Below are 114,384 nucleotides of genomic sequence, written 5' to 3' on the forward strand. Positions count from 1 at the left end.
GACAAGGACGAGCCCGATGTGGAGCTGACCGATGACCTCGTCGTCGGAACCGCCCCCCTCGCCGATGGCCGACAGGTGAAGGTGTACGGCACCGAGAAGGCCTACCTCATCCCCGAGCTGAAAACGAAGAAGGACCCTGACGGCGTCCGCATCGGGAAAACCATTCTCCAGAAGGAGCTGCCGCTCGACCAGGTCTTCAAGATGCTGGCCGAGGGCAAGACCGACCTGATCAAGGGCTTCGTCTCGAACAAAACGAAGCGCGGCTTCGATGCCTTCCTGACTTTCTCCACCGCTGACGGGAAAGTGGGCTTCGAATTCCCGCCCCGCGCCCCGAAGGCACCCAAGGCCGCGAAATAATTTGTCATCGCGAGGCCGGAATCCCGGAATCACTGTGCCTTTTTCCGAGGGAGCTCGGGAAAGGCTTTTCGTGCCCCGAAATCGGGTCCGCCCCACGCGTTCGCGTAATGGCGTAAGCGCTTGATTTGCCCGGATTTGCCGAAATTGGGAGGTATAAGCGCCGTGCATTATTCAACCCGATTGATGCCGCCGATTTTGAAACTCTCAGGGACACCATAAGTTTTACATGGTTAAAAGACCCCCTTGTGATCAGCAAAACCGGAAAATTAATACATCTTAATAAAATGGCAAGGAACCCTTATTCTAAAAGGGATTCCAAACCTTGATCTCCGTGAATTCACGAATATTTGGTCATCCCCATCATCTGCATTGTCAGTTTTTCCCCCTCATAAAAACTTCTTGCCAGATAAAGCATTCCGCCGTTCACTGCCGCCGTCCCCGCGGGACACCCCAGCACGCCGAAGGTTTCCCCCGACCGAAAGCGATGGAACATACGGACCGAGCAAAGGAATCCCCCACCCGAGCAAGGTCCCGAGACACCGGTTGCCGAAGAATCCCCCGATCCCGGCCTCCGACTTTCCCCCCGAAGTGTGTGTCGTGACGTGTCAGCCGCCCGGCGGGTCATCTCCCCGATCCGCCGGGCGGACTGCTCGCCGCAAAAGGCCGAAAAGCCAGCCGCCCTGCTCCGGGCGGCTTTTTCGTAATGAGGGCACAGACCTTGCGCGTGGGAGTGATCCGGTCTTTCCTCCGGCCCGATGGTCCGTTTCACGCTTTTTGGCATCCCCGTAGAAATCCAGCCTTGGTTCTGGCTCACGATCGCCCTGCTGAGCGGGGCTCTTTTCAACCCCGACCCCGCCGGAATACAGTACGGGCTGATCTTCATCCTGGCGGCCACCGTTTCGATTCTGGTCCACGAGCTCGGCCACGCACTGACGGGCCGGCGCCTCGGCGGCGGCTACCCGAAGATCGTTCTCTGGGCGATGGGTGGGCTCGCCTACAACGAGGGCGGGCGCTTCACGAAGAGCGGGCGCTTCTGGATGATCGCCGCTGGGCCGGGAGCTGGCTTCATCCTCGGCGGACTCGTGTTCCTGATCATGGTGGCTGTCTTCGGCCTCAGCGATGCCGCGAATCTGGCGGGCTGGTCCTTGATCGGCATGAAGCCCACACTCTCCGCCGAGTCGCTTGAGTTCGCTCTGAACCGGGAGCCTCTGATGTCCCTTTTCCGCAGCATGCTGTGGATCAATTTCTGGTGGGGCGTGATGAACCTGCTGCCGGTCCTCCCGCTCGATGGCGGGCAGATCACCCAGCTTTTCGTGAAGCCTCAGAAGCTGGTCCACCAGATCGCCATCGCCGCGGCGGTCGCGACCGCGGTGGTCGGCCTGGTGTGGAGGGAGTCCCTCTTCATGGCTCTACTCTTCGGCTATCTCGCGTGGCAGAATTACCAGGCAATGCAGAGCCTCTACCGGCGGTAACCGCGGTCACGTCACGCCAGCAGCAGGCGACCGGCGACGATCAGCGAGAAGCCGATGACCAACCACTCGAAGGCCCGCTGAGAAACCCGCTGCACCAGCCACTTGCCCACCCAGATGCCTGCAAAAATGGCGGGGAGGCACTTCAGATTGTCCCACAGCGTCGCCGGGGTGATGAGATTGAAGCTCCCGCTGAGCGGCACCTTGACGAGATTCACGAGCAGGAAGAATCGCGCGCCGATGCCAAGCAGCTCCATCTTCGGGATGCGGCGCGAGAGCAGGTAGAGCTGGATGACCGGGCCCGCGGCATTCGCGAGCATGGTGGTGATCCCTCCCGTGATGCCCGCGGCGGTGCCAAAGGAGCGCGCATTCGCCAGGCGCTCGGCCAGGACCGGCTTCCACGCGCGAAATGCCTGCAAGGCGACCATGGCCAGGATGCAGCCCCCGATGACGCGCCGCGCGACCTGATCCGACGACTCCTGGACCAGGATCACCTTCAGCAGCCAGACTCCAATCGCGAGACCTGCCAGCGTGGCGGGCAGGAGCTTCCACACCGGCTTCCACGAGCCGTGCTTGCGGAAAGCCGGATACACCGCGAGGTCCGCGGCGATGAGCAGCGGTAGCATGATGCCCGTGGACGGCACTGCCCCGTAGAGATCCGCCATGATGAAGATGGCGATCAGCGAGATGCCGCTGAAGCCCGCCTTCGACATGCCGATGCAAAAGGCCGCCAGCAAGGCAAGAGCGAGGGCGGCAGGACTATCGAGCACGCCGATGGGATTACGCTTCGGCTTTCGGTGGGGCAAGCACTGGCAAAAGGATTGGCGGAGCCGGGAGCGCTGGCTTCAGCCGACTTGGCAGGTAGGCGAATTACCTGCGAGCCACTCCCACTGGGTGCCCCTCCCTGGGAACGCGTGCCACTGGCGCGCTTGGCTGGTAGGCGAACCTAGGGAAGAAGCTGCGCTCATGGAGAGGCCTCTTGGGAATTATGCTCATCCGGTTGCTTCGCAGGACCATCCAAGCGAGCCGGTGGCACGCGCTCCCAGCGGGGCCGCCTTGATAGGCCGAGCTATTCCCCTCCTTCCCTCCGCTTCTAACACAAAGCAGACGGATTCACAAAATCCACCGTCCTTGCGCAAGATCTGCTGTGCTCGCTACGAATGAGGACCGTGACTTTCCAAACGCGTTTGCTTTCCCCTGCCCTCGCGGCGCTCAGCTTGCTCCTGCCTGCCGTCTCCGCCGCCGCGGAGGAATTGCCGCCTTTCCGCCAATGGGGCGCGGAGACGCAGGAGGTGCTGCACAAGGACATGTGGTTGCCGGAAAAGAAGCTCTACGCGGAGCGGATCAATCTGGAGACCGGCAAGCCGGATCACCCATCTTTCATGTGGGGCGTGGGCGTCCAGCTCTCGGCGCTGGCCGCCGCAGCCGACGTGGACCCGGACAAGTATGCCTCGCACATGCGCGAGTATGCCGACGCCATCCAGGTTTACTGGTGGGAGCACAATGGCATCGAGGGCTTCGACGTGCAGCCGGGACCGCGCAACTCGGATCGCTACTACGATGACAATGCGTGGCTGGTGCTCGCGCTGGCCGAGGTGCACGAGATCACGAAGGAGAAGAAGTACCTCGACCGTGCCGAGGCCACCTTCCGCTTCGTGATGAGCGGCGAGGATGAGAAGCTCGACGGCGGCCTCTACTGGCGGGAGCTGGAGAAGACTTCCAAGAACACCTGCACGAACGCGCCCGCCATCGTCTCCGCACTACGCCTGCACCAGCTCACGAAGGACGAGAAGCACCTGGAGACCGCCAAGCGCATCTACGCCTGGACGAACTCCAAGCTGCAGGACGCGGACGGCCTGTATTGGGACAACATCAACATGGAAGGCCGCATCGACCGGCGGAAATTCAGCTACAATTCCGCGCTGATGATCCGCGCAAACTGCCTGCTCAACGAAGTGACCGGCGAGGCGAGCTATCTCGATGAAGCCAAGCGCATCGCGAAGGCCGCCGAGAAACACTGGATCAACGAGGCGGGCGGCGTTTCCGACACGGGGAAATTCGCCCATCTCCTGCTGGAGTCCTTCCTGGAACTGCACGACCGCGACAAGGACCCACATTGGCACGCGCTGGTGACGCGTTGCCTCGTCCACCTGCACGACAAGCTGCGGGATGAAAACGGCCGCTATCCCGGCCACTGGGCGCGCAATTGGCGTCGTCCGCTGCGGAGCGTGATGCTGCTCGACCAGGCCAGCCCGGCGCGGATCTACTGGCTGGCAGCGCGCGAGATCAAGGCGCGCTGAGCGGCCCGTTTCCTTTTCCCCGCGCGGCGGCTGAATCCCGCGGCCACCTCCGCCCCGGCGAGGAAGGCCTGAATGGAGGCGAAGAGCCAGAAGAGCAGCAGCAGGAAATTCAGGCCGCCGCCGATGAAGGTACCCCACGCCGTGTGGCGGAAGTAGAGGTCCAGCCCGCCTTTCAGCGAGACCGCCACGAGAGCGGCAAATGCCCCGCCCGCCAGCGCATGCCGCCACAGCGGGCGGCGGCGCGGCAGCACCTTCAGAATGAGGGCGAAGGCAAAGGTGAGCAGGACGTAGGTGGAGAGCCAGCCGAGCCGCTGGACCAGATTCAGATCCTCCAGCCACGGCGCGTCCATGCGGGCGGCGACATAGGCTGCGAAGCCATCCAGCAGGGTTCCCGCCGCCAGCATAACGCCGAAGACGAGGATGAGGCCCGCGCACAGCGCCCGGGAGGCGAGCCTGCCGAGCCAACGCCGCGAGGGGTCCGCGGGCGCGGCTTCATTCACGAGATTCAGCGTCTTCCGCAGCTTCGTCAGCACGTGGGAGCCCGCGTAGAGCAGCGTGACCATCGCCACGACGAAGGCCCCAGGCTGGGACCGCGGTGCGATACGGGCGCTCTGCAGCACGCCCTCTATGACGCGGGCCATCTCCTCGCCAAGCACCGCCGCCATCTTGCGCTCCAGCTCGCCGTGGGCGGCTTTTTCCCCCAGCACCATGCCCGCGACCGTCACGCCGATGAGCAGCAGCGGGGGCAGCGAGATCATCGCGTAGAAGGCGAGCGCCGCCGCATTGTCGGCATGGCGATGCTGCCTCCACCGGCGGGTCATGATCCGCAGGAAAAGGAAGAAGCGCAGCTTTCGCATCCTCGACATCGTCCGGCATCTAACACCCGGAACGCGTCACGCGAAAGCGCCGATTCCATCGGTATGCCCCCGCCCTGCCATCGCGGGCCGCTGTCAGCCCCCGCTGCCACGGGGCTTGCCGGACGGCGGGCGCGTGTGGAAAGTCGCCCCGCGCATGAGCGAAGCCGCCGATGAAACCCCGAAGTCCCCGACCCTGGCCCACCGGCTGGAGTATGCGGCATTCCGCGCGGCGGAGGGGCTGTTGTCTCTTTTCTCGCTGGAGACCACGGTCCGCGTCGGCCAAGGGCTCGGCGTGCTCGCATGGGCGCTTTTCCCGAAATGGCGCAAGCTGGTGGAGCGAAACCTGCGGATCGCCACTGCCGCTGACGAGACCCCGCCGGATGCCGCGGAGATCGGCCGGATGGTGCGGGAAACTTTCCGCCGTGCGGGGAACAACCTCCTGAGCAGCCAACGCGCCGCGCTGATGACGCCGGAAGAACTGCAGGCGCACATCGAATTCGAGGGTCTGGAACACTTGCTCGAGCCGGTGAAGGCGGGTCGCGGCGTGGTGCTGGTGTGGTCGCACATGGGGAACTGGGAAGTGCTCGCCCAGCTCGTGAAGACCCTTGGCCCGGACGCGAAGGGCGGCCCGATTTTCCGCCGACTGGAGAATCCGCTGCTGGACGAGCTGACGGTGCAGCGCCGCACGCAGCAAGGGGCCGTGCTCTTCGACAAGCACGACGGCTTCAATGGACCTGCGGCACTGCTCCGCGAGGGCGGTGTGGTCACGGTGATGACGGACCAGCGCGCCGGGGGGCATGGCGAGCTGTGTCCCTTCTTCGGACGTCTTTCCTCCTGCACTCCCCTGCCCGCTCTGCTGGCTCGGCGCACGGGTGCGGCAATGGTGACGCTCTCGGTTTTTTGCGTGGGCACCGGCCGCTGGCGGCTGAAGGTGCGGCCCGTGCCGGACAAGGCACGCACGCCGGAAGTCCTCACCCACCTGGAGACGGCGATGCGCGACCGGCTCACGGATGTCTTCTGGTTCCACGACCGCTGGCGCATCGACCGCGTGCGCCCGCTCTGCTTCTTCACGAAGCAGGTGCCCACCGAGGCGGCGCGCACGGCCACGGTACCGACGAGACTCGCCGTCACTCTACCCGCGGGCAGGCCGGATGCGGTGGAGGTGCTGCACGAGCTCTTGGAATTGCGGCCCGACCTGCGGATCGACGTGCTGGACTCCGGCGACCTCCCCGCCTTGCCGGATGACCCGCGGATCGTGCGCTTCCCATGGGATCGCGAGGGACCGGAGATTCACGCCGGAGCCGTGGTGGAGCAGTGCGGTGCCTCCCATCCCGCGCCGCTGGATTTCGTGCTGCTGCTCGGAGGCGAGCTGCCGCTGGCGCTGGAGGCGAAGCGCCTGGGCCTGCGCGCAATCATCGGCGTCGCTGTCTCCGGCAAGCCGTGGACCAAGAGCTTTCCCATGCCTGCGGATGCCGAGGGCTGGCGAAACCTCGCCGGGGATCTGGTGCTCACCGCGAAGAATCGCAAGGCATGACACCGCTGGAAATCCACGTCTTGTCCGACGGCAAGCCCGGCCACGAAAACCAGTCCTACGGGCTGGCCGAGGCGATCGGTCGCATTCGTCCAGTGACGACCGCGAAGATCAGCCTGGCCGGTGTGCGAGGCCCCATCGCGCGGCTGAAGAAGACCTTCAAGGAATCAGGCCATCTGCCGAAGCCGCAGCTTCTCATCGGCGCGGGGCATGCGGTCCACACCTCGCTCCTCGCGCTATCGAAGAAGCTGAACGTGCCATGCGTGCTGATGATGAAGCCGACCTTCCCGGCGGCGCTCTTCGATCTCTGCCTGATCCCGGAGCACGATCTGGAAGGCCGTGCGCCGCAGGACCACGTGATCCCCACGACCGGCGCGCTGAACCGCGTGCCGCCTCCGGATGGCAGGCAGCGGCAAGGCGGGCTTATCCTGTTAGGCGGACCGTCATCCTCGCACGGCTGGGATGCCGCTTCCGTGGAGGCCGCGATTTGCCAGATCGTCGCCGCCGGCAAGGATCGACCCTGGCGCATCACCAACTCGCGTCGCTCGCCTGCGGGATCGCTTGATGCCCTGGCGAAGGCCTGCCCCGCGCTGGCCACCTATCCGCATGGCGATACAGGCCGCGACTGGCTGCCCCAGATGCTCGCCGAGGCGGCGGAGGTGTGGGTCACGGAAGACAGCATCTCGATGATCTACGAGGCTCTTAGTAGCGGCGCACGCGTCGGTCTCCTGCCCGTGCCTGCGATCAAGAAGGCCGGCCGTGTCGCCCGCGGCGTGCAGCGACTGGCGGAGCAGGGCTTCGTCACCCGCTTCTCCTATTGGTCGCCCGCCACCGGCCTGGCCGCTCCGCCCCGCATCTTGCGCGAGGCCGACCGTTGCGCCGCCATCGTCCTCCAGCGTCTTTTTCCCACACCGGCATGAAGGTCCTGCAGATGATCCCCGAGATGGAGTCCGGCGGTGTCGAGCGCGGCACGCTGGAGCTCGCCCGGCATCTGGGCGAGCAGGGTCACGAGTCCGTGGTGATTTCCGGCGGGGGCAAGATGGTGAAGCAGCTCGAAGCCTGCGGCACCCGCCACATCACCCTGCCGGTGGGCCGCAAGCGCCTCTCGTCCCTGCTGCTGGTGTCCCGGCTGCGACGGCTCTTCGCCGAGGAGAAGCCGGACATCCTCCACCTGCGCTCGCGCGTGCCCGCATGGCTCGCGTGGCTGGCATGGCGCGGCATGGACCCGGCCAATCGCCCGCGCCTGGTGACCACCGTGCATGGCTTCAATTCCGTGAACCGCTACTCCGAGATCATGACCTGCGGCGAGCGGGTCATCTGCGTCTCGGAAAGCATCCGCGACCATGTGCTGAAACACTACCCGAGGGCCGCGACGGACAAGCTGCGCGTGGTCCACCGGGGCATCGACCCCGCCGACTACCCGCATGGCTACCGCCCGAACGCCGCGTGGCTGGAGGCTTTCCACCGCGAATTCCCCGAGACGGAAGGAAAGCGCCTGCTCACCCTGCCCGGCCGAATCACCCGGTTGAAAGGCCACGAAGACTTCGCGAAGATCCTCAAGGCACTCGCTTCCGACGACAGCCTGCACGGCGTGATCGCCGGTGGCGCGCATCCGCGGAAGGCCGCGTATCTCGATGAGATCCGCTCGCTCTTCAGTGCGGAAGGATTGGCAGATCGGATCACCTTTACCGGCGGACGCTCGGACCTGCGGGAGATCCTTGCGATTTCCTCGGTGGTGCTTTCGCTGACCACCCAGCCGGAATCATTCGGCCGCACGACGCTGGAAGCGCTCGGGCTCGGCATCCCCGTCGCGGGCTACGATCACGGCGGCGTGGGCGAGCAGCTCGCGCTGCTCTACCCCGCAGGCCGCATTCCTCCAAATGACCCCGCCGCCGCAGTGCCGGTGGTGAAAGCACTGCTGGAGAATCCGCCCGCCGTACCGGTGAAGCATCCCTTCACCCTCGCCGCGATGCTTGACGGAACGATGGACGTTTACCGCGAGCTGTTAGAGCAGCCCCCGAAATAACAGCGCCATTCCTGCCACCTTCCCGCCTTACCTCACGGATAAAACGGCCAGACAATCGGGATCAGCAGGCAGGAAACGATCCAGCAGATGATATTCAGCGGGATACCCACGCGGAGGAAGTCCGAGAACTTGAAGCCCCCAGGACCGTAGACCATCATGTGCGTCTGGTAGCCCATGGGCAGCGCGAAGGCCGTCGAGGCCGCCACCGTCACCGCCATGACGTAAGGCCAGTGGCTCACGCCAAGGCTCGCGGCCAGCGTCACCACGATGGGCACCATCATCACCGCCGTCGCGTTGTTCGACAGCACCTCGGTGAGCAGCAGCGTGAGCAGGAAGATCATCCACAGCATCACGATGGGCATCCACTCCGGGGTGACGAAGCCATTCGCCACGTCCACCATGCTCTCCGCCAGCCACTTCGCCGTGCCGGTCGATTGCATTGCCAGCCCCAGGCCCAGCAGGCCGTAGAGCATCAGCAGCACCTGCCAGTCGATGCTTCCGTAGGCCTCGCGCGGCGTGACGATCTTCGACCACAGCAGCACCAGGGCACCGACCATGGCGGCAAAGTGAATCGGGATCACGGGCAGCCACTTGAACACGCCCTGCTCCCCTCCCAGCAAATCGGTGAGCGTGGCGATGAGGACCACGCCGATCAGCACCGCCCAGGAAACCCACGCATGGTGCGGCGGCTTCTTGTTGACCGTGGTCACCGGGGAATCCTCCGGCGCATCGGTGAGGATGAAGTCCCGCGTGGACTCCAGCGCGTCGAGGTTGTTCAGCGCGGTAATGACCAGCAACGTGTCGCCACCCTCCAGCGGGATCTCGGCGAGCTGGTTGGTGATGTTCACGCCATTGCGATGCACCGCCATGACCACGCTGTTGTAGCGCTGGCGGAAATCCGACCGCGCGAGCGTCTGCCCGGCCAGCGATGCCTCGTCGCGCACCACGAGTTCCGTCACCACGCCGTCGATGGTGGAGAGCAGGTTCGCCCCGATTTCCTCGCACAGGTCCTCGGCCTTGCCCGCCTTCCCGCGGCGGCCGTGCAGGGCGATAAGGAAGCGGTCGTTCTTCTCGATGGTCAGCGTGTTCAGCCCGTGCATTTCCCGCGCGCCCTTGCGGCGCACTTCCATGATGTGGACGTGCCGGCCTCGGTCAAAGAGGGGTGTCTCGCTCAGGCGCTTGCCCACCAGCGGGGAATTCTCGCCGATGAGGATGTGGTAGAGCGGTGTCGCACGTTCCTTGATCTCCAGGCTGCCGGAAATGGTCGTGCGGGACGGGATCAGCTTCGGACCGAAGATCGTCAGGTAGGCGATGCCCGCGATCGACAGCGGGATGCCGATCGGCGCGAGCTGGAACATCGTCATCGGCTCCATCTTCATGTCCTTCAGCGTACCATTCACCAGCAGGTTCGTGGACGTGCCGATGAGCGTGCAGCAGCCCCCGAGAATGGAGGCGTAGGACAGCGGCATGAGCAGCCGCGAGGGAGCGATATCCCGGTTCCGGGCAAATCCAAGGGCCACTGGCAGCAGGATGGCCACGATGGCGGTATTGTTCATCCACGCGCTGAAGAATGCCGTCAGCAGCGCGAAGGCCAGCATCGCCTTGCGGGTATTCGACGGCAGCTTGTCCCGCAGCACGCGCCCGATGTGATCCACCGCGCCGGAGGCTTCGAGGGCACCACCGATGATGAAGAGCGCCGCGATGGCGAGCGGGGCCTCGTTCCTGAAGACCGAGGACATGTCGTTCATGCCGACAAGCCCCAGCGCCACCACGCCGACCAGCACGGTCAGGGCGATGACGTCCGGTGCCGCCCATTCGCGGATGAATGCGACCAGCGTCAGGACGATGACCGCCAGGGTGAGGCCAATTTCGAAAGTCATGGGGATTTTTCACCTCCCCGTGCGGGGTCGGCGGCCCCCGGCCATGCACCGGGAAGGCGGAGTTGGCAAGAGTCGGGAGCGACATGGAGATGCGGAAATTGGACGATTGAGGGATTGAGTCACTGGCCGCCAATGGCCAAGGATCGGCCCGCCGGACGAGCTTCCCGGATTTCCCAAATCTCCGAATTTCCGACTTTCCCAATGTCCTATCTGGTCACCATCGGCCTCGAAGTCCACTGCCAGGTCAAAACGCGCACGAAGATGTTCTGCGCCTGCGAAACCTCCTTCGGCGAGGAGCCGAACACCCGCACCTGCCCGGTCTGCCTCGGACTGCCCGGCGCCCTGCCCGTGCTGAACCGCCACGCCATCGAGAAGACGCTGCTCGCCGGACTGCTGCTCGAGTGCGGATCCCCGGAGATCTCCCGCTGGGACCGCAAGAGCTACTTTTATCCGGACATGCCGAAGAATTTCCAGACGACGCAGATGGACTACCCCCTCTGCATCGGCGGCGGGGTCCCACTCTACGACCACTGCTACCCCACGGACGCGCGGAAAAACATCGCCCGCCCCGGCCACAAGGTCCGCCTGAACCGCATCCATCTGGAGGAGGACGTGGCCAAGTCCACCCACCTCGGCACGTCGTCGCTGATCGATTTCAACCGCGCCGGCACGCCGCTGATGGAGATCGTCAGCGAGCCCGACCTCCAGTCCGGCGAGGAGGCGGGTGCCTACCTCCGCTCGCTCCAGATGATCCTCCAGCAGGGCGGCATTTCCGATGCCGACATGGAGAAGGGCCAGATGCGCTGCGACGTGAACATTTCCCTCCGTCGCAAGGAGAGCGATCCCCTCGGTGCGAAGATCGAGCTGAAGAACCTGAACTCCATCTCCGCCGTCCGCCGCGCGATCGCCCATGAGGTCGAGCGGCAGGCCGAGGAACTCGACGCGGGCATCCCGCAGATCCAATCGACCCGCCGCTGGGACGACGACCGCGGCGAGACGCAGCTCATGCGGACGAAGGAAGACGCGCACGACTACCGCTACTTCCCCTGCCCCGACCTCCTGCCGATCGTCACCGCGCCGATCTTGGAAAAGGTCCGTCCGCTGCTGACCGAGCGTCCTCACGAGCGCTCCGCGCGCTACGAAGCCGACTACGGCGTCAGCGCCTACGACGCCTCGGTGCTCTCGTCCGACCTGCCACTGGCGACTTACTTCGAAGCCCTCGCCGCCACGCCCGGCGTGCCCGGGAAGAAGGCCGCGAATTTCTTGCTGAACGTTCTGCTGGGCTCGCTGAACGATCGCTCCGTCGCGATCTCCGACTCGCCATTGCCTCCGGAGAAGACCGGCGCGCTGCTCGGACTCGTTGAAAGTGGAGCCCTCGCCCTCAGCCAGGCGAAGGAAGTCCTCGCCGTGCTCCTCGACGCACCGGACAAGGATCCTGCCGCCGTCGCGAAGGAACTCGGCTTCGAGCCTGCCGACGCCGGTGAACTGGACGCCCTCTGCGATCAGGTGATCGCCGCAAATCCCAAGCAGGTCGAAGAGATCAAGGCCGGCAACGAAAAGCTCCTGAACTTCCTCACCGGCCAGGTGATGAAAGCCTCCTCCACCAAGCCGAACCCGAAACAGGTGACGGATCTGCTGAAGGGGAAGCTGGGAGTCTGAAAATGGTCATGAGCCCGAAACGCCATCTTCCGGAATTCGCGCATTCGCTTTCACAGCGTTTCGAGAGTGACGGCATCCCCCTGCTTCTCGCGGGAGGATGGGCGGTATGTTTCCACGGTTATTCGCGGGCCACGCTCGATATCGACTGGATCTGCAAGCGCTCGCAAATTCGCAAGGCATCCGAACTCATGGAGAGCCTCGGATTCGAGCGCATGACGGATGGCATGGCCTGCCGCTTCAAGCACCGCCGCGATCCGTCGGTGCCCTACATCGATCTGATCTGGGTGGACGACGCGACATTTGGAACGATGCGCGAAACGTCCGAGGCATCGCCGCTGCCACTTAGCGTGCCGATGCTGGGGTTCAGAGCACTGCTTGCGATGAAGCTGTTCGCCCTGAAAGATGGCGAGACGAGGGATCACAAAGACCTGCTGGATATCAGAAGCCTTCTGCGCTACTCTGCCACCAAGCTCGACGATTCCGAACTCAAGGAACTCTGCAACCGCTACGCAGGACCGCAGGCTTTCGACCTCATCCGGGGACCGCAATGAAGACCATCGAACTCAGCCTGCCGGACATGTCCGACCATCCGCCGCCGCCTCAGGTGGACTTGGGGACATTTGAGTCCTGGGTGCGAGGCGATGCTGCCACGAAGACCCGGGCCTCCATGACCGATGAGGAAATCATCGCGGATTTCATGCGTAACGAAGGTCGGCAAACCGAGCCTTGGCCGGACTTTGGGGCGGTATCGGAGTTGCGCTGAGCGCTTTCGGCAGGGCGCTTTTTCCCGTGTCCCAATCCGACCTTGGCGGCACGGTGCGGGATCACGCATGCTCTCCTCCGTGCTCCACCATGGCGACTGCCTGAAAGTGCTGCCCACCTTGCCGGATGGCTCGGTGGATCTCGTCGTCACGTCGCCTCCCTACAATCTCGGCATCAACTACCGCAGCTTTGACGATACCGCGGGCCGGGCCGAGTTCATCGAGTGGTGCAAGTCATGGGCCGCCGAGGTGAAGCGGGTGCTGGCCGATGACGGATCGTTTTTCCTGAACGTGGGAGCCGCCCCGGCGAACCCGCTGATGCCGCACCAGATCGTGCTGGCATTCACCGAGGGCCCGGACGCGCTCTTCGTGCTTCAGAATACCTTCCACTGGATCAAGTCGATCACCGTCGAGACCCGGCGCGGCGAGCAGATCAGCGCGGGCCACTTCAAGCCGATCAACTCGCAGCGTTTCGTGAACGACTGCCACGAATACATCTTCCACCTGACAAAGTCCGGCGACGTGAAACTCGACCGGCGCGGCGCGGGTGTGCCGTATCAGGACAAGTCGAACATCGCCCGCTGGGGTCACACCGGTGGCGTGGACAAGCGCTGCCGGGGGAACACGTGGTTCATCCCCTACGACACCATCGTGTCCCGGGACAAGGAGCGGCCGCATCCCGCGAGCTTTCCCATCGCTCTGGTGGAGCAGTGCATCCGCCTCCATGGCAAAGGCACGGAATCGCGCGTGCTCGATCCCTTCCTCGGCATCGGCAGCTCCGCCATCGCCGCGAAGCGGCAGGGAGTGAAGGAATTCACCGGTATCGAGATGGATGACTACTACCTGTCCGTCGCGAGGGAGCGTCTGGACGCACCAGCGGAACAGGAGCTTTTCTAACAGACCCATCCGACCTCCCGCTTCCATGACCCGCCCACACCTCCTCGCTATTGCCTGCTGCTTCATCGTGACCGCTTGCGCCTCGCGCGAGGTCCCGTCGGCGTCGACTCCGCAGGGCACCACCTTGAATACCACGGCGTCCTGGGAGACCGCGGGGACGAAAGTCACTTTCCGGGCAGGGCCACACCAATCGACACCCGATGGATATGCCCACTCCTTCTCGTCCTACGGCATCCTTCACACTACGGACGAGATGACGGTTCCCACGGCGATCGAGAGTGCGCTCAATGCCGACTACTTCGGAGATTCGCCTGAAAGCTCCCCCACGGACTTCATCCGACTCTTCACCAGTGCCAGCGGCAAGACGCTGCTGATCCAGGAAGAGGTCCCGAACGGTTGCGCGCCCTGCACCAATCATATCCTCGTCCGGCTCGGCTCCAATGAACTCGAGCACGTCTATCTGGACCTCCCAATGTATAGCCCGCCGCGTGAACCGGGACAGGTGACCATGCCGATCTTCGACGAACCGGCCGAGGTCGTCGCCATCACCGATCGCACCGTGACCTACAAGTATTCCCACGGAGGAAGGAAGACCGCCGAGATCAGCAAGCTTCCCACCTCCAAGCGTCCGACCTTCCCCGGCTAGTCACGCTCCTGCCTCGGGATCGTAGTCCTTCGGCGCGCGGACGATGCGGTCGATCGGGAGCTTCGTGACGATGTTCCCGCCACTGCTGCGACCCTTGATCGGCACCTCGCCGAAGCTGAAGGGACGGCTCACGTTGCGCAGGCGCAGCGCGGGCTTGATGTGGACGACGAGCAATTGTTCCGCGCTCTCCGCCTCGCTCTTGTGGACGGCGAAGTAGAAAATGCGGCTGCCCGGCGTGCCCTTCATCAGGTCATACTCCTTGTCGCGCGTGATACCGCCGACCCGGAAGCGCTTCGCCAGGATCGCGCCTTCCTTTCCGTCGCGATAGATCATCGAGTAAATGAGGTCCTCGTCCTTCTTCAGGATGGCCACGCGCAGCGGACGCGGGCCGACGAAGAACTTGTCCGCCACCTTCACCACGCGCATCTTGCCGTCCTGGCCGAAGATGATCACGTCATCCAGTGTCGAGCATCGCTCCACCGGCGTCTCCTTCTTCAGGCCGTAGCCGGCGAAGCCGTTCTTCTCATCGAGGTAAAGCGTCTCGGTGGCGAGGATCACCTGGCTGCGGTCCACGCGGTCGAAGGAGGAAACCTCCGTCTTCCGCTCGCGGCCCTTGCCGTATTTCTTCTTCAGGTCCTCGAACCACCGGATGGTGAACTTCGTGAGGTTCTTGAGATTCCTCTCGGTCTCCTCGATGTCTTTCTCCAGCGCCTTGATCTCCTCGTCGGCCTTGAAGGAGTCGAACTTCGAGATGCGCTTGATCCGGATCTCCGTGAGGCGGACCAGATCCTCCTCGGTCACCTCGCGCTTGAGGAGCTTCTTGAAGGGCTTCAAGCCATCGTCGATGGCCTTCAGCACCGCTTCCCACGTCGTGCACTCCTCGATGTCGCGGTAGATGCGGTTCTCGATGAAGATCTTCTCCAGCGAGCTGAAGTGCCACTTCTCGGCAAGCTCGGCGAGGCGGATCTCCAACTCCTGCCGCAGCAGTTCCTTGGTGTGCTCCGCGTTCCGCTTCAGGATCTCGGACACGCCGAGGAACTGCGGCTTGTCATCCGCGATGACGCAGGCATTCGGCGAGAGGCTGAGCTCGCAATCCGTGAAGGCATATAGCGCGTCGCGCATGTTGTCCGGATCCACGCCAGACGGCAGGTGAACGAGGATATCGACCTCGGCGGCCGTGTTGTCCTCGATCTTCGCGATCTTGATCTTCCCCTTGTCCGCCGCGGCCACGATGGAGTCCATCAGCGCGCCCGTGGTGGTGCCAAAGGGGATCTCCGTGATGCGCATCACCCCCTTCTTCTCCGAAGAAATCCGCGCACGCACGCGCACGCGTCCGCCACGCAGGCCGTCCTTGTAGTCGCTGGCATCCATGATGCCCGCAGTGGGGAAATCCGGCAGCAGCTCGAAGGGCTCCTTCCGCAGGGCACAGACCGACGCATCGATCAGCTCGATGAAATTGTGCGGCAGGAATTTGCACGCAAGTCCGACCGCGATCCCCTCGATGCCGTGGGCGAGCAGCAGCGGGAATTTCACCGGCAGCGTCAGCGGCTCCTTACGGCGGCCGTCGTAGTTCGAGATCCACTCGGTGATCTTCGGGCTGAAGAGGATATCGAGCGCGAACTTCGTGAGGCGCGCCTCGATGTATCGTCCTGCGGCGGCACCGTCACCGGTGAGGATGTTTCCCCAGTTCCCCTGCGGGTCGATCAGCAGGTCCTTTTGCCCCAGCACCACCAGCGCTTCCTCGATCGCGACGTTGCCGTGCGGGTGGTAGTTGATCGTGTGGCCCGCAATGTTCGCCACCTTGTTGTAGCGGCCGTCGTCGAGCTCCCTCATCGAGTGCAAGATCCGGCGCTGGACGGGCTTCAGGCCGTCATTGAGGTGCGGCACCGCACGCTCGAGGATGACGTAGGAGGCGTAGTCGAGGAAGTAGTCGGAATACATCGCCCCGAGGGAGGCGTGCTGGTCCGGATCGTGCATCATGGAGGGCGGAGGCTGGGCCGTCCGGGCGGGGGGCGCAAGTGCGGAAGCGGACTGTGGCCAATCCTGCGCCAGCCGCATTTCCGGGGTCAAAAGACGCGCTTCCCCTCACCCACAGGCTGCCGGATCGCCCCGCGACGCCTGTCCCCACTCCGCTTCCTACCTCATTTCGGGGGATTGCGGGCCGTCCCCTCTCCGGAGTTTCATCGGGATGAACCGGCCCTCCGCCCATGAAACCCATCGCCCTGCTCCTGCTGATTTCCTCCCTCGCGCTTGCCGATGACACGGCTTGGCCCGCCGTCACGAACGAGGCGAAGCCGTGGACGCGCTGGTGGTGGCTCGGCAGCGGCGTCGATGCAGAGAACCTGACGCGCGAGCTGGAAGCCTTCTCCAAGGCCGGCCTCGGCGGCGTGGAGATCTGCCCGATCTACGGGGCGAAGGGCTACGAGGATCGCGACCTGACCTTCCTCTCCGAAAAATGGACCGCCGCCTACGCCCATGCCGCGAGGGAGAGCGCCCGGCTCGGGATGGGCATCGACCTCACCACCGGCACCGGCTGGCCCTTCGGCGGGCCATGGGTGGAGGAAAAGGACGCCTCCGCATCGCTCAAACCCATCGTCCAAACCGCCGGGGCAGGGCAGGTCTTCCGGCTGGTGGCGGACGGGAAGATCGAGGCGCTGACTGCACGATCCGAGGACGGGCAAGACGCCGACCTGATGGACCTCGTGAAAGGGAATCGCCTCACCTGGACCCCTGCCGAGGGCACCTGGAGGGTCCACGGCCTCGCTTCGAAACACGGCATCCAGAAGGTGAAGCGGGCCGCGCCCGGCGGTGCAGGCTGGGTGCTCGACCCCTTCTCACCGGAGGCAATCGCGAACTACCTGAAGCCCTTCGGCACCGCGCTCGACCGGCCCGATGTCCCCGAGCCGCGCGCCCATTTCCACGATTCCTTCGAATACTACGGTGCAGGGTGGACCGACGAACTTTTCGCGCGGTTCGAGGAGCTTCGCGGCTACGACCTGCGCACGCAGCTCCCCGCCTTCAACGGCGAGGGCGATGCCGGGACCGTTACACGCGTCCGTGCCGACTACCGGGAGACGATGAGCGACCTGCATCGCGAGTATCTTGCCAAGTGGCACGACTGGGTCGGGCAGCGCGGCAGCCTGACGAGGAACCAAGCCCACGGCTCGCCGGGCAACCTGCTCGACCACTACGCCGTCGCGGACATCCCGGAAACGGAGATCTTCCGCCACGTCGATGAAGTGCAGATCCCGATGCTCCAGTTCGCATCATCCGCGGCTCACGCCACCGGGAAGAAGCTCGTTTCGGCGGAGACTTTCACTTGGCTCGGCGAGCACTTCCAAGTGACCCCCGCGAAGCTGAAGGAAGCGGCGGATTTCGTCTGGCTCGGCGGCGTGAACCACATCGTCTATCACGGCATCTCCTACTCTCCCGCGGATGCGCCGTGGCCCGGCTGGCTTTTCTACGCCTCCACCCACATGGGGCCGAATGGCGGGCTGTGGAAGGACCTGCCTGCTTTCAATTCCTACATCGCACGCGTGCAGTCCCATCTCCAGGCAGGTCGGCCGGACGCCGACGTGCTGCTGTATTTCCCCATCCACGACATCTGGCACGATGGCAGCGAAGGCCTGCCACTTTTCACGATGCACAATCAGGAGAAGTGGCTGCATCCAACCGCATTCTACCGCGCCGCGATGGATCTGTGGAAGGCGGGCGTCCCGTGCGACTACGTGTCGGAGCGACTGCTGGCCGATGCAAAGGTCAATGGTGGCCTCATCGAACTCGGCGGTTCTTCCCACAAGCTGCTGGTCATTCCCGAGACCCGCCATCTCTCACCCGATGTCGCGCGTCGCCTGATCGACCTCGCGGAAGCGGGAGCCACCGTCGTCTTCATGGGCGCGCTTCCTGCCGACGTTCCGGGGCTGTCGGCTCTTGAGGACCGGAAGAAGGAGCTCGCCGCGATCTTCGCTGCGGTGAAGGGCGACGGGGGCACTCCGGTTTCGCGGGGACGCATCATCGTCCGCGGAAATCCGGAGCAGGTCCTCGCCGCATCCGGAAGCGCTGCCGAGCCGCTGGCAAAGCATGGGCTTCGCTTCGTGCGTCGCCGGAGAGAGGACGGCTGGTGCTACTTCATCGTGAACACGACCGGGAAGGACTTCCGCGAGCAGGTGACCTTTGCCACGCCGATGAAGTCCGCCGTGATGCTCGACCCGATGACCGGCAGGAGCGGCGTGACCGAGATCACGGACGGCATCCACCTCAGCCTCGCGCCGGGCGAATCGCGCATCATCCGCACCTTCTCTAACAGATCGGCCGATGGCCCGCGATGGACAGCGCTGGAGCCGAGCGGCGAATCGCTCCCGCTGGCCGGCACGTGGAAGGTCAGCTTCCTCGAGGGAGGCCCGGCACTGCCCGCCTCCTTCGAGACTTCTACCTTGGGCTCTTGGACGGAGCAGGCCGGAGACGCCTTCCGCAGCTTCTCCGGCACCGCGCTCTATCGTTTGGAGTTCACGCTGGATGAGAGCTTTCCGGCCGTGCTCGATCTGGGCGAGATCGCGCATACTGCAAGGGTGCGGATCAATGGAAAGGATGCGGGCACTTGCTGGACACCACCGCATCGGATCGACGCCAGCGATCTGTTAGAGAAGGGCACGAACGTCCTCGAAATCGAAGTCTCGAACCTCGCCGCAAACCGCATCACCGACCTCGACCGGCGCAAGATCCCGTGGAAATCCTTCCACGAAATCAACTTTGTGAACATCGACTACAAGGATTTCGACGCGTCTTCATTGCCTCCCCTGCCATCCGGCTTGCTTGGCCCGGTGCGACTTCTTCCGTTGAGAAAACCTTGATGCCACGGGGATCATGCACGCTGCAATTTCGTGCCCGCCAACCTTGATGCGCATGACGATTTTCCTTTGGCCGAACGAGCCATTCGGTTTTTCCGAAGGCTCGTTCTGAACGAAAAAATTGCACCTGCCAATGATCCGCGACAAATTCATGCACCGACGGCCATTTACCGGCAGTTCGGTTCAGGCGCATGACACTCCTCCAGGCATTGCGGGCCGCGACTCACTCGTCCCACCAGCAGCTCGACCGACAGATCTCCGGCGAAGAGATCACCTCGGACCGGGAAGCCTACGCCCGTTATCTGGAGCGCTTCCACGACGGTCTTGCGACGTGCTGGTCGCAGCTTGACTGGGCACTGCTCGCGGATCTCGGCCTGCCGGATCTGGACGCCCGCAAGGCGCGCTATCACTCGCTCACCGCGGACCTGAACACGCTGGGGCATCCCGTTCCTGCGCTTGATGGCACGCCTGCGCCGCAAGGTGACGCGGCACGCACCATCGGCTGCCTCTACGTGCTGGAAGGCAGCATCCACGGCGGTGCCATCCTGCTCGCCGAGTTGGAAAAGAACACAGGCACCGTGCCTGCCGATGCCTGCCGGTTCATGACCGGCTTCGGCGAGCAGAACCGCACCCGCTGGAAGGACTTCACCGCATGGCTCGATTCACTCGAAGCCGATGACGACTTCCGGAAAGACGCGGCGGAATCCGCGGTAAAGGCCTTCGAAAATTTCATCACCTCCTTCGGCGTCACTTCCGCCACTCCTGCCACGCCTTGATGAGCGACTCCATTCCATCATCCCTTCCGACACCGGACACCGACGATTGCGCCCGCGAGCCCATCCACATCCCGGGCTCGGTGCAGCCGCATGGCGTGCTCTTCGTGCTGGCCACGGAGCGACTGGAGATCCTCCAGGTCAGCGCGAGTGCAGCGGACCTCATCGGACGCGATCCCGCGGCGCTGGCAGGCACGGCATTCCTCGAAATCGTCCCGCCGGATGCACGCGGCCCGGTGGAGCGACTGGTGCGCGAGGCCGCCACGACCTACGTGAATCCCTTCCGCGTGCCCGTGGCCGTGGGAGACGAGGTCAGGTTCTTCGATGGCATCGTCCACATTCTGGAATCAGGCGAGACAGTGGTGGAGCTGGAAAACGATCCCGCATTTCCCCACCAGGGCCACGAGTCCACCGAGGGTCTGGACAACTACCTCCAGATCGTCCACCGCTCGCTTGCCCAGCTCTCCGGCGTCTGCAATGCCCGTGATATCGCTGCCGTGATGGCGCGCGAGGTGAAGACCTTCACGGGCTTCGACCGGGTGATGATCTACCGCTTCGCCGCGGACTACCATGGCGTGGTGATCGCCGAAGCCGTGGAACCGGAGATGGAGCCCTACATGGATCTCCACTACCCGGCCAGCGACATCCCGCCGCAGGCCCGCGCGCTGTATCTGAAGAATCCGGTGCGCCTGCTGCAGGACGTCCACGCCACCCCGGTGCCGCTCGTTCCCGCGCTGCATCCCGCAACGGGTGCCCCGCTCGACATGAGCCGCGCCGTGCTCCGCAGCATGTCCCCCATCCACGTCCAGTATCTGAAGAACATGGGCGTGGCTTCCTCGCTCTCGATCTCGCTGGTCGTCGATGGCAAGCTGTGGGGCCTCATCGCGTGCCATCACCGCACGCCGCGCTTTGTCTCCTATGCCATCCGTGCGACGGCCTGCCTCTACGCCATCGTCATGTCGGCGCAGCTCAAGGCAAAGCAGGCCAGCCTGGAAAACCTCCGCATGTCCTCCGCCCGACGCATGGCGCTGGACCTCATCACCGGCCTGAAGGACTACGCCGATCCGGTGGGCAGCCTCGGTGAAACGCTTCCGGCACTGCGAGATCTCTTCAAGGCGGACGGTGCCGCCGTCCTGTCGCTCCAGGGCATCCGCTCGGAAGGCTCCGCGCCGGAAGACCTGGAATTGCTATCCTTGCGCCAGCAGCTCGAGAAGCACCGCGACCAGGGCATCGTGATCACCCACGAGGCATCCACCCTCTTCCCCAGCCTGGCGGAGGGCCTTCCCCGCGCCGCCGGACTCGTGGCCATCCACCTCGGCGAACACGCGTGGCTGGTGGTCTTCCGCGACGAGGCGGTGAAGCGCGTGAAGTGGGCCGGCGATCCCACGAACGCGAAGTTCCGCGATGAAAGCGGCGTGCTCTCCCCGCGCAGCAGCTTCGCCGCGTGGCAGGAGACCGTCCGCGGACAAGCGATGCCGTGGCCCGACTCTACCACCGTGCTCACCACCGAAGTGCGTGCCGGCATCCTGGAGCTGGTCCGCAAGCGAAACATCCTGCTGGAACGCTCGAACCAGGACCTGCGCCGCTTCGCCGGAATCATCGCCCACGAGGTGAAGAACCAACTCCAGTCCGGCATGATGGCGCTCTCGCTGCTGGAGTACAAGAGCGAATCCACTGCCCCCGAGGTCGCGCAGCTCGCCGGTCTCGCGAGCAGGTCGCTGGGGAATCTCGCGAAATTCACCAACGACATGCTGGAATTCTCCGAGACGGAGATGAACTCCACCATCGAGGACATCGACTTCGCGGAAATGGCGCGCGAGATCGTGGACCAGCTCCACATGAGCGGCCGCACCGAGGGAGCGGTGATCCAGATCATGTCGCTGCCACGCATCCGCGGGCCGAAGTCGCAGATGCATCACCTGCTGAGCAACCTGCTGCGGAACGCGCTGACGCATGCTCGCTCGGAATCGAAGAACCTCCACATTGAGATCGGTGCGCGGGCGGACGAGACCCATGGCACCGTGATCTACGTCCGTGACGATGGCCGCGGCATCCCCTCGGAGAAGCGGGACAAGATCTTCGAATACTTCTTCAGCGACCGCGGCGGGGAAACGAAGGGCACCGGCATCGGCCTCGCCTTCTGCGCGCAGGTCGTCCAGCGGCTCGGCCACCGCATGTGGGTGGAGTCGGAGGTTCAGGAGGGCTCCACCTTCTACTTCTCGGTCAGCCCGGCGGACGAGTCACCCCAGCAAGGCTGACAGCCGCTCTTCCAGCAGGCCGGTCAATTGCCCCGCGCCGCCCTTGGCGGGAAGCTCTCCCGCCGCGAGCATGCTGCTCACGGGGATGGGCTCGCCCGCAGTGACGCGTGCGGTGCGTGGCGAGGGGTAGTTCGGAAAGCCGAGCAGGTCCTCTTCCAGCTTCATGATCGTCTCCGCCCGGCGGTCGAGCGTCTGCTCAGCGAGAAAGTAATCGCCGATGTAGCTGTGGGCCTGCAGCGCGGTGAAGACGCGGTCGAGATCGTCGAGCAATTCATCACGCTCCACGAAGGTCGGCGGCTTCTCGGCATCGAGCAGGCGCTTCCGGATGCGATAGCGCTGGGCACGCACGCGCTCCGGGGCGGTGGCGCTCTTCGGGTCGCGGCCATGGCGTGCTTCCGCGATGGTCAGCAGCGCATCGCACAGCGTGGCGAGGCGATCCTGGATCTGCCCGCGCCCGGCTTCACCCGTATGCTCCATTTCCTTCAGCCCCAGCAGGCCGGTGCCGAGCCTCACGATCCGCTCGTCGATGGGCAGTGCCGGCCGCGGTGTCCAGCCGATGCGGTCCTCCAGCCGGGACAGCCGGTCGCGGAAGGTCTCCTCAACCAGAGGATCATGCAGGAAGCGGATGCCCACCGGGACGAGGTAGGCCTCCTTGCCATCCTTCAGCCGGGCGGCGGCCTTCAGCAGGATGGACGCGACGCCCTCGTGCAAGGGGTCCAGACGCTCGTGGTGGTGATAGATCTCGCCCTCGGGATAGATCACCAGCGGATCGCTGCTGCTTTCCAGAAGGGTGATCGCCGTCTTGATCGCCGAGAGATCCGGGCCATCCCGATCCACGGAAAAGACGCCCATGCTCTCCAGCGCGAAGGAGCCGAGCTTGCTGATCTCGAAGACCTCGCGGGCTGCCATGAAATGCGACTTCATCCCGTGCCGCGCGACCAGCTCGGTCATCACGTGCGGGTCCGAGTGGTCGGCGTGGTTCGGCGCGAGCAATACCGCATGCCCCGCGCGGGAAAGCTCTCGCACCCGGTCGAAGCCGGAGTCATCGAGCTTCGTGACCGCGAATTTCTTCTGGAGGTAGTAGCGGTTCGCCATCAGCCCGATGGGCCGGAACCACGCCCGCGGCCTCGGGGGGCGGAAGGTGTAGGGCAAGTCATTGCGGAGCCGACGCATGACATGAAGCTAGGGAGGGAGCCGGTGCTGCCAAGTGCCAATCGACACCCTGCTCGCACCCCCAAAAAGGAGGCTCCCCCGCATGACGGGGAAGCCTCCTTGGCTACAACACTCTCTGGGGAGATCAATTCCGGTCCGCCTTCAGACGTGCGAAGATCTTGGCGCCGGACCCGCCGGTCACGGTCACCGTCACTTCCACCTCGTCCACGTCGGGTGCGGCATTGTCGACGATCACGTTCTCCGCGATCGTCGCGGTCACTCCTTCCGCACTGGACTCGCCGGACGCGTGCCAGTTCACGAGGTCGGTGGACCATTCATACGACGCGCTCACGTCCGATGCCAAAGCATTGGACCGGCTGTGGCGGAAGCTGAAGGAGCCCGCTGCGGACGCGAGGACATCCCGCAGGCCCTGCCCCGGGCTTGCCGGGTCGGAGCCCAGCACGTGCTCGATGCCATTGCTGAGGCCGTCGCGGTCAGGGTCTTCATCGAAGCCCGTCTCGCCACCCACCTCATAACCATCGATCCACGCCTGATAGTCGTCATCCGCCGGGACGACGCCGGGGAATACCGACAGCGCCGACCACTCCGTGCCCACCACGAGGTGATCCCACTCGGTCGCATCCGTGCCGCCGGATGCGAGGCGGACGGACGTGACGGGATTCGCCTGGGTGTAGGGAATGGTGAGCGTCGGGGCCGGCTCCGTGGCCGTCAGGTCCGGATTCACCCACATGCTCAGCAGGTCATTCGTGTAGTCCACCTTCACCACCAGCGTGTAATCGCGCCCGGGCTGTACTTTGATGCCCGAGTAAACGGGCGTGGGCGACGGTTGTCCGATCGCGAACTCCAGCTCTCCCGAGGCCGGATTCGCGAGGGTCGGCACCCCGGCGAAGGCGCGCTCGGTGCCATACTCGAAGAACGAGATGCCATTCCACACTGCACCTGCCCCGCGCTTGAAGTCGGCACGGGCATAGACCACGCGGCCTGCCATGTGCTCCTCCTCGCCGAATGCCCCGAGGATCTCCCCGCTGCCCGGAAAGTCTCCCTCACCCGGCCCGCTGAACTCCCGCTTCGCACCGCTGTCGCGCGTGAGCAGCTTGCCACCGGCGATCGTGTTGACGCCTTGCTGGTTGTTCCAGTCGGAAGAGCCAAGGCCACGGTGGCCGAGGAAGCCGTCGTTCTTGGTACTATTGTCATAGTCGAAGCCATCGCCGCCGCTCTGCCCAGCCACGCCGCCATCCTCGTAGGAGAAGTCATCGCTGCCCACGAGCGCGAGATTTCCGGGTGAAGGGACGGAGTCCGGCAGGTTCGGGTTCGTGCCGCGGAGCACTTCGAAGTAGTCGCCCGCCCCGTCTCCATCCGTGTCGGCGAGGTTCGGATTCGTCCCGGGGTTCGCCTCGTTGACGAAGATCCCGCTGTTGTTCTCCTCGAAGTCGAGATAGCCGTCGCCATCGGTGTCATCGAGTATCGGGCTGGTCCCGGTATCCGATGCACTGACGTAGATGCCGGTGTCGGTTTCCGCGCCATCCAGGATTCCGTCCCCGTCCGTGTCCGGGTTGTTAGGGTCGGTACTGCGGAGGAATTCCTGCAAATTCGACAAGCCGTCGTTGTCGCGGTTCGTCACGCCCTCGGCAGCGTCGTTCACGCCCACGATGAGGCCGTGGGCATTCTCCCAAGCGTCCAGCATCCCGTCGCCATCGCTGTCGGCGGCCACCACGTCGGCGAGGTCATCACCCGCCGTCACGGCGTCGAAGGCCCAGCTCTCCGCGGTCACCGCGGCATCGCCCTCGCCGGAGCGGATCCGCAGGGTGTCGAAGGAAAGGTCCACATTCGTCCGCGTGATCTGCGGCGCACCCAGCGCAGTCACGCTGCTGGTGTCCGCGGGATTGATCCACACGTCGAGCGTGTCATTGGCACCGTCGATCATGGTGATCCGCGCGACGATGATCGTGGGGGAAAGCGTGGGCACCGGCACCGTGGGGCCGACGAGCGTGCTGCCGGTGCCGGCGCGCCACTCGTAGGGACCGGGCCACGCCTTTCCAATGAGGAGCTTCTCGGTATTCCCGCGATACAGACCGAGCCCGCCGAAGCTGGCGGTCGTGGATGTGGCGGGCACATTCGTGAACTGCTGGCCTTCGAACGAGATCCACACGATCTTCGTCCCTCCGACGGGCGGCTCCTGCAGCGAAGAGATGAGGCGGCCCGCTTGCTGGTTCGAGACGGCGTTCACCACGCCCTTCGAACCGGCCACCGTGGGCGTCCCTCCGATGGCCATCCAGCCGCTCATCCAGCCAAGCCCCCCGTGGTTCCCGGCGAGGTTGCCATTGCTGTAGTTGAAATCTTCACGGGCGAAGATCTCGGCATGCGCACAGGGCGTCACCGCGATCAGAAGAGCGACCGGACCTATTTTTCTCAGGATCATCATGGGCGGGTTTGAGTCGGGTTGGGGTTCTTGCACCGGGTTCCTTCCCGGTGGCATTCAGGTGCCTACGTACCGCCCGCATTTCGGTTACGGTCATCCGTGAAACTTTTCCGGTAAGCCCTCGCGGCAGGCGTGACCTGACGGGTGGCGTCCGCTCGCTGCACAAACTCGGCTATTGAAATCCTCCGCGGATTCGGTGTGGCTGCGCCTTGCATGAGCGGCCCCCTCCCCCCTTCCCCCACGCCGGATCCTCCGGAAGCGGGGAGCTTCGAGTCGCTGCTCGTCGCCCACCAGCAGCGGATCTACTTCTTCATCCGCTCGATGGTCTTCAATCCGGAGGACGCCCGCGACGTGCTGCAGGACGTGAATGCGATCATCCTGCGGAAGAAGGAGCGCTTCACTCCGGGCACCGATTTCAAGTCGTGGTCCTTTGCCATCGCCCGCTTCGAGTGCCTCTCCTACCTGCGCCGCTACCAGGGGCAAAAGGCCGTGCCGTCCGAAGAACTCCTCGACCATCTCGCCGGTGCTGCGGAGGCCCGCGCCGACGACCTCGGGCCATGGCTCGGTGCCCTCTCCGAGTGCCGCAAGCTGCTGCCCGGCGAGAGCGTCTCGCTGCTCGACCTGCGCTACCACACCCGCATGCCACTCGATGAAATCGCCGGGAAATGGAACACCACGGAGGGTGCGCTGAAACAAAAGCTCTTCCGCATCCGGAACCAACTGAAGAACTGCATCCTCGGCAGGCTCGCGGGCCGACTGGCGGACGATTGATCAGATTCCCACGATTCCTATAGTAACCTTCGCCCATTTTTCAAGTAAGCCCCTTGGAACCACGAGCATGGACCCGGATTGGCAACATTGGATCGATCGCCTGAAGTCGCAGGACCTCACGGAGGCGGAGCTGCGTGAATTCGAGGAAGCGCTGCGTGCGGACCCCTCGCGCCAAGATGCCTACCTTTCCGAGCTGCTCGCCGAGGTGGCACTGGAGGCTGAAGATCTGCCCGACCCTCTGGCCGCTCCCGGGCAGAAGATCATCGCGATGCCCACAGTGGTCCGCCGCTGGCCGCATGCGCTGGGGATCGCGGCAGGCATCGCCGCGCTGGCGACTCTCTCCTACTTCGCGGGCGGCCATCTTTCCGGGAATGGCTCGCGCGAGGTGGCCGCCACGGTCACCGATACAGACAGCCTCGCCGAGATGGTGGGCCTGCGGATCGGCCAACCGCTGCCACGGGGCTCCGTCGCAGTGCCTGATGGCTCGGAAATCGGGATCGCCATGCGCGGGGGAGCCCGCCTGCAGATCCGCGGACCGGCGAACCTGCACATCGACGGGCCGGACAAGATCCGCCTCGAAAAAGGCCGCGTCAGCACCTACGCCCCACCCTACGCCAGCGGCTTCACCGTCGATACCGTGGACGGTCGCGTCATCGACTTTGGCACCCGCTTCGTCACCGCTACCGGCACGCAGACCGGCGGTACCGAGGTCCACGTGATCGAGGGCCTGGTGACGGCGAATGCATCGCCCGAGACGACTCCAGCGCAAAACCTGGAATCGGAGAAGGCAGCCATCCTCAAGGGTGGCGTGCTCGTGCCCACCGAGTATCTCGCCCAGCGGCTGGCCGTTCCGCTGGACCCCGTGTCGCCGGACCGGGACGGGGATGGCTTCCCCGACTCCATCGAGAATTTCTACGGCACGCTCGCTGCCGATCCCACGTCCTTCCCCGCGGCGCTGCGGATCTCGGAGGCCTTCGCCGGCTACACGCCCGGAGCAGTGCGCGGAGCCGCGATGCTGGGCATCGGCGCGAGACCCGGAGCCCTGTGGGAAGGCGCCGGGACCTTCGACGCCACCGGCCTCTCCTTCACCCGGGATGGACGCGATCTCGCGGCCACCGGCGGCTCGATCACGACCACCGGAGAGAAATTCGAGGGCGCGATCCTGCGATTCGCCCCGGAGGAACTCGCCCGTGACGGCGTCACCTACATCAGCTTCCTCATGCGGAATTCCGGCAGCGCTCCGGACTGCTTCTCCGGCCTGCTGCTCTATCAGGAGGACCGCGAGGAACTCTTCGTGGGCAAGCTGAGCATCGCGAACACCTATGGCTCGCGCCTGAAGCAATCGCTCACGCAGAATTCCTACGCGATCCCCATGGACGGCGAGACACACCTCTTCGTCATCCGCATCGACCGCACGCGGCTCGTCACGGACATCTTCGTCGATCCCCTGCCCGGCGAACCGGAGTCCGGAGCCGTGCGGGACTTCCGCTACCAGGACGTGCCGGACTTCGACCGCATCGTCGTCCGATCCGGCAGCAAGGAAGGAAAGTTCCCCGCCACCTTTGACGAGGTCCGCGTCGGCCTCACGTGGGGATCCGTAGTCCCCGCGCGGGAATGACAGGCCGGCTCAAAGCCTGGGCAGCGTCAAGAGGCTGGGGCGATTTTCGATTGGTCTCCTTCGCGTCATTCACGAGGCTGAAAATCCGCACTAAAGGTCGCATTCCGCAATCTCTCTCATCGAGAAACTGACACAGCTTTCAAATTGCCAGAATGAAAGCGTGTGGCATCTAACATAGTGTATGAGTACTGACCCATATCAGCCCCCATCAAGTTCGAGCAAGTCCATGCCTGCCATCTCCCAGCAGATGCTTAAGGAGACCCTATTCTCGTTCAACGGGAGGATCCCTCGCCGCACTTACTGGCTCTGGGCGATCGCGAGCGGCCTCGTCATCGGAATCATCATTGGAATTCTGAGCTTCATTATCGGACCCTCTGTGGACCCCGAGACAGGCGCAGTAAGTGGAGGCGGACTTTTTTCCATCATCGTTATCCTTCTCTACATCCCACTGGTTTGGATCGGCCTGGCCCTCGGAGTGAAGCGCTGGCATGACCGCGGCAAGTCCGGTTGGTGGGTTCTCATCGCCTTGATTCCCATCGTCGGCGGCATCTGGACCCTCGTGGAATGCGGTTTCCTTCGGGGCACCGTCGGCCCCAATCAATTCGGTCCGGATCCCACCTGATATCTTCCTTTCTACCCCCATAAACCTATCTGAATGGACCCGGCTCCGGCCGGGTCCATTTTGTTTTCCTTGGCCCGGCCGTAGACACCCTTGGCACTTGGGTATGAATCCTCCACCCCCGGCCATCCGATCATAGACCCGGACGGCGTATTGCGCTTTCAATCAAGGTGTCGCGAAACCCAATCCTCCACTCCGCGCGACCCACCTGCAAAAACGCCATGAACTCCCGCCGGATGCACGGGCCTTGGAGGCCTGTACACTCCTTGGTCGCCGTGTCCCTCCTGACCTGCGCCCAAGCCGATCTCGTCAACCGCTGGTCATTCAACAATGCGCCCGGCAATGCACCGGCAGGCACGACCATCGAGGATCGCACCGGCACGTCCGCGGCGACGGTGGTGGGAAACAACGCCACCTTCGACGGCGCGGCGCTGACCATTCCGGGCAACACGAATGGCAACCAGACTCCGGCGAACATCGCCGCCTACGTCGATCTGCAGAACGGGCTGATCTCTTCCAAGACGAATCTCTCCATCGAGATCTGGGCCACACCGGTCTCGATCAAGAATTGGCAGCGCCTCTTTGACTTCGGTCGCATGGGCCAGCTTTCCAACAACGTGCGCGGCGGAGGCCAGGTGCTAGCCGGTGAGATCTTGCCCACCGCGACCCAGGCACCGAATAACGCCACCTCCAGCGACAACGTCGCCCTGGCGATCCACCGGGACACGACCGCGAACACCCAGCGGATGATGGCACGGCTCGATGGCGGGACGGAACTCGGCAGCAACACCGGCGCGAATCTGACAGCCGGCACGCGGTATCATTTCCTCTGCACTTTCACCGATGGAGCGGGTGCCTCCGGCGCTACGGGGGGCCAGTTGGCCTGGTATCTGAATGGCACGCTGGTCAGCACGCTCGACGTGAATTTCCGGCTGTCCGAAATCCAGGACCGGAACAACTGGCTGGGCCGCTCGATGTACAGCGCGGACAGCAATGCCAACATCGCCTACGACGAGGTGCGCATCTACGATCACGTGCTGACCTCTGCCGAGATCACCGCGAGTATCGCCGCGGGTCCGGACCAACTCGGCACACCCGAACCGGACCCCGCCCCTGTGCCGGACAATCTCTGGGATTTCACCACCCAGGCCCAAGCCGAAACGCCCTCCGGCACCACCTTCACCGACAGCATCGGTGGCACGGTTGCGACCCTCCGCGGCAATGGCGGATCGCTCACGGGAGGTGCAGTGGTCCTCCCCGGCAGCACCACCGGCAATCAACCCGCCTCGACGATTTCCGCCTACATCGACCTGCCGAACGGGCTGATCTCGCAGACGCCGAGTATGACCATCGAGGCGTGGGCATCGCCACTCTCGTCGAAGAACTGGCAGCGCCTCTTCGACTTCGGGCGCTGTGCTTCCTCGCACGGCAGCGAAGCCGCCGCGGGCGAAGTTCTCGATACCGGCACTGCCCCGGGAAACACCACCGGCTACGACAATCTCAGCCTCACCTTCAACAATGCCGGGAACATGAACTCCCAGCAACTGGAGGGGCAATACGACGGGAATGCCGCGCAGTACTCCTTCTCCACTGCCGCGACCACTGCGGGGACCATGTATCACTACGTGCTGGTAGTGGAAGATGGCATCGGCACGCATGGCTCCGGCGGTTGCCAAGCCCGGTGGTATCGGAATGGCGCGCTCCAGAATTCCATGGACTTCCCCTTCCGCCTCAGCGGCATGGAGGACGTGAACAACTGGATCGGCCGCTCGATGTACTCGGGCGATTCGAATTCACACATGGCCCTCGACGAATTGCGCATTTATCGCAGGGCCATCACGCAGGGCGAGATCACCGCGAGCTTCGCCGCCGGGCCCGATCCCGCCGTCGGCCCGCCCGAGCCACCTGCCCCGGCACCCATCCCGACACGTCGCTGGACCTTTGACACGGCCGCGGGGAATGCCCCGGCCGGCACGACCTTCCTCGACATCGCCACCGGCGAAGTAGCAACGGTCCGCGGTAATGGCGCCACGCTCACCGGCAGCCAACTCGTGCTGTCATCCGCAGCGACGAATGGCAACCAGACCGCCTCTAACATCTCCGCCTACCTTGACCTGCCAAACGGCATCGTCTCGTCGCGGCCGGACCTGACATTCGAGGCGTGGGCCACTCCGGTCTCATCGAAGAACTGGCAGCGGCTCTTCGACTTCGGCAGTGCGTCGATGACCAGCGGTCCCGGTGCCCAAGCAGGCGAGATCATCGACTCGGCCACCGCACCCGGCAACTTCGTTGCGAACGACAATCTCTTCCTATCGATCAACAACGGCGGGACACTCGGCTCGCACCGGCTGGAAGCGAAGCTCGATGGAGGCAGCACCGTGACGAACAACACGGACCTCTCCTCCGTCACCGCCGCAGGCACGCAGTACCACTACGTGATGACCGTGAAGGACGGCGGCGGGGCCAGCGGAGCCGCGGGATGTCTGGTGAAGTGGTTCCGCAATGGCTCGCTGATCGGCTCAATCGACTTGCCCTATCGCCTGCCGGACTTGCGCGACGTGAACAACTGGATCGGTCGCTCGATGTGGGCCGCGGATTCGAACTCGCATCTCTCGCTGAATGAACTGCGCATCTACGACCGGGCCATCACTACAGCGGAAGTCGCGACGACTTTTTCCGCGGGTCCCGACGCTGTATTCACCCCGCCCGTGGCGGCCAATGATGAAGCCACGATTCATCCGCAGCAGAAGGTGCTCATCGACGTGCTGGCCAATGACACCGGCGGCGCGTTGCCGGGCACCCTGGCCATCGATACGCCGCCATCGCTCGGCACCGCCACGGTGAAAGGAGGGAAGATCCTCTACGCTCACAGCGGCAGCAGCGCCGCTCCGGTCACCTTCACCTATCGGGTGGGAAATGTGAGCGGCACCACTGCAACAGCCACGGTCACGATCCGCTTCGCCGCTTCGCTCCGCCTGACGAATCCATCGCTCGCCATGCCGGAGGCCCCGCCGGTGAATGCGTGGCAGCTCGTGGATGCACTGCCCGGCCTCACCTTCAATGAACCGCTGTGCATCACGGGGATCCCCGGAGACACCAGGCAGCTCTACGTTTGCGAGCGCATGGCGAAGATCAAGCGCGTGGCCGACGTGACCGCGACCGCACCGGTGCAGAATGTGTTCCTCGACCTTCAGAACGTCGTCGCAGGACGCACTCCCGCCGAGACCATCGAAGGCGGAGCGAATGCCGAGCACGGGCTGCTTGGCATGGCATTCCATCCTCAGTATGCGGCGAATGGTTACCTCTACGTGGCCTATACCGTGCGGATCAGTGGAGGGAGCTACTACCAGCGGCTCTCGCGATTCACGGCCAGCGGCGACCGCCTGACCGCAGTTCCAGGTTCGGAGCTGATCCTGCTCCAGCAGCTCGACGAAGGATCGAACCACGACGGCGGCGACCTTCACTTCGGCCCCGATGGCTACCTCTACTACGCGACCGGCGACGAGGAGAACTCGAACCGCGGACCACTCAACAGCCAGAAGCTCGATGGCGATTTCTTCGCGGGAATCTTCCGCATCGACGTGGACCTCGAGCCCGGGGATTACACCGCGAACGACGGCTCCGGGAGCGATGATGGCAACCTGCGGCCCAACACTCATGCCGCGGTCGTCCTTCACGACGGCAAGCCCGCATTCGAAGTGCCCATCGACAATCCCTTCATCCACACCTCGCTCGGCGGCACGTGGACCGGCTCCTACAATGGAACGCCGGTCACCAATCTCGCCAATGTCCGCACCGAATACTGGGCCACCGGCCTGCGCCACATCTGGCGCATGTCCTTCGACTCCGCCACCGGCGACCTGTGGGCCGGGGATGTGGGCCAGAACACCTACGAAGAGGTGAACAAGATCACCAAGGGCGGCAACTACGGCTGGGGATATCGTGAAGGAGCGCACGCCTACAATGGCCCCCTCGGCACCGCGCCGTCCGGCTTCACGAGCATCGATCCCTTCTACGAATACGTCCACACGGCGATCGCCGGTGGCGATGCGAATTTCAAAGGAAACTCCGTGGTGGGTGGCCACGTCTATCGCGGCACCCGCTACCCGGCGCTCGCAGGCAGCTACGTCTTCAGCGACTCCGTCTCCGGCCACGTGTGGCAGATGGACACCACCACCGGTACGACCGCGCGTCTAACAGGTCTGCCCGGTGCCTATGGCGTGATCTCCGCTCAAGGCGTGGATCCTTACAACAAGGACCTCCTCTTCTGCGCCTACCTCACCGGGAAGATCATGCGTCTCGGCACCGGCAGCGTTTCCACGGGAGCCTTCCCGGCCACGCTCACCGCGACGGGATTATTCGCTGACCTTGGTGATCTGTCGCCGTCGCCGGGACTGCTGCCCTATCAGCCGAATCTCTCGTTCTGGAGCGATCACGCGATCAAGCGACGGTGGTTCACCATCCCCGACGCCTCGGCCAGGATGACGTGGAGCAAGGACGGCAACTGGACCTATCCGACCGGCATGGTGTGGGTGAAGCACTTCGACCTGGAGATGAGCCGCGGAAATCCGGCGACGAAGAAGCGCATCGAAACCCGCGTGCTGGTGAAGACCGACACCGGATCCTACGGAGTGAGCTACCGTTGGAATGAATCGCAGGACGAGGCCTATCTGGTGGAGGATGCCGGAGCGGAGTTCGACCTCGCCATCGACGACCACGGCACGCCGCACACCCAGCATTGGCAGATCCCGGGAAGATCGAGCTGCCTCACCTGCCATACTCCTCAAGGCGGGCAGGCGCTGTCTTTCAACACCCGCCAGCTCAACCTGACAAATGCCATCAACGGCTACAGCGGCAACCAGATCGACCTGCTCGCGGCAAACGGCTTCCTCGCCAATGCGCCCGGCCCCGTGGCCACCCTCGCGCGCCACATTCGCCCGGAGGAAACCGCCTACCCGCTCGAGCAGCGCGCGCGATCCTACTTCGCGGTGAATTGCTCCTACTGCCACCAGACGGGAGGCAGCGTCAGCGGCTTCTGGGATGGCCGTGCCCATCTTACGCTGGAGCAGACCGGCATGATCAATGGAGCCGCCGACAACAACGGCGGGAACCCGGCCAACAAATACATCGTCCCCGGCGACACCACCCACAGCATCATACTCAACCGCATGGCGGCCACGAATGGCTTCGGCCGCATGCCCCCGCTCGGCACCAGCGAGGTGGACCCGGCGAATATCCAGCTCATCACGGAGTGGATCAACAGCGACCTGCCGACTCGCCCGCTCTACGACCAGTGGAGGAACACATTCTTCGCATCAAACGATCCCGCGGGCATCAAGACCGCCGACCCGGATGGTGACGGCGTAAGCAATTACGACGAGTATCTGTTAGGCAGCTCGCCGGTCAGCGGCAGCGGCGCGTGGCAGGCATCGATCACAAATGGATCGCTCCAGTTCCTGAGAAAGTCACACCGCTACTACGCGATCCAGACCAGCAAAGACCTGACCACATGGCAGCCGTGGAGTATCCCGCAGATCGACCACTCGTATCAATCCACTGACACCATCACCGAGATCCCATTGCCCGCGGATTCGAGCGGAAGGAAGTTCTTCCGCTTCCAAGTCACGGAGCCGTGAGACCTCTTAGTGCCGCTGCATCTCCAGCAGGTTGCGGAAGAGATTGTGCTGCTCCTGTAGCTCTTGGAAGGTGCCATCGCCGACGATCTTGCCGCCTTCGAAAACGAGGATGCGGTCGGCGATACGGATCGTGCTGAAGCGGTGCGCGATGATGAAGGTCGTGCGGCCGCGCGTGAGATCGGCAAGTTCACCCTGGATGCGCGCCTCGGCCTCGGAGTCGAGCGCCGAGGTGGCCTCGTCGAGGATGAGCACAGGGGCGTTCTTGAGGAAGGCGCGCGCGATCGAGATACGCTGTTTCTGACCACCCGAGAGCTGCGCGCCGCGCTCGCCGACCTGGGTGTCATAGCCCTGTGGCAGCCCCATGATGAAGTCGTGCGCATGTGCCTGTCGCGCGGCTTCCTTGACCTCCGCCTCGCTCGCATCCATGCGGCCCAGGCGGATATTCTCGAAGATGGTGCCGGAGAAGAGCACCGCCTCCTGCGGCACGATGGTGATGTGGTCTCGCAGGTCCTTCAGACGAAGGTCGCGGATGTCCACGCCATCGAGCAGGATGCGTCCCTCCACCGGATCGTAGAAGCGCGGGACCATGCTGGCGAAGGTCGTCTTGCCCGCTCCGGACGGTCCGACAAGCGCGACCACCTGTCCTGCGGGGACATCGAGCGTGATACCATTGAGCGCGGCATTGTCCCCGTAGGCGAAGTTCACGCCCTCGAATGTGACACGACCGCTGACCTTCTCGATCGAAACTGGATTCGGAGGATCGGTCACGCCTTCCTCGGCATGGAGAATCGTCTCCAGACGATCCAGCGAGGCCTCGCCCTGCTTCATGCGGTTGTGGATTTCCCCGAGCTTTTTCATCGGGTCATAGCAGAGATAAAGCGCGGTCACCACGCTCATGAAGCGCTCCAGCGAGAGGCCCTTCGATGCACCGTAGCCCAACGCGAATGCGACTACCGCGGCGGCGACCATCTCGATGATCGGCGGCGTCATGTAGCGATACTTGATCACCTTCAGGTGGAACTTCGTCCAGCGGCCGATCCCCTGGAGGAAGCGCTGGCCCATCATGTCTTCCAGATTGAAGGCACGGATCTCGCGAGTGGCGCCGAGCGTCTCGGCCAGCACCGCGGAATTGTCACCGGACTCGCGCTGCATGTGCGCAGCCTTTCGCATCAGGCGCTTCCCGAGGAAGCGGATCGGCACCACCACGATGGGGATACTGAGCAGGCAGATGATGAGGAAGAACGAGTCGCTGTTCTCGATGCTGTCCGACACGAGGAAGGCCAGCGCACCGATGAGCGTGAAGGGCTGCTTGATGAGGTCGTTCGAGATCGTCGTCACCACGCCTTGCAGCATGTTCGAGTCGGTGATCACGCGGCTGATCAGGTCGCCCGTCTTGCGACCGCTGAAGAAGCCGAGCGGCAGGCGCTGGAGCTTCACAAAGACCGACTGCTGGATGTCCCGCAGCACATGGAGACCGGCGGCAGTGATGAAATAGACATTCAGGAATCCCGCAAAGCCGCGCAGCAAGGCCGCGATCGGGATGATGGCACAGGCCGCGATCAGCACGGCGCGCGGCGCATCCTTCACACCGAGTTGCTCGCTGAAAAAGGACCTGACCTTTTCGGTCTCCTTGAGATTTTTCATCTCCTCGCCGAAGGCCTCGTGGAGGAGCGCGGTGGCCCGCTCCGGGCCCACGGATTCATTCAGCGTCCGCTGGACCTCCTCGATCTTGTCGGTCTTGCCGAAGATGATCGGGAAGGCAGTCTTCACCACCAGCGGCATGCCGAAGCCGCTGACGATCGCGAAGACGATGCCGGCGAGGACGCCGGCAATGAACGTGCCTTTGACTCCCTTGAGGTAGGCGAAATAGGGATAGAATCGCTTCATCCGTGGGCGCGGAGATTCCCCCCTCAGCCCCCCGCCTGCAAGCCCGGAACTCAACCTCCGTCTTGCAAGTCAGGAGCGGAAAAAATCACGTTTCACCCTTGGTTGCCCCGGCACCAAAAACAAAACGCCTTGCCGACGATTCCGTCGGCAAGGCGCAGAGAACTTTCATTACCGCCCCGGGCAGGAGCGGATCGCCGTCTTTAGTGGCGGAAGTGGCGGTGACCCGTGAAGATCATCGCGAGGCCCGCGGCGTCCGCAGCTTCGATGACTTCCTGGTCACGCATGGAACCGCCGGGCTGGATGCAGGCGGTGGCACCGGCTTCGATCGCGGCTTGCAGGCCGTCGGCGAAGGGGAACATGGCATCGGACGCGATAACCGAGCCCTTCAGGTCGAGGCCTGCTTCCTTTGCCTTCCAGACGGCGATGCGCGAGCTGTCGACGCGGCTCATCTGGCCGGCACCGATCCCGAGCGTGCGGTCGGACTTCGCGTAAACGATGGCGTTCGACTTCACGTGCTTCACCACACGCCAGGCGAAGCGCATCGCGCGCATCTCCTCCTCGGTCGGCGGGCGCTTCGTCACCACCTTGCTCTCGAGGTTGTCGAGGCCCAGCGCGGTGTGGTCGCGATCCATGATCATGAGGCCTCCCGGGCAGGAGCGGATGACGGGAGCCTTCTTGGCAGAGAGGTAGGCGTCGTTCATCTTCATGATGCGCAGGTTCTTCTTCTTCTGCAGGACGGCACGCGCTTCCGGCTCGTAGTCCGGGGCGATGATCACGTCGGTGAAGATTTCGGAAATGATGCGCGCCACGCCTTCCGTCAGCGGACGGTTGCAGACGATCACGCCGCCGAACGGAGCCTGGCGGTCGGTCTCGAAGGCCTTTTGCCAAGCGATGCGCAGGTCCTCGTCATCCTGGCCCACGCCACACGGGTTCGTGTGTTTGAGGATGCCGATGGTCGGGCGGACGAAGTCGAGGATCAGGTCGGCCGCCGCCTCGATGTCGAGGATGTTGGTGTAGCTGAGTTCCTTGCCCTGGAGCTGGCTGAAGCAGCCCTTGAAATCGCCGTAGAGCGCGGACTTCTGGTGCGGGTTGTCGCCGTAGCGCAGCTCCATTTCGAGCGGCAGGCTCACGGTGAAGTTACAGCGCGTGCCATCCTTGCACTGGCCGAGGAAATTCGAAATCGCGGCGTCATACTGCGAGGTGCGCAGGAAAACCTTCACGGCGAGTTGCTCGCGGAAGCGCAGCGTGGTATCGCCGCCATGCTCGTTCATTTCCTCGATCACCTTCGGGTAATCCGCCGGATCGGTCACCACGGTGACGGAGGCGTAGTTCTTCGAGGCACTGCGGAGCATCGAAGGACCACCGATGTCGATGTTCTCGATCGCGTCCTGCAGGGTCACGCCTTCCTTCGCGACGGTCTGCTCGAAGGGGTAGAGATTCACCACCACAAGATCGATCGGCGGGATGCCATGCTCCTTCGCCTGGGCGAGGTGCTCCTTGTCATCGCGCTTGTGGAGCAGGCCACCGTGGACCTTCGGGTGCAGCGTCTTCACGCGGCCTTCGAAAAGCTCGGGAGCACCGGTGAATTCCGACACGTCCATGACCGGCAGGCCGGCATCGCGCAGCGCCTTGGCAGTGCCGCCGGTGGAGAGGAGTTCGACGCCCAGCTCATGGAGCTGCTTGGCAAAGTCGGCGAGGCCGGTCTTGTCGGACACGGAAAGAAGAGCGCGGGCAATGGGCATCGTGACGAGATTGTTTGGGGTGGTGGAGGCGAGGCGACCCGCCCCGCGTAGTCGCCGGTCCGGCGGGGGGCAAGCGCGGATTATCGGGGAGAATGTCAGGAACCGGCAACGATCCGTTGCTTCATTTCGCCGATTCCCTCGACGCCGAGCTCGACGCAATCGCCGGGAGAAAGGTAGCGGGCGGGCTTCATTCCCATGCCGACACCCGCCGGAGTGCCCGTCGCGATCACGTCGCCGGGTAGCAGGGTCATGAAGCGGCTGATGTAGCTGACCAGGTGGCGGACGCCGAACATCATGTCCCCCGTCCAGCCGTTCTGGCGCAGCTCGGTATTCACCTTGCACCAGAGGCGGAGGCCTTGTGGGTCGGAGACTTGTGACGCGGGTACCATCCACGGCCCCATGGGTCCGAAGGTGTCGTGGCTCTTGCCCTTCGTCCACTGGCCGCCCAGTTCCTTCTGCCAGGCGCGCTCGGAGTAGTCGCAAAAGACCGAGTAGCCCGCCACGTGCTCCAAGGCATTCTCCTCCTTCACGTTGGTGGCGGTCTTGCCGATGATCACGGCCAGCTCCACCTCGTAGTCGAGCTTGGTTGCGCCCGCCGGGTTGATCACGTCGTCAAAGGGCCCGCTCCAGCAGGTGGAGGCCTTCATGAAAAGCACCGGCTCGGTCGGGATACCCTCGCCGAATTCCTTCGCGTGCTCCAGGTAGTTCTTCCCCACGCAGACGATCTTCGAGGGGCGATCCACCGGCGGACCCAGACGAGCATCCGCGGGGATCTCCTCCGCATCCGGACAACCGTCCTCGACCCATGCCTGCAGGGCCTCGAGGCCTCCCATGGCGAAGAAACCCTCGTCGTAATCGTTGAATTGGCCGCCCACGTCGAGCCGGCGTCCATCTTCCAGGATCACTCCCGGCTCCTCGCGTCCCAGTTCACCGTAGCGGATCAGCTTCATGGGAGACTCCTAACAAGGGTCATGACGGCTGGCAATGAAAGGCGGCGTCCTGAAAATCGGGGCTCGCCCGGGAAAACCATGGGAGCCGCCCTTACCGGGCTGCAAATAGCCTCATAAATCGAAAATACCGGTCGATACTTTCCAAGTCCGGAAAATCAAGCGAGCCTCCTTGCATACGGGAGCGCTACGGCGATCCCGACTTCGACGGTGCAGGCCCGCAAATCCCTTGGTCGGAAATTGACTTCCGGGGGGATGTCATCCGACCGGATTTGCAATGGGTAGCACTGGTCGAATCACTGGAAAGGGCGCGAATCATGACTCCGGGGGGACTCTCATTCGCGCTCTTTCTGTATTTTTGCCACACGCACGGAAAGATTGCCGGGCGCGGGATTTACCCGTAAATCCCGCGCCCCGATGTTTCAGGTTCTCGCGCGCGATCCCTCCAGCCAGGCCCGGCGTGGCCGCATGGAATTGGCCCACGGCACGGTGGAGACACCGATTTTCATGCCCGTGGGCACCCAGGGCACGGTGAAAACCCTGCATCCGGACGAGCTGGAGATGCTCGGAGCCCAGATCATTCTAGGAAATACCTACCACCTGTGGCTGCGGCCCGGGCCGGAAACGATCAAGGAATTCGGCGGTCTGCACAAGTTCGCTACTTGGGATCGCCCGATGCTGACGGATTCCGGCGGATTCCAGGTCTGGTCGCTGGCCAAGCTGCGCAAGATCACCGAGGAGGGCGTGCGCTTCCAGAATCACCTCGACGGGTCGAAGATGATGCTCACCCCGGAGCTGAGCATGGAGATCCAGGCCGCGCTCGGCTCGGACATTGCCATGCTATTCGACGAGTGCCCCCCCTACCCCTGCGAGCGGATCTACGCCGAGAAATCGCTCGGCCTGACCACCCGCTGGGCAAAGCGCTGCAAGCACTGGATCGAGACGAACCGCCCCACCAGCGGCACCGGCATCCAGCGCCACTTCGGCATCGTGCAGGGCTCCATCTGGGCCGACCTACGAGAGAAATCCGCCCGCGAACTGGTCGATCTCGACTTTGACGGCTACGCGATCGGCGGTGTCTCCGTCGGCGAGCCCGAGGAGGAAATGATGCGCGCCGTGGAGCACAGCGTCCCCTTCCTGCCGGAGGACAAGCCCCGCTACGCCATGGGTCTCGGCACGCCGCCGCAGATCCTGGAGATGATCGGCCGGGGCGTGGATATGTTTGACTGTGTGATGCCTACCCGGGTCGCTCGCCATGGCCAGGCCTTCACCCTCGACGGGCCGATCCATATCAAAAACCTCGCCTACGAGCGGGATCCGCGCCCCCTTTGCGAGAGCGCCCACCCGCACGTCGCGAGGTTCTCGCGGGCCTACATCCGACACGTTTTCCGTGCCGGGGAAATCCTAGCTTTGCGGTTGCTTTCCTTCCACAACCTGCATTTCTTCCTCCGCCTTGCCGCCAACGCGCGGGAAGCCATCAGCGAAGGCAAATTCCTTGAATTCAAGGAGTCCTTCATCCGCCGCTACACCCAGTCGAAATCCGAATGATGCTTTCTCTTGTCACGCTGCTTGCCCAGGCAACCGCCGGCCAATCCCAAGGCGGTCTGTTTGCCCGGCCGGAAATCATGATGGTCCTGATGGTCGTCATGTTCTATTTCCTGCTGATCCGTCCCCAGCAGCGCCAGCGTAAGGAACTCCAGAAGCGGATCGACGCCCTGCAAAAGGGCGACGAGGTGGTCACCACCGCTGGCATCCACGCCATCGTCCATAACATCAAGGACCGCACTGTCGTCCTCAAGGTCGCTGACGGCGTGATGATGGAATTCGACAAGCCCGCAGTGGCCACGGTCATCAAGAAGGAAGCTTCCACGACCGCCTGATCCGTTCGCGCCTTTTGCGCCAACAACCCTTCCCTTTCCCGTCATGCTCCCGTCCGCGTTGCTCGCAGTGTCTATCTTGAACGACCCGATGGCCTTGTTCCTCTCCGGACTAGTCCTCCTGATCGTTTTCTTCTGGTACTTCGCCACCGACCACGAGCGGCGGAAGAGAAACATCGGCACGTTCCTCCTCGCGGGTGTCTGCGCCCTGTCGCTCCTCGCCATCTTCTCGCCGGGTGCGATCAAGGGCGGCATCGACCTCGTCGGCGGCACCTCCTTCACCCTCCAGGTGCAGCCGAAGACGGACGAACTGACCGGCCAACCGATCTCGCTGACGACCGATGATGTCAATCAGGCGAAGAACGTCATCGCGCAGCGCATCAACGCGCTCGGAACCAATGACGCGATCCCCACCGTGCAGGGCACCGACCGCATCGTCCTGCAGTTGCCCGGCATGAAGGAGGATGAGGCGAAAGACGTCCGCACCCAGATCGAGAAGGTCGCACGCTTGGAAGTCCGCCGGGTAAACAGTGAAGGCTTCACCCCTGGCCCGAACGGCAAGACCCTCGCCGAGCGGATCAAGGACAATGAGGAAGCCCGCATTCCCGGCTACAAGGTTTACCAGTACGACCGTGAGCGCGAAGGGGTGAAGACCACCCAGTATCTCCTGCTGAGCAACCGCATCGCATGGACCGGCAAGGACGTCCAGCAGGCCTACCCCGAAACAAAAGGCACAGATCATATCATCGGCATCCAGCTCACGGGAGCGGGTGGCGACAAGATGTTCAATCTGACCAAGGACATGGTCCCGGGCCAGGACTTCCTCGCCGTCGTTCTGGACGGCAAGGTGATCCTCTCCTCCAGCCTGCGCGAAAAAGGCGGTCTCGGTAAGAATTTCCAGATCGATGGCCAAGAAAGCTTCGATGAAGCCCGCAACCTCGCCAATGCCCTCAAGAATCCCCTTGAGAACCCTCTCAAGATCATCGAGGAGCGCACCGTCACCCCGACCCTCGGTGCCGCCGTGGTCAAACAGGGTGTCTGGGCCGGTATCGTCGGTCTCTCCTGCACGGCTCTTTTCGTCCTGATCTACTACCGCACCGCGGGTCTGATCGCCCTCTTCGGTCTGATCGTGAATACCCTGATGATCTTCGGGGGCATGGCCGTCTTCGGCTTCACCTTCACCCTGCCGGGTATCGCGGGTATGATCCTCTCGGTCGGCATGGCGGTGGATGCGAACGTGCTGATCTACGAGCGCCTGCGTGAAGAAATGGCTGCTGGCAAGCCCCTGAAGGTCGCCATCAGTGCCTCCTACGACAAGGCCTTCTCCGCCATCTTCGACTCCAACCTCACCTCGCTGATCACGGCCGGTGTGCTCTTCTGGATCGGCAGCGGCACCATCAAGGGCTTCGCGGTCACCGTGGTCATCGGTCTTCTCGCCTCGATGTTCTCGGCCATTCTCGTGACCCGCGTGCTTTTCCGCTGGGTCAACGACCTGAACATCCTCAAGAAGCTCAACTTCCTGAACCTCATCAAGCCGACCAAGATCGACTTCATGAAGATGGCGAAGCCCGCCTACATCGCCACTGTCGTGCTTCTCCTGACCTGCATCGGTGCCTCCGTTTTCCGGGGTGAAAAGGCTCTCGGCATCGACTTCACCGGTGGAACGGTGCTGATGTACCAGCTTCCAGCCGACAAGGAAGTTGCACAAACAGAGGTCGAGAATGCGCTCGGGTCCCTTCAGACATCGAAGCTTCCGGTGACCCAGGTGGAGCGATCCGTCGCGGGTGAACTGCTGACGATCCGCTGTGCCACCGAGGATTCGACCAAGATCATCGATCACCTTCGGGAATCCCTGCCTGCAACCCTCGGCAGCAAGACCGAGGAAGGCACTTTCGCCATCCAGCCCGGCGTCGATACAATCGAGCCAAGCCTCGGGATGGACTTCCTGAAGAACGCCGGCCTCGCACTCGCGGCAGGCATGCTCGGCATCCTCATTTACATGACGGTGCGCTTCGAGTTCTCCTTCGCGCTCGGTGGCTTCGTCGCACTGTTGCACGACGTGCTCCTCACGGCGGGTGTGGTGATTCTCTTCGGCGGTGAGCTCTCGCTCATCCACGTGGGCGCGCTGCTGACCATCGCCGGTTACTCGGTGAACGACACCATCGTTATCTTCGACCGTATCCGCGAGTCCCTGCGTGACGGTGATGGAGACACGAGGGAGCTGATGAACGAGGCCATCAATGCCACCCTCTCCCGGACGGTGCTGACCTCGATCTCGACCATCGTCACGGTGGCCATCCTCACCTTCTTCGGCGGATCCGCTCTCAAGGACTTCTCTGCGATGATCCTGGTGGGCCTCGTGATCGCCACCTTCTCCTCCGTCTTCATCGCCTCGCCGGTGGTGCTCTGGTGGAGCAATCGCAAGGGCGGCAGCCTGCGGAAGGAGATCCTTCAGACCACGCTGGCCGAGTCGGACATCCAAGCCACTCCGTAAGCGCCCTCCCCTGTCTGGCATGAAACGCCTCGTCCTCGGTCTCGCGCTGCTCCTTCCCGTTCAGGCCGAGGCCGGGACTGCCGGGGACGACGATAGGCTCCCGCTCGGGATCGAGGTCGTCACAGGCTTCCGCACGGACTACGTCCACCGCGGCTTCCAACTCGCCGGCAGCCTGATCGACGTGCAGGCGGAAGCCGAGGTCGCGCTGAGCGACAAGTGGCTGCTCAATGTGGGCGGTTACTACGGCACGGCAACCGGCGACGGTGATTTCTCGGAAGCCGCCGCTTTCTTCGACTTCCGCTACGAGACGGAGAAGTGGACCGCCGCCTTTGGCACCACCTGGCGGGAGTACAAGGACAGCTTTTTCAAGGACGGCTTCGATCTCGCCCCGTCATTCACCTGGCACCTCACGGATGACTGGGACCTCGGCACCGGGATCGCATACGACACCGGGGACGGCGGCTGGTATGGCCACATCGAGGCACGATGGTCGAAGGCCACCGGAGAGAATTCCTTCATCTCCACCGAGGCCGGCACTTCCTGGACCGAAGACTACTACGGTAGCAGCGGCTGGCATGACGTGTATGCCCGCGTCGGCTGGACCTATGCCTTCAACCGCAGCGTCTCGGTCACGCCCTTCGTCGGCACCTCCGTTCCGATGAGCAGCAGCCCGGAGCGCAACCGCCTCTTCGGCGGCGTTTGGTTCGAGGTGAACTTCTGACCGAAGTCCCGTCCCGCCGGGCGGGAAATCAGGGAGCGTCGGACGGCTTTTCGGCCTTGTCCGGCTTCGGCCCCTCGGGTGGCGGAGGGAAATCGGTAGCATCGATCTTCAGGTCCTTGTTCCGGTCCATCTTCTCGAAAACGTCTTCCTGCTCGTCCTCGCTCTTCCCCTTCAGGAAGCCCGCCTGGCGGAACTCCTCGAAGCTAAGGGCCCCATCGCCATTTTGGTCCAGACGGCGGATCATCTCCATCGGATGACCGCCCCGGCCACCCTTGTTGCCCTCGGTCTTGCCATCCTTGTTGCCGTTGTTCCAACGGCCTTCGCGGTGAGGCGGACCTTCGGGGCGATCCTTTGCCGTGAGCGCGCCGTCGCCATCGCGATCCATGCGCTCGAAAATTTTCCGCTGCCTTTCCTCAGGAAGCTTGGCGACGAAGCCAAGGTTCTTGAATTCCTCGAAAACGATGCGTCCATCCTTGTCGGCATCGACTTCTTCCAGCGGTTGCATGCGCTCGGGACGGCGTGGAAGCTCATCCGGGCCGATCCGTCCGTCGCCGTTCTTGTCGAGCCGCTTGAAAATCTCCTCGCGCTTCTCGGGCGTGAGCTGGCTGGGCCGCTCCATGGTCGCGAATTCCTCCATGGAAATGAAGCCGTCACCATCGGCATCCGCCTTCTTCCACAGGTCCACCATCCGGCCACCCCACTGTTGAGGCTTTCCGTCCTTGTCCTTCTCCTTGTTCTCCTTGCCGGGACGGGCGCGATCCTTCGCACCTTCCTTTTGTGCCGGGCGCGCGTCTTCCGTCTTCGGCGGTTCCTGCGACAAGGCGGTACCGGCGAGCAGAAAGGCAATCCAAGCGGTGTGAGAGGAGTTCATGGGGCCGGAGCGAGAATACCGGGACCTTTACGATCCGCGAGATGGAAAACTCCCGGCAACTTGTGAAGTTGCGACAGCGTCGGTTTTTTACTCCCCACCGGCAGTCGCGGCAACCCATGCTTCCGCCGTCTTTCCGCGCTCACATGCACATCCGCGATATCCTGGCAAACCGCCGCCCGACCTTTTCTTTCGAGTTCTTCCCGCCGAAGTCCGCCGCCGCGGTCGAGGATCTCTACAAGACCATCGTCGAGCTCCAGTCCTGCCAGCCGTCATTCGTCTCCGTGACCTACGGGGCGGGCGGCAGCACCCGCGAGATGACCCATGATCTGGTCGCGAAGATCCGCCAGACGACCACGGTGCCGCCGGTGCCGCACCTGACCTGCGTCGGGCACAGCGAATCCCAGATCGAGGAGATCCTGCGCCGCTATGCGGAGGTAGGAGTGAGCAACATCCTCGCTCTACGCGGGGATCCACCGCGCGATTGGCCGGACTACGACTGGTCGGACTGCGATTTCCGCCACGCCGCAGACCTCGTGCGTTTCATCCGTAAGTTCAATGAATCCGGCGCGCATCCCGACCCCCGCGGCTTCGGCATTGGCGTCGCCGGCTTCCCGGAAGGCCACCCCGCCACGCCGAACCGCCTGCTGGAACTCGACCACCTGAAGGCGAAGATCGACGCGGGAGCGGACTACATCTGCACCCAGCTCTTTTTCGACAACCACGACTTTTTCGACTTCCGCGACCGCTGCCGTCTCCACGGCATCCATGTCCCGATCATCGCGGGCATCATGCCGGTGACATCGCTTTCCGGCATGAGCAGGATGGCTGAGCTGGCGGCTGGTGCGCGCTTCCCCGCGAAGCTCCTCCGTGCGCTGGACCGCGCGAAGGGTGACCCAGCAGCCGTCGAGAAAGTCGGCATCCACTATGCCGCCCAGCAATGCGCGGAGCTGCTGGACCACGATGTGGATGGCATCCACTTCTACACGCTCAACAAGAGCAAGGCGACCCGCGAGATCTACGCCAGCCTGGGCCTCGCGACCACGGCGACCGACTGAGAGAGAGGCACTACCTGACGGGCGTGCGCCCTTCGAAGAGCACGCCACTCAGCGCTCTAGAGCCTCGGCCAGCTCGGTGATCTTTTCCGCCTGTTTGCGCGTGAGTTCCAGCAGCGGACCATCCAGAGGCACTTCAATCGAGATCCGCTTGGTTTCCGGATCGACCGGGTATGCATCACGCAGGGGCTGATTCCGGTCGAATGCCTCACCCATGATGCTGATGCGCATGGTGCCACTGCAACGCAGGGCCTGGGATCGCCGCTCCAAGTCTTCCTTTTGAAGCTGCTCGGTGATTCGCTCCTGAGCGCGCCGGTCGTAGATTTCGTTGCCCTTTTGCGCAGCGGCACCACCGGTCGGTGCCGAGGCGGAGGCGGAGGCAGCGGACTTGTCAGAGTCGGCACTCGGCTTGGCGAAAGGCGTGAACCGTGCGGGAACCTTCACGCCATCCGGTCCGACAAGCTCCTGATCGGTGGGATAACGCACCTCCAGATTTCCCTGCATGGTCATCAGGTCGCCGGCGATCAGATCCACGCGGCTCAGCTTGAGAGCCCCGCCACCCGTCTTGATGTGGAAGCCTCCGCGGGTGAAATCCACCTTGCGGTAGCTGTTGAAGCGGTCGGCCAATGCCAGGGCCTTCATCAGGTAGAGCCGCTCCTGAATGCTGATCAGCGAACCTTCGTCCAGCTTCACATCACCCTCGAACTGGATACCCTCCACCGAATTGGTCGATCCTGATATCGCAAGCTCCCCGGAGATATTGCCCTCCACGTAGTTGGTGGCCACGTCCGGCAGAAGCGACGCGAGCGATACCTTCGTGAATTCAGCTCTTCCCGAAACTTCCGGTTTGTTCCCGCCGGTCACCCTCAGATCCTTGAGGACCACCTTGCCATCCTCGCTCTTGAACTTGCCCTCCTTGATCAGGAGGCCGCCGCGGCTGACCTCCATGACCAGATGCTCGATGGTCAGATTCTTCAGCCAGTTCTGGGAAAACTTGCCCCCTTTGAATTCCAAGCGCCAGCCTTCGGACGACCGGATGGCGACCATGCGGCTTTTCTCGATCATGCCAGGGGCCCGCAGCGAGTAGCCCCAACTGACCGACGCCTCATCCACCTCCACAGAGGAAAACTCGAAACCGGGCCAATCGCGGAAAATCACCTCGCCGAATTTCTTGGCCTGCTCCGGCGAGTCCGCTCCGGCCTTGACCTTCAGTTCCATGACCTTGGCTTGCAGGGTGCCCGCTTGCCACGGCCCGCTCATCCCGGCCAAAAGCGGCATCTTGAAGCGGACATTCCCTGCATCAAGGCTGTGGAAAAAGCTGTTCTCCCCCCCTTCCACGGTCACCCGCTGGATCACGGCCTCACCGCTGCTCCGGTGATAATTCACGATCTTCGCCTCGCTGGCCGACAGGCCATCCCTTAGTCCGCCACCGAGCGATTCCACGAAGCTCTCGGACTTGACCCGCTTCACCAGCCAGACACCGAAGATGGCCGAGGCCACCAGCAGCGCGATCGCGACCTTCAGCCCGATGCGCGTGAGGTGGTTGATCGTCATCGCCCAGCCACCGCAACCCGAGATCGAATGACGGAGTTGGAACCAGAACCCCTGGCTTGCGATCCACTGGCTCAGCTTCTGATTGAACGAATGCGTTTGGTCCGCCTCCATGATAAATCCCGCGGGGAGGGCCGGATTACAACGACGCAGGCTCCGGCATGCGAGCGCAAATTTCCCCTCGCCCGCCGCGGGGCGATCCCCTACCTGTCCGGCCGTGGAAGGCACCGACTACAAGGTCAAACTGGACATCTTCGAGGGACCCCTCGACCTGCTTCTTTACCTCATCAAGAAAGACGAGGTCGATATCCATAACATTTCGATCTCCCGCATCACCAGCCAGTATCTCGACTACATCGAGACCTTCCGCATGCTGAATATCGATCTCGCTGCCGAGTTCATCCTGATGGCGGCGAACCTGATGTATCTGAAAAGCCGCACGCTGCTGCCCCGCCAGGACCAGCCACCGGAAGAGGATGCGGAGGAGGACGATCCGCGTTGGGAGCTGATCCGCCAGCTCATCGAATACAAGAAATTCAAGGACGCGGCCGGCTTCCTCAGCCTGAAGGAAGTCGAGCAGGAAGGCTCCTTCGCCTATCAACCGGAGAAGCCGGATCTCCCGGAAGAGCCGCCAGTCGGGCTCGCCGAGGTCTCCATCTTCGACCTGATCCGCGCCTTCCAGAACGTGCTGAAGCGCTTCGAGGAATCGCACGATCTCGGAGACATCGTCGATGACCGCTACACCGTGGCTGACAAGATCGAGATGCTGCTCTTCCGCTTCGTGCCGGGGCAAGCGGCGCGCTTCGACTCGCTTTTCGAGACCGCGACCACGAAGGCAGAGGTCATTGTCACCTTCCTCGCCGTGCTGGAACTGATGAAAATGAACCAGTTCATTCTCCGCCAAACCCACCTGCTGGGTGAGATCGAGATCGAGCGACGGATTCACACCGCCGCCCACGTCGAGGCCGGGGAAGAGGAGCGACTCGAGGAGTCGGAAGCCTGACCCTCGTCAGCCTTCCACCACCCGCACTTCTTCGGCCTGAACGATACGGCGGACACCGTCGGCGGTGCGGATGAGCAATTCGCCTCCATCACCGATCCCGACCGCATTTCCTGTCACAATACCGTCGGCGCAGGTGAGTCGCACGGTCTTGCCGGTCAGCGCGCAACGCTCACGGAAATTCCGTAGCAATTCATCGAAGTCCTTTCCGATCTTCGACTGCCAAACCGGAAGCCGCTCCAAGATCGAAGCCAGCACCGGCGGCAGCCCGGGTGCCTCGCCGCATTCGAGCGCTAGAGAGGTGGCGCTGCTTTCCAAGGCATCCGGGAACGCTGTCACGCCGACATTGATGCCAATGCCGACGACCACGAAATCGTCGCCCGCCTCGACAAGGATGCCTGCGATTTTCTTCCCGCCGATCCACACGTCATTCGGCCACTTCACCTCGGCGGAGACGCCATGGCGATCCAGCCCCTCGGCCACGGCAAGTCCCGCCGCCAGCGAAAGCCGTGGCCACAGGGCTTTCGGCTCGGATGGGCGCAGAAGCACGGAAAACGCGAGACCCTCACCCGGCGGACAGACCCACGCCGCCCCGCGACGTCCCCTGCCCGCTTCCTGGCGCTCCGCGACGATCACCAGCCCTGCCCTCGCACCAGTCTGGGCTGCGGCCCGGATGTCGTCATTCGTCGAGCCGGTGACTTCCCGGAAATCGAGGCGATAGCCCGCAGGCAGCTCGGCATGGTCCCAGACGCTGCTCATTCCCGTTTCACGAAATCCAAGGCCAGATCGAGAGCCCGCGCCGAATGGGTGATCGCACCCACCGAAATGAAATCCACGCCGGTCTCGGCGATACCAGCTACAGTCTCGAGATTCACGCCACCGCTCGCCTCCAGCTTTGGGGAAGCCTTGTCTCCCCGCAGTTCGACGGCGCGGCGGAGTTCAGCCAGCGACATGTTATCGAGGAGAATGTGATCGACGTATTCCATTCCGAGGAAGGCTTCGACCTGGGTGAGATTGTCCGCTTCCAGTTCAACTTCCACGTCGGGATGATCCGCCTTGAGGTTGGCGATGGCCTGCTGGAGCTCTTCCACGCGACCCTCTGCCACGAGGTGGTTGTCCTTCACCATGACACGGTCGTAGAGGCCCATGCGATGGTTCACTCCACCGCCGTGGGTCACAGCCAGCTTGTCCAGACGGCGCCACCCCGGGATGGTCTTCCGCGTGTCCAGGATGTTGGCATTCGTCCCCTTCACGGCATCCACATATTGCCGGGTTGCGCTGGCGACACCGCTCATGCGCTGGAGGAAATTGAGCACGGTCCGCTCGGCGGTGAGCAGGCTGCGGGCCGGGCCCTCGAGCTTGATGAGGTAGGCTCCGCTGGAAATGCGGCTGCCATCCTCCACCAATAGCGTCACCTCGATGGACGTGTCCACTTGGCGGAGCACCTCGAGTGCCACATCCCCGCCGGAAAGCACCCCGGATTCACGTGCAACGATGAAGCCGGTCGCGCGGCGTTCAGCCGGAACGAAATACCGCGAGGTCAGATCCCCGGGTCCGATGTCTTCTGCCAAGGCCGCCTGGATCAAACGCTCGACGCTTTCGTGCACGCGCCGATTGTTCATTCGTCAGCCCTTTGAAAGCAAACAAACATTCGCTCTGACCGGGACGATGAATCCGTTCTCAATGGTGGTGACCACCGTCCTCCTCGTGCTGGTGATAGTGCTCGGAAAGCATGTCGCGGCCGAAGTCGCCCTCGAAGCTCCGCCAGGTCGCATGGATGTGGTTGGCGTTGTTCTGGGTATTGGCCGCTTCCATCAGGAAGGTCGGGCCTTGCACCCGGTAGTACCATGCCTCGCCGCGCTTCGTCCCGCCGGCCCAGCCGAAGCGGACCTTGTCGAATCCCGCCTTGTCGATTTTCGCCAGATCCGCCTCTGCGAGGTCCTTACGGTGGCGCCCGACGTATTCGGTGATCAGCTCGCGCAGCGCCTGCTTCTGTCCATCGGACATCTCGGAAGCGAGCAAGCCGACCGGTTCGAGCGCGGTTGCCTTGCGATTCTCCGCCGTGAGGATTTCCCCGGGTGCCTTGTCGCTGAAAATCACGTCCTTCTTGCCGCCGTCGATGAGGACATTCGCAAGCGCCATGGCGAGGTCTTCCTCCGCGGCCAGCACGCGCAGCCCCTTGTGCTCACCTTCCCGGACTTCCGCGGGATTGGCTGCGAAGAAGGAAGGCGTCACCGCCACCTTGTCGCCGACGACGGTGTAGTTCAGAGCGAGGTGATGGCCCTCGAATTTCCAACCCCAGCCCTTTTCATCGCCGGGCTTCCCGAAAATGGAGACGTAGTATTTCCCGGGATCACGATAAGTCGGGTTCTTCTCCATTTCGCGGAGCACGCCTTCCAGCGTGATGATCTGCATCGCCTTGAGCTTGCCCTTTTCGCTCAGCGCCGCCTCCAGCAGCTTCATGGCTGCGGCATTCTGGGTCTCGCTCATTTCCTTCAGCGGCAGGCCGGTGCGCTCGCGCGGGGTGAACTTGAAATTCTCCCGCTCGTCGCCATCGAAGGCGAAGACGGCCTTCTCGCGCTTGGCCTCGTCGAGTGAGCCGAGGAAGGCATCGGCTGCCGATTTCATCGCGGCCACGGAGGACAGATCGTCGGCCATGACAGGAAGGCTAAGCAGCAGAGCGAGGAGCGGGGCTTTCATGATCCATCCACTACAAGGCCAGCGGGACCGATCTCGCAAGCGGAGTGTCAGTTTCTCGACTGGATGAGGGTGAGGTGTTAGTTCGGCTCCATGCGAATCCTCCGCCGGGTCTTCCTGTTCCTCGTCGTTCCGATAGCGGGAGCGCTCGCGCTGCTCACCGGTTGCCAGAGCAAGCTGATCTACTTCCCCCGCCCCTACGGGCCTGACCATGTCGCGCAGTGGGACGCCGAACCCGGCACCACGGTCGTCGGCTACTCCACGCCGCACGGCCGGCAGCAGGCCTACCTGCTCTCCCCCAACCCGAATCCCGAGCGGCTATGGCTGGTGACCGGTGGCAATGGCACGCTTGCGCTGGATTGGTCCGACTGGCTGAGGGAAAACGGTCCACGGAACGACGCTTGGCTGCTCATCGACATCCCCGGCTACGGGGCCTGTGAAGGAAAACCACGCCCAGCCACCATCCGGGAAAACCTCAAGGCGGTGGTGCCGGCGGCCATGACCTCGCTGAATTGGTCGCTGCCCGCCGATCACAGTAAGCTTCGCTTCTTCGGCCACAGTCTGGGCAGCGCCGTGTGCCTGATGGCCGCCGAGGAATACGACATCCGCCGCGGCGTGCTGCTCAGCCCCTTCACGAGCTCGATGCAGATGACCGAGGCGATGTTCGGCGTCGATCTCGGCTTTCTCGTCTGGCATCGCTTCGACAACCGGGAGCGCCTGCGGACACTGGAAAAGACCGGCAATGCGGAGGTTTTCATCATCCATGGCAGTGACGACGAGGTGATCCCGGTCACCATGTCGAGGGACTTGGCGAAGGAATTCCCCATGACCGTGCGCTACACCGAGGTCCCCGGCGGACGCCACAACACGCTGCAGGACGCGGCGACGGAGCAGATACTCAAGGCGATGAATGAGGCCCGGAAGTGAATCGCCTCCTTTTCCTTTGATCAGAAAGGCTTGCGGCGGGCTGAATAGTCGATCCTAGTCCGATTTTGGGTCCAAGTGGCCGATTTCGGGAGCACTCGAATCTTCGGAATTCTCCGTTTTATGCGAACGTCCGACAAGCGTTCTACCTGCTTCTGCAGGATAGGACGGAACGGAATGCTGAATCGACTTCAGATTGCCGGTGCTGAATTCCGGGGGGAATTTCCATCGGCAGAAGATTGAGCAGGCATCCGGTTTCAAAAAGGGCGCGGATCGGATTCCTGGGGGGGAACACGGTCCGCGTTCCCTCTTTTAGTCCTGTGAGGCCTTGGCCTCGGGCTTCAGGGCCAGCGCCATCGCTCCAAGGGCGAGCAAAGCCCCGCCAAGGAAAAGCAGCGCCAGCTTGTCGCTCTGCGTCTGGTCCTTGATCATGCCCACGATCCGTGGTCCGAAGTAGCCGCCCAAGTTGCCCACCGAATTGATCAAGGCGATGCCACCCGCCGCCGCCGTGCCGCTGAGGGCAGCGGTCCCGAGCGCCCAGAATGGCCCCAGCGTGGCCTTTTGTCCGGCCAGAAGGATCACAAGTCCGAGCATCGCCAGCCATGGATTTCCAGCGAAGGCAGCCAGCGTCGCGCCGCCTGCGGCGATGGCGGCGGCTACTGCCACGTGGAAGCGCCGCTCTCCCGTGCGGTCCGAGTGCTTCCCCGCCAGGATCATGGCGGCCCCGGCCACGAGATAGGGCACCATGTTGATGAGGCCGACGATGAAGTTGTTCTGCTGCTCCCCTTCCCCCGTGAGACCACGGACGATCGTGGGCAGCCAGAACTCGTAGCCGTAGCCAGCGACATTCACCAGAAAGTAGAGCAGGCAGAGAAGCCATACGCGCGGGTCGCGGAAAGCATCCGAAAGCCGGTGCTTCACCCCCGGAACCCCACGTGCTTCGTTCGCGATCTTCGTTTGCAGCCAGTCCTTTTCGCGTGGTGTCAGCCACCGCGCCTCGGATGGTCGGTTTGGCAATACCAGCAGGACGACGATGCCTAACAAGATGGCAGGAAGCGCCTCGATGAAGAACATCCACCGCCATCCCGCAAACCCGAGGAAGCCATCCATCTCCAGCAAGGCACCGGAAATCGGAGACCCAATCACCCCGGCGGCGACTCCGCCTAGGGCAAACAGCGCGACCGTTCTTGCCCGCTCCCGCGCGGGAAACCAGAAGGTGAGATAGAGGATGACACCCGGAAAGAAGCCCGCTTCCGCCGCACCCAACAGGAAGCGCATCACGTAGAACATCGTCTTCCCGTTCAGGAAGATGAATCCCATGGAGACGATGCCCCAGACGATCATGATGCGCGCGATCCACAGGCGGGCACCGACCTTCTGGAGGATCAAATTGCTGGGCACCTCGAAGATGAAGTAGCCGATGAAGAACAATCCCGCCCCCGTTCCGAACACTTCGCCGAAGATCTTCGGATCCACTCCGAGGACCGGCTCCAGGTGGGGCTTCGCGAAGCCGACATTGATGCGGTCGATGTAGGCGATGATGTAGCAGGTGAAGAGCAGCGGAATTAGCCGCCAGGTGACCTTCGAGATCACCGCACGCTCTTCAGCTTCCGTCAGGACTTGGGTTTCCATGGATGAACCAGAGTAAGGTGCCGGGATTCCCGCTTTCGGAAGGCAGAAATCCGGCATTCCGACGATGGGGCGCATTTGGTGCAAGTTGCGACGCGAGGGGGGATTCCAAGGTTGCGTGGTGCACCCGCAAGTTCCGCCATCGTTTAAATCATAATTTAATATCAGCGACTTACAACAAAGGCACATGGGCTGCACGTTTCTAACCCGTAACCTCCTGACAGTTATGACAACGAACTTGGAACAGCTTTATTACGACCAACTTCGAGATCTCTTCAGCGCAAAATCCCAACTCGCCGCAGCCCTTCCCGAATTGGTCCGCAGGGCCTCAGATGAAAAACTCCGCAAGACCCTCAGCGGCCAACTCGGCCAAGCGCGCGAGCAACGGATCAGATTGCGGGAGCTTTTCTGCCAACACGGTCTCAATCCCGGTGGCGAACAATGTGAAGCCATGCGCGGCATGATCCGCGAGACCAGAAAGCGACTGGATCACGCCTCTCCCGGCAGTGTGCGGGATGCGGTGCTGATCGCTTCTCTCAACCGCATCGAGCACTACGGCATTGCCGCCTACGGGGTGGCAAAGGCGTTCGCCGAGTGTCTGGACTTCGATACCGACGCCCACGTTCTCCTCGAGTCTTTGGAGGAGGAAAGTGAAGCTGATGATGTCCTCACGAGCATCGCCGTAGGTGGCATTTTCAAGCACGGCATCAACAAGGCGGCCGCTGCGTGAACTTATTTCCGGCTGGAAGAGGTGTGGTGCGCACCCGAAACAGGCCGGACTCGTCGGGGGGCGAGTCCGGCCTCAACTTTTCAAACTTCGGCGTAATTCAGAGCCTCGCACACAATGTGGAGGCGCTTATTGTAATGCCGGTCTTGCAGGGATGGGGCGGACCGGCTATCGCCGGTGCTGCACAAATGACCACTCCCTTCCACCGGCAGGTTTCCGAAGCATCGCGGCTTCAGGCATTGCGCGCCAGCGGCTTGCTCGACGGCATCGCCCAGCCGGAATTCGAGAGGGTCACAACGCTTGCCGCACGCGTCCTGAATGTGCCTGTGTGCTTGGTTTCGCTGGTCGATTCCGAGCGTCAGGTCTTCGCCGGGGCATGCGGCTTGTCCGATCCCTACAACCGGGATCGCGAAACGCCGCTGAGCCATTCCTTCTGCCAGCACGCCGTGAATGAAGGCAGGCCACTGATCATCCGGGATGCCCGAGTCGATCCTCGTGTGGCGGACAATGGAGCCATCGCCGATCTCGGGGTCATCGCCTATCTCGGTTTCCCGCTCGCGGGCGAGGATGACCATCTCTTCGGAGCCTTTTGCGTGATCGACTCAAAGCCCCGCGATTGGACGGAGGAAGAAATCGAGTCCGTCCGCGACTTCACCGCACTGGTTGCCGGGCAGATCGAGCTTCTCATCGCCCGCCAGCGGGAAAAAAACGCGCTCGAGATCGTGGTTCATGACCTCAAGTCGCCGCTGGCCGGCATCAAGATGGCCACGAATTTGCTGCGCGAAAGGGCCGGAACGATGCCGCGCGAGCTAAACCCGCTGGTCGAGGCGCTGGGAGAATCCAGCGACCACGCTTCGCGTCTGGTGGATTCTCTCGTGCGCCCCAGTCGCCAGTCCGAGCGCGGGCAGGACTTGAATGGCGTGCTTTCGCAGGTGATCGAGCGTCATCGCCCCCAAGCTGCCGGGAAAGGTCTGACGCTGGAGCACCGGAATGATATTCCGGTAGTCCGGCTTGCCGCGGCGGATTGGGTCATCGAGCGCGTCGCCGACAATCTCCTGAGCAACGCGATCAAGTTCACGCCTACCGGCGGGACCGTGCGCTTGGATTGGGTGATGGACGGCGAAGGAGGCGGCTTCGAAATTTCCGACACCGGGCCGGGATTTGCCGAAGAGGATCTGCCCAAGATCTTCAGCCGCTACGCACGCCTCAGCGCCCGCCCGACGGCAGGCGAGGCATCCACCGGCCTCGGACTATCGATGGTGAAGCGTCTGGTGGACGAGGAAGGCGGCAGCGTGAGCCTGATCAGCGCCCCGGGTGAAGGGGCGGTTTTCCGGATCTTCTTCCCGCTCGCAGGCGAGTGAACTGACGTTATTGGCCGGGGATGAGCGGCGGGAATTGGGGCGGCGGATTCTTTTTCAGCTCCTCGTCGACGAGTGCCCGAAGTTCCGAATTTCCCAGTTCCGAGAGCTGCTTGTCGCGTGTAGGCTGATCAAGGATCAGGCGCATCGATGAGGCAACCGCGGCGGCAACCTGCGGCTTGAAATCCGCCTGCTTCGATGCCCAGGAGGAAAGTTCCGCGGGATTGGACTTGATCCAAGTGTTGACCATGTTGTTCAGCGCGGAGGTCCGGGCCCGGCCTTCCGGCATGGTTTTCACCCAGTCGGCAGCAGCCTGGGGCGAGGATTGGGACCATCGCTGTGCGATGAGAATCTGAGTGCGATCCCGCACAACTCCCTCCGGCACTTCTTCGACCAACGCCAGCGCCTGCTGCAGGTCGGTCGTCGTCAGGGCCACGGCAACGCGACCGATGGCGTCGTCACGTTCCTCTGGTTGGGGCAATCCGCGAGCCCATTCGAGCGCTGCTGCAGCATCATCACCGGCGATGCTGGAGGCAAAGTGCGCAATCAGGCGCTTGGATTCCTCACCGCCCGGGGTGAGACCCGCGAAGGCCCTCTCCGCGATGGCACGGTCGATCTCGATGGCATCCCAAGCGACTTTTGCGAGGGCCTTCTCACGGGCAACCGGGTCCGTTTCAAGCTCGGCCTCGTCCAGCGCCTTGCGTAGTGCGGTCTTCGCCTCCGCTTCCCGGGCCGAGCCCAGATCGCGTCGCTCGGTGCGACTGGACTTCGAGGAGATGCGGGAATGGGCGGCGGGATCGCTGCTGGTCGTCTCCTCCTCCTTCTTTTCGCAGGAGGAAATGAACAGCAGGAGGACTGCGGCGGTGCTATGGGTCAGGCGCATCACGGTTCGAGGGAAATGTGGCTGAAGATCGCGGTGTTTTCAACATCGGTGCTTCCACCCGCCACGGCGAGGCCGAAATAGCAAGTGACGGGAAACCCTGCGGAAAGACTGCCGACGGAGGTCCACTCCACTCCGTCAGCACTCTTCAAGGCCGTGACGGTATTGTCCCTGCGGATCAGACGAAGCCAGACATCGGGAGTAGCACCGGTGCCACTCGGGGAGTTGGACGTGTTTCCATTGGTCGTGGTGCGGCGGATCCAGCGGTATCCGCCATCGCCGGTCACGCCGATGAAAACATGGCGGGAGTTTGACGCGAGCGAGTCGCGGATCATCAGGCCGGCGATACCCTCGGAGCCAATATTCCCCACGGAGTCCAGACGGGCGGTGATAGTGCCATCGCCACTCAGGGGCTGCCATACCAAATGGAGTGCATCATTCCTCGATGCCAATGACCCGCTGCCACTGAGCAGGAAAGCATCCCCGAAGCCAAGCCCCTCTCCTGCCAAGACGCTGCCGATCGACATCTCCTCCCAAGGAAGTGGGAGCGACGCGACCACCTCGACGGTCATGGTAGCCTCGTCATACAGGCCTGCCGCGTCGGTGGCGCGGATGGTGAAAGCATTGATCCCGGAACTGCCCACGGGCGGGGTTCCGGAAAACACCCCGTCCGGGGAAAGCTCCAGCCATGTCGGACCGGAAACGATCGAATAGTAGGGCACATCCAGCCTGTCGGGATCAACCGCGCTCCCGGTGATGTCCGGCGTGGTGTAAGCGACCCCCTCCTTGCCTCGGGCCGCTATGATGAGATGGGACGCGAAAACCGGTGCGTCATTGACGTTCTCCACCGTGATGACGAGCACCGCCTCATCCGACAAGCCCTCCGGATCCGACACCCGGATGACGAACTCATTCACCCCAACATCGTCATTGTCTGGCGTGCCGGAGAACGAGCCATCCGTGGCGACCAACAGCCAGTCCGGGCCGCTGACCTTTGTAAAAGTGAGCAGGTCCGCAGCATCGGGATCGGACGCCGCGATGGCACCCGAGAAGGGTTGATCTTCCGTGGCCGACATCTCGAAGAAGTCGGCTTCAAAAGAAGGCGGCTGATTGTTGCTGATGACCGTGATCTCCACGGCAACGCTGCCGGTCTTCAGTGGATAGGTCGATCCGATGCCGCGGTCCTGCGCCGATACGGTGAGGATATTCAGCCCCGGCCTCATGCTCATCGCGGCGCTGTCAGCTACCGTGATCTCACCGGTCAGCGCATCGATGGAGAAAGCCCCTGGAGACGGGCTTGAAGTGATCGCATGGAGGGGCACCTCGCCTTCCGGGTCCAAGGCGTGGACCACGCCGATCACGGTCCCCGCCGGACTCCCTTCCGGCACGCTGAAAGACACGGGACCCTCCGGAAAATAGGGAGTCTCATTCAGATCGTAGGGCTCCAGCGCCGAGGCCGGGATGATCGTGATGGACGGGATGCCCGGGCCTGTCCATCCGACCTGCAGGTGGTCCGCACCGGCGCCCTCCTTGTGGATTGCTTCGATGTAGTACTGCTGCCCCCCTACCAACTCCACGGCATGAGACTGCTGCGAGGGGAACTTATCCCACTCGCCGGGACTCGTGGAACCTGTGACAGACGCGATCCGCGTCGCATCCCCTCCATCCGGGCCGCTGCCTAACAGAAGCTCTGACTGCTCGTCCGAGGACAGGTAAAAGGTGTAGCTGCCACTCACGGGCGGCGTGACCAGAGCCCGGATACGGGACCCATAGTCATCCGCGAAATTCACCCCAGCATCAAGCCCCGAAAGCGTGCGGATCGAGGTTGGGTGATAGGGGTAGTCCGGACTGGAGGTGAGCGAGGCCAGGTCGTCACCCGGGATACCGGACCACATCTGCTGCATGACATTCGTCGTGACGAACTCCCCGGGTGAAAGCACCACGACCGTGATGTTCCCCGTGCCGGATTGGAGGGGCGAGCCATTGTCACTGACGCCGATGGTCAGGTTGTGAACCGGTTGAATGCCGGGATTCAGCATGTTCGCCACCGCGACCCGGAGCACGCCGGTGGCCGGGTCGATGGCGAAGATCCCCGCCGCATTTCCCGAGAGGATAGTGAAACCGCCATGGGAATCCTGAGCATTCGCATCGGTCACTTCCACCCTGCCGATCTGCTGCCCGGCAAAGGCGTCCTGCTGGATAGGAAAAGACGCCGCACGGATCCGCGGCTGATAATTCTGATAGTAGGGAGCGAGGTAGAGCCCCCGGAGAAGCTGCTTCGGAATCCCCGGCCCGGACCATGCCACCGAGATGTGGTCCCTCCCCTCGCCGTCCTTGTGGCGGGCCTCGATGTAATAAGCCTGACCCGCATTCAGAAAGACCGGCTCCGACTGCTGGGGACCGTCGTCGATCCAGGTATTCGGGTCCGTGGGTGAAGCGACCGATGCGATGACGGTGACATTTGCCGGGCTGGAATTCGTGCTCAGCCGGAGTTGCCCGGAATCGTCCGCAGCGATCCAGAAGCGATAGCTTCCCGTCTCCGGAGGGATGACGTAGCCGCACACCGTGCTGCCGTAGCTATCTCCATGCTCCCCACCCCGGAAGTCATTTAGCAATTCCTCGCTGTCCGGTTGATCCGGGAATCTCGGGCTCGCAGTGAGATTGCTGACAGCGGTGCCGCCGATCCCCTCGAAGAAGGTGCGGGTGATCTTGCCCGTCTGATACTCATCGGCGATGTCGAGGACGGTCACATTGATCGTGGCCGTCGCGGAAAGTGCCGGCACACCTTGGTCGGTCACACGCACCAGCAGCGGGACTGTAACGGCAGAAGTCACCTCGATGGGCGCCGCCACGCGAAGCTCCCCGGTGCCGGGATCAATCTCGAACCAGCCATCATCATTCCCCCCGACGATGCTGAAGACGGGAAAGTCGAAGTGATCGGGATCGTCAGCCTGCACCTTGGCGAGCCAGCTGCCCACCCGCGTACGCTCCAGCATGGTCAGGCTTCCATCCGGTATCACCGGCTCCTCGTTCACATCGGTGACCGTTACCACCACCCGGATAGTTTCATTCAGGGAAGGGTCCAGGACGTCGGAGATGGTCACGAACAAACCGATCTCCGCGGGACCGTCCCAGCGTGACGACAAGGCCTCATAGTCAAACGGGCCCGAGGCAAAGAGATCGCCAGTCACCGGATCCATGAAGAAAGCGCCGTCTTCATTGCCGCCCGTGATGCTCCACAGCAACATGGACAAGCCGTGATCCAGCCTCGCAGCCACCGATCCGACCAGTGCTCCAGCGGGCCGGTTCTCCGCGAGCGTGAAGCGATCCGGTTTCGTGCCGCCTTCAATGCTCCCGCTGATCAGGTAAGTCCCGAGCGAGCCGTAATCCGTGTAGCCATCCACAAGCGGATCGCCCCGCCCAGTGCCACGGACTCTCAGCAGGTATTCCCCGGCCGGAAGCGTCCCGGTGGTCGTGGCAGTGATCGCGAGATCGGGATTCGACGTTGCTACGATGGTCTCCGTACTTGCCTCCACCAGTTCGGCATGAATGTCGAGATTCGGACTCGCCGATGCCGGGCTGAGATCGAGCACCACCGCCCCGCCCGAGGTGACGAAGCGAAAGGCATCCACATCGCCCGTTCGCCCGATGATCCCCTCCCCCTTCACGCTGTCATCCGCCGCGATCTCCAGATGACGCGCGGTGGCGAGGGAGTCACCGGCATCATCGTCACGATACGCCACGTTGTTGTTCGTGGTGGCGATGATCGCCAGGTCATCCTCGGTGTTGTTGGCGCTGCTGTATTCGCCTTTCGACCACTGGCTGAGGTTCCTGTAGTATCCCACACCCATGATGGGCGCCCAGCTCACCGCACCGTCGCCATGCCCCTGGGAGTAATCTTCCGCAGGCGAAATCCGGCCATCGTGCCTGAGACCGAGCGTATGCCCCACCTCGTGGGAGATCGCTTCGGCAGCGGTCTTGCCCGTGCTGTAAAAGGCCCAGCAAACCGTATCTCCCGGCCAATTGTAGGAGCCGACAAATGCCACGCCTCCCGCCGTGGGTGCCGCGTTTTTCGTCGGCGAGATCACCACGTGCTGACGGCTGCCTTCCGGTGCCGCGTCAAAGACCGCGCGGTCCGTGGTGACGTTGAGAGTGAAGCTCAGGAAGTCCTCCGATACGCGTTTCCAGACATCGTGGATCTGGGCGTTAGTGGCGGCAGCAGGCGCTGCATCGAAATTCCCCCACCCCGTGAACGGCCCCGCCTCGCCATCGAAATCGAGGTAGATGACCCCCGTCGCACCCGGAAGGCTCTGGAGAGGAATGACGGCCTGATAGGGTGGAATCGGAATGTCCTCGGGATGATCCTGTGGAGCCTCCTCCCGCACGGCGACGGGTGGCACGGCATAGTCCACGCAAAGGATGCGGTCCTTCAAGACCTCGGCCAACATGGGCTCCCCTCTCGCCCTCACCGGCTCGACCTTCCAACCTACCGGAGAGTTGTCGAAATAGACGTGCCCGACGAGACTACCCGCGACGCCTTCCTGATGAGTCCTCTGGAAGAAGAAGCGTCCCGCGGATGGAGATGCCAGTTCTCCCTGAACCAGCGAGACCCCGGTGGCATCCCGCCGGATCATGTCGATCTTCCCCATCGCTGACTGCCCGTCCGGGAGATCGAGTTGGAAACCCGTGCCATCGACCGAGCGATCGAGGACATCGTCCGGAAGCCGGACCGATCTGCCTGCCCGTCCGGCCCGCAGGTGAGTGATGCGATTCCGGCCCAAGACATCTTCCGGATGCATCTCTGTCTGGCTCCCCGGAAAAGGACCCACTGCTCCTGCCTCCGATGTCATCTCGGGCAGGCGAGCTTTCCAGAAAAAGGAAATCGCCAGCACTCCGAGGATCAGGGAGGCCGCCAGGGAAGGGCTGCGCATCGGGTGGGGTGAGGGTGAGCGGGTGGTCCCGTGGGCGGACTATGTGGTTCGCCCCTTTTCACAGCAAGGGAGGACTTTCTACTTATCAACAGCTTACATCTCCGCGCGGATATCCCTGCTCCATCCGTGCCAAATTCCGTCGCTTTTACTCCCTTTCCCGCGGACTGCCTGCGCACCGTGCGGCGACATCGCAGCAATTCCGCACTGGTAGAATCCCCGCGGTCCCTCCGTAATCCCTCCCAACATGACGTTCGCGAGCCGATTCTTGTCCCTGGCCCTCACCCTAGCCGCTCTGCCGGCTGCCGCCGAAGTGCGGCTGCCGCGGATCTTCACCGATGGAGCCGTGCTCCAGCGCGACCGCGCCGTGCCCGTGTGGGGCACCGCCGAACCGGGCAAGAAGGTCATCGTGAAGTTCGCCGGGCAGGAAAAGGCCACCCAGGCCGCAGGCGACGGGAAATGGCGCATCGATCTGGACGCGATGCCCGCCTCCGCCGAGGGCCGCGCCCTTGAAGCCGCCGAGGAAAACGGCCATCGCGTGGAAGTGAAGGACGTGCTGGTCGGGGAGGTATGGCTCGCCTCCGGCCAATCGAACATGGAATGGAGCATCGGAGCTTCCCGCCAGGAAGATCAGGACGCAGCGAAGACCGGGCCTATCCCCATGCTCCGCATCATCACGGTGCCGAAGAAGCTCTCGCCCTACCGGCTCGACGATTTCGAGGGCCAGTGGAGCCACGCCACGCCCGAGACGGCGATGCCCTTCTCCGCCGTGGCCTATTTCTTCGGACGGAAGCTCACCGAGGAACTCGGCATTCCCGTCGGCATGATCCACTCGTCGTGGGGCGGCTCGCGGATCGAGCCTTGGCTGGCTGACGAGGGATTCGAGGGCATCGACGATCTGCGCGAGATGCGGGAATTCCGCGAATCCCGCACTCCGGGCACCCCGAAGTATGACGAGCTGATGCGCCGCCATCTGGCCGCGACGCGCGGATGGGTGGATGCCGCGGAGCGCGCCCTGCAGGCGCACCAGCCCCTGCCGGGCCAGCCAGCCGCGCCGCCGGTGCTGCCAGTGGGCCACGGCCAGGCGCTGGGCACCTATCAGGCGATGATTCACCCCGTGGTCCCCTACGGCGTGCGAGGCTTCCTCTGGTATCAGGGCGAGTCGAATGTCGGCGAGGGCATGCTCTACACGCTGAAGATGCAGGCGCTCATCCAGGGCTGGCGCAAGCAATTTGCCGCGCCGGAGGCCCCTTTCCTCTACGTCCAGCTCGCCCCCTACAATTACGGCGACGAGCGTGAAGGTGCCCTGCAAGGCATCTGGGCCGCCCAGCGTGACGCACTGAAAATCCCGCGCACCGGTATGGCCGTCACCATGGACATCGGCAATCCCGGCGACATCCACCCGCGGAACAAATCCGAGGTCGGCCGCCGCCTCGCCCTGTGGGCCATGGCAGACACCTACGGAAAGGCGGGCGTGGTGAAATCCGGACCGATTTTCCAAGGCTTCAAGGCCGAGGGAAATGCCATCCGCATCCAATACCATTACGCGGAAAGCGGCCTTGCCACGCGCGACGGGCAGGCACCGAATCACTTCGAGGTCGCCGGACCGGACTGGAACTTCCAGCCCGCCACCGCGGAGATCGCGGGTGGTGAGATCATTCTCAAGTCGGACAAGATCGCCCAACCGGTGATGGCCCGCTACGGATGGTATCAGAAGGCCGAGCCAAACCTGATGAACAAGGAAGGCCTGCCTGCCGCCTCCTTCCACACCCACTGGCCGGACGATCCGGTGCTCGGCCGCAATGTCGCCTTCCAGAAATCATTCACCTCCAGCGACCCGAACAAGAGCGGCTGGAATGCCGGCCTGACCGACGGGAATTGGGAAGGCGGTGCCGGATCTTGCTTCGCTACCGGAAACGCTCCGGAATTCCCCAAGCATGTGACGCTTGATCTCGGCCACGCCCGGGACATCCAGGCAGTGCGCTTCGGCGTGCCGGACTTCGGTGCCACCAAAACAGTCGTCATGTCCGTGAGCTCGGACGGCAAGGAATTCCAGGAAGTCGGCAAGCACGAGTTCGCAGGGAAGACCCGCGCCGTCACCGAGCTCCGCTTTGACAAGCGCCCGGTGCGCTTCGTCCGCGCGACCTTTGCCGATCATCACGACAAGCAGGACCAATACAGCGAGCACCACGGCTTCCTGACCGAGCTCGAAGCATACGGTTCGGCTCAATAAGCTTTCAGCTTCGTGTGAGACTTCCGCGGCTGCCGGTCATCGGAGATCGGCTGCCGCAGCTCGGCGCGACATTGCATCACTCGCCACCTGAAACATCGGGGACGATCCGGCTGAGCTTGTGATTGTTCCCTTTCGACTCGGAATAGTAGGTCTGCGTGAGATAAAGCGCGCCATCCGGGCCGAATGTGGCGTGGACGGTGGCATGATCTGCTAGAAAGGGACGGGCATTGTCTGCCGGGATGGCGGCCATTTCCGAGAGGCCTTTCCCCGCCAGCTTCCAGCGCATCAGGTCCTTGGTGAACCAGTTCTGCGCGTAAAGCACCGGACCGCTAGGGGCGAACGGCCCCTTGGGAGCAACGGCGATGGAGGTCAGGCAGGGCTTGGTGGTGTAGAGCACGCTGGTGCGCTTGTCCTCGGGATTGATGAGTCCCTTGTCCCCGTGCCGCCCCCATCCGGCATCCGCGCCACGCTCGACGCGGGCGATGCGGTCCGTGCCATCTCCATTTTCCGAGACATAGACCGCGTCCGGCGACTTGCCGGGCACGAAGACGAAGCGGTAGGGATTCCGGAAACCCTTTGCCCACACCCGGGAGCGGATCGAGTTCACGTCCCCGTCGAAGAAGGGATTGTCACGCAGGCCTTTGCCATTGGAACTGTCGAGGCGCAGCAGCTTCCCATGATAGCGCTCCAAGTCCGGTGCGAACTCGCGCTTCGTATCGTCCCCGAGCACCAGATAAATCGCCCGGGGATCGGCGGGATGGAAGTGGATGTCACCCGCCTTGTGATTGGTGAATTGCCGGGGCAGGCCATCCAGCAGAACCACCTCCTGGCCGGGAACCGCGGCCTTGAAATCCTTGTCCGCAGTGAGCCGGACCAGCCTCTGCTCATCATCCGCCGTGTAGAAAACGTAGAGACGGCGGTTCTTTGCGAAGCCAGGATCGAGCGCAATACCCAGCAGGCCGCTCTCGCCTTCCGGATTCACTTGGTCGCGGAAGTCGGCAAAGACCGACGGTTTGGCGTATCGTCCCTTCTCCCTTGGCTCGAAAAGCAGGATCCTCCCCTGTTTCTCGCAGACAAACATCCTGCCGGCGGCATCGAAATCGATCGCCGTCATGCCATTGCCGGAATGGATCTCCTCGTATCTGAAGCCCGGCAAGGTCGCCTTTTTGACGTCCCCGGCACGAACCGGAATGGGGGCGACAACAAGGGCAAGGAGCAGAAGCGGAACTTTCATGGAAAGATGGGCCGCCCTCCTAAAACGAAAAACAGGTCGGCGATGGTGCATGAAGTTGCACTATCGGATGCACTGCCGCCCGGCAAACTATTCCCGAGTCCGGCTGCTGACCCACTTGCTACTTCACCACCACCTCCCCCTGAAGCTCGCTGTAGATATAGACGACGTCCACGCCGCGCTCCTCGCGCTTCTCCCAGCAGTGCCAGCCGTATTCGTCGTTCCAATGGAAGTCGTAGGTCTGCACGCGGCGGACCCGCCGGCCTTCCTCCGGCACCGGGTGGATCGCCATTACCCGGCGGACGTTCTTTTCCTCCAGGCCCCGGGTGACCTTTGATCCCTCGGAGATCATGACGATCTGGATCCGTTCCTGATGGTCTTCGATGAGGAGGTTGATCAGCTTGACCGCGGATTCCTTGGAGAGGTTGTGAGTGGGTTCGCCCGCGAAACACACTCCGGCCGTGAGGAAGACGGCCCCGACTATTGAACGCAAGGAGTTCATCGCGAGTAGGACTCCGGGGGCGGGAAAGATATTCGGAGCGATTTCAGGAAAATGTGACACCGCGTTCTTCCTCACTCGGCATTTGCACCGGTCCTCCGGTGCGGCTAGGACGCCGGCATGAGCGACGCCTATCTCGACCGCTTCTCCGGCATCGGCCGCCTCTACGGCACTGCCGGGCTTGAGAAATTCCGCCACGCCCACGTCGCGGTGGTGGGCATCGGCGGCGTCGGGTGCTGGGCCGCGGAGTGCCTGGCGCGCTCCGGCATCGGCAAGATCACCCTGATCGATGCCGATGACCTGTGCGTCACGAATACGAACCGCCAGATCCACGCGCTGGACGGCACCTACGGGAAGCCGAAGGTGGGCGTGATGGCTCTGCGACTGCGGGCCATCCAACCGGAGATCGAGGTGACCGAGCGCCATGAATTCCTCTCCGACCGCAATGTGGATGACTTCCTGAACGAGGGATTTGATGCGGTGATCGATGCGATCGATGCGGTGCGCGCGAAATGCGTGCTGCTCGCGAAATGCAGGGATCGTCAGGTGCCGGTCATAGCCTGTGGCGGTGCCGGTGGTCGTCGTGATCCCTCGCAGATCCGCGTGGCCGATCTCGCCCGGACGCGGGATGACGCGCTGCTGATGACGGTGCGGAAGCGCCTCCGGGACGAGCACGGCTTTCCCAAGGCCCGGCCCGGCGAGAAGGTGCGGAAATTCAGGATCGAGGCCGTCTATTCCGAGGAGCCGCCGCTCTTCCCGACCTGCGAAGGCGGAGTGAGCCACGAGCGCCCCGAAGACCTGCCAAGCGGTCTGCGCTGCGACGCGGGCTACGGCACCGCCACGCACATCACCGCGGTCTTCGGCATGATCGCCGCGGGGCGAGTGCTGGAAATGCTGGCCGCGCCAACTACTACCCCGGAGTAGCGACGAGGAAGAAAATCAGAAGCGCTGCGAGCAGCACCACCATCACCGCGATGGCGATCCAGAACCATCGCGGCGTACGGTAATGCATGTCCGGCGTGCGGGCCACAATCTCCCGATATCCCGCCGTGAAAACCCGGCCGCCCCGCGGACTGAAAAGGAGATACAAGAGGTAGATCCCGAAGGCGGTGCCGATGGGGACGGCAAACATCGACACCACCACCACGAAGCTCGCGGTGATGCGGGACCACCCCTGCAATTGCCCGAGGCCGATGCCGGAGATGAGCTTGAGCGTCCCGAGGCCGAACGCAAACAGCAGGCCCGTCGCGGTCGGCTCCGGAAGATAATTCGCCGCGATCACCTCGATGCAGACGAAGGCGAACGAACCCAGCAGCATCACCCCGCCCAAGACGCAGAGGATGCCCATGGCCTTCACGGATGCCTCGTGCTGGATGTGCCTCGCGCGGACCGCCCGCATGTCCGGAGGCAACGGCCCGGACACCTCATTCCCCGTCGGGGTCTGGTAGGGATTTTCGGTCACGGTTCCAGCGCCCGGAATCGGTCGGAGGGCAAGCGGCAGATCGGGGATTCTCAATAATCCCGTCTTGCGAAGATCCATCCCGCGAGGCCGAGGATCACGAGTTCAAACGCTGCCGACGTTCCAAAGACATACCACGCGGAATGACGATCTTCCATGCGGCGTACGGCCGAGGCTGTTTGGGGATCGGGGATCTGTCCGCTGAGCAGCATGTCAAAGCTCACCCCGGAGAGAAGTGAATCGCGTTCGGGGAAGCGGATCAGACGCTTGAGATACAGCGTGCAGTCGCGGGTCTTCGGCAGGGGTGCCGTCACCGCCTTGGCCGTGCGATGCGCGGCCATCATCCCGTCATCCTTTTCCAGCTCTCTGCCTTGGCTGGTCTCTCCGGTCTGGAAGTCCACCTTCACGCCAGCCTCGGGGAAGAGGTAGGCAGCTTTGTAAAGGGCGCTCTCTGTCCACTGAGCCAACAGGCTGACACCCCACACCACTCCTGCTGCCAAGAGTGCTGCGAGCGTGGACTTCGTCCAGACACCCACCCACACCGCCACCGCATAGACGAGGCTGAAAACGAACGTCACCACGGGCACGGCCCAGAAGAGCGTGAAATTCCACTCACCGACGCGCAGGCCAATGGAAAGGAAGACCACCAGCGTGAACAGGCCCACCTGGAGGGCGACGAAAAGGAGGCCGCCCAGATACTTCAGCAGGAACAAGCGGAAGCGTCCCGGTGGCTTGGAGATCGAGTGCCCGATCGAGCCTTCCGCGAGGAATTCCGGGAAGATGTTAGCCGTCGAGATCAGCGCCAGCCCGATCGCAAACCACGCGAGCCAGAAGCGCGCAATGATGTCCGTGAAGAGCATCGTATAAAATGCTGCAGCCTCCGGCTTGCCTGCCTGGAGTATTTCATTGTCGAACTGCTTCCATCCGAACATGACCGACATGCCCTTTTCATTGAAGCCGATGGAAGCGTAGATCAGGGCGACCATCATGGAGATGGCGAGCGCCACCCAGAAAAGGCGGCGCGCCCGGAGGAGCTGGAAGGAATCCCAGAGAATCGCGAGGGCCGATCTCATGCCGCCTCCTTTCTGCCCTGCACGACCTGAAGGAAGATGTCCTCCAGTGAGAACTTCGCCTCACGGATCTCGCGGATCGGCACCCCGGCACCGCGGAGGAGGTCGATGACCGGCTGCACAGGCGTGGCATCGTCGGCATCGAGAATGATGAGATCCCCTTTCACCTCCAGCCCTTCGCGCTCCAGCCCCGCACGGATCGTCGGCGGGACGGGGCCCATCGTCCGAACCTCGTAGCGGCGTCCGCGGCGGGTGAGCTCCGCCACCGTGCCGGTCTCGATCACGCGCCCGTTCGCGAGAATGGCGACATGGTCGGCCACCTGCTCCACCTCGGCGAGAAGGTGGCTGTTCACGAATACCGTCCGGCCTTCGTCGCGCATGCCCTCAATCATCTTGCGGATCTCGATGCGTCCGCCGGGGTCCACACCGTCCGTGGGTTCGTCGAGGAAAACGATGTCCGGCTCATTCACCAGCGCCTGTGCCAGCCCCACGCGCTGGCGCATGCCTTTCGAATAGGTGCCCAGCTTCTTGTCCCCCCACTCCGCCATACCCACGCGCTCCAGCAGCCTCGCGGTGCGCTCGCGAGTCGTGCCGCGGGGCACACCTGCCAGCCCGGCCGAGTAGCCAATGACCTCGCGCCCGGTGAGGTATTCCGGAAAGCGTGCATGCTCCGGCAGGTAGCCGACGCGCGACAGGGTTTTGCGATGCCCTATGGGCTGCCCCAACATGCTGCCTCGGCACTCGCTGGGGCGGACGATGGTCAGCAGGGACTTCACCAGCGTGCTCTTCCCCGCGCCATTCGGCCCCAACAGGCCGAAGACACTGCCACGCGGGACTTGCAAGGCGACGCCTGCGAGGGCTTCGAAGCCACCGTAGCGCTTGCGCAGGTATTCTATATCGACCGCCGGTCCATCCATGATGCGCAGAGTTGAAGCCAGCAGGCGCATCCTTGCCAAGTGGGAAACCTCCGCCTCTGCAAAAGCTTGCCAGCATCAGGGACGGACGACCTCCGATGTCCGAAGAAAGAATTCTCAGCCACTTCAATGACATATCTCCATTTCGGGATTTTCAGTTGAGATTCGGGAGAGCAGTTTCCTGCCGCGCATGAATGTGATCGGCCTCTTTCTCCAGGTGGGCATCCTGTGGTTTCTCATCACTCTCTTCACGGGTTCCACGAGTTCTTCGCGGAGCCTGACTGAAACATGGATCGTGGTGATCGGGATGCTGATCGTCAGCTTTCTCGTGAGGCTCCTGCTTGGCGGCATCCTCGGACCTTTCACTTTCGTGATCGAGATCGCGGCCCTGTATCTCCTCGTCGACAAGGTCTGCGGGACAAGACGGAATGTCACCATCAGGATCTGCGCGTGGTATCTAGGCATCTCGTTTCTCTTCAGTCTCTTCTTCGCCATGATCTCGCGCTGGTGAAAAAGGCTGGCCGCACTGCCGGACATCGGGTGATCTCCCCGCAAGCGTTCATCCGTCATGCGCCTCCTCGTCTTTCTCCCCGCCCTCCTACTCCTCCCTTCCTGCTCCCTCTTCCGGAGCGGCCCGCCGCCAAAGGCCTCCTACGTGATGTATGAGTGGGACGACGACAAGGGCCCGGGCGACGTCTCCGTGGAAATCGATCTCTCCTCTCAGATCGCCACCTACAAGCGCGCCGGCCGCACCATCGGCTGGTCCTTCGTCTCCACCGGCAAGGAAGGAAAGTCCACCTCGCCCGGGAACTACAAGGTCAGCGAGATGATGGAGCTGAAGCACTCCAATCTCTACGGATGGATCACCGATCCCGAGGGCAACGTGAGCAACGGCGACGCGCAGCCGACCACTCCCGTCCCGGAAGGCCACACCTATCATCCCGCGCCGATGAACCACTGGATGCGGCTCACTTGGTCCGGCATCGGCATGCATGCCGGCGAGATCCGCCAGCCCGGCGTGGCGGCGTCCCATGGCTGCATCCGCCTGCCCAGGGACTTCGTGCCGAAGCTCTATAAGGTCGCGAAGGTCGGGACGCCCGTGAAGATCATCAAGTCCGGAGCGCCGAAGGCCGAACTCCCCAGAGCGACGGCTGACGCGGGGACTTGAATTCATCCGGCAAGCCCGCTAGATGGGGATCATGATGAAGCGACGTTTCTTCCTCTGGGCCTCGCTCGCCACCGTCACCCTCGGAGCGACCGCGGCGGAAAAGCCTGCGACGATCGCGGTGCAGCCGCTGGGTGGCGTGAAGGCGGAGCGATTGGCAGTGGTGAAGCAGGGATTGGAGAAGGCCTTCGGCGTCACCGTTGTCCTCTTGGAAAATCGCCCTCTTCCCAAGTCGGCATTGTATGCACCGCGCGGTCGCTACCGGGCGGACACGCTGCTGGAACATCTCCGCGACATCACGAAGGCGGAGCACCCGGTGGTGATCGGCATCACGGAGAAGGACATCTCCACGACGAAGGACGAGCATTACGACTGGGGCATCTTCGGCCTCGGGGAGATCGACGGTCGGGCGTGCATCGTCTCCACCTTCCGCCTCGGGGCCCGCGGAGCGGATGAGGCGAAGCTCCGCGAACGCCTGCGGAAAGTGGCCATCCACGAAGTCGGCCACGTCACCGGCCTGCAGCACTGCGACGACCTCGGCTGCGTGATGCAGGACGCCGAGGCGAGCATCGCAACCGTGGACCGCGAGACCGGTGCCTTCTGCGAAAAGTGCAAGGCAGCGAGCCTTAAGTGGCTGCAGGAAAAGTCGAAGTAAGCGGGGAACTCAATCCTCCAGCGACTTCAGCTCGATGTTCCGGAACCACACGCCTTGCCCTTCGGCCTGGAGCGCGATGTGGCCGTAGGAGAGCATGATCGGGGCTCCCGCCTTCACCAGCGGTTCCACCGGGGCGATCCGGCAGGCGGGATCCAGTTGAGGCTTCTGGTAGCGCAGGACTTCCTGGCCATTCACCCGGTGGATGACCTCGTCGTTGCCGCGGACTTCGACCTCGATCTTCACCCACTCGTCGGCGGGAAATGTGGGCGCCGTGGACTCGACGATGTGCTGCGTGACCTTCTCTCCCTTTAGCTCCAGATGCGTGCCCGGCGTGCAGACATTGCCGGTGGAGCGCTTGCCCTTCCCTTCATCGGCGAGGAATTGGAACTCCATGCTGACGGGGAAATGCTGATCCTGCCCCATGCTCTGCGGCGTCTGGGAGTGGATCATCACGCCGCTGTTGAGGTTCACGTAGCTCGGGGCATCGGCCATCATCTTGCCCTCGAAGCGATACTCCATGCGCAGGATGTAGCGGGAATACGCGAGGTTTGAGTAGAGGTGGCCGTACTGGTTGTCGAACTTGCCGTACCTGTCGTAGCTCACCTTCAGGATGCCGTCCTCGATGCGGAAGGTATCGTGAGGGTTCGCACCGAGCGGGTGCCCGGACACCTTCGGCGTCCAGCCACTCAGGTCCTTGCCATTGAAGAGCGACACCCATGGATGATCCGCGGCGTGGAGCGACGGGAGCAGGGCGAGGATTGCGAGGACCTGAGCTTTCATCGTGCGGACATGGTGCCTGCTCATTCCGGGCTGGCAATAGCAGGGGCGCGAAAACGCCATACCCAATCGGGGAGGGTCAGACGAATTGACCGTCGATCATGCGGCGGATCCCGAGCGGATTCTCCTCCTGCAACTCGGCAGGAAGACAGGCATCCGGAAATCCCTGCCAGGCCACCGCGCGCGCGAAGCGATGGATCGCCATGGTGCCGACTGAAGTACTACGACCATCGGAGGTCGCGGGGAATGGCCCGCCATGGACCATGCTGTGGCAGACTTCCACCCCGGTGGGGAAGCCATTGAAGATCAGGCGACCCGCCCGCGACTCCAGCGCCGAAACCAAGGACGCATGTGCGGCGAGTTCCTCCGTCGTCGCATGAATGGTCGCCGTGAGCTGGCCTTCCAGCTCGGGAATAGCGGCTTCGATCTCCTCCAGCGAGCCCCTCACGATCAAGGTGGCCGGACCGAACATCTCTCCGCGCAGCAGGTCCGCCTCGAGGAAACGGCGCAGCGACACGCTGAAAATGGCCGCGGCCCCCTGCCCCTCCGCGCCACTCGAGCGCGCGATGGTCTGGACGCCCTCGGTTGAGGCCACCGCTTCCACGGTCTCCGCATAGGCCCGGCTGATGCCTGGATTCAGCATCGTGCCCGGCGTCGATGCGCCGACGAGTTCGCGGAGCCTTTCGATGAAGCCGAAGCCCTTTCCTTCGGGAAGGAAGACGAGGCCAGGATTCGTGCAAAACTGGCCCACACCCAGGGTGAGCGAGCCGAAGAAAGCATCGGCCAATGCGGCCTCTCCTTTGTCCAAGGCTCCCGGCAGGATGACCACCGGATTGACGGAACTCATCTCGGCATAGACCGGGATCGGCTGTTCGCGATTGGCCGCCGCGGCCATCAGGGCCGTGCCCCCGCTGCGAGATCCCGTGAAGCCCACCGCCTGGATCACCGGGTGCTGCACCACGCTGATGCCCACCGTGCGACCGCCGCCATAGAGCAGCGAAAAAACGCCCTCCGGCATATTCGTTGCGAGGGCGGCGCGCGTGATGGCACCGCCGATCAACTCCGCCGTGCCCGGGTGGGACTCATGCGCAATGACGACCACCGGGCAACCGGCAGCGAGCGCCGCGGCGGTGTCACCACCGGCCACCGAGAAGGCCAGCGGGAAATTGCTCGCGCAGAAAACGGCGACCGGTCCGAGTGCGCGCTGCATGGAGCGCAGGTCAGGCTTTGGCACCGGCTGGCGATCCGGCTGGGCGTGCTCGATGCGGGCATCGACCCACGAGCCTTCCTCGATCAACGCGGCGAACATCCTGAGCTGTCCCGTGGTCCGCCCGGTCTCGCCACGCAGGCGGGCTTCCGGCAAGCCGGTTTCCTGTGGCCCGCGCAGCGCGATGTCCTCGGCGATCTTCTCGATCTCCCCGGCAATCGCACGCAGGAATGCCGCGCGCTGCTGACCCGGAAGGACCGAGTAAACGGGGAATGCCTGCCTCGCCAACTCAACGGCATCGTTCACTTCATCGGGAGTCGCGCCGATGTAGGCGGGCTCCAGTTTTCCACCACTCGCGGGATGGATCGCATGGCCGCAGACGTCGCTGCCGATGCCGCGGGAGTAGCCGATGAAGGAAGTGCCGAGAAGCTGGGTGGTCATGATGAAAGCAAGTGAAGTGAAGACGACGGACCGGAAACGGGAAGCCTAACCGCTAGTCGCGGATTTCCTTTCCTCAAGTCCCGCGTCTCCGGTCAGACGACCGGCGCGGTGGCGATGGCCTTTTCGATGATTGCGGTCGCCTCGGCCAGCTCCTTGCCTTCCAGCTCCAGACGCGGCGCACGCACGCGGTTGTTTCCGAATTTCCCGCCGCTCGCGAGATTCTGCTGCAGCTTGATGAGCTGCACGAATTTCACCACGGTATCCATCCGCAGCATCTCCAGCATCCACGTGTAGATCGGCATCGCTTCCTCGATGCGGCCCGTGGTGCCGAGTTCCCAGAGCTTTACATTGTGCTTCGGGAAGGCGCCGCCCACACCGGTGATCCAGAAGCTTGCTCCCATCGCGGCACTTTCCAGCGCGCAGTCATCGACGCCCACGCCGAGCGCAAGCCGGTCGCCGCAGACCTCGCGGATGCCGGCGATGCGGCGGGCATCCGTGGAGGATTCCTTCACGGACTCCACGTTCGGCAGCTCGTCGGCGAGTTCCTTGATGTGCTTCGGCGTGAAGTCGGTCTTGTACGCGACCGGATTGTTGTAGATGATGCACGGCAGGTCCGTGGCCGAGATCACGGCCTTCATGTGGGCCTTCATCTCGCGCCAGTCGGACGCATAGAGATACGGTGGCAGGACCATGAGCCCGCGGCATCCGTTGTCCTTCGCCGCCTTCGCGATATCGACGGCCTCCTTCGTGGAAAGCGAGGCGACACCCGGGATGATCGGCGTGTCAGGCAGCGCCTCCACGTACATCTTTTGAAGCGCGATCTTCTCCTCGAAGGAAAGCGTGGCACCTTCACCGAGCGAACCGTGGGCGACGATGGCGGTGCAGCCGTTCTCGACGAGCCACTTGCCATGCTCCGCCATGAGAGAGTGATCGATGGTGTAGTCGGCGTTGAACTGCGTGAGGGTGGCGGGCATGACGCCCTTCCAGGTGATGCTCATGTCGATGCGGTGCTGTGTTTTTTATTAGAGAGAAGAGGGGATGCCGTTGCGGAATGGATCGGCGGGATCGAAGTGGTAAACGGACTCGCCGGTGATCCATGCACGGCCGGTCACGCGGGGCAGGACTTTCCCATCGGACAGTTCCTCCACGGTGCCGGTGAAGACGGTGTCGAGGATGCCGGCCTGCCGCCAGATCACGCCAGGCTGCAGCTTGCCCGCGGCGTGAAGGCAGGCCAGCTTCGCGCTGGTACCGGTGCCGCAGGGCGAGCGGTCATAGGCCTTGCCCGGGCAGAGGACGAAGTTCCGGCTGTCCGACGTGACCGGATCCGTCGGCGGGCCGAAGCTCTCGATGTGGTCGATGACCATGCCATGATCGCCCGTGATGCCGCCGAGTTCCAGCGCCCGGCGGACGGACCAGGTGAAATTCGTGAGGGCATCGAGATTCGCGAACTCGACCGCAGGCCCTTGGCCATCGATGAGGAAAAACCAGTTCCCACCCCAGGCGATGTCGCCGCGCACCACGCCCCAACCGGGCACCTCCACCGGCACATCGGCCGCCTTCCGGTAGCTCGGGACATTCGCCACGGTCACCGAGAGATCTTCATGCACACTCGCGACGACCACACCGACCGGGGTATCGATGCGATGATCCCCCACCCCGATCCTTCCCATGTGCACCAGCGTCGCGGCGAGGCCCACCGTGCCGTGGATGCACATGTTCAGAGTGGAGACATTGTTGAAAAAGATCACCCCGCAGCAGCAGTCCGGCTCGGCGGGTTCGCACAAAAGCGCACCGACCATCGCATCATGACCGCGCGGTTCATTGCACACGGCGGAGCGCAGCCAGTCGTGCTCCGCGGAGAAACGCGTTGCCTTCTCCCGCATCGTCCCGCCGCCCAGATCCGGCACCCCTTCGACCACCACTCGGGTGGGCTCGCCTTCGGTGTGTGAATCGATGACTCGGACGCGGGGAACGCTCATGGGTTGCCCCACGATACATGACCGGGTCTTGTCGGATGACGGACCGGCGCGTCCCGAAATGGCACAGTCGCCACCCCCGTCAAGGGATCAGCGTGAAGCTGGACTTGTAATCGGAGAAGAGTGAATCCACCTGGCGCTCGGTAGGTGCCGCGAATACCCCCATGTGGAGCACCCCGCCCTGCCGGAACACGGCGATTTTCATGTGATTCCCGTCCGAGGTCCCGGAGCGAACGGTGGCAGGCAAGCCCCCGATCGTGTCGGCCTTCTCCGTGGAGCCTGCGGAATCCGCCCGGTCCATGTTCAGCTTGAAAAGCTCGTTCACCATGTTGCTCGCGATCGTCGCATCCTGACCGGAACCTCCGGCCTGGATAGCGATGTGGGACATCATCGAGGACTTCCCGCTGAATTCCACGGTGCTACCCAGCTTCGCCAAAACATCCTGCTTGCTGACCTTGGCAGTCATGCCGCTCGGAAGCCGGAATTCGAATCCCATCCGCACGTCACGATGCAGGCCGCCGCGCTTCTCCAAGGGCCGCAGCTTCTTCCCCGGAAACGAGAATCCGTCCACCGCTTCGATGACGAGATCCTCCTTGGACTCCATCTTGGAAACCGGGCCGAAGCAGTTCAGTTGGTATGCCTTGTCCCCCACCACGACGGACCCGGCATGATACTCGATATGTGCATCCGGCCCTTCTAACAAAAGGCAGGTCCGCAGCAGCTTGTGGCCGTCCACGGTCAGGGGTTCCAGACGCTTTTCGCTGACGGAGAAACCACCTGCAACCATGAGGTCAACCACGGCCCCATGGAATTCTTCCGAGGTGATGCCGCCGGCATCCTCGACCAGCAATTGGACGGAGATGCCACTTTCTACCTCTATAGCATACAAGGAGCTGGCCTCGTTCCGAAGTCGCGCATTATCCCCCGCATCGATCTGCCAGAAGCCAGCCGGGCGCTTCCATGTGATACCGTCCGCGAAGCTGCGGAAAACCCCGTTTCTCACCGAGTGATGCTCGCCCACGCTGCCGTAGGCGACTTCCTCAGCCAGGAGGCTGGTGCGCAGTTCGCCGTGCGATTTCTCGTCCAAGAAAGAAAACGATCCCAGGCCCTCCGAGAGAGCAGCAGCCAAATCCTTCCCCTCTTGCTCAATGTGCCATGCCTTCACCCTGTAGCCGCGATCGCCGCGCACGGCGTGTCCCATGTAAAGCCGGATTGCCGGCGGCCCGGAAACGATCACTCCCGAGAACTCGATCGGTTCCCCGCCAAAGTCCCATGTGACCTTTCCAACGGACTCCGTGTTGTCTGAGAAGCCCTCGTCCAGAGATCCCAGGAATTTCTCCCGCTCGCTTTCGTCTACAGGTTGATGGGATACAGTGATGAAAAGCCCCTTGTCCGGCCGCTGGATCCCGGTCTCGGCGTCATCTCCGGTGGTTGACAAGGACAGGCCCCACATGAGCCCCCAGCCCTCCGCCGGTTTTGCCACCAGGCCGGAGACCGCGCTCTCAAAGCTGCCCCCGCGGATGCGGCTGCCGATGCCGATGGAATCCGGGGCGGGTGCCGGAGGCGGGACCTTCACCGCGCCTTCCTCGATGCCCACCGATGCAATGAACTCTTCCAGATCCTGAGCCGCCGCGGCTTCCTTCGGTCTCCAAGCGAGCACCTGATAGCCCATCCCCTGATGGAGGAAGGTCATCACCTCGTAGTTGAATAGCACCTCGTTGAAGGACGCCTCGATGCTCCGGCGCATCGCCTTGCCGCCATTGAAATCCACCTCCCGTATCTCGCCGGCATGGTAGCCGACGGACATGGCCTCCATGTTTGCACAGATCATCTCCGTGTAGGCCTTCAGGTCGGAGCCCTCATAGGTCTCCACGATCACTGCCCCGTGGGATCCGCCCACCTTTGACACCATTGCCGCGGCATCCGGCAGCATGCTCTCGCGCTGTTTGTCCTCGAGGAGGCGCCATTGCGGCCCCAGCCCCTTGATGGAGAAGCGGTAGTATTCATGCACGTGGGATACCCCGGTCTCGCTGCTGACCATGTTCGTCGCCGAGAGCGGGGTGCCGGTGCTCTTCTTCCGGGCCTGGCATCCAGTCATGGCCAGCAGGGCCGGCATCATCACCAGCAGCGTGAAACGCTTCATCTTCATGGATAAGGAACCTAGCGCAGGCATGGCAAACCTGTCGATACCTTCGCGCGCATTCGGGGCCTGTGCCGCCAAAGGAGGTCATGTGCCGAACCTCAAGGACACGGCAAAGATTCCGTCTCGCCCGCCCGGATGGTGCGTGCCATGCTCCGGACCACGATCATGACCCCGGCATCCCGACTTCGTAAGACCTTCTTCGACTCCCTCGACGGGATGCCTCCGGTGGATGATCTCTTCGATGCGGTGCCGGACATCGTGTTCTTCGTGAAGGACGCCTTCGGCCGCTACATGGCGGTGAATCAAACCCTCGCCACGCGCTGCGGCCTGCCGGACAAGCAGTCCGCCATCGGCCTGACCGCCGAGGAGCTTTTCCCGCCCCCGCTCGGCGAGGGCTTCGCCCTGCAGGACCGCGAGATCCTGAAGACCGGCCACGGCATCCGCGATCACCTGGAACTGCACCTCTACCCCGGCGGCCGCCGCGGCTGGTGCCTCACCTTCAAGGAAGCCGTGAAGGCAAAGGACGGCCGCATCGTCGGCGTCTGCGGCATTTCCCGGGACATGCATGGACCGCAGGACCGGCAGGAGGACTTCGCCGCGATGTCGAAGGCGATCGACCATATCCACAAGCACTTCGACGAGCCGCTGCGCCTGCCCCAGCTCGCGGAAATGGCGGGGCTCTCGATCTACCAGTTCGACCAGCGCATCCGCTCGCTCTTCCACGTCACCGCCGGGCAGTATCTCGTGAAGGTCCGCATCGATGCCGCGTGCGAGCGGCTGTCCACGACCCAGGAGGTCATCGCCCAGATCGCACTCTCGTGCGGCTACTCGGACCAGTCGGCATTCTCCCGGCAATTCAAGCAGGCCGTGGGCATCAGCCCGCTGGCCTACCGGAAGAAGATGCAGGGGCAGTAGGAATCACTCTCCCACCACGCTCACCACGATCTCCCGCCGGTGCGGGGCGCGTCGGTGCTCGAAAAGGAAGATCCCCTGCCACGTCCCCAGCGTCATCCGCCCGCCAATGATAGGGATGACCTCGCTGGTGCGGGTCAGCGCCATGCGGATGTGGCTGGGCATGTCGTCCGGGCCTTCGTCGGTGTGGATGAACCACGGCGTGCTCTCCGGCACCAGGCGCTCGAAGAACTCCTCAAGATCCCGCCGCGCACTCGGGTCGGCATTCTCCATGATGACCAGGCTGGCGGACGTGTGGCGGACGAAGACGGTGACCGTGCCGGTCCGGATGCCGCTGCGCTGCACGATGTCCGCGACCTCGGACGTGATCTGATAGGTCCCCTTGCCACGGGTGCGGATCTCGAAGGCGTCGGCGTGCGCGGGCATGGCCGGGATATGCGGCGAATGACCGCCTTCGCGCAACGATTCTGATCGAAATCCCCGCCCCGCCGGGTAGGAGACGGGATGATGAAATCCAGCCTCGCCCTCCTCGCCGCCAGCGCGATCGCCCACGCCGCCCCCCTGCCCATCGCCATCGGCACGAATACCGGCGGCAACAGCAAGAGCGAGGGCATCTACCTGTCGAGCTTCGACCCCGGGACCGGGGAATTCGGCGAGGTGAAGCTGGGCGCGAAGTATCAGAACCCCGGCTTCCTTGCGCTGCACCCCACGAAGCCGCTGCTCTACAGCGTCGGCCGGTCCGGGGAACACCCGCGGGGCAGCCTCTCCGTCTTCAAGCTGGGAGCGGGACCGAGCCTGGAATTCGCCGCCGACACCTCCGCGCTCGGCTGGAATCCCTGCCACCTCGCCGTCGATCCCACCGGCAGCATGCTCGCATCGGCAAACTACAGCGACGGCACCACCGCCGCGGTGAAGCTCGATGCGAACGGAATGCCCGTCGGCCCCGGCTTCTCGCAAAAGATCGAAGGCACCGGCGCTAACAAAAGCCGCCAGGAAGGCCCCCACGCGCACGGCGTCTATTTCCGCGGGAAGCACCTGCTCGTCCCGGACCTCGGGCTGGACAAGGTGCTGACGTACACCATGGACCCCGCGACGGCGAAGCCCGTGGCCCCGGAGCCCGCCGCATGGTCATCCGCTCCCGGCGCCGGGCCGCGCCACATGGACTTCTCGCCGGATGGCAAGCACGCCTACGTCGTCAACGAGCTCGACAACACCGTCGCTGCCTGCCGCTTCGATGATGAAAAGGGCACGCTCGAGACCATCGGCACCGTGCCGACCCTGCCCGCCGACTGGACTGGCGAAAGCACCACCGCCGAGATCCAGGTGCATCCCGGCGGCAAATACGTCTACGCCTCGAATCGCGGGCACGACAGCATCGCCGTCTTCGCACGCGACACTGCCACCGGCGGGCTGACCTCCATCCAGATCGCCCCCTGCGGCGGCAAGACGCCGCGTCACTTCACGCTCTCTCCCGATGGCAAGTGGCTGCTGTGCGCCCACCAGGAGTCGAACACCATCTCCGCCCTCCCGCTCGATCCCGCCACCGGCAAGCTCGGCGAACCCAAGTCCACCGTCCCCTGCCCGACCCCGATCTGCATCGTTTTCCTGCCCGTGGAAAAATGATGAGAAAATCATCAAAAACCTCTTGCCTCGGTCGGATTGAAATGCATCCTTCCGGCCCCGCCGCAAGGCAGGAAGCAACGCCTCGATAGCTCAGTTGGTAGAGCAGAAGACTCTTAATCTTTTGGTCCTTGGTTCGAGTCCAAGTCGGGGTACCACTTTCAAAGAAACAAGGCGGGAGGCCAAAACCTCCCGCCTCGTTTTTTGCGTTGATCGGATGCTTTGACGCGCAGTGGTTTTAGACTTGCCCGACCTTACTTTACTCCGGTCCCCGGCCTCTGCTAGAAGCCCCCGATGGCTCGCAAAGCGAAGAAGAGCGAAACTGGAGGGTGCCTTCTCCTCCTTCTGTTGGTCGGCGGCATTTACTACGCGGCGAAGAGTTGGGGCTGGCCGGTGGCCATTGGTGCGAGCTTGGTCGGGATTGTCCTTCTGGGCCTGATGTTCGGGGACAAAAACTGTGACGTCTGTGGCAGCCCTATTTCACACACGTCTCGGAAGTGGATCGTGAACGGTAAGAAACTCAAGGCATGCGCGTCGTGTAGCCGCCGCCTGCAGAACAAGGCGAGCAAAGAGGCAGTGGATCGCCTGACGAGCTAGTCGACGCGTCTCCAGATGCTGCACGGCTGGCCTCTAACGGATTTCCCTTCCGGATGCTCTTCCCGCCGGAAACTCCACACCGGCTCGCCCTTCTTGAAACGCTCGAAACGGTCCGGCGGCTGGAAGCGCTGCACGCCTCCCCTGCCCCACCACTCCAGGACAAATTCAGGCCGCTGCCAGTCGCCTACCCGGCAATTGGCAAGAGAAGAAACGAAGCGGGGAAGTTCCCCCGGCTCGGGTGGGCGCGGAACAAAGGAAACAAGCGGCATGCGTTCATGTGAACACTTTCACTCTTTCCGGTCAAGGTGCTTCCGCTCTAACAGCCTGCGCCACGCGAGAAAGGCAGTCCACAGGGCGATGAAGATGAGGGTAAGGAACCAGTTTGAAATTCGAACAAGGTGCTGTGCTCCATAACTCTGAAGTTCAAAGGGCATGGACTGCCACCATTCTCGCCTGACATTTACCTCACTGTGGTATCTGACGAAGGCGCGTGAAGGGTTTGCCCAGCAACCCACCGTAATTTGCCCGTCCCCGCTGCCGACCCAATACGAATTACCCCCGTTGACCGGAGCATACCACAGTATCTCCTGCGTATAAACGGAGCGAACCCACGCCCACGCGAGGAAACAGGCGACAAAAATCCCGAGCAAAAAAGAGGGGCGGCGGATGGGGAGGCGCTGGCTCATGCTGTTAGTTTTTTCTGTTCCCGCCTCCAGTGGAAGAAGAGCCAAGCACACCACGAAATAAGGAATAGTAGGACTATGAACCAGTTGGAGAAGTGGCCGGAGAAGCCCCAACCCGCGTCATTCCAATAGAATTCCGCCGCCGATGGCCAAACGAATTGCGCATCAGGAAATCTCATGTGGTAGAAGTCCCATCCCAGCGGGAATTCAGCGTCAAGCGCTCCAACATGGAACTCAATGGAGCCGTGGCTCTGGTCTAAAATCAGGGCATCCGTGCCGTTGAAATAGCTCATGCCCAAATCCTGAGATTCCCAGCGCCGCTCGACCCACAGCAAGAACCCAAGGACTAAAATTCCGAACCAAAATGATTTCCAGCGGTAGAGGGGGCGAGGGGTCATTAACTTCTCTTTTGTTCTTTCTCCCATTGCCAGAAGAGCAACGCCATCCAGCTCACTTGGAATCCCATGAAAGGCACCCATGTAGGAGCGCAATCCACCACGAATCTCACCCCTTAAAAGGTGGGCAAGATCCGTTCACTGTGTCAGTAGTAGTGGTCTCTCGGGTGCTCTCTTACCTTATACTCGTGCTCATCCATTGCGACGCTTTCCACCTCGGTCAGTTCGGAGAAGTCGGCGCTTGTTGTTAGCTTTATAATACCTGTCGCGCTCGCACGATCCCGAACTCGCCCCATATTTATGTGGAAATCGTCAAAATAGCACTTTTCGTATTCCACAGTAGCCCGAAATAAAAATTCAAGCTCGAACGCGATGCTGCATGAGGACTCCCCCAAGCCCACCACATGATATACCGTTTCGCTAATATCTTCAAATTCAGTCTCAACTACTTCACCGTTTTCGTAAGCAGCGACGAAGGAAGACTCCATGAATTCGTCGGTTATGGCATTAGTGATAATCGTGTCATCCTTACCCAAGGCTAGCTGAATCGCAGCTACTCGGTCGTCGACACCCTTCAGGGCCTCTGAATATGCAGCTAAGGAGGGGAAGTAGAAGAGCCCCGGAAACCGTTCGCAGCCAGTCCGAAAATCACCATCTTTCGAGATGATTGCCACGCCTTCACCGGTTTCATTATAGTATCCTCCGAGCGCCATTAAAGCGATTGCATCAGGAAACTCCTTTCTTTTCTTCTCAGAGAATGGAGCTAAGCCATGATCATACCAATCCATAACCGTATCTATTTTCACCGCTTCATACCCTAATTTTACAAGCTTGAAATTTTTGTAGAATTCATGAAGGCTACCTATCCCCTTGAAGTAAATTGAAACCGCGAGCGTCGGCCCACTTTTATTCACCAGAGGCCATCCAGCAAGCTTACGCACAGGTGGAAATCGCCGACCTAAGCCTTCCAAAGTAGCTGCTGCATTCTTAGCCTTGTCATTGATATGGCGACGAATTTCCCTCTCAGTCGGATCGGGCATCACGAGCGTTAGGTTCATTCCCTCGATTGACCTTTTGAAGGCCACTACGCTCGCGGCCTCAAAATTGTACGACATCTCGTCAAAGATACTTGTATCGAGGAATATCGTTTTCGGCACGCTCATGTTTAGCAAGGGAACAGAGAATGCCTCAGAAAATCAAGCCCTCACAAGCGAGCGCAAACCGTCAAGTTTTCGGCTCTTCCTTAGTACCGCGCCCCCTTTCCTGTCCCCCGCCGCGTTCGTGTTCCCCTCGATGGCCGTGAATACCCCGTTCTTGTCCAAATCGGTCTCGGCAATTCCCATTTGGGAAAGCGAGTAAATCATCACGTCGCCGCGCTTCACCTGCTTGGGTGCCTTGATGACGGGCAAGCCGCCGTCGTGGCCTCACCCGCCATTCGACTGAACTACGGCAAGATATCCCCGTAGATCCCTGGGTCGCTGCCGGGGATCTCGATGGCACCGCAGGCCTTGGCGTAGAATTCACGCGGGCCGACGCCGCCGATGAAGGCGTAGGCGTAGCCGATGTCGCGGAGGGCTTCGAGGGACTTGAAGAGGAGAGCCTTGCCGATGCCCGTGCCGCGGGCGGACTCGGCGACGCCGGTGGGACCGAAAAAGCCGCGCATGGTGGTGTCGTAGCAGGCGAAGCCGAGGATGGCCTTGTCCTTCGTGGCGATGAAGCAGGCGACCGGTTGGCGGCTCAGGGCGACCTCCACCTCGCTGACCCACTTCGGAGAGAAGTGGGTGCGGGCGAAGTCGGCGACGGTGTGTTTTTCAAAGGCCCGCGCGCGCCGGAGCGTGATCCCCTGCCCGGCCACCTTTGCGTAGAGGTCCGCGCTTTCGGGGAGGTCGTAGAGCCGCACGAGCATGTCGATCATGCCCTCCTCCTATCCCATCCGGTGCGACGGGCAAACGCAATTCCCCGGCACTTCCCCATCGACATCCCGTGGCGCTTCCGCCTTGCTAGAAGGAGGAAATGGCCTACCTGCGCTTTGAAAAGGTGACCCGCCGCTACGGGAGCTTCACCGCCATCAATGACATCACGCTCGATATCGAGAAGGGCGAGACCTTCTCGCTGCTCGGGCCCTCCGGTTGCGGGAAGACGACGCTGCTGCGGATGGCCGCGGGATTTGACCAGCCGGATCTGGGCCGCGTCTATCTGGATGGGAAGGACATCACCGCCCTGCCGCCCGACCAGCGTCCGGTGAATACCGTCTTCCAGAGCTACGCGCTTTTCCCGCACCTCACGGTGAGGGAAAACATCGCCTTCGGCCCGAAGATCGCGAAGTGGACGCCCGGCGAGATCGCCAAGGGCGTGGACCAGATGCTCGAGCTCGTGGACCTGAAGGCGCACGGCGACAAAAAGCCATCCCAGCTTTCCGGCGGGATGAAGCAGCGCGTGGCGATCGCCCGCGCGCTGGTGAACAAGCCGAAGGTGCTGCTGCTGGATGAACCGCTCGCCGCGCTGGACCTGAAGCTCCGCCAGCGCCTCATCGTCGAGCTGGATGCCATCCACGACGAGGTCGGCATCACCTTCATCTACGTGACGCACGACCAGGGCGAGGCGATGTCCATCTCCGACCGCATCGCCGTGATGAACAAGGGCGTGATCGAGCAGGTCGGCCCGCCCGCGGAGATCTACGAGGCTCCTCGTAGTTCCTTCGTGGCCGCCTTCATCGGCGACACGAATTTCCTCGATGGGAAGATCACGGAAGCCATCGACGCCCGCTTCTCGCGCTGCGAGGTGGCGGACTTCGGCAGCATCGTCATCGACAATGACAAGCACGTGACCGTGGGCGACCGCGTCCACCTGTCGATCCGGCCCGAAAAGCTCGTCGTCTCCCGTGAGAAGCCCGCGATGTCCCCCATGGACAATGCCGTGGAGGGCAAGGTGGAGGACGTGATCTACTACGGCTCCCACACCCGCTACTGGGTGCGCTGCGGTGAGTGGCGCATGTGCGCGGAGATGCAGCACCGCACCTTCCTGCTGGATGAGACGCCGCCGAAGTGGGGCGACACCGTGTGGCTGCTGTGGGATGCGAACGACGGCTTCCTGCTGGAGCAGTATCGCGAGGAAGACGAGGGCATGCTCACCCTGCCGGGATCCGACTGATGAAACGGCCCACTAGACCCGAGGTCCTCTCCACCGCGCCCAGCTTCGTCTGGCTGGTGATGTTCGTGCTGGTGCCGGTGGCGATCATCTTCGCCATCGCCTTCCGACCCGCGCTGCCTGCCGGGGGCATCGGCGAGGGCTGGAGCCTCGATGCCATCCGTGCCTTGGGCGACCCCAGCTACCCGGCCCTCTTTGCCCGCACCATCTTCACCGCGGCGGTGACCACCGTCCTCTGCATCGCGGCGTCGCTGCCGGTGGCCTACGCGATGGCCCGCCTCACGCCGGTCTGGCGCTCGCGCGTGCTGCTGCTGGTGATCGTGCCCTTCTGGACGAATTTCGTCATCCGCGTCTTCGCCTGGCAGCAGATCCTCCACGCACAGGGCTTCGTGGCGGATGCGCTGCGCTTCATCGGCCTGCTCGGGGAGAATGACCGGCTGCTGGGAAATCTCGGCGCGGTGGTGATCGTCAGCGTTTACACCTACCTGCCCTTCGCGATCCTGCCGCTGTTCGCCGCGGCGGAGAAGTTCGACTTCGGCTTGCTCGATGCCGCCCGCGACCTCGGGGCGAAGCCGCTGCGCGCATTCTTCTCCGTCTTCATCCCCGGCATCCGCCAAGGCGTGGTGACCGCATTCCTCGTGGTCTTCATCCCCATGCTGGGCTCCTACGTCGTGCCGGACATGGTCGGCGGGACGGACACGCAGATGATCGGCAACAAGATCGCGCAGCGGAACTTCACCGACCGGAACCTGCCGGAAGCCGCGGCCCTCTCCGGCGCGCTCGCTCTTCTCGTGCTCGCGCCCATGTTCCTCAGGAGAAAGGAGAAGACCGCATGAAGCCGAGTCGCATTCCCTTCGTCACGCTGATCCTCGTGCTGGTGTTCTTCTACCTGCCGATCGGCTTCCTGGTGCTGAATTCCTTCAACAACTCGCGCTATGCCTCGACCTGGACCGGCTTTTCCACACGCTGGTATGAGCGGCTCTTCGAGCGCACGGACATCCTCGCTGCGCTGGGGAACTCGGTAAAGGTCGCCACGGGAGCGAGCCTTGCCTCAATGATCCTCGGGACCGCCGCCGCCTTCGCGCTCCAGCGCTACAAGTCCCGCCTGCAGGACGCGCACAAGCTGCTGGTGGCCGTGCCGCTCGTCCTGCCGGACATCCTCATGGGCATGAGCCTGCTGCTGCTTTTCATTTCCTTCGGGATGAAGCTCAGCCTGCTTACCATCTCGATCGCGCACGTCACCTTTTGCCTCAGCTATGTCGCGCTGGTGGTGCAGGCGCGCTTGCAGGACTTCGACTTCAATGTGGTGGAGGCCGCGCGCGATCTCGGGGCGACGAAGGTTCAGGCCTTCATGAAGGTCACCCTGCCCCTGCTTGCGCCCGGCATCCTCGCCGGCGGCCTGCTGGCGTTCACTCTCTCCATCGACGACTACGTCATCACCTACTTCGTGAAGGGACCGGGATCGGACACCCTGCCCACGCTGGTCTATTCGATGATCAAGAAGAGCAAGGACCTCCCGGTGATCAATGCCCTCTCGTCGCTGATGCTCATCGTCACCTTCGTGGTCGTCGCGCTTTCGCAGAGGCTTACGCGCCCTGCGGTGGCGGACTCCACCAAGTGAGAATTTCCAGCCAATTTCCGATTCCCCTTTCCGCCCGCCATCCCCTATCTTCCATCCGTCATGAACCGCCGCCACTTCATCGCCGCCTCCGCGCTCGCCGCCGCGTCACTTCCTTCCTGCAAGCCGAAGGGCTCCACCGGCGACGGGGACAAGAAGCTCACCATTTTCACCTGGGCCGACTATCTCAGTGAAGAGGCGAAGGAGAGCTTCGAGAAGGCACACGGCTGCACCGTGGTCATCGACACCTTTGACTCGAATGAAGCGATGCTCGCGAAGATAGAGTCCGGCGCGAGCGGCTACGACCTGCTCGTCCCCTCCTCCTACGCCGTGCAGGCGCTGAAGCGGAAGGACCTGCTCGTCCCGCTGGATCACGCGAAGATTCCCAACATCAAGCACGTGGATGCCGCCTACCTCGGCAAGGCACTCGACGCAAAGATGGAGATGTCCGTCCCCTACCTGATGGCCCCGACCTGCCTGTGCTACCTCGCGTCGAAGGTGCCGAATCCCACCGACTCGTGGGCGATGCTGGACCGCACCGATCTCAAGGGGCGCGTGACCCTGCTGGACGACATGCGCGAGGTGCTCGGCGCCGCGCTGAAGTTCCTGGGCCACTCTCTCAACTCCACGGACCCTGCCCAGCTCGCCGCCGCGCGTGATGTCGCGATCCGTTGGAAGCAGAACATCGCCAAGTGGGAGAGCGAGCAGTACAAGAGCGGGATCGCTTCCGGGGAATTCTACCTCGTCCAGGGCTATGGCAGCGACCTGCTCCAGGCTCACCAGGAAAACGCCGACATGCACGTGGTCGTGCCCGCGGAAGGCACCGCCTTCTCCTGCGACGACATGTGCATCCCGAAGGGTGCGAAGGAGATCGATCTCGCCCACGCTTTCATCAACCACCTGCACGATCCCGCGGTCGCAGCGTCGAACATGGAGGAGATCGGCGCACGCAGCCCGAACAGCGCCGCCTACGAAAACCTCAGCGAGGATTTCCGCGGCAGCGAGATCCTCTTCCCCGCCGATGCCCTTTTCGCGAAGTGCGAGCCCATCGGCGATCTCGGAGACAGCCTCTCGCTGTGGACGTCCGAGTGGGACAAGGTGAAGACCGCGTGACGGACAAGATGCCACCGATTGCCGGTTGGAAGACCGGCTTTCGGTGATTTATTGCCGCCATGAAGCGCGTCTTCGATCACATCGACTTCACCGTCGTCGGCCACCTACAGTCGCTCCTGGAGTCGGAAGGCATCCGCACCGAGATCCGCAACGAGGGAGCCTCACGCGCCGCCGGTGAGCTGCCGATCTCCGAGGTCTATCCCGAGCTGTGGGTGCTCGACAATGCGGACGAAGCGAAGGCGAAAGAGATCATCCGCGAATTCCGCCAGGCAGCCGAGACCGCGCCCACCGGCCCGGACTGGACCTGCCCGGTCTGCAAGGAGCATGTCGAAGGCGTCTTCTCCGAATGCTGGAACTGCGGCGCGGCCTCGCCGGTCGTAGGCTGAGCGATGAAATAAAAAAGAAGGAGGGCGTCTCCACCCTCCTTCTCGCATGAGCACGTCAACTGTCGCGACGATCACTTACTCGCCGCGGACACGCATGAAGGCCTTGTCACCGGTGGCCGGCACGGTCCACTCGACCGGCTCACCGGAGGGGGCAAAAGGGACCGTTCCGAGCTGGCTCGTGGTTTCGAGTTGGAGGCGCAGCTTGAAGACGCCGCCCTCCGGCTCGATCAGAAACTGGCCCATGTTCACGTCGATCAGTTGCGCCGGCGTGAAATAGCCGAAAAGGCCGGCGTTCTGGAGGATCGCATCGGCCACCGGCTTGTTGCTGACCGCGGGCTTGGTGCCGATCTGCTTTTCGATCGCATCGGGGATCCCGTCGCCGTCGCTGTCGGTCGAGAAGGGATTCGAGCGCAGGGTGACGAACTCCTCGCGGTTGTTGATGCCGTCGCCGTCGCTGTCGAGCTCCGGGTCGAAGTAGTCCGGGATACCGTTGTCGTTCACATCGGCAGGATCATACCATTCGAAGTCAAATTCGAATGCCTGGTCCGCTTCCGAGCGGAAGTCATTGTAGATCGGCGAGTAGCTCTTCACCTCCACGGTGCCATCCGGATTCACCACCAGCAGGCGAAGGTAACCATTGCCACCGAGCGGCGCGAGGAATTGGTAGTTCGCCAGCATCTGGTGAACGTTCTGGCCGGCATCGTTCGCGTCCGTGCGGAAGCCGGTGCCATCGCCGAGCACGTGACCGTTCACGGTCAGCACGAAGTTGTGCTTCTTCACCAGCTTCTGCCACAGCTCCTCGCCGTCGTTCACGCCGCCGGGCGTGCTGTAGGCATGGGGATTGTAGGCCTGCGGATTCGCCGTGTCGGTGTGGTTGTAGCGCAGGTCGTTGTTGTTCATGTAGGCGTGGGTCACCAGGATCGCCTTCTTATCGGGATGCTGGGACATGATCGAGTCCGCCCACTCGATGGTGCTGTTGCGCGGGCCCCACTCCAGGCACATCACGATCCAGTCGTAGCCGCCCGCTTGGAAGAAGTGGTAACTGTTGTCCATCTCTCCCTCGATCATCGCGCCGCCGAAGTTCGGGCGCGCCGAGTAGTCGTCGAAGAGGAAGTAGTCATTGAGGAAGGTGTCGCGCGTGGAGGCATTGCCACTCGGACCGTGGTCGTGGTTTCCAGGTACGAAGGCATACGGGATGTGACCGTCGAGGATGGCCATCGCCTCGCGTGCTGCCTTCCACTCCGGCTGCGAGTTCACATTGACGATGTCCCCGAGGTGCAGGGTCATGCGGATGTTGTAGCGGTCGGCATTGTCGCGAAGCCAGGCGGTCTGCGCGGAGAAAACGCCGGGGCGATTCTGCGAATAGATCTGCGTGTCCGGCAGCAGCGCGATGGTCCATGCGCCCTCGGCAATCTCCGAGTCACCCGGCTGGGGCGTCACCTTGATCGGCGGGGCCTCACGGTCGCGCACCTTGCGGGTATGCGTGTAGAGGTTTTCGAAGAAGGCTTCGTTGAACTGGCTGTAGGCGGGGTCCGCCTGCAGCGCGCCCGAGGATGCATTGATGATCTTGTCCGGTGCCATCGCGGCCAGCAGGAGCTGACCCTGGCCATAGGCACCCTCCATCAGCCCCGGGAAGCGAGCGCGCGCGTCACCGGCGAGGATGACCTCGAAGCCTGCAAAGGACGAGAATGCTTCCCAAATCACGTCATCCAGGTGCGGCGTGATGTGAGGCTGGGTGTAGAAGACCTTCCCGGCCGCATTCGTCGGGAAGCCCTGGATCATCGGGTGAGTCGGCGAGAGAATGAATGCTTCGGTGAAATCGTTGTCCACGCGGATGGCATTCTGCGTGTCGGGCAAAAATTTCGGCTCGGCCTCGGTCTGGTCGGCCTGTGAGAGCTGCACGAGATAGCCGCAGCGGTCCACGTAGTCGTCGAGCACATCACCATAGGTGTCGATGTAGGTCGCATAGCGCGGGTCCTGGCTGATGAAGGAGCCGAAGACGATGAGGTCCACATCGTCCGCCGGATTATCCGAAAACTCGAAGGGCGGCCGGTCCAGCGGCAGCGGCATCACGTGGAAGCCAGCACGACGCAGCGACTCGGCAGCACCGACGTGACCGCTGAAGCCGTCCGCCGTCTCCCACACGTAGGCGGTCAGACCATCGGGGTTCGCGGGATTCGGCTCGGCGGCAGGATTCGGGGTCTGCCCGGCATTTGCCCAATTGATCTGCTGCGGATCGGCGGCGACAGGCTCGGAGGCATCGCGCCCGACGATTTCAAGAATACCGATGCCGCCGAACTCATTCGAAGTCTGCGCGGCTGCCAATGTGATCTCGATCTGGCCATCCTGATTCGGGACCATGCCGGAAACCGAAGCCACCTTGTCCCGATTCGCGATTGCTTCGAGAGAGGTCGTTGCCGACGTGGCACCGACAACCGTGTAGTCGGTCTTGAAAACCTGCGTCGCGGGTCGATTGCTGGAGACGAAGAACTTGAAGTCGTAAACGCGCTCGGCACTCAAGCCACTGACGAGGATCTTGGCGGTCGTGTTCGTCGTCTTGTTGACGTAGGAGAAGTCACCGGTCGCGGTCGGCACGTAGATCGTCTCGCCGCCCAGGGAGTTCGACGAGGTGGCGGCAAAGGCATCCGTCACGGCGACGGTGATGCCGGTAGGGTTGCCTCGATCGTTGACGATGGAATTGTTCGCCTGAATCCCCACGCCCGCGATGTTGTTCCAATGCTGGGCGAAAATGTCGGGGCTGGAGGTGGTCTCGTTCGCCAGGCCGAAGTCGACGAGAATCCGCTCGGCGGCGGACAGGGTGGCCACGGGGAGGACCGCGGCGCTGAGAAGCAGGTAATGTGGTTTCATGGGCATTTGAGGGAAGATCAGGTTTTGCAGACGATCTCCCGTGACCGGTGCATCGCGTCACGACGCACCGACCGCCCATCCATCCCGAATCCGATTCCCATTCGCCACGTGGAGGAAGTGACGATTCCGTGAATCGCATTTCGCCCGATCTATCAGCCTCTTCATTCTGCAAGCGGTGGGGCCGCTGACATGCAAGATGCACACGGCACGAGCGGAGAGAAAACGGCGATCATCACCTGAGACAATTCACGCAGTCCTTGTCCCGCAAGGAATCGGTCACGAACCAGGCAAGGCCATCACCCGGTCAGAAGCTCGTGGCACATGAAGTGGTGAAGAGGATCCGACTGGCGTCGCGCCCTTCATCGGGGACGCAACCTCGTGAGCGCGCAACGCCGGTCGCCCAAACCGATCCAACCACCATGAACACCTCGATTCCGATGATCTGCCGCGTGGCTATTGCCATGGCCGCCCCTGCCCTGCTCACGCAATGCGCTTACGAGCCCGTCACCCGCGCAAACGAAGAGCAGGCGAGCCGCTCCGAAATCTCCGGCGATGCCCGCGCCGCCCTGAATGATCTCTACGCCCGTGACCCGAGCGCCCGCAAGCTGGGCAAGTCGGCCGCGGGAATCCTTGTCTTTCCCCACATCGCCAAGGGCGGCCTCGTCGTGGGTGCCGAGGCAGGCAATGGCGTGCTCTTCGGCAGCGATGGCGGCGTGAAGGGCTACTACCAGACTGCCGGCGCATCCTACGGTCTGCAGGCAGGCGTTCAGAAGTATGGCTATGTGCTGTTCCTCATGAGTTCCTCCGAGGTCAACCAACTCAATCGCGCGGCCGGATGGGAATTCGGAACCAGCCCTGGTTTCGTGGTCGTGGATCGCGGTGCCGGAGCGACCCTCACGTCGCGCACGGTGGACAGCGGCGTCTATGCCTATGTCTTCGACCAGAAGGGCCTGATGGCAGGCGTCAGCTTCAAGGGCACCAAGATCACCCGTATCCAGCCCCGTCGCTGAATGAGCACTCCCCCGGAGACAAAGAAGTGATGAGGTTTCTGTCCCATCCGTCTTCTCAAAGCAAACGCCGCGTGCGCCACTATTGCATCGCGGCGTTTGTGCTTTGAAGCTACCAGCGATGGCAGACTTCGAAGCGGTTCCCGCATGGATCTCCGAAGAAGACCGCGTAGTAGCCCGTCTCATACATCATGGGGCCTTCGACAAGCCGGGTTCCTGATCGTTTTGCGACATCGGCAAGACGATCCACCTCGGCATTGCTCGCAGCTTGGAAGGCGATGCGGTTCTCATTCGCGACGTGGTGAGTTGACTCGGTGACCCCGAAGAAAGCCCCACACGTTTCGTTCTCGCTTTGGTATTGCAGCCATCCTTCCACCTCCACCTTTCGTGGGAAGCCGAGCGCAGGCAACAAGGCTTCGTAGAAGGTGGCGGCATCGCGTAGTGACGGCACCCGCAGATCGATGTGATCGTAAAGGCGAAGCATGGTGATCGGATCATTCATGTCCGATTTTCACCCTCCATCTGAATGCATCAGTCCGCAAACGACGATGTCTGCGATGACGCTGAAATCACGGGTTCGGCTGCCACGCCGTGTATTGCCAGTGCCGGTAGAGAAGCAGTCTCGCGGCGAGACGCGCGATCAAGCGGTCAGCTTCCTCTTCCGACGAGCATGTCCCGAAAATCTGCGCGCGATTGTCGGGACCGATGGCGGAGACCACGAAGAGTGATGTGGATGCGATCATGGCTCGAGAGGTGCGCTTACCAAGGCAGAGAAGCATGGACCCATCGGAATGCCTCATGCTGCCACGGTCTTCATAGTAGTTGAATTACGCGATCACGTCAGAAAAAGGCATTCCGCCGCTTGCACCTAGTCGCCTGCCTTGTTAGGCGAACCCCGTCATGAGCACATCCAAAGTCAACGCGTCGAAAGGCCGCCGTTACAGCCAGAAGGAAAAGGCGGAGATCCTTGCCTTCGTGAACAAGGTGAATGAGGAAAAAGGACGTGGCGGCCAGATGGCTGCCACGAAGAAGTACAAGCTTTCCCCGCTGACCATCGCGTCGTGGATCCGGAGCGGAGTCTCCGAGGAAGGCGAGACCCCGATCGTCGCCGCGCACAACGCAGGCCCGATCGGCAAGAAGCTCGCCGAGCTGCAATCGCTGCACGTCCAGATCGCCAAGGCCGAGAAAGAACTGGCACGCATGAAGACCCAGTTCACCGCGCTGAAATCGAAACTCTAACAGGAAGGGGTCTCCCCTTCCAATTCCCGCGCAGGATTTCCCCTGCTCCGCGCGGATGCCAATCCATCATCCAAGGGCGGCCGACATGACTCCGGTTCATCGGTTTCGCCCTTGGATCACTGTGTACGACATACGGGAAAACCCGCGCGTAGATACCCTAGGTGCAGATTGATTGCATTTCCCGAGGAATGGGGCATGATCTCTGTATTGCGGAAACGCAATGGTGCCCGCGGCCCTTGGGAGGGGAGCTGCGGGCACCCCCACTTTCCAGGTTAAGAACGTGTCCATCATGGTAGCAAGTGCCCGCGGCCGGCTCCAACCCGGTCGCGGCGCATTTGGGAAAACCCCGAGGCACGAGACTTCTAGACCACCAGCCGGCCCTTTCGCCCGGCCAATGAGACGGTAGCCAGCGAGCCCGAATTGAACTCGAGGAAATCCTGCTCGATTCCATCGCTGAAGATCACACCGCCCTCTCCCATCCTCGACTCGATGGTCAGCGGCTCCCTCGGAGTCACCTTGCCAAATACCAGCGCGGTGCCCGTGGTATTGCTCGGAAAGGGCTCTCGAACGGTGAAGAACAAGTGATCCGACTCCCACGGAAAGGTGATGTCCTGCGGCGTGGCACCGCGTGCCTGTCCCGAGGCGGCCGCGACTGCAGCGGCACCCGTCATCAGGCTCTTGAACCAACCGGTCGATCCGAGGCCGGTCGATACGATGATGCCGCTGGATGAGTGATCCTCAGCCGCCTTTCCCATCGCGATCCGGTATCTCGCGGAGCCGTGCGACTTCATGCCGATGAAGAGGTCATTCACCGCGCACAGGCTCAGCCCGGTATTCAGCTTTGCCTCCGCCATCGTGACATCGCGATAGGATCGCCCCGAGCGCAGCACCTCGCGCGTCACCTTCTCCAGATCCTCGATGCGGAAGGGCAGCAGCTTGCCATCCCAACGCTTCGGGTCCGGATTCACGCCGATCAAAGGCTGGCCGTTCAGATACTTCAGCGTGTTTGCCACCAGGCCGTCCTGGCCGAGCGTCACGACGATATCCTCCGGGCCGAAGACGAAGTTCGGCAGGAAGACACGCTGCACCAATTGCACGCGGCCCAGCGTCGAGAGCGTCTGCTGGGCGCGCGTGATCGCCTTCTGGTAGGCCTCGTCCTCGCGCTCGTAGTCGGCGAAATCCCCGCCCAACCGTGTGACGTAGAACTTCGCCTGCGACTTCGTGGCAAAGCGCGCCCTGAGATCGGCCAAGCGGGTCGCCCGGACGACGAGGATGAGCTTCGTCTCCGTGAGCCGCTTCATCATCGTGCCCGTTCCGGCTTGTGGATCAGCTCGCGCAGCAGGTCGGGAGAGATATTGAGCTGCCCGATCTTGTCAGCCTGGCCCGCCAACTCCTGGAAGGCGAAGGCGATCAATTGCTCAGGCTTCATGCCGCTGGTGGCGAGCGCCTGGAGCACCGAGGCATCCGCACTCGCGAGCGCCTTCATCGTCGCCGCGATGCCATAGGCGCGGGTGTCGGACTCGGAGCGGGAATTCTCGGCGGCGAGCGTCACCAGCTTCTTGCGCTCCTCTTCAAGGCCGATGTTGCTTTCCAGCGTCGCGCGCTCGAGCTGCGCCTGCTTCTCCTGCACGGCGCGCTCCGCATCCATCTGGGTCTCGCGGATCTGGCGCTTCTTATTTTCCACCGCGATCTCGGTATTCAGCTCGTTCTCCTTGATGGCGCGCTCCTGCTCCACAGCAGCGTTCCGCCGCGCGTAGATCGCCTCGTCCGCACCGCGCAGCAGCAGCTCGCGGGTCTCGGCCTCGAGAGCACGCGCCGTCTCCGGTGTCGGCTTGATCGCCAGCAGCGAAAGCCCGAGCACCTCGAGGCCAAGCGCGGATAGCTCCGCCGACTTCGCAAGCTCGCCCCGGATCGCCGCGACCAGCGGCTCCGACGCGCGCAATGCCTGGCGCAGGGAAAGCTTCTCGATCTCCGCACGGGCAAGCACGTGGACCAGATTGATCACCCGCTGCGGCAGCTTCTCCGGGTCTTCCGAGGCGTAGCCCCGGCCGTGGGGAGCCAGCGTGAAATCCATCAGCGTCGCCAGCTTCCGCGGATCGGCGATCCGGTAGGTCACCTGACCCTGCAGGCTGACCGTCTGGTAATCCGCCGTCTGCTCCTCGAAGATGAAGGGCACATCCGTGCTGCCCACCGGCACCGCTACGAGGGACGTAGTAGGTGAGTAATAGTAGAAGGAAATCCCCGCCCCCTCCCTCACCACCTGGCCACCGCGATATTGGATGAGATGCGTCGTCGGAGGGATCTTGATGAAACGGATGCCAAACATGGATGGAAGGGGTTGCCCCGGCGGAAAAGACCATCCGCCAAGATGGGATGATCCTCCGCCATCACGCCGATTTGGCAAGGGGGAGAACTGGCTGCCAGCGAAGGAGACTTTAGCCGGAAGGCGAAAGGCTTCCGGTCGCTCAAGTCGCCTTCCAGCGTCCTTTCCCGAACGCTCATCTCTTGCCTTCCCAAAACTCGAGATTTCTCCGATCTTCCCGATGCCATGGATCGCGGCAGGAAGCATACCATCCTTGTCATTTCCGGCGGGCTCTTGCTCCTCCTGAGTCATGCTGTCGCGTGGCAGCTTGGAAGGACGCCCGGGACGGCACCCCCAACCCAAACCAAAGCTCCTTCCGTGAAGAATCGCGAGGCGATTCCAAGCCCCACCGATCTGGTCAGCCTCGGTCGCGAACAAGAGGCTGCAAATCTCGCGGCCACCCGGGAGCAGCGTGAGTTGAAAGAGCTTTCATGGCTCGATCAAGTGGCCGCCGCACGCGAAAAGCTTCCTCCAGATGCGGATTTTGCCGCTCTTGCCAAGGCTGGCATGGCTGCCGCGAAAGCGACTCGAGAACACGCCAGCGCAGAAACCGTCGCAGCATTCGGCAAGTGGCTTGAACTCGACCCCGACGCCGCACTCGATTTCTTCGGCAAGGCCAGCCATAACCAATCGACCGATGCCTTCCGTTTCGAACTCGGAGATTGGCTCGGCAAAGGAAACGAGTATCGCTTCGGTGAACTGACCAAGCGCTTCCCCCGGGCCGCCTTGGCGCTGCGCCAAGGCGCGCAGGCACTTTGCCATGATCGAGGGGCGGACTTCACCTTGCAAATGGCATCCGGGCTCGCGGACCCATCTAAACGGTTGTGGCTGCTCTACGACTGCCTGGAAGCGGAACAGTGGCAGGGCCACCTGGCCAAGATCCCGGCGTTGCTCGGTGACCGGCAAGCCACCCGGAAGCTCCTTTCCTCCATCTTCGGGAGCGAGGATTCGGAGATCCTGTTAGCCGAGATCCGCGATGCGGGATTTGCAGCGGATGATGTGGCCCTAGTGGAGACCCAAGTCGCAGAACAAAAGAAAGCAAGGTTCCAGATGGAGACGTTTCCGAACAGACAGTCTGTGCTAGGCTGAATCGACATTCATTTCAACCAGATCATGGCTGCTGCGAGGTGAAGTGCGCCCATGAAATGACAATCAAGACGGTCGAACCGTGTGGCGATGCGCCTGAAGTGTTTGAGCTTGTTGAAGCATCTCTCCACCAGATTCCGCTGCTTGTAGATCTCTTTGTCGTAGCGGATGGCGCGCTTGCGGTTGATCTTTGAAGGGATCACCACACGCATCCGTTTGGCGCGCACCAGATCACGCAACGCCCGGCTGTCATAGCCTTTGTCCGCGATGACCGCCTTGGCTTTCATGCCTGCAAGCAGTTCGGGTGCGCTGCTGATATCGGCCGCCTGCCCAGGAGTGAGAAGGAACCTCAAAGGACGGCCGGCACTGTCCGCCACCAAATGGATTTTGGTGGTCAGTCCTCCTCTGGAACGCCCCACAGCCTGGTCGCAGCCCCCCCTTTTCCTGTGACCGCCTGCTGGTGGGCTTTCACAATGGTGGAATCGAGCATTAGATAGGGATTGTCCCGGTCTGTGATGAGCGATGCGAAGACTTTCTCCCAGACCTCCGCCTTGGCCCAGCGGGTGAAGCGTTTGTGAACCGTCTTCCATTTGCCATAACGTTCGGGTAGATCGCTCCAGCGCGCACCGCTGCGAAGGATCCACAGCACTCCATTGACGAAGTTGCGGTTGTCCATCGCTGTCCTTCCCGGATCGCTCGACTTGCCGGGCAACAACTCCCGGATTTGATCCCATTGCTGTTCACTGAGTTCATAGCGCTTCGCCATGACGAGTTTGAATCAAACTTCCGGAAATCGTACAAGTCTGAATGTCGATTCAGCCTAGCGTCCGCTCTGAGAGAAAAGCTCGGTCTCGCTGGGAAAGACATCTTCGATGCCAGTACTCCGAGCGAGGTCGAGGAGCTCGACAAAATAGTCCCGGGTTTCGCGGATGCCATGGCAGATCTCTGCGATGGTCGGCAGACGGAGGAGGATGTGCTGGCGCTGGTGCAGCGAACCTGGCCCCCTGCTTCCGACCCAGCCGTGGCAACCAACCTGCGTCGCATGGTCTTCAATGCTGTCTTCATGGCTGATCCATTAAACGCATTGCAGGAGACGCCCACTACTGAAGAAGAACCCGGTCGGGAGGTTGCGCACAGCTTGGAAGTGCTGCCTCCGGAAGTGGCCATTCGTGTTCTCACGGTTCATCCGGATCTGTTGCAAGGCGACCCGAACATCGTTTACTCAATCTACGTCTTTCACATCGCGAAATGGCAGGACTTCGACCCCGTGGGCTGTCGCCGGGCCTTGCTAGCCGTGCCGGATGAGTCACTGCGCACGCAGTTGCTGGAGGAATACACCCGACGGGAGGCTGGCCGATGAAAAAGGAAAGCCTCGTCGCTCGCATCTCCGCCATGCTGCTCCTGCTCGTGGCCTCACATGCCTCGGTATTCCTGATCGCACGGACTCCAACAGGCTCGACGGGCAATCATCATGACGCTCCGGATTCACCACACACCCTACCCTCGAAAACGCCTGATCGCCACAACGCAGCAGGCCCCACGGGCCCCAGCGGCACCTTTGTTCGCCGCTTGCGTGAACTGGAGGAGACGACACTGCCGCGGCGCGATTTCGAGCTCGCACGGCAAGCGCTGTTCCGCGAGTGGATTCGCCGCGACCTGCGAGGAGCCATGATCCAGCTCTACGGGCCCATGCACCGGGAGCGCTACGAATCCTTGGCCCTCACCTTGGAAACCGAGGTCGTTGAAGAGATCGCCCGTCAGCCGCGTGCCGTCTGGGATTGGCTCACTTCCCATCACTTCGGGTCGTCGGGACCAAAGGTTTTCGATTTATGGAGCAAGACCCTGATCAAGGCCGGGCACACGGACATCCTGTTAGAGTGCCTGGATCAGCCAGGTGCGCCGAACTTCAGGGATCGGAAGATCATCTCCGACCTCTGTGCAGCCATCCCGCCGGGTGCCACGGAGCAGCTTGCCATGCTGCGAAAATGGATCGAGATCCCCGAACACAGCAGTGAGGCGAGGGGACCGGCCGCGGACTTCGCAGAGCGCATGGCCGAGGAAGCCGGTGAGGATCCCCTGCCCTTTCTAAGGTCGGAGCCCGATGACGTGCTTCGCTCGATCTTCCTGGAGAAGTGGGAATCCCAGGAGCTAGGCCACCTGCCCGTGGACGAGCAGGTCCAGCGCCTGGCCGCCCTGCCAGAGGAATTCCGCGCTGCTGCCGCGGATGCCATGGTTCATCACTCGCGCGGCGACACCACCGCCGCGGTGAAGCTGATCAACTCGATGGATGCTGCCGGGCTGATGGGAGATCCCGCTGGAGAGACCGCACGGGTGCTGGCGAAGTCCGCACTGGACTGGGTGATTGAAGACGAATTCACCACCGCCTTGGAGTCCGTCCAGCGTCTGCAAGCCATCCGTGCAGAGCCGCTACGTCAGCAGGCGCTGCGGAACTTCGGTTCCCTCTTCGATCATCGTGCGCCATCACCGGTCCAGGACTGCGTGGCAGCCCTGCCTCCCGGGCCGGACCGCGATGCCTTCATCCGCGGCGTCATTATCCATACCGACTTCACGCCGGAGGTTCGCGAGCAACTGCTGTCTGCAATCGAAGACCCGCAGACCGCTGCGCAAGCCCGGCAGAATTTGGAAGAACTCAGTCGGCGGAAAAAGGAGGAAGCAGAGAAGAGCATGGAGGAGGAGGCGGAAGATCCCTTTGCGGAGATTCCTACCAAGCCTGAGTGAGATCCGCCCCTGCACCTCGGAAAACAAAATGGCCCGCAGGATTCCCCGCGGGCCATCGGAAAAGTCAGTTTGGTCCAGACACCTCACATTTCCAGCATCAGGCGCGTCGGATTCTCGATACAGTCCTTGATGCGGATGAGGAAGGTCACGGCTTCCTTGCCGTCCACCAGGCGGTGGTCGTAGCTGAGGGCCAGATACATCATCGGGCGGATGACGACCTGGTTATTCACGGCGACCGGGCGCTGCTGGATGGTGTGCATGCCGAGGATGCCGCTCTGGGGCGGGTTGAGGATCGGCGTGCTGAGCAGCGAGCCGTAGGTGCCGCCATTCGAGATGGTGAAGACACCGCCCTGGAGGTCCTCGATGGCGATCTTGCCGTCCTTGGCCTTCTTCGCGTAGTCGAGGATGTCCTGCTCGATCTGGGCGAAGCTCTTCTTGTCGGCATCGCGGATGACCGGGACGATGAGGCCCTTCTCGGTGCCGATGGCGACGCCGATGTCGTAGAAGTGGTTCTCCACGATGTCCTGGCCGTCGATCATGCCATTCACTTGTGGCACGTCCTTCAGCGCCTGCACCACGGCCTTCACGAAGAAGGACATGAAGCCGAGCTTCACGCCGTGCTTCTTGAGGAAGTCCTCCTGCACGGCCTTGCGCAGGTCCATGACGGCGGACATGTCAGCCTCGTTGAAGGTGGTGAGGATCGCCGCGGTCTGCTGGGCATTCACGAGGTGCGTCGCGATCTTGCGGCGCAGCATGCTCATCTTCTTGCGGGTCGTGCGACCGTCGGTGACTGGCGCGGATGCGGCGGCGGGAGAAGACGGGGCGGTAGGAAGCTCGATGGCGCGTGGCTTTGGTGCCTCGGCCGGTGCCGGAGCGGGCGCAGCGGCGGCGGCGGGAGCCGGAGTCGCGGCAGATGCCGGTGCGGAGGCCGGAGCAGCAGCGACATCGCCGACGGCAATGCGGGCGACCACGGTGCCGATGGCGACCTCGGTGCCTTCAGCGACGAGGATCTTGAGCGTGCCGGAAGCTTCCGCCTCCAGTTCACTGGAGACCTTGTCGGTTTCCAGGGTCACGAGCACTTCGCCCTTGGTGACGGCGGCGCCGTCGGACTTGTGCCAGCGGCCGACATTCGCAGAGGTGATGGACTCGCCGGCGGCGGGCACCTTCACGTCGAGCACTTGTCCGCTCGCCGAGGCAGGGGCCGGTGCGGCGGAGGCAGCAGGCGCGGATGCCGGGGCTGCTGCGGCAGGAGCCGGAGCACTGCCGGAAGCAGCGGCGGTCTCGTCGAGCTTGGCGATCACGGTGCCGATGGCGACTTCCTCCCCTTCCCCGACGATGATCGTGAGGACCCCGTCGGCGGCGGCTTCAAGTTCGCTGGAAACCTTGTCGGTTTCGAGCGTCACGAGGATTTCACCTTTGCGGACGGCTTCGCCGTTCTGCTTGTGCCAGCGGGCGACATTGGCCGAGGTGATGGACTCACCGGCTGCGGGTACTTTGACTTCGAGAGACATCGGGAAAGGCTTTAGTGGAGACGAGAAAATCGGGAATGCAAGGAGAGGCGGATAGCAGTCTGCCTGCCACCCGCCATCTACCAATCTCAGACGTTGAACGCGGCCTCGAGGAGGGCCTTGTGTTCCTTGTAGTGCTGGGCCTTCGACCCGGCGGCCGGGCTGGAGGCGCGGTTGCGGCCGGCGTAGCGCACGCGGCGGTCCAGCACCTTCTCCAGGCGTGGGAAGATGTAGGACCACGCACCCATGTTGAGCGGTTCTTCCTGGCACCAGACGAACTTGCTCGCGGCTCCGTATTGGCCGACCAGCGCGGCGATGAGCTCGTCGTGGAAGGGATAGAGCTGCTCCACGCGGAGGATGGCGGTGTTCGTGATGCCATGCTCCTCGCGGTAGGCGGCGAGATCGTAGTAAACCTTGCCCGAGCAGAAGACGATGCGCTCGACCGACATCGGATCGTCGAAGTGCTTCGGATCCGGCAGCACTTCCTGGAAGCACGAGCCCTCGAGGAAGTCGGCCTCCTGGGAGACCGCTTCCGGACGCGTGAGCAGGCTCTTCGGCGTCATCAGGATCAGCGGCTTGCGGAAAGGACGCATCTTCTGGCGGCGCAGCGCGTGGAAGTACTGGGCCGGCGTGGTGAAGTTCCCGACGATGATGTTCTTTCCGGCGCAGAGCTGGAGGAAGCGCTCGAGGCGGGCGCTGGAGTGCTCCGGGCCCTGGCCTTCGTAGCCGTGTGGCAGCAGCATCACGAGGTCGGATGGCGTCTGCCACTTCGACTCGGCGGAGGCGATGAACTGGTCGATGATGACCTGCGCGCCGTTCGAGAAGTCACCGAACTGGGCTTCCCACAGGGTCAGCATGTTCGGCGCACCGAGCGAGTAGCCGTAGTCGAAGCCGAGCACGGCGAACTCCGAGAGGAAGGAATTGTAGACGCAGAACTTCGCCTGATTCGGGCTGACGTGCTCCAGCGGGATGTAGCGGGCGCGCGTCTCGGAATCGTAGAAGACCGCGTGGCGGTGCGAGAAGGTACCGCGGCGGCAATCCTGACCGGAGAGGCGGACCTGATGACCTTCGGTAAGGAGGGCACCCCAAGCGAGGGATTCGGCGAAGGCCCAGTCGATCGGCCCGCCATTCTGGAGGGCTTCCTGACGGCGCGGGACGAAACGCTTGGCGAGGGTCGGGTGGAGATTGAAGCCATCCGGCACGGTGGTCAGCACCTGACCGACATGCTGGAGCAGGTCACGGCCGATGCCGGTGGGCACGGGCGCGTGGGTGTAGGGCATCTGCTCGACCGCGGTGGAGCCGCTGAATGCGCTGCGGTCGCCCTTTTCCTGGAGCTCCAGCATCTTCGCATGGCCTGCCTCGAAGCGATCCCAGATGTCCTGCTCGATCTTGTCGGCTTCGGCCTGGGAAAGCACGCCCTGCGCGACGAGCTGCTTCTTGTAGATCTGGCCGATGGTCTCGCGGCCCTGGATCAGCTTGTAGATGTGCGGCTGGGTGAACGCGGCCTGGTCGGTCTCGTTGTGGCCCTGGCGGCGGTAGCAATACATGTCGATCACGACGTCGCGACCGAATTGCTGGCGGAATTCGAGGGCGAATTGGGCCGCCCAGTAGAGTTCCATCGGCACTTCGCCATTCACGTGCAGGATCGGAGCCTCGATCATCTTCGCCACGTCGGTCGCGTAGGCGGACGAGCGGGCATCGGCCGGCATCGTGGTGAAGCCGATCTGGTTGTTGATGATGAGGTGGATCGTGCCGCCGGTGCGGTAGCCGGGTAGCTGGGAAAGATTGAGACACTCCGCCACCGGGCCTTGGCCCGCGAAGGCGGCGTCACCGTGGAGCAGGATCGGCAGGACGCGCTTGCGATCCGTCGCCACGCCGTCATCTCCGAGGATGCGCTGGCGGGCGCGGGCCTTGCCCTCCACGACCGGATTCACGGCTTCGAGGTGGCTCGGGTTTGCGGCGAGGCTCACACGCACCTTGCCATCAGCCAGTTCGCGGACGCTCTCGTAGCCGAGGTGATACTTCACGTCGCCATCCCCCGCCACGAGGTCCGGCATGTAGTTCGGAGTGAATTCGTAAAGAATGGTGGTCAGCGACTTGCGGACGAAGTTCGCCAGCACGTTCAGGCGGCCTCGGTGGGCCATGCCCATCTCGATCTCCAGCACGCCTGCTGCCGGGCACTTCTCGAGGATCGCATTCAGGACGACCATCGCGCCTTCACCGCCCTCCAGCGAGAAGCGCTTCTCGCCGAGGAACTTCTTGCCGAGGAAATTCTCGAAGCTGTCCGACTCGATGAGCCAGCCCATCGCCTGCACCTTGCGGGAGGCGGGATCCTCCTCGCGCAGGGCGTGGCCCTCGATGCGGTGGCGGACCCAGTTGCGGACGGTGGTGTTGTGGATGTGGGTGAATTCGAAGCCGATGTGGCCGGAGTAGGTGGCCTCCAGCGCGGCGATCATGTCGCGCAGCTTCATTTTCGCCCCGTCACGGAAGAGCGGATTGGACGCCTCGCGGTCCATGTCGGCCTCGGTGAAGCCGAATTGTGAAATATCCAGACGCGGATTCCGCTCCGGACGGTCGGAGAGCGGGTTGATGTGGGCCTGCGTGTGGCCGAGGGCGCGGAAATTGTAAACGAGGCTGACCACCTTGCCGTAGAATGCGAGGTCGGTCTCGCTGGTGGATCCGGATGCCGCGGGAGCACCGGTAGGAGCCGCAGCCTCCCCTCCCTTCGGCTTGAGCTGGGCCACGCCGAGCTCGAAGCCTTCAAAGAAGGCCGACCACGTGGGATCGACCGAGCGGGGATCTGAGCACCAAAGTGCGTATTGCTGCTCCAACAAGTCCGCATTCAAGCGGGCGGAAACCGACGATTTCATGGCGGTAGATTCGGGTGCCGGCGGGAGATTGCGGAAATTCCCGCTTGGCCCCCTGCGCGCAGCGCTTAGGTAGGGGGCGGCCCCGGACCCGTCAACGCACAAGGCCGGTTTCCGGGGTAATTTCCAGCGTCTCCTGCTTTTCATGATCGAAGTCCGGCAACTCACCAAGAGCTTCGCCCGCCATCAGGCGGTCAAAGGGATCGATTTCAACGTCTCCCCCGGCGAGATCGTCGGCTTCCTGGGGCCGAATGGCGCCGGGAAAACCACGACCCTCCGGATGCTGACCGGCTACCTGCCGCCCACCTCCGGCAGCGCGCGGGTCGCGGGGTTCGACATCTTCCGCCAGTCGCTCGAGGCCCGGCGCTGCATCGGCTACATGCCGGAGAACGTGCCACTCTACGACGACATGCGGGTCCGCGAGTATCTGAAATACCGCGCCACCCTGAAGGGCCTGAGCAACCGAGACGCCCGCCGCCGGGTGAACGAGGTGATCGACATCTGCGGCTTGGAAGGCGTCCGCCGGAAGATGATCCGCGTCCTTTCCAAGGGCTACCGGCAGCGGGTCGGCCTGGCCGACGCACTGGTCCACGAGCCGCAGCTCCTCATCCTCGACGAGCCGACCAACGGACTGGACCCCAATCAGATCCGCCAGATCCGCGACCTGATCAAGAAGCTCTCCGAGAAGCATACCATCCTGCTTTCCACCCACATCCTGCATGAGGTGGAAATGACCTGCGGTCGGGTGATCATCATCGACGGTGGCCAGATCAAGGCGCAGGACACGCCGCAGAACCTCGTCGCCGGCATGCGTGCTGCCGGCCGGGTCCATGCGGAGATTTCCGGCGATCTGGGAGTCATCGGCCCCGCCCTCCAGCGTCTGGATCACGTCAAGCGTGTGACCTCCGAGCCGATAGCTGACGATTGGGCCCACTACGAAATCCTCGTGGACTCCGGCACCGACGCCCGCGAACGCATCCACGAGCTCGTCAGCCAGTACGGCTGGCCGATGCGCAGCCTCCATCGCAAGGACGCCACGCTGGAAGACGTCTTCGTGGAACTGACCCGCCGGGATTGATTTCCCGGCAGGTGCGGAAAGATCGCATCAAATCACATCCCGGCCAGCTTGCTTTTCGGGGGAATTCATGATGGATCGCGACAGCATGAATCGCCGCCATTTCCTTGCCACCGGAGCCCTTGCTGGAGTCGCCACCGCCCTGCCCTCACTGGCGCAGGAGTCGGGCGCTATCCCGAAGCCGGTCTTCCCCGCGAACCGCATCGGGGTTTCCTCCTACTCCTTCTGGGGCTTCCAGCGTGACGACCTGCGCGCGATTCCGACCTGTCTGGATCACGCTGCGCGGATGGGCTTCGATGGCTTCGAGGTGCTACAGCGCCAACTCGTCTCCACGGACAATGCCGAGCTGCAGAAGATCAAGCGCCAAGCCTTCCTGCTCGGCCTCGATCTGATGGGTTACTCGACGCATCAGGGCTTCCTCTCGCCGGACAAGGAAAAGCGCGAGGCGCAGATCAAGCACACCACCGATTGCATCGAGCAGGCCTACGCACTGGGCATCCCGACGATGCGGGTGAACTCCGGCACGTGGGGAACCTCGAAGGATTTCAATGACCTGATGGCCAAGCGCGGCATCGAGGCCCCGCTGGAAGGCTACACCGAGGAAGATGCCTACGGCTGGGTAATCGAGTCCTACAAGAAGATCCTCCCGGTGGCGGAGAAATGCGGCGTGGTCCTCGGCCTGGAGAATCACTGGGGCCTCGGCGTCACACCGGAAGGCGTGAAGCGCGTGGTGGATGCCATCGACTCGCCGTGGCTGCGCGTGACGCTGGATACCGGGAACTTCCTCGAAGACCCGTATGATCGCCTGACGAAGCTGGCACCGGATACCGTGCTGCTGCAGGCGAAGACCTACTATGGCGGCGGCGTGTGGTACACGCTGGATCTGGATTACACACGCATCGGCAAGATCATGCGCGACGCGAATTTCAAGGGCTACGTCTCGCTGGAATTCGAGGGCAAGGAGGACCCGCTGACGGCGATTCCGAAGAGTCTGGACTTGCTCCGCAAGGCCTTCGCGGGATCGTGAGGCATGGAGAATGTCGGACGCATGCTGGTCATCGCGGGGCTCGGACTCGCGGTGATCGGCGCGGTGCTATGGTTCGCCGGAGGGAAAGGCTGGCTTTCGTGGCTCGGCCGCCTGCCCGGCGACATTCGCATGGAGGGTGAGCGCGGAGGATTCTACTTCCCCGTGGTGACCTGCCTGCTGGTCAGCGTGGTGCTGAGCGGCGTGCTGGCGCTGGTGCGGAAGTTCTTCGGATAACGAGGATCAAGGTTGTGTCGACGGACCGTCGATACGCCTCATTATCCCAGCCGCGCCGCGAAGAAGCCGTCCCATCCGGTCTCCGCCGGGGATACGGTCAGCTCTTCCTCAATGGCTCGCCGGGGATCACGCTCCACGAGATTGCGGATCTGTCCGCCATTCTCGGAAGGCAGCAGCGAACAGGTGGCGTAGACGAATTTCCCGCCGGGCCGGAGGAGTTCCGGATAGTGGTCGAGCATGCGGCGCTGGAGCCGCTTCGTTTTCTCCAAGGATGAAGCGGTGAGCCGCCACTTGAGATCGGGCTGGCGGCGCAGCGTGCCGAGGCCGGAGCACGGCGCATCGATGAGCACGCGGTCTGCCCATCCGGCGTAGCGCTTCAGCGTGTCCTCACGCCAGGTCTCGGTGCGGATGATGCGGGTCCCTGCGCGTGAGGCGCGGCGTCGGAGTTCGCTGAGCTTTGCCGTGGAAATGTCCATGGCGACGATCTCCCCCCTGCCCTGCATCAGCGCGGCCAGATGGAGAGCTTTGCCCCCGGCACCGGCGCAGGCGTCGATGACCCGCATCCCCGGCTCGACGTCGAGCAAGGGCGCGATCTTCTGCGATCCGGCATCCTGGATCTCCACCACACCCTCGGCGGCCAGCGGCTTCGGCAGCATTTTCCCCGCGGGAAGCACCAACGCGTCCGGCACACCAGGCACCCGGGCAGCCTCGATCCCGTGGGAGGCGAGCCACTCGAGGACACCGCGCACTTCTGCCCGGATGGTATTCACCCGCAGGAAAACCGGTGCCCGTCGATTGAGCGCGGCGACCTCGCGATCCCATGCCTCGCCCAGCTCGCCGCGACCGAGCACGTCCAGCCAATCCGGAATCGACTCGCGGATCGCCAGCGGCTGACCGGCCAGCTCCAGCTCGCGAGCAGCGATCTCCGAAGGATGGCTCGCCCACCAATCCGGCACCTCAAGGCCGACACGGGTCCACTGCGCGGCGCAAAGGGCCGGGATGGAATCATCGCCAGCGAGGAAGGCCAGAGCCCGCCGCCACCGCGTGACCTCGAATGCCGTCTCCGCAACGAAGTTCCGGTCACGCTTCCCCCACTTCGGATTCTCGCGGAATATGGTATCGAGTTCGCGATCCAGCACACGGCCGTGCTTGAAAACCTGCTCCAGCACGCCCGCCGCACTCTCCGCCAACATCCGGTGAATCCTCACGGCCCGACGATGGCCCGGTCACTCACTGGTGGACAATGATGAATCCGGGAACAAATCCGCTGACAGCACATGAAGTCCCGGCTACTCTCGGCCCATGAGTCTTGCCGAAGTGTTGGCCGAATTGCCGAGCATGTCCGTGGCCGAGCGCCAGGAGCTGATTCGCTCGGCAGTCGCGCTCGATGACTCCGGGCTTTCCCCTGAGGACGAGCGGCTGATTGAAGCCCGCCTCAGCGCCCACGATGCGGACACTTCCTCCGCCATCGGTCTTGATGAAATGAAAGCCAGACTCCTCGCCCGGTCTGCCAAATGAGTTGGCAGGTGATTTTCCGTCCCGAGATCGAGGACGACTTGGACACCGCAGCCGCTTGGTATGACGCCCGGGAGCAAGGACTTGGCTCCCGATTCATCAGGGAAGTCATCGCAGTCTGGGACCGACTTGCCGTTGATCCGGTCGTTGGTAGCCACCGTCACCGGAAAACCGACATTCGCTGGCGCTATCCAGCTCGCTTTCCCTATCGGGTAGTCTATCGGCTGAATGAGGAGAACCACACGGTGCTCGTCGTAGCGGTCCTCCACGCGGCGCGGCATGATCGCCACTGGCAATCACGCCGCGAGCGCTAGATCCTCACCGCCCCCGACCCTTCGGACCCGCCGCTGCGGGCTCGTTGAAGCGCAGATAGGTGATCGCTTTGACCCGGGAATTGGAATCGAGGGCATTCACCCTCATCTCCTTGATGGTGTAGCCGCCGGACGGCATTTTCATCACCGAGTTCACTTGGAACTCCTTCATCGGCGTTCCTTTCCGGTCATGGGCGCGGATTTGCCAGAAGGCACCGTGTTTTTTATGAACCCAGACATAGACGACGCCGTAGGCTCCGTCCTTGCCCGGGTTGTCTAGACGGATTTTGTAGCACTGTTCGCTATTGGCCTTCTCCTCGCCTTCAAGCTTGGCATTCGGCCAGTAGAGGAAACGGAGCGTCAGATCCTCGTAGCTCACATCGGTGCCGGCGATCGAGTCCGAGAGCTTGGACGCGGGGAATGCGCGGGTGGTTCCCTTGTCGTCGATCACGTTGAGCAATTCGGCCCGCTCGTCGCCCATGCGGATGTGAAAGCGCTCCTTGTCACCGAGTTGGAACTGCATGTTCTTGTCCCGGATGAAGAGGTTCAGGCCAAGCTTTGGGCCGCCGCTCTTTTCCACGCTGCCGGTCAGGTCCATCTGCTGGAGCGTCGCCGAGAGGCGGATCGAGCGCACCATCGCGGCGGCGTCCGGCTGTTGGGCATGCAGCGGGGCGACAGCGGCAGCGAAGAGAAGGGCGGAGATGGCTTTCATCGGTCAAAGGGTGGAGCTGATTGGACAGACTCGCAAGCTAAGGAAAAGATTCACAAAAACAGCGCCACCGATGACCGGGATTTTTTCAATTCCGTGACATTAGGGGCTTGCTGCCGGACGGTGTGGCGAAGTGGAATCCGGCACGCCGAAAGGACTGTCCCATCACCGCATGAGCCTCCGCACCCAGCTTACGGAAATCCTCCCACCCCTCCTCCCGAGCAATCCGTCGGACGCCATCAAGGGAACCGAGCTTATCCGGCTCGCCCGGTTGCAACTCAGTGGTGCTTACTCGGATGCGTCCCTGCGCTATCATTTCTCCATCATGTCCTGCGATCCGGCCTCGCCGATCGCAAAGGTGGAAAAGGGCCAGGGCTACTACCGCCGCTCCGCCCCGGTGCCAGCACTCACGGGAGCCCAGGAGCTGCTGTCCCTGAGCCAGGGCCGCTTGGACGACCTGAGCTCGGATCACGAAGCCGTGGACCTTGCGCTGGAGCGCCTGCGGAAATTCCGCGCGGTGGTGACCCGCTACTACGAGGTGAACGGCCGCTTCCCCTTCGTTTTCCGCCAAGCATTCGGACAGAATTCCCCGCTGGCAAATCTCTGGAAGTTCCCCGAGGTCGTGCTTGTGGACTGGGAAACCGGCGACGCGCCCGATGAGGAGCTGACGCTGGATTCCACCATGCTGTCCCTGAAGCAGCGCCTCGGGCTGCCGCCCTTCCGCCTGCACGCCGCACGGCTCCGCATCCAGCCGTCGCTGGCCAGCTTCCGCGAGGATTTCTTCCAGGCACTGTCCGCCTCGATGTGGTCGCAGGGTGGCGAGCTGATCTATGCCGCACCGGTCGAGGACGAGGCGCTGGCCGATGGCATGCGCCGTCTGAATGCAACCTTTGGCGTCGGCGTGACCTCCTTCGGCCTCACGGCCCAGGCGCTCGACGACCTGCCGCGCGCCGCGAACATCCTGAATGCCCACCCGCGCGAAACGGAGGCACTGATGGATCGCCTGCAGATCAACCGCATCGCCCTGCCGCACACCCGCCAGCACATCGACTGGCAATCGCTCGACGGCCTGCGCCGCGAAAGCGAGGAGGTGAACCAGCTCATCGGCTGGCTGAATGGCTGTGTGACGAAGGGCCGCGCCGAGGCATTCCGCGAGGAAGGCTGACCTGCGAGCAACATCGGGCGGTTCCCGCGCGTTTCATTTCCACGATGATGACTACCACCCTGCGTGTCGCCGCCCTCGCGGCCCTGTTGGTCTCCTGCGCCTCCGGCCAGGATGAGAAATGGACCTCCATTTTCAATGGCAAGGACCTCGACGGGTGGACGCCGAAGATCCGCGGATACGCCCTCGGCGAGGACCCGAAGAAGACCTTCGTGGTCGAGGACGGCGCGATCAAGGTGGACTACAAGAACTACACCGAGTGGGGTGATACCTTCGGCCATCTCTTCTACAAGACGAAGTACTCGAACTACAAGATCCGCCTCGAATACCGCTTCGTCGGTGACCAGGTGAAAGGTGGCCCCGGCTGGGCGACGCAGAATTCCGGCATCATGCTCCACTGCCAGGAGCCGAAGACCATGGGCAAGGACCAAGACTTCCCGGCCTCGCTCGAGTTCCAGCTCCTCGGTGCCGGAAACGGCGTGAAAACGACCGGCAATCTCTGCACCCCGGGCACCTACATCACCATCGATGGCAAGGTGAACAAGACCCACTGCATCAACTCGCAGGAGCCCACCAAGCCCCTCGGCGAATGGGTCAAGGCCGAGGCCGAAGTCCACGGCGGCAAGCTGGTGAAGCACCTCATCGACGGCAAGGTCGTCTTTGAATACACCGACACGAAGCTCGACGAGGGCGACGCCAGCGCCAAGCCGCTGATCGAGGTCCAAGGCAACAACAACCTCACCGAAGGCTATATCAGCCTGCAATCCGAGAGCCACCCCGTGGAGTTCCGGAAGATCGAGGTGCTGGAGCTGAAAGCCGAGTAAGCCGCGCTGCGCTCCGGGAAGTCCGGGCAACGATCACACTGACTTTCTCCATCGGGAGCGCTTGAAAGGGCGCTCCCGTTTTTCTTTCGAAGGTCATGCTCGGGAATCACGTGCAGCCCGCTGGGAGCGCGTGGCCACTGGCCCGCTTGGACGTTCCGGGCGAAGTGGGTGGAGAAGCCCACTCACCGGGGATCACTCTTGGGGGGGGCTGCTTTTTCCTTGGGTTCGCCGGACTATCCAAGCGGGCCAGTGGCCGCGCGCTCCCAGCGGGGTCAGGCGAAAAGAGCGGCAGTCACCCGACGCTGACAGCAAGCCTCTGATCCAATCCCGCGCTCTCAGCCTCACCCCACCGCCGCCAAGCTCGCCGCAGCCACTGCCTGCCCGTGCCGCTTGGTCTTCTCGTCAGGCACCACGAGCTGGATGCTCAGGTGTGGGAATTCGGTCGCCAGCACCTTCTCCGCCTCCTCAATGATGATCGTGCCGCCCTCGCCGGAGGTCACACGACCGAGGATGAGAAGGCTGCCGATTTCATAAAAATCCGCGTAGTGGGCAATCGAGTAGCCGAAGCAGGTGCCGATGGTCTGGTAGATCTTCCGGGCACGCTCGTCGCCTTCCTTCATCGCCTTCTGCACCTCCACGAGTTGCTCGGGGAAAGGCATGCTGCCGAAGTCAAACCCGGCGACCTTCGCCAGACGGGCGACGCCTTGCTGGGAGAAGAACTGCACGCCACATCCCTCGTCGCCGCTCCACTCGTCGCGCGGACCGTCTTCCCGGTAATCCACCGGTGCGAAGGCCAGCTCATTGAGCCACGGCCGGATCGAGCCGTTCGGATCCACGTAGCCCGCGGCCTGGCTGGTGCCCATCGCCACGCCGAGCACGGAGCTCTGATCCAGCGACATCGACCCCGCGAGCGCGGTCACCTCGCCGTCATTCACCACCTCGAAGGGAATGCCATCCCAGCGGTCCTTCAGCTCCACGAACATACCGCGGATGCGCGACTCGAAGTCAGCGGCACTCACCCCGCGGAAGAGCGAGGCGGCACGCACCTCGTTGTTCACATACACGCCGGCGGAGCTGCCACCGATCGCGTCCACCCGTGGCAGATGCGCGGCGGCACGCTGGAGCGAGTCCTGCACGCCCTCGATGTGATAGGCCGGGTCGCTCTGGAAATACGGATCCCAAACGATCTCCTCGGAGAAAACGACCTCGCCGTCGATCAGCGCGGCGCATTTCCGGTCGGAGCCACCGAGGTCGAAGCCGATGCGGCAGCCGCCCAGATGACGGCCCAGTGCCATCGCATCGCCACATTCCTCGGGCAGCCCGGATGCCTCCACCGCAGTGAAGCTCAAGGGCTCGCCGAAGATCTTCTTGCCGATGAAATCCCAGTCAAATTCGCGACCGCCACCTGGCCAGTAGATCGCGGCCAGCGCAGGCACCACTTCCGGCGCGCCGGAGATCAGCACGCGGCTGCCACCCTTTTGCCAGAGGAGGAATTTCACCACACGCTCGACATAGCGCAGCGTCAGCGGAGCATTGTCCGGGGTATCCGGGAGCACCGGGGATGACCAGCGGAAGGCCGTTCCATCCTGCCGGACGAGGGCCAGATCAAGCGTGCGGCCACCCGCAGCCATCTCACGGTAAGCGCGATTCCAGAGGACGGCGGGCAGGAAATCCGGATCAAGGACCGGAACACAGGAAACGGAAAGGTCGGAAAGGCTGGGAGAGGACGCCGTCATGGATGACAGGAATAGAGCGATAAACCGACGTCAAAGAAAATGAGGTAATGCGCAGGGTATCCCCGTTTTTGCGCATTACCCCATGGAATCTGCTCGATGCGGCTTACTTCAAGACGGCCGCGTGGAATTCGTGCCAGTCATCCAGGTTGTTCAGATTGATGGCATCCTTCGGCGCGCTGGCGTCGTCCGGCAGGCCATCGGCGGAGAGGATGGACTGGCGCACTTCATCGGCGTGGTTGTAGCCGGTGATGGAGGCATTCAGCGCCTCGACGCTGGCGGCATCCAGCTTCACGCCCGGCTGGGACTTCACCCAGGCTTCGAATTGCGGGTAGGTCGGCTTCTCGCCGGCGATGTAGGAAAGCACAGCGTCACGATCCAGACCGAGGCCGTCGATGACCATCTGGTCGTAGCCTTGGCCGGCACCCGGGTAGCCGTCAGCGAGCACACCGCGGGCTTCGAGGGAGACCTTGAGCCACAGGCGCGGCAGGTGGAGGACGCCGAGCGGACCGGCGGTGCCGGAGCTGATCAGGGGTACGTATTTCATAGCGCGGCTAGGAAAGACGCGTTGGCAATCCCCGTCAAATGGTCCCTGCTGCCAAAACGGGACACTTCCTCTTGTCAGACCTATGAATTTCCCCCGTATCCTACGCTCCATGCGCCCGCTGATCCTGCTCGCCGCCCTGGCCGCACCCGTACTCTTCGCCGCGGAACGGCCGAATATCCTCTTCATCTTCTCCGACGATCACGCGCTGAATGCGATCTCGGCCTATGGCGGGCCGCTGAAGGACCTCGCCCCGACGCCGAATCTCGACCGCATTGCACGGGATGGTGCCATCTTCACCCGTTCCTACTGCGGAAACTCGATCTGCGGCCCCTCGCGCGCCACCGTGCTCACCGGCAAGCACAGCCACATCAATGGCTTCCCGGACAATGACGGGTCGCGCTTCGATGGCAGCCAGACGACCTTTCCGAAGCTCCTCCAGAAAGCGGGGTACCAGACCTCGCTGATCGGAAAGTGGCACCTCGTCTCGCAGCCGACGGGCTTCGATCACTGGGAGATCCTCCCCGGCCAGGGCAGCTACTATAATCCGGAATTCGTCTCCGCGACCGGGCGGAAACGCGAGCAGGGCTACTGCACGGACGTCATCACTGACAAGGCGATCGCATGGCTGGAGGGACGGGACAAGACGAAGCCCTTCGTGCTCATGTGCCAGCACAAGGCACCGCATCGCAACTGGTCCCCTGCCCTGCGCCACCTCGATCTTTTCAAAGACGTCACCTTCCCCGAGCCGCCGACGCTCTTCGACAACTACGAGGGACGTAGTGGCACGCTGAAGGAGCAGCAGATGAGTATCGCCCGCGACATCTCGTGGGGGCATGACATGAAGTTCAAGGGGCAGAATCTTTTCCCCGAGGACTTCACCAGCCAAGGGGCGAACGGCGAGTACCAGCGGATGACCGCGGAGCAGAAGCAGGCATGGGATGAAAAGCGGGAACCCGAGAACGAGGCCTTCATCGCCGACATGAAGGCGGGCAAGCTCAAGGCAGACGACGTCACCCGCTGGAAACACCAGCGCTACCTGAAGGACTACCTGCGAACGGTGCGCGCCGTGGACGAGGGCGTGGGCCGGGTGCTCGACTATCTGGACAAGTCCGGCCTCGCGGAGAACACGCTGGTCATCTACTCCTCCGACCAGGGCTTCTACCTCGGCGAGCACGGCTGGTATGACAAGCGGTGGATGTTCGAGGAAAGCCTCTCGATGCCCTTCATCGCCCGCTGGCCCGGCGTCGTGAAGCCCGGGCTACGGAGCGAGGCGCTCATCCAGAATATCGACTACGCCCCCACCTTCCTCGAGGCTGCGGGTGTCGCCATCCCGGCGTCTATTCAGGGCAAGAGCCTGCTTCCCGTGCTAAAGGGCGAGACCCCGGCTGACTGGCGGAAATCGATCTACTACTTCTATAGTGGCGAGCGGACCCATCGCGTGGCCGCGCACGACGGTGTCCGCAGCGAACGCCACAAGCTGATGCACTTCCCCGCGACAAAGGAGTGGAACCTCTTTGACCTGGAGAAAGATCCGCAGGAGCTGAAGTC

At 62.9% G+C, this 114,384-nt stretch carries 97 protein-coding genes and 1 tRNA gene (2 of these 98 only partly in view); 54 read left to right on the forward strand and 44 right to left on the reverse strand.

Features of this window, described 5'->3' with window-relative positions; genetic code table 11:
• Both OKA04_RS02625 and OKA04_RS02630 read left to right on the forward strand, forming a co-directional pair.
• Positions 1-357, forward strand: the final stretch of a protein-coding gene (locus tag OKA04_RS02625) for a DNA topoisomerase III (RefSeq protein WP_264499564.1). The gene continues 2,166 nt to the left of window position 1, outside the view; only the last 357 of its 2,523 coding nucleotides appear in the window; the start codon falls outside the window, past its left edge; the stop codon is at positions 355-357.
• Between the two features lie 755 nt (positions 358-1,112).
• On the forward strand, positions 1,113-1,829 hold the full coding sequence (locus tag OKA04_RS02630) for a M50 family metallopeptidase (RefSeq protein ID WP_264499565.1): 717 nt from the start codon (positions 1,113-1,115) through the stop codon (positions 1,827-1,829).
• 11 nt (positions 1,830-1,840) lie between these two features.
• Here the strand turns inward: OKA04_RS02630 and OKA04_RS02635 are convergent, their stop codons facing one another.
• The gene (locus OKA04_RS02635) at positions 1,841-2,632 is read right to left on the reverse strand and encodes a sulfite exporter TauE/SafE family protein (protein WP_264499566.1); all 792 of its coding nucleotides are present in this window, start codon (positions 2,630-2,632) and stop codon (positions 1,841-1,843) included.
• 363 nt (positions 2,633-2,995) lie between these two features.
• Here OKA04_RS02635 and OKA04_RS02640 point away from each other — a divergent pair, with 363 nt between their 5' ends.
• Positions 2,996-4,126: a glycoside hydrolase family 76 protein gene (locus tag OKA04_RS02640; protein ID WP_264499567.1), complete on the forward strand. Its 1,131-nt coding sequence runs from the start codon at positions 2,996-2,998 to the stop codon at positions 4,124-4,126.
• Here the strand turns inward: OKA04_RS02640 and OKA04_RS02645 are convergent.
• Positions 4,090-4,983: a YihY/virulence factor BrkB family protein gene (locus tag OKA04_RS02645; RefSeq protein ID WP_264499568.1), complete on the reverse strand. Its 894-nt coding sequence runs from the start codon at positions 4,981-4,983 to the stop codon at positions 4,090-4,092. The genes OKA04_RS02640 and OKA04_RS02645 overlap by 37 nt on opposite strands.
• 154 nt (positions 4,984-5,137) lie before the next feature.
• Between OKA04_RS02645 and OKA04_RS02650 the strand changes: the two genes are divergently transcribed.
• Genes OKA04_RS02650 through OKA04_RS02660 form a run of 3 tightly spaced genes read left to right on the forward strand, consistent with a single transcriptional unit; the run spans position 5,138 to position 8,540 of the window.
• Positions 5,138-6,517, forward strand: coding sequence for a lysophospholipid acyltransferase family protein (locus OKA04_RS02650; protein ID WP_264499569.1), 1,380 nt, complete (start codon positions 5,138-5,140; stop codon positions 6,515-6,517).
• The gene (locus tag OKA04_RS02655; protein ID WP_264499570.1) at positions 6,514-7,434 is read left to right on the forward strand and encodes a mitochondrial fission ELM1 family protein; all 921 of its coding nucleotides are present in this window, start codon (positions 6,514-6,516) and stop codon (positions 7,432-7,434) included. The genes OKA04_RS02650 and OKA04_RS02655 overlap by 4 nt, the downstream gene beginning before the upstream one ends.
• Positions 7,431-8,540 carry a glycosyltransferase family 4 protein gene (locus tag OKA04_RS02660; protein ID WP_264499571.1) on the forward strand — a complete coding sequence of 370 codons (1,110 nt, stop codon included), beginning with the start codon at positions 7,431-7,433 and terminating at the stop codon, positions 8,538-8,540. Before OKA04_RS02655 ends, OKA04_RS02660 begins: the two co-directional genes overlap by 4 nt.
• Positions 8,541-8,572: 32 nt before the next feature.
• Here OKA04_RS02660 and OKA04_RS02665 read toward each other — a convergent pair whose 3' ends face one another.
• Positions 8,573-10,420 carry an SLC13 family permease gene (locus OKA04_RS02665; RefSeq protein WP_264499572.1) on the reverse strand — a complete coding sequence of 616 codons (1,848 nt, stop codon included), beginning with the start codon at positions 10,418-10,420 and terminating at the stop codon, positions 8,573-8,575.
• A 201-nt stretch (positions 10,421-10,621) separates the two neighbouring features.
• On the opposite strand from OKA04_RS02665, the gene gatB reads away from it, so the two are divergent.
• The 5 genes from gatB to OKA04_RS02690 all read left to right on the forward strand — a co-directional run bounded on the left by gatB (position 10,622) and on the right by OKA04_RS02690 (position 14,383).
• Positions 10,622-12,079, forward strand: a complete 1,458-nt coding sequence (gene gatB / locus OKA04_RS02670) for an Asp-tRNA(Asn)/Glu-tRNA(Gln) amidotransferase subunit GatB (RefSeq protein WP_264499573.1) — start codon at positions 10,622-10,624, stop codon at positions 12,077-12,079.
• Positions 12,080-12,087: 8 nt separating this feature from the next.
• Entirely contained in the window at positions 12,088-12,630 is a 543-nt protein-coding gene (locus OKA04_RS02675) for a nucleotidyl transferase AbiEii/AbiGii toxin family protein (protein ID WP_264499574.1), read from the forward strand.
• Entirely contained in the window at positions 12,627-12,842 is a 216-nt protein-coding gene (locus tag OKA04_RS02680; RefSeq protein WP_264499575.1) for a hypothetical protein, read from the forward strand. Before OKA04_RS02675 ends, OKA04_RS02680 begins: the two co-directional genes overlap by 4 nt.
• Before the next feature lie 67 nt (positions 12,843-12,909).
• Positions 12,910-13,737: a DNA-methyltransferase gene (locus tag OKA04_RS02685; protein ID WP_264499576.1), complete on the forward strand. Its 828-nt coding sequence runs from the start codon at positions 12,910-12,912 to the stop codon at positions 13,735-13,737.
• Positions 13,738-13,762: 25 nt separating this feature from the next.
• Positions 13,763-14,383, forward strand: coding sequence for a hypothetical protein (locus tag OKA04_RS02690; RefSeq protein ID WP_264499577.1), 621 nt, complete (start codon positions 13,763-13,765; stop codon positions 14,381-14,383).
• Here OKA04_RS02690 and OKA04_RS02695 read toward each other — a convergent pair whose 3' ends face one another.
• Positions 14,384-16,363, reverse strand: coding sequence for a DNA gyrase/topoisomerase IV subunit A (locus tag OKA04_RS02695; RefSeq protein ID WP_264499578.1), 1,980 nt, complete (start codon positions 16,361-16,363; stop codon positions 14,384-14,386).
• A gap of 227 nt (positions 16,364-16,590) precedes the next feature.
• On the opposite strand from OKA04_RS02695, the gene OKA04_RS02700 reads away from it, so the two are divergent.
• Genes OKA04_RS02700 through OKA04_RS02715 form a run of 4 tightly spaced genes read left to right on the forward strand, consistent with a single transcriptional unit; the run spans position 16,591 to position 22,261 of the window.
• The gene (locus OKA04_RS02700) at positions 16,591-19,233 is read left to right on the forward strand and encodes a glycosyl hydrolase (RefSeq protein ID WP_264499579.1); all 2,643 of its coding nucleotides are present in this window, start codon (positions 16,591-16,593) and stop codon (positions 19,231-19,233) included.
• Between the two features lie 30 nt (positions 19,234-19,263).
• Positions 19,264-19,425, forward strand: coding sequence for a hypothetical protein (locus tag OKA04_RS02705; protein ID WP_264499580.1), 162 nt, complete (start codon positions 19,264-19,266; stop codon positions 19,423-19,425).
• Entirely contained in the window at positions 19,422-20,006 is a 585-nt protein-coding gene (locus OKA04_RS02710) for a biliverdin-producing heme oxygenase (protein WP_264499581.1), read from the forward strand. Before OKA04_RS02705 ends, OKA04_RS02710 begins: the two co-directional genes overlap by 4 nt.
• The gene (locus OKA04_RS02715; protein WP_264499582.1) at positions 20,006-22,261 is read left to right on the forward strand and encodes an ATP-binding protein; all 2,256 of its coding nucleotides are present in this window, start codon (positions 20,006-20,008) and stop codon (positions 22,259-22,261) included. The genes OKA04_RS02710 and OKA04_RS02715 overlap by 1 nt, the downstream gene beginning before the upstream one ends.
• On the opposite strand, the gene OKA04_RS02720 is transcribed toward OKA04_RS02715, so the two are convergent.
• Together OKA04_RS02720 and OKA04_RS02725 are read right to left on the reverse strand one after the other, a co-directional pair.
• A complete protein-coding gene (locus OKA04_RS02720; protein WP_264499583.1) occupies positions 22,244-23,434 on the reverse strand; it encodes a 1-acyl-sn-glycerol-3-phosphate acyltransferase in 1,191 nt (396 codons plus the stop codon). The genes OKA04_RS02715 and OKA04_RS02720 overlap by 18 nt on opposite strands.
• Before the next feature lie 124 nt (positions 23,435-23,558).
• The gene (locus OKA04_RS02725; RefSeq protein ID WP_264499584.1) at positions 23,559-25,856 is read right to left on the reverse strand and encodes a hypothetical protein; all 2,298 of its coding nucleotides are present in this window, start codon (positions 25,854-25,856) and stop codon (positions 23,559-23,561) included.
• A 210-nt stretch (positions 25,857-26,066) separates the two neighbouring features.
• On the opposite strand from OKA04_RS02725, the gene OKA04_RS02730 reads away from it, so the two are divergent.
• The 4 genes from OKA04_RS02730 to OKA04_RS02745 all read left to right on the forward strand — a co-directional run bounded on the left by OKA04_RS02730 (position 26,067) and on the right by OKA04_RS02745 (position 34,497).
• The gene (locus OKA04_RS02730) at positions 26,067-26,624 is read left to right on the forward strand and encodes a sigma-70 family RNA polymerase sigma factor (RefSeq protein WP_264499585.1); all 558 of its coding nucleotides are present in this window, start codon (positions 26,067-26,069) and stop codon (positions 26,622-26,624) included.
• A gap of 67 nt (positions 26,625-26,691) precedes the next feature.
• The gene (locus OKA04_RS02735) at positions 26,692-28,242 is read left to right on the forward strand and encodes a FecR domain-containing protein (RefSeq protein WP_264499586.1); all 1,551 of its coding nucleotides are present in this window, start codon (positions 26,692-26,694) and stop codon (positions 28,240-28,242) included.
• A 226-nt stretch (positions 28,243-28,468) separates the two neighbouring features.
• Positions 28,469-28,864 carry a DUF805 domain-containing protein gene (locus tag OKA04_RS02740; protein WP_264499587.1) on the forward strand — a complete coding sequence of 132 codons (396 nt, stop codon included), beginning with the start codon at positions 28,469-28,471 and terminating at the stop codon, positions 28,862-28,864.
• A gap of 272 nt (positions 28,865-29,136) precedes the next feature.
• Positions 29,137-34,497, forward strand: coding sequence for a LamG-like jellyroll fold domain-containing protein (locus tag OKA04_RS02745; protein ID WP_264499588.1), 5,361 nt, complete (start codon positions 29,137-29,139; stop codon positions 34,495-34,497).
• Positions 34,498-34,503: 6 nt separating this feature from the next.
• Here the strand turns inward: OKA04_RS02745 and OKA04_RS02750 are convergent, their stop codons facing one another.
• The 3 genes from OKA04_RS02750 to OKA04_RS02760 form a co-directional block, all read right to left on the reverse strand.
• Entirely contained in the window at positions 34,504-36,384 is a 1,881-nt protein-coding gene (locus OKA04_RS02750) for an ABC transporter ATP-binding protein (RefSeq protein WP_264499589.1), read from the reverse strand.
• 200 nt (positions 36,385-36,584) lie between these two features.
• A complete protein-coding gene (purH, locus tag OKA04_RS02755) occupies positions 36,585-38,126 on the reverse strand; it encodes a bifunctional phosphoribosylaminoimidazolecarboxamide formyltransferase/IMP cyclohydrolase (RefSeq protein WP_264499590.1) in 1,542 nt (513 codons plus the stop codon).
• Positions 38,127-38,221: 95 nt separating this feature from the next.
• Entirely contained in the window at positions 38,222-39,076 is an 855-nt protein-coding gene (locus OKA04_RS02760; protein ID WP_264499591.1) for a fumarylacetoacetate hydrolase family protein, read from the reverse strand.
• Between the two features lie 414 nt (positions 39,077-39,490).
• On the opposite strand from OKA04_RS02760, the gene tgt reads away from it, so the two are divergent.
• The 4 genes from tgt to OKA04_RS02780 all read left to right on the forward strand — a co-directional run bounded on the left by tgt (position 39,491) and on the right by OKA04_RS02780 (position 44,165).
• Positions 39,491-40,621, forward strand: a complete 1,131-nt coding sequence (tgt, locus tag OKA04_RS02765) for a tRNA guanosine(34) transglycosylase Tgt (RefSeq protein ID WP_264499592.1) — start codon at positions 39,491-39,493, stop codon at positions 40,619-40,621.
• Entirely contained in the window at positions 40,621-40,953 is a 333-nt protein-coding gene (gene yajC / locus OKA04_RS02770; RefSeq protein WP_264499593.1) for a preprotein translocase subunit YajC, read from the forward strand. Before tgt ends, yajC begins: the two co-directional genes overlap by 1 nt.
• 88 nt (positions 40,954-41,041) lie before the next feature.
• On the forward strand, positions 41,042-43,444 hold the full coding sequence (gene secD / locus OKA04_RS02775; RefSeq protein WP_264499594.1) for a protein translocase subunit SecD: 2,403 nt from the start codon (positions 41,042-41,044) through the stop codon (positions 43,442-43,444).
• Positions 43,445-43,463: 19 nt separating this feature from the next.
• Positions 43,464-44,165 carry a hypothetical protein gene (locus OKA04_RS02780; RefSeq protein WP_264499595.1) on the forward strand — a complete coding sequence of 234 codons (702 nt, stop codon included), beginning with the start codon at positions 43,464-43,466 and terminating at the stop codon, positions 44,163-44,165.
• A 28-nt stretch (positions 44,166-44,193) separates the two neighbouring features.
• Here the strand turns inward: OKA04_RS02780 and OKA04_RS02785 are convergent, their stop codons facing one another.
• Complete coding sequence (locus OKA04_RS02785) at positions 44,194-45,036, reverse strand: EF-hand domain-containing protein (RefSeq protein ID WP_264499596.1); 843 nt, start codon at positions 45,034-45,036, stop codon at positions 44,194-44,196.
• Between the two features lie 143 nt (positions 45,037-45,179).
• Between OKA04_RS02785 and metF the strand changes: the two genes are divergently transcribed.
• On the forward strand, positions 45,180-46,091 hold the full coding sequence (gene metF / locus OKA04_RS02790; RefSeq protein ID WP_264499597.1) for a methylenetetrahydrofolate reductase [NAD(P)H]: 912 nt from the start codon (positions 45,180-45,182) through the stop codon (positions 46,089-46,091).
• Between the two features lie 48 nt (positions 46,092-46,139).
• Here the strand turns inward: metF and OKA04_RS02795 are convergent, their stop codons facing one another.
• Positions 46,140-47,753, reverse strand: coding sequence for an AsmA family protein (locus tag OKA04_RS02795; RefSeq protein WP_264499598.1), 1,614 nt, complete (start codon positions 47,751-47,753; stop codon positions 46,140-46,142).
• A 103-nt stretch (positions 47,754-47,856) separates the two neighbouring features.
• Here OKA04_RS02795 and OKA04_RS02800 point away from each other — a divergent pair, with 103 nt between their 5' ends.
• On the forward strand, positions 47,857-48,642 hold the full coding sequence (locus OKA04_RS02800; RefSeq protein WP_264499599.1) for a segregation and condensation protein A: 786 nt from the start codon (positions 47,857-47,859) through the stop codon (positions 48,640-48,642).
• A 6-nt stretch (positions 48,643-48,648) separates the two neighbouring features.
• Here OKA04_RS02800 and OKA04_RS02805 read toward each other — a convergent pair whose 3' ends face one another.
• The 3 genes from OKA04_RS02805 to OKA04_RS02815 form a co-directional block, all read right to left on the reverse strand.
• Positions 48,649-49,398, reverse strand: a complete 750-nt coding sequence (locus tag OKA04_RS02805) for a biotin--[acetyl-CoA-carboxylase] ligase (protein WP_264499600.1) — start codon at positions 49,396-49,398, stop codon at positions 48,649-48,651.
• Entirely contained in the window at positions 49,395-50,246 is an 852-nt protein-coding gene (gene nadC / locus OKA04_RS02810) for a carboxylating nicotinate-nucleotide diphosphorylase (RefSeq protein ID WP_264499601.1), read from the reverse strand. Before nadC ends, OKA04_RS02805 begins: the two co-directional genes overlap by 4 nt.
• 73 nt (positions 50,247-50,319) lie before the next feature.
• Positions 50,320-51,339: a DUF3500 domain-containing protein gene (locus OKA04_RS02815; protein ID WP_264499602.1), complete on the reverse strand. Its 1,020-nt coding sequence runs from the start codon at positions 51,337-51,339 to the stop codon at positions 50,320-50,322.
• Between the two features lie 90 nt (positions 51,340-51,429).
• Here OKA04_RS02815 and OKA04_RS02820 point away from each other — a divergent pair, with 90 nt between their 5' ends.
• Positions 51,430-52,263, forward strand: coding sequence for an alpha/beta hydrolase (locus tag OKA04_RS02820; protein ID WP_264499603.1), 834 nt, complete (start codon positions 51,430-51,432; stop codon positions 52,261-52,263).
• Positions 52,264-52,572: 309 nt separating this feature from the next.
• Here the strand turns inward: OKA04_RS02820 and OKA04_RS02825 are convergent, their stop codons facing one another.
• Entirely contained in the window at positions 52,573-53,892 is a 1,320-nt protein-coding gene (locus OKA04_RS02825) for an MFS transporter (RefSeq protein ID WP_264499604.1), read from the reverse strand.
• Positions 53,893-54,115: 223 nt separating this feature from the next.
• On the opposite strand from OKA04_RS02825, the gene OKA04_RS02830 reads away from it, so the two are divergent.
• Complete coding sequence (locus OKA04_RS02830; protein ID WP_264499605.1) at positions 54,116-54,619, forward strand: YciE/YciF ferroxidase family protein; 504 nt, start codon at positions 54,116-54,118, stop codon at positions 54,617-54,619.
• 185 nt (positions 54,620-54,804) lie between these two features.
• Positions 54,805-55,977, forward strand: a complete 1,173-nt coding sequence (locus tag OKA04_RS02835) for a GAF domain-containing sensor histidine kinase (RefSeq protein WP_264499606.1) — start codon at positions 54,805-54,807, stop codon at positions 55,975-55,977.
• 7 nt (positions 55,978-55,984) lie between these two features.
• Here OKA04_RS02835 and OKA04_RS02840 read toward each other — a convergent pair whose 3' ends face one another.
• Together OKA04_RS02840 and OKA04_RS02845 are read right to left on the reverse strand one after the other, a co-directional pair.
• Positions 55,985-56,857: a hypothetical protein gene (locus OKA04_RS02840; RefSeq protein WP_264499607.1), complete on the reverse strand. Its 873-nt coding sequence runs from the start codon at positions 56,855-56,857 to the stop codon at positions 55,985-55,987.
• Positions 56,857-61,785 carry a cadherin domain-containing protein gene (locus tag OKA04_RS02845; protein ID WP_264499608.1) on the reverse strand — a complete coding sequence of 1,643 codons (4,929 nt, stop codon included), beginning with the start codon at positions 61,783-61,785 and terminating at the stop codon, positions 56,857-56,859. Before OKA04_RS02845 ends, OKA04_RS02840 begins: the two co-directional genes overlap by 1 nt.
• A 265-nt stretch (positions 61,786-62,050) precedes the next feature.
• On the opposite strand from OKA04_RS02845, the gene OKA04_RS02850 reads away from it, so the two are divergent.
• Positions 62,051-64,015, forward strand: coding sequence for a sialate O-acetylesterase (locus tag OKA04_RS02850; protein WP_264499609.1), 1,965 nt, complete (start codon positions 62,051-62,053; stop codon positions 64,013-64,015).
• Positions 64,016-64,091: 76 nt separating this feature from the next.
• Here the strand turns inward: OKA04_RS02850 and OKA04_RS02855 are convergent, their stop codons facing one another.
• Positions 64,092-65,249 carry a PQQ-dependent sugar dehydrogenase gene (locus OKA04_RS02855; protein ID WP_264499610.1) on the reverse strand — a complete coding sequence of 386 codons (1,158 nt, stop codon included), beginning with the start codon at positions 65,247-65,249 and terminating at the stop codon, positions 64,092-64,094.
• 118 nt (positions 65,250-65,367) lie between these two features.
• Positions 65,368-65,739: a hypothetical protein gene (locus tag OKA04_RS02860; protein WP_264499611.1), complete on the reverse strand. Its 372-nt coding sequence runs from the start codon at positions 65,737-65,739 to the stop codon at positions 65,368-65,370.
• 126 nt (positions 65,740-65,865) lie between these two features.
• Between OKA04_RS02860 and OKA04_RS02865 the strand changes: the two genes are divergently transcribed.
• The gene (locus OKA04_RS02865) at positions 65,866-66,669 is read left to right on the forward strand and encodes a tRNA threonylcarbamoyladenosine dehydratase (protein ID WP_264499612.1); all 804 of its coding nucleotides are present in this window, start codon (positions 65,866-65,868) and stop codon (positions 66,667-66,669) included.
• On the opposite strand, the gene OKA04_RS02870 is transcribed toward OKA04_RS02865, so the two are convergent.
• The 3 genes from OKA04_RS02870 to OKA04_RS02880 are packed head-to-tail and all read right to left on the reverse strand — an operon-like array spanning position 66,656 to position 69,191.
• Positions 66,656-67,207: a hypothetical protein gene (locus OKA04_RS02870; RefSeq protein WP_264499613.1), complete on the reverse strand. Its 552-nt coding sequence runs from the start codon at positions 67,205-67,207 to the stop codon at positions 66,656-66,658. The two genes, OKA04_RS02865 and OKA04_RS02870, sit on opposite strands and share 14 nt — an antisense overlap.
• A 50-nt stretch (positions 67,208-67,257) precedes the next feature.
• Positions 67,258-68,277 carry an ABC transporter permease gene (locus OKA04_RS02875; RefSeq protein ID WP_264499614.1) on the reverse strand — a complete coding sequence of 340 codons (1,020 nt, stop codon included), beginning with the start codon at positions 68,275-68,277 and terminating at the stop codon, positions 67,258-67,260.
• A complete protein-coding gene (locus OKA04_RS02880) occupies positions 68,274-69,191 on the reverse strand; it encodes an ABC transporter ATP-binding protein (RefSeq protein ID WP_264499615.1) in 918 nt (305 codons plus the stop codon). Before OKA04_RS02880 ends, OKA04_RS02875 begins: the two co-directional genes overlap by 4 nt.
• 187 nt (positions 69,192-69,378) lie before the next feature.
• On the opposite strand from OKA04_RS02880, the gene OKA04_RS02885 reads away from it, so the two are divergent.
• The 3 genes from OKA04_RS02885 to OKA04_RS02895 are packed head-to-tail and all read left to right on the forward strand — an operon-like array spanning position 69,379 to position 71,008.
• A complete protein-coding gene (locus tag OKA04_RS02885; protein WP_264499616.1) occupies positions 69,379-69,699 on the forward strand; it encodes a hypothetical protein in 321 nt (106 codons plus the stop codon).
• Between the two features lie 57 nt (positions 69,700-69,756).
• Entirely contained in the window at positions 69,757-70,356 is a 600-nt protein-coding gene (locus OKA04_RS02890) for a L,D-transpeptidase (protein WP_264499617.1), read from the forward strand.
• Between the two features lie 31 nt (positions 70,357-70,387).
• Complete coding sequence (locus tag OKA04_RS02895) at positions 70,388-71,008, forward strand: matrixin family metalloprotease (RefSeq protein WP_264499618.1); 621 nt, start codon at positions 70,388-70,390, stop codon at positions 71,006-71,008.
• Positions 71,009-71,017: 9 nt separating this feature from the next.
• On the opposite strand, the gene OKA04_RS02900 is transcribed toward OKA04_RS02895, so the two are convergent.
• From OKA04_RS02900 to OKA04_RS02920, 5 genes are all read right to left on the reverse strand, one after another.
• Positions 71,018-71,788: a 3-keto-disaccharide hydrolase gene (locus OKA04_RS02900; RefSeq protein WP_264499619.1), complete on the reverse strand. Its 771-nt coding sequence runs from the start codon at positions 71,786-71,788 to the stop codon at positions 71,018-71,020.
• Positions 71,789-71,864: 76 nt separating this feature from the next.
• Positions 71,865-73,433 (reverse strand): aldehyde dehydrogenase (NADP(+)), encoded by a 1,569-nt coding sequence (locus OKA04_RS02905; protein WP_264499620.1) that lies wholly within the window; start codon positions 73,431-73,433, stop codon positions 71,865-71,867.
• A 92-nt stretch (positions 73,434-73,525) separates the two neighbouring features.
• Entirely contained in the window at positions 73,526-74,431 is a 906-nt protein-coding gene (locus tag OKA04_RS02910) for a dihydrodipicolinate synthase family protein (protein WP_264499621.1), read from the reverse strand.
• A gap of 24 nt (positions 74,432-74,455) precedes the next feature.
• Complete coding sequence (locus OKA04_RS02915; RefSeq protein WP_264499622.1) at positions 74,456-75,412, reverse strand: proline racemase family protein; 957 nt, start codon at positions 75,410-75,412, stop codon at positions 74,456-74,458.
• A 79-nt stretch (positions 75,413-75,491) separates the two neighbouring features.
• Positions 75,492-77,558: a hypothetical protein gene (locus OKA04_RS02920; protein WP_264499623.1), complete on the reverse strand. Its 2,067-nt coding sequence runs from the start codon at positions 77,556-77,558 to the stop codon at positions 75,492-75,494.
• Between the two features lie 159 nt (positions 77,559-77,717).
• Between OKA04_RS02920 and OKA04_RS02925 the strand changes: the two genes are divergently transcribed.
• Entirely contained in the window at positions 77,718-78,467 is a 750-nt protein-coding gene (locus OKA04_RS02925; protein WP_264499624.1) for an AraC family transcriptional regulator, read from the forward strand.
• 3 nt (positions 78,468-78,470) lie between these two features.
• Here the strand turns inward: OKA04_RS02925 and OKA04_RS02930 are convergent, their stop codons facing one another.
• A complete protein-coding gene (locus OKA04_RS02930) occupies positions 78,471-78,890 on the reverse strand; it encodes a secondary thiamine-phosphate synthase enzyme YjbQ (RefSeq protein WP_264499625.1) in 420 nt (139 codons plus the stop codon).
• 81 nt (positions 78,891-78,971) lie between these two features.
• Here OKA04_RS02930 and OKA04_RS02935 point away from each other — a divergent pair, with 81 nt between their 5' ends.
• Both OKA04_RS02935 and OKA04_RS02940 read left to right on the forward strand, forming a co-directional pair.
• Positions 78,972-80,087, forward strand: coding sequence for a lactonase family protein (locus tag OKA04_RS02935; RefSeq protein ID WP_264499626.1), 1,116 nt, complete (start codon positions 78,972-78,974; stop codon positions 80,085-80,087).
• A 79-nt stretch (positions 80,088-80,166) separates the two neighbouring features.
• Positions 80,167-80,242, forward strand: a tRNA-Lys gene (locus OKA04_RS02940).
• A 1,121-nt stretch (positions 80,243-81,363) separates the two neighbouring features.
• Here the strand turns inward: OKA04_RS02940 and OKA04_RS02945 are convergent.
• From OKA04_RS02945 to OKA04_RS02960, 4 genes are all read right to left on the reverse strand, one after another.
• Positions 81,364-81,843: a hypothetical protein gene (locus tag OKA04_RS02945; RefSeq protein ID WP_264499627.1), complete on the reverse strand. Its 480-nt coding sequence runs from the start codon at positions 81,841-81,843 to the stop codon at positions 81,364-81,366.
• A 62-nt stretch (positions 81,844-81,905) separates the two neighbouring features.
• Positions 81,906-82,922 carry a PIN domain-containing protein gene (locus OKA04_RS02950; protein WP_264499628.1) on the reverse strand — a complete coding sequence of 339 codons (1,017 nt, stop codon included), beginning with the start codon at positions 82,920-82,922 and terminating at the stop codon, positions 81,906-81,908.
• A gap of 33 nt (positions 82,923-82,955) precedes the next feature.
• On the reverse strand, positions 82,956-83,168 hold the full coding sequence (locus OKA04_RS02955) for a hypothetical protein (RefSeq protein WP_264499629.1): 213 nt from the start codon (positions 83,166-83,168) through the stop codon (positions 82,956-82,958).
• 35 nt (positions 83,169-83,203) lie between these two features.
• Positions 83,204-83,674, reverse strand: coding sequence for a GNAT family N-acetyltransferase (locus tag OKA04_RS02960; RefSeq protein WP_264499630.1), 471 nt, complete (start codon positions 83,672-83,674; stop codon positions 83,204-83,206).
• A gap of 98 nt (positions 83,675-83,772) precedes the next feature.
• Between OKA04_RS02960 and OKA04_RS02965 the strand changes: the two genes are divergently transcribed.
• From OKA04_RS02965 to OKA04_RS02985, 5 genes are read left to right on the forward strand one after another with little or no spacing between them, the layout of a single operon-like run.
• Positions 83,773-84,909: an ABC transporter ATP-binding protein gene (locus OKA04_RS02965; RefSeq protein WP_264499631.1), complete on the forward strand. Its 1,137-nt coding sequence runs from the start codon at positions 83,773-83,775 to the stop codon at positions 84,907-84,909.
• Complete coding sequence (locus OKA04_RS02970; RefSeq protein WP_264499632.1) at positions 84,909-85,742, forward strand: ABC transporter permease; 834 nt, start codon at positions 84,909-84,911, stop codon at positions 85,740-85,742. The genes OKA04_RS02965 and OKA04_RS02970 overlap by 1 nt, the downstream gene beginning before the upstream one ends.
• Entirely contained in the window at positions 85,739-86,527 is a 789-nt protein-coding gene (locus tag OKA04_RS02975) for an ABC transporter permease (protein WP_264499633.1), read from the forward strand. Before OKA04_RS02970 ends, OKA04_RS02975 begins: the two co-directional genes overlap by 4 nt.
• Before the next feature lie 60 nt (positions 86,528-86,587).
• A complete protein-coding gene (locus OKA04_RS02980) occupies positions 86,588-87,637 on the forward strand; it encodes an ABC transporter substrate-binding protein (RefSeq protein WP_264499634.1) in 1,050 nt (349 codons plus the stop codon).
• A gap of 59 nt (positions 87,638-87,696) precedes the next feature.
• Positions 87,697-88,023, forward strand: coding sequence for a putative signal transducing protein (locus OKA04_RS02985; protein WP_264499635.1), 327 nt, complete (start codon positions 87,697-87,699; stop codon positions 88,021-88,023).
• A gap of 75 nt (positions 88,024-88,098) precedes the next feature.
• On the opposite strand, the gene OKA04_RS02990 is transcribed toward OKA04_RS02985, so the two are convergent.
• The gene (locus OKA04_RS02990; protein WP_264499636.1) at positions 88,099-90,891 is read right to left on the reverse strand and encodes a metallophosphoesterase; all 2,793 of its coding nucleotides are present in this window, start codon (positions 90,889-90,891) and stop codon (positions 88,099-88,101) included.
• 419 nt (positions 90,892-91,310) lie between these two features.
• Between OKA04_RS02990 and OKA04_RS02995 the strand changes: the two genes are divergently transcribed.
• A complete protein-coding gene (locus OKA04_RS02995; protein ID WP_264499637.1) occupies positions 91,311-91,901 on the forward strand; it encodes a lipid-binding SYLF domain-containing protein in 591 nt (196 codons plus the stop codon).
• Positions 91,902-92,010: 109 nt separating this feature from the next.
• Here the strand turns inward: OKA04_RS02995 and OKA04_RS03000 are convergent, their stop codons facing one another.
• Positions 92,011-92,400: a VOC family protein gene (locus OKA04_RS03000; RefSeq protein WP_264499638.1), complete on the reverse strand. Its 390-nt coding sequence runs from the start codon at positions 92,398-92,400 to the stop codon at positions 92,011-92,013.
• Positions 92,401-92,467: 67 nt separating this feature from the next.
• Positions 92,468-92,641 carry a hypothetical protein gene (locus tag OKA04_RS03005; protein ID WP_264499639.1) on the reverse strand — a complete coding sequence of 58 codons (174 nt, stop codon included), beginning with the start codon at positions 92,639-92,641 and terminating at the stop codon, positions 92,468-92,470.
• A 157-nt stretch (positions 92,642-92,798) separates the two neighbouring features.
• Between OKA04_RS03005 and OKA04_RS03010 the strand changes: the two genes are divergently transcribed.
• The gene (locus tag OKA04_RS03010; protein WP_264499640.1) at positions 92,799-93,137 is read left to right on the forward strand and encodes a hypothetical protein; all 339 of its coding nucleotides are present in this window, start codon (positions 92,799-92,801) and stop codon (positions 93,135-93,137) included.
• Positions 93,138-93,499: 362 nt separating this feature from the next.
• On the opposite strand, the gene OKA04_RS03015 is transcribed toward OKA04_RS03010, so the two are convergent.
• Together OKA04_RS03015 and OKA04_RS03020 are read right to left on the reverse strand one after the other, a co-directional pair.
• Entirely contained in the window at positions 93,500-94,438 is a 939-nt protein-coding gene (locus OKA04_RS03015) for a diacylglycerol kinase catalytic domain-containing protein (RefSeq protein WP_264499641.1), read from the reverse strand.
• A complete protein-coding gene (locus OKA04_RS03020) occupies positions 94,438-95,463 on the reverse strand; it encodes an SPFH domain-containing protein (RefSeq protein ID WP_264499642.1) in 1,026 nt (341 codons plus the stop codon). Before OKA04_RS03020 ends, OKA04_RS03015 begins: the two co-directional genes overlap by 1 nt.
• Positions 95,464-95,817: 354 nt before the next feature.
• Here OKA04_RS03020 and OKA04_RS03025 point away from each other — a divergent pair, with 354 nt between their 5' ends.
• Positions 95,818-96,588 carry a hypothetical protein gene (locus OKA04_RS03025; protein WP_264499643.1) on the forward strand — a complete coding sequence of 257 codons (771 nt, stop codon included), beginning with the start codon at positions 95,818-95,820 and terminating at the stop codon, positions 96,586-96,588.
• An 8-nt stretch (positions 96,589-96,596) separates the two neighbouring features.
• On the opposite strand, the gene OKA04_RS03030 is transcribed toward OKA04_RS03025, so the two are convergent.
• A protein-coding gene (locus tag OKA04_RS03030) for an IS5 family transposase (protein ID WP_343226864.1) occupies positions 96,597-97,351 on the reverse strand; the annotation gives its coding sequence in 2 pieces (ribosomal slippage) (positions 96,597-97,015 and positions 97,015-97,351; 756 coding nt in all).
• A 168-nt stretch (positions 97,352-97,519) separates the two neighbouring features.
• Between OKA04_RS03030 and OKA04_RS03035 the strand changes: the two genes are divergently transcribed.
• Entirely contained in the window at positions 97,520-97,945 is a 426-nt protein-coding gene (locus tag OKA04_RS03035) for a hypothetical protein (protein ID WP_264499645.1), read from the forward strand.
• A gap of 209 nt (positions 97,946-98,154) precedes the next feature.
• Positions 98,155-99,324: a hypothetical protein gene (locus OKA04_RS03040; RefSeq protein ID WP_264499646.1), complete on the forward strand. Its 1,170-nt coding sequence runs from the start codon at positions 98,155-98,157 to the stop codon at positions 99,322-99,324.
• Positions 99,325-99,407: 83 nt separating this feature from the next.
• On the opposite strand, the gene sucB is transcribed toward OKA04_RS03040, so the two are convergent.
• Positions 99,408-100,835 carry a dihydrolipoyllysine-residue succinyltransferase gene (gene sucB / locus OKA04_RS03045; protein WP_264499647.1) on the reverse strand — a complete coding sequence of 476 codons (1,428 nt, stop codon included), beginning with the start codon at positions 100,833-100,835 and terminating at the stop codon, positions 99,408-99,410.
• A gap of 86 nt (positions 100,836-100,921) precedes the next feature.
• On the reverse strand, positions 100,922-103,702 hold the full coding sequence (locus tag OKA04_RS03050; protein ID WP_264499648.1) for a 2-oxoglutarate dehydrogenase E1 component: 2,781 nt from the start codon (positions 103,700-103,702) through the stop codon (positions 100,922-100,924).
• A 142-nt stretch (positions 103,703-103,844) separates the two neighbouring features.
• Between OKA04_RS03050 and OKA04_RS03055 the strand changes: the two genes are divergently transcribed.
• The 3 genes from OKA04_RS03055 (at position 103,845) to OKA04_RS03065 (ending at position 106,035) form a co-directional block, all read left to right on the forward strand.
• Entirely contained in the window at positions 103,845-104,777 is a 933-nt protein-coding gene (locus OKA04_RS03055) for an ABC transporter ATP-binding protein (RefSeq protein WP_264499649.1), read from the forward strand.
• An 85-nt stretch (positions 104,778-104,862) separates the two neighbouring features.
• Positions 104,863-105,801: a TIM barrel protein gene (locus OKA04_RS03060; protein WP_264499650.1), complete on the forward strand. Its 939-nt coding sequence runs from the start codon at positions 104,863-104,865 to the stop codon at positions 105,799-105,801.
• 3 nt (positions 105,802-105,804) lie between these two features.
• Positions 105,805-106,035 carry a DUF2905 domain-containing protein gene (locus OKA04_RS03065; protein ID WP_264499651.1) on the forward strand — a complete coding sequence of 77 codons (231 nt, stop codon included), beginning with the start codon at positions 105,805-105,807 and terminating at the stop codon, positions 106,033-106,035.
• A gap of 41 nt (positions 106,036-106,076) precedes the next feature.
• Here the strand turns inward: OKA04_RS03065 and OKA04_RS03070 are convergent, their stop codons facing one another.
• Positions 106,077-107,243: an RsmB/NOP family class I SAM-dependent RNA methyltransferase gene (locus OKA04_RS03070; protein WP_264499652.1), complete on the reverse strand. Its 1,167-nt coding sequence runs from the start codon at positions 107,241-107,243 to the stop codon at positions 106,077-106,079.
• A 94-nt stretch (positions 107,244-107,337) separates the two neighbouring features.
• Between OKA04_RS03070 and OKA04_RS03075 the strand changes: the two genes are divergently transcribed.
• Positions 107,338-107,553, forward strand: coding sequence for a hypothetical protein (locus tag OKA04_RS03075; protein ID WP_264499653.1), 216 nt, complete (start codon positions 107,338-107,340; stop codon positions 107,551-107,553).
• The gene (locus OKA04_RS03080; protein WP_264499654.1) at positions 107,550-107,864 is read left to right on the forward strand and encodes a type II toxin-antitoxin system RelE/ParE family toxin; all 315 of its coding nucleotides are present in this window, start codon (positions 107,550-107,552) and stop codon (positions 107,862-107,864) included. The genes OKA04_RS03075 and OKA04_RS03080 overlap by 4 nt, the downstream gene beginning before the upstream one ends.
• Positions 107,865-107,868: 4 nt before the next feature.
• Here OKA04_RS03080 and OKA04_RS03085 read toward each other — a convergent pair whose 3' ends face one another.
• On the reverse strand, positions 107,869-108,573 hold the full coding sequence (locus OKA04_RS03085; RefSeq protein WP_264499655.1) for an outer membrane lipoprotein-sorting protein: 705 nt from the start codon (positions 108,571-108,573) through the stop codon (positions 107,869-107,871).
• A 169-nt stretch (positions 108,574-108,742) separates the two neighbouring features.
• Here OKA04_RS03085 and OKA04_RS03090 point away from each other — a divergent pair, with 169 nt between their 5' ends.
• Positions 108,743-109,735: a hypothetical protein gene (locus OKA04_RS03090; RefSeq protein WP_264499656.1), complete on the forward strand. Its 993-nt coding sequence runs from the start codon at positions 108,743-108,745 to the stop codon at positions 109,733-109,735.
• A gap of 44 nt (positions 109,736-109,779) precedes the next feature.
• Positions 109,780-110,556, forward strand: coding sequence for a 3-keto-disaccharide hydrolase (locus tag OKA04_RS03095; protein WP_264499657.1), 777 nt, complete (start codon positions 109,780-109,782; stop codon positions 110,554-110,556).
• 341 nt (positions 110,557-110,897) lie between these two features.
• Here the strand turns inward: OKA04_RS03095 and OKA04_RS03100 are convergent, their stop codons facing one another.
• Positions 110,898-112,292, reverse strand: a complete 1,395-nt coding sequence (locus OKA04_RS03100; RefSeq protein ID WP_264499658.1) for an ROK family protein — start codon at positions 112,290-112,292, stop codon at positions 110,898-110,900.
• 103 nt (positions 112,293-112,395) lie between these two features.
• Positions 112,396-112,836: a DUF5069 domain-containing protein gene (locus OKA04_RS03105; RefSeq protein WP_264499659.1), complete on the reverse strand. Its 441-nt coding sequence runs from the start codon at positions 112,834-112,836 to the stop codon at positions 112,396-112,398.
• Positions 112,837-112,945: 109 nt separating this feature from the next.
• Between OKA04_RS03105 and OKA04_RS03110 the strand changes: the two genes are divergently transcribed.
• Positions 112,946-114,384: the 5' portion of a sulfatase/phosphatase domain-containing protein gene (locus OKA04_RS03110; RefSeq protein WP_264499660.1), read on the forward strand. It continues 742 nt past the right edge of the window; only the first 1,439 of its 2,181 coding nucleotides appear in the window; the start codon lies at positions 112,946-112,948; the stop codon falls past the right edge of the window.

Source organism: Luteolibacter flavescens (genome assembly GCF_025950085.1).
Taxonomy (GTDB): Bacteria; Verrucomicrobiota; Verrucomicrobiia; order Verrucomicrobiales; family Akkermansiaceae; genus Haloferula; species Haloferula flavescens.

What these genes read in the sequence shown, in the direction of transcription:
- OKA04_RS02630 (WP_264499565.1), top strand. Translation starts at nt 1,113, where the DNA reads ATGGTCCGTTTCACGCTTTTTGGCATCCCCGTAGAAATCCAGCCTTGG.
- OKA04_RS02645 (WP_264499568.1), bottom strand. Translation starts at nt 4,983, where the DNA reads ATGCGAAAGCTGCGCTTCTTCCTTTTCCTGCGGATCATGACCCGCCGG.
- OKA04_RS02650 (WP_264499569.1), top strand. Translation starts at nt 5,138, where the DNA reads ATGAGCGAAGCCGCCGATGAAACCCCGAAGTCCCCGACCCTGGCCCAC.
- OKA04_RS02655 (WP_264499570.1), top strand. Translation starts at nt 6,514, where the DNA reads ATGACACCGCTGGAAATCCACGTCTTGTCCGACGGCAAGCCCGGCCAC.
- OKA04_RS02660 (WP_264499571.1), top strand. Translation starts at nt 7,431, where the DNA reads ATGAAGGTCCTGCAGATGATCCCCGAGATGGAGTCCGGCGGTGTCGAG.
- OKA04_RS02665 (WP_264499572.1), bottom strand. Translation starts at nt 10,420, where the DNA reads ATGACTTTCGAAATTGGCCTCACCCTGGCGGTCATCGTCCTGACGCTG.
- gatB (WP_264499573.1), top strand. Translation starts at nt 10,622, where the DNA reads ATGTCCTATCTGGTCACCATCGGCCTCGAAGTCCACTGCCAGGTCAAA.
- OKA04_RS02675 (WP_264499574.1), top strand. Translation starts at nt 12,088, where the DNA reads ATGAGCCCGAAACGCCATCTTCCGGAATTCGCGCATTCGCTTTCACAG.
- OKA04_RS02680 (WP_264499575.1), top strand. Translation starts at nt 12,627, where the DNA reads ATGAAGACCATCGAACTCAGCCTGCCGGACATGTCCGACCATCCGCCG.
- OKA04_RS02685 (WP_264499576.1), top strand. Translation starts at nt 12,910, where the DNA reads ATGCTCTCCTCCGTGCTCCACCATGGCGACTGCCTGAAAGTGCTGCCC.
- OKA04_RS02690 (WP_264499577.1), top strand. Translation starts at nt 13,763, where the DNA reads ATGACCCGCCCACACCTCCTCGCTATTGCCTGCTGCTTCATCGTGACC.
- OKA04_RS02695 (WP_264499578.1), bottom strand. Translation starts at nt 16,363, where the DNA reads ATGATGCACGATCCGGACCAGCACGCCTCCCTCGGGGCGATGTATTCC.
- OKA04_RS02700 (WP_264499579.1), top strand. Translation starts at nt 16,591, where the DNA reads ATGAAACCCATCGCCCTGCTCCTGCTGATTTCCTCCCTCGCGCTTGCC.
- OKA04_RS02710 (WP_264499581.1), top strand. Translation starts at nt 19,422, where the DNA reads ATGACACTCCTCCAGGCATTGCGGGCCGCGACTCACTCGTCCCACCAG.
- OKA04_RS02715 (WP_264499582.1), top strand. Translation starts at nt 20,006, where the DNA reads ATGAGCGACTCCATTCCATCATCCCTTCCGACACCGGACACCGACGAT.
- OKA04_RS02720 (WP_264499583.1), bottom strand. Translation starts at nt 23,434, where the DNA reads ATGCGTCGGCTCCGCAATGACTTGCCCTACACCTTCCGCCCCCCGAGG.
- OKA04_RS02725 (WP_264499584.1), bottom strand. Translation starts at nt 25,856, where the DNA reads ATGATGATCCTGAGAAAAATAGGTCCGGTCGCTCTTCTGATCGCGGTG.
- OKA04_RS02730 (WP_264499585.1), top strand. Translation starts at nt 26,067, where the DNA reads ATGAGCGGCCCCCTCCCCCCTTCCCCCACGCCGGATCCTCCGGAAGCG.
- OKA04_RS02735 (WP_264499586.1), top strand. Translation starts at nt 26,692, where the DNA reads ATGGACCCGGATTGGCAACATTGGATCGATCGCCTGAAGTCGCAGGAC.
- OKA04_RS02740 (WP_264499587.1), top strand. Translation starts at nt 28,469, where the DNA reads ATGCCTGCCATCTCCCAGCAGATGCTTAAGGAGACCCTATTCTCGTTC.
- OKA04_RS02750 (WP_264499589.1), bottom strand. Translation starts at nt 36,384, where the DNA reads ATGAAGCGATTCTATCCCTATTTCGCCTACCTCAAGGGAGTCAAAGGC.
- purH (WP_264499590.1), bottom strand. Translation starts at nt 38,126, where the DNA reads ATGCCCATTGCCCGCGCTCTTCTTTCCGTGTCCGACAAGACCGGCCTC.
- OKA04_RS02760 (WP_264499591.1), bottom strand. Translation starts at nt 39,076, where the DNA reads ATGAAGCTGATCCGCTACGGTGAACTGGGACGCGAGGAGCCGGGAGTG.
- tgt (WP_264499592.1), top strand. Translation starts at nt 39,491, where the DNA reads ATGTTTCAGGTTCTCGCGCGCGATCCCTCCAGCCAGGCCCGGCGTGGC.
- yajC (WP_264499593.1), top strand. Translation starts at nt 40,621, where the DNA reads ATGCTTTCTCTTGTCACGCTGCTTGCCCAGGCAACCGCCGGCCAATCC.
- secD (WP_264499594.1), top strand. Translation starts at nt 41,042, where the DNA reads ATGGCCTTGTTCCTCTCCGGACTAGTCCTCCTGATCGTTTTCTTCTGG.
- OKA04_RS02780 (WP_264499595.1), top strand. Translation starts at nt 43,464, where the DNA reads ATGAAACGCCTCGTCCTCGGTCTCGCGCTGCTCCTTCCCGTTCAGGCC.
- OKA04_RS02785 (WP_264499596.1), bottom strand. Translation starts at nt 45,036, where the DNA reads ATGAACTCCTCTCACACCGCTTGGATTGCCTTTCTGCTCGCCGGTACC.
- metF (WP_264499597.1), top strand. Translation starts at nt 45,180, where the DNA reads ATGCACATCCGCGATATCCTGGCAAACCGCCGCCCGACCTTTTCTTTC.
- OKA04_RS02795 (WP_264499598.1), bottom strand. Translation starts at nt 47,753, where the DNA reads ATGGAGGCGGACCAAACGCATTCGTTCAATCAGAAGCTGAGCCAGTGG.
- OKA04_RS02805 (WP_264499600.1), bottom strand. Translation starts at nt 49,398, where the DNA reads ATGAGCAGCGTCTGGGACCATGCCGAGCTGCCTGCGGGCTATCGCCTC.
- OKA04_RS02815 (WP_264499602.1), bottom strand. Translation starts at nt 51,339, where the DNA reads ATGAAAGCCCCGCTCCTCGCTCTGCTGCTTAGCCTTCCTGTCATGGCC.
- OKA04_RS02820 (WP_264499603.1), top strand. Translation starts at nt 51,430, where the DNA reads ATGCGAATCCTCCGCCGGGTCTTCCTGTTCCTCGTCGTTCCGATAGCG.
- OKA04_RS02825 (WP_264499604.1), bottom strand. Translation starts at nt 53,892, where the DNA reads ATGGAAACCCAAGTCCTGACGGAAGCTGAAGAGCGTGCGGTGATCTCG.
- OKA04_RS02830 (WP_264499605.1), top strand. Translation starts at nt 54,116, where the DNA reads ATGACAACGAACTTGGAACAGCTTTATTACGACCAACTTCGAGATCTC.
- OKA04_RS02835 (WP_264499606.1), top strand. Translation starts at nt 54,805, where the DNA reads ATGACCACTCCCTTCCACCGGCAGGTTTCCGAAGCATCGCGGCTTCAG.
- OKA04_RS02840 (WP_264499607.1), bottom strand. Translation starts at nt 56,857, where the DNA reads ATGCGCCTGACCCATAGCACCGCCGCAGTCCTCCTGCTGTTCATTTCC.
- OKA04_RS02845 (WP_264499608.1), bottom strand. Translation starts at nt 61,785, where the DNA reads ATGCGCAGCCCTTCCCTGGCGGCCTCCCTGATCCTCGGAGTGCTGGCG.
- OKA04_RS02855 (WP_264499610.1), bottom strand. Translation starts at nt 65,249, where the DNA reads ATGAAAGTTCCGCTTCTGCTCCTTGCCCTTGTTGTCGCCCCCATTCCG.
- OKA04_RS02865 (WP_264499612.1), top strand. Translation starts at nt 65,866, where the DNA reads ATGAGCGACGCCTATCTCGACCGCTTCTCCGGCATCGGCCGCCTCTAC.
- OKA04_RS02875 (WP_264499614.1), bottom strand. Translation starts at nt 68,277, where the DNA reads ATGAGATCGGCCCTCGCGATTCTCTGGGATTCCTTCCAGCTCCTCCGG.
- OKA04_RS02880 (WP_264499615.1), bottom strand. Translation starts at nt 69,191, where the DNA reads ATGGATGGACCGGCGGTCGATATAGAATACCTGCGCAAGCGCTACGGT.
- OKA04_RS02885 (WP_264499616.1), top strand. Translation starts at nt 69,379, where the DNA reads ATGAATGTGATCGGCCTCTTTCTCCAGGTGGGCATCCTGTGGTTTCTC.
- OKA04_RS02890 (WP_264499617.1), top strand. Translation starts at nt 69,757, where the DNA reads ATGCGCCTCCTCGTCTTTCTCCCCGCCCTCCTACTCCTCCCTTCCTGC.
- OKA04_RS02895 (WP_264499618.1), top strand. Translation starts at nt 70,388, where the DNA reads ATGATGAAGCGACGTTTCTTCCTCTGGGCCTCGCTCGCCACCGTCACC.
- OKA04_RS02900 (WP_264499619.1), bottom strand. Translation starts at nt 71,788, where the DNA reads ATGAAAGCTCAGGTCCTCGCAATCCTCGCCCTGCTCCCGTCGCTCCAC.
- OKA04_RS02905 (WP_264499620.1), bottom strand. Translation starts at nt 73,433, where the DNA reads ATGACCACCCAGCTTCTCGGCACTTCCTTCATCGGCTACTCCCGCGGC.
- OKA04_RS02910 (WP_264499621.1), bottom strand. Translation starts at nt 74,431, where the DNA reads ATGAGCATCACCTGGAAGGGCGTCATGCCCGCCACCCTCACGCAGTTC.
- OKA04_RS02915 (WP_264499622.1), bottom strand. Translation starts at nt 75,412, where the DNA reads ATGAGCGTTCCCCGCGTCCGAGTCATCGATTCACACACCGAAGGCGAG.
- OKA04_RS02920 (WP_264499623.1), bottom strand. Translation starts at nt 77,558, where the DNA reads ATGAAGATGAAGCGTTTCACGCTGCTGGTGATGATGCCGGCCCTGCTG.
- OKA04_RS02925 (WP_264499624.1), top strand. Translation starts at nt 77,718, where the DNA reads ATGACCCCGGCATCCCGACTTCGTAAGACCTTCTTCGACTCCCTCGAC.
- OKA04_RS02930 (WP_264499625.1), bottom strand. Translation starts at nt 78,890, where the DNA reads ATGCCCGCGCACGCCGACGCCTTCGAGATCCGCACCCGTGGCAAGGGG.
- OKA04_RS02935 (WP_264499626.1), top strand. Translation starts at nt 78,972, where the DNA reads ATGAAATCCAGCCTCGCCCTCCTCGCCGCCAGCGCGATCGCCCACGCC.
- OKA04_RS02945 (WP_264499627.1), bottom strand. Translation starts at nt 81,843, where the DNA reads ATGGGTGCCTTTCATGGGATTCCAAGTGAGCTGGATGGCGTTGCTCTT.
- OKA04_RS02950 (WP_264499628.1), bottom strand. Translation starts at nt 82,922, where the DNA reads ATGAGCGTGCCGAAAACGATATTCCTCGATACAAGTATCTTTGACGAG.
- OKA04_RS02960 (WP_264499630.1), bottom strand. Translation starts at nt 83,674, where the DNA reads ATGATCGACATGCTCGTGCGGCTCTACGACCTCCCCGAAAGCGCGGAC.
- OKA04_RS02965 (WP_264499631.1), top strand. Translation starts at nt 83,773, where the DNA reads ATGGCCTACCTGCGCTTTGAAAAGGTGACCCGCCGCTACGGGAGCTTC.
- OKA04_RS02970 (WP_264499632.1), top strand. Translation starts at nt 84,909, where the DNA reads ATGAAACGGCCCACTAGACCCGAGGTCCTCTCCACCGCGCCCAGCTTC.
- OKA04_RS02975 (WP_264499633.1), top strand. Translation starts at nt 85,739, where the DNA reads ATGAAGCCGAGTCGCATTCCCTTCGTCACGCTGATCCTCGTGCTGGTG.
- OKA04_RS02980 (WP_264499634.1), top strand. Translation starts at nt 86,588, where the DNA reads ATGAACCGCCGCCACTTCATCGCCGCCTCCGCGCTCGCCGCCGCGTCA.
- OKA04_RS02985 (WP_264499635.1), top strand. Translation starts at nt 87,697, where the DNA reads ATGAAGCGCGTCTTCGATCACATCGACTTCACCGTCGTCGGCCACCTA.
- OKA04_RS02990 (WP_264499636.1), bottom strand. Translation starts at nt 90,891, where the DNA reads ATGAAACCACATTACCTGCTTCTCAGCGCCGCGGTCCTCCCCGTGGCC.
- OKA04_RS02995 (WP_264499637.1), top strand. Translation starts at nt 91,311, where the DNA reads ATGAACACCTCGATTCCGATGATCTGCCGCGTGGCTATTGCCATGGCC.
- OKA04_RS03000 (WP_264499638.1), bottom strand. Translation starts at nt 92,400, where the DNA reads ATGAATGATCCGATCACCATGCTTCGCCTTTACGATCACATCGATCTG.
- OKA04_RS03005 (WP_264499639.1), bottom strand. Translation starts at nt 92,641, where the DNA reads ATGATCGCATCCACATCACTCTTCGTGGTCTCCGCCATCGGTCCCGAC.
- OKA04_RS03010 (WP_264499640.1), top strand. Translation starts at nt 92,799, where the DNA reads ATGAGCACATCCAAAGTCAACGCGTCGAAAGGCCGCCGTTACAGCCAG.
- OKA04_RS03015 (WP_264499641.1), bottom strand. Translation starts at nt 94,438, where the DNA reads ATGAAGCGGCTCACGGAGACGAAGCTCATCCTCGTCGTCCGGGCGACC.
- OKA04_RS03020 (WP_264499642.1), bottom strand. Translation starts at nt 95,463, where the DNA reads ATGTTTGGCATCCGTTTCATCAAGATCCCTCCGACGACGCATCTCATC.
- OKA04_RS03035 (WP_264499645.1), top strand. Translation starts at nt 97,520, where the DNA reads ATGGCAGATCTCTGCGATGGTCGGCAGACGGAGGAGGATGTGCTGGCG.
- sucB (WP_264499647.1), bottom strand. Translation starts at nt 100,835, where the DNA reads ATGTCTCTCGAAGTCAAAGTACCCGCAGCCGGTGAGTCCATCACCTCG.
- OKA04_RS03050 (WP_264499648.1), bottom strand. Translation starts at nt 103,702, where the DNA reads ATGAAATCGTCGGTTTCCGCCCGCTTGAATGCGGACTTGTTGGAGCAG.
- OKA04_RS03055 (WP_264499649.1), top strand. Translation starts at nt 103,845, where the DNA reads ATGATCGAAGTCCGGCAACTCACCAAGAGCTTCGCCCGCCATCAGGCG.
- OKA04_RS03060 (WP_264499650.1), top strand. Translation starts at nt 104,863, where the DNA reads ATGAATCGCCGCCATTTCCTTGCCACCGGAGCCCTTGCTGGAGTCGCC.
- OKA04_RS03065 (WP_264499651.1), top strand. Translation starts at nt 105,805, where the DNA reads ATGGAGAATGTCGGACGCATGCTGGTCATCGCGGGGCTCGGACTCGCG.
- OKA04_RS03075 (WP_264499653.1), top strand. Translation starts at nt 107,338, where the DNA reads ATGAGTCTTGCCGAAGTGTTGGCCGAATTGCCGAGCATGTCCGTGGCC.
- OKA04_RS03080 (WP_264499654.1), top strand. Translation starts at nt 107,550, where the DNA reads ATGAGTTGGCAGGTGATTTTCCGTCCCGAGATCGAGGACGACTTGGAC.
- OKA04_RS03085 (WP_264499655.1), bottom strand. Translation starts at nt 108,573, where the DNA reads ATGAAAGCCATCTCCGCCCTTCTCTTCGCTGCCGCTGTCGCCCCGCTG.
- OKA04_RS03090 (WP_264499656.1), top strand. Translation starts at nt 108,743, where the DNA reads ATGAGCCTCCGCACCCAGCTTACGGAAATCCTCCCACCCCTCCTCCCG.
- OKA04_RS03095 (WP_264499657.1), top strand. Translation starts at nt 109,780, where the DNA reads ATGATGACTACCACCCTGCGTGTCGCCGCCCTCGCGGCCCTGTTGGTC.
- OKA04_RS03100 (WP_264499658.1), bottom strand. Translation starts at nt 112,292, where the DNA reads ATGACGGCGTCCTCTCCCAGCCTTTCCGACCTTTCCGTTTCCTGTGTT.
- OKA04_RS03105 (WP_264499659.1), bottom strand. Translation starts at nt 112,836, where the DNA reads ATGAAATACGTACCCCTGATCAGCTCCGGCACCGCCGGTCCGCTCGGC.